The organism is Acutalibacter sp. JLR.KK004, assembly GCF_036941085.1.
Classification (GTDB): domain Bacteria; phylum Bacillota; class Clostridia; order Oscillospirales; family Acutalibacteraceae; genus Acutalibacter.
Genome location: NZ_JAYMNQ010000001.1, coordinates 1,515,546 through 1,630,456, shown reverse-complemented (window position 1 = coordinate 1,630,456; position 114,911 = coordinate 1,515,546). Strand labels below are relative to the sequence as shown.

At 55.8% G+C, this 114,911-nt stretch carries 102 protein-coding genes, 1 pseudogene and 1 other annotated feature (1 of these 104 only partly in view); of the genes and pseudogenes, 79 read left to right on the top strand and 24 right to left on the bottom strand.

Going from position 1 to position 114,911, the window contains the following annotated elements; translation table 11 throughout:
- The 3 genes in view from VSQ30_RS08870 to VSQ30_RS08860 are tightly spaced (at most 45 nt apart) and all read left to right on the top strand, a layout consistent with a single transcriptional unit that may run on beyond the window.
- On the top strand, positions 1-648 hold the 3' portion of the coding sequence (locus VSQ30_RS08870; RefSeq protein WP_334463513.1) for an acyltransferase. The gene continues 24 nt to the left of window position 1, outside the view; the window shows 648 of its 672 coding nt (coding positions 25-672); the start codon falls outside the window, past its left edge; the stop codon is at positions 646-648.
- A 45-nt stretch (positions 649-693) separates the two neighbouring features.
- On the top strand, positions 694-2,625 hold the full coding sequence (locus VSQ30_RS08865) for an FtsW/RodA/SpoVE family cell cycle protein (RefSeq protein WP_334463511.1): 1,932 nt from the start codon (positions 694-696) through the stop codon (positions 2,623-2,625).
- 30 nt (positions 2,626-2,655) lie between these two features.
- Positions 2,656-4,005, top strand: coding sequence for a penicillin-binding transpeptidase domain-containing protein (locus VSQ30_RS08860; protein WP_334463509.1), 1,350 nt, complete (start codon positions 2,656-2,658; stop codon positions 4,003-4,005).
- Between the two features lie 80 nt (positions 4,006-4,085).
- Here the strand turns inward: VSQ30_RS08860 and VSQ30_RS08855 are convergent, their stop codons facing one another.
- From VSQ30_RS08855 to VSQ30_RS08805, 11 genes are all read right to left on the bottom strand, one after another.
- The gene (locus VSQ30_RS08855) at positions 4,086-4,268 is read right to left on the bottom strand and encodes a hypothetical protein (RefSeq protein WP_160641246.1); all 183 of its coding nucleotides are present in this window, start codon (positions 4,266-4,268) and stop codon (positions 4,086-4,088) included.
- 75 nt (positions 4,269-4,343) lie between these two features.
- Entirely contained in the window at positions 4,344-5,231 is an 888-nt protein-coding gene (rsmA, locus tag VSQ30_RS08850; protein ID WP_502876221.1) for a 16S rRNA (adenine(1518)-N(6)/adenine(1519)-N(6))-dimethyltransferase RsmA, read from the bottom strand.
- Positions 5,231-7,342: a hypothetical protein gene (locus VSQ30_RS08845; RefSeq protein WP_334463505.1), complete on the bottom strand. Its 2,112-nt coding sequence runs from the start codon at positions 7,340-7,342 to the stop codon at positions 5,231-5,233. Before VSQ30_RS08845 ends, rsmA begins: the two co-directional genes overlap by 1 nt.
- A 188-nt stretch (positions 7,343-7,530) precedes the next feature.
- Positions 7,531-8,301, bottom strand: coding sequence for an RNA polymerase sporulation sigma factor SigG (gene sigG / locus VSQ30_RS08840; protein ID WP_160641248.1), 771 nt, complete (start codon positions 8,299-8,301; stop codon positions 7,531-7,533).
- A 155-nt stretch (positions 8,302-8,456) separates the two neighbouring features.
- Complete coding sequence (locus tag VSQ30_RS08835; RefSeq protein ID WP_160641249.1) at positions 8,457-9,104, bottom strand: redox-sensing transcriptional repressor Rex; 648 nt, start codon at positions 9,102-9,104, stop codon at positions 8,457-8,459.
- A 35-nt stretch (positions 9,105-9,139) separates the two neighbouring features.
- The gene (locus tag VSQ30_RS08830; RefSeq protein WP_334463501.1) at positions 9,140-10,357 is read right to left on the bottom strand and encodes an NADP-dependent isocitrate dehydrogenase; all 1,218 of its coding nucleotides are present in this window, start codon (positions 10,355-10,357) and stop codon (positions 9,140-9,142) included.
- 45 nt (positions 10,358-10,402) lie between these two features.
- Complete coding sequence (locus tag VSQ30_RS08825) at positions 10,403-10,861, bottom strand: NUDIX hydrolase (protein ID WP_334463500.1); 459 nt, start codon at positions 10,859-10,861, stop codon at positions 10,403-10,405.
- Between the two features lie 6 nt (positions 10,862-10,867).
- On the bottom strand, positions 10,868-12,805 hold the full coding sequence (locus tag VSQ30_RS08820; protein ID WP_334463498.1) for an aconitate hydratase: 1,938 nt from the start codon (positions 12,803-12,805) through the stop codon (positions 10,868-10,870).
- Positions 12,806-13,015: 210 nt separating this feature from the next.
- On the bottom strand, positions 13,016-13,756 hold the full coding sequence (locus VSQ30_RS08815; RefSeq protein WP_334463496.1) for an HAD family hydrolase: 741 nt from the start codon (positions 13,754-13,756) through the stop codon (positions 13,016-13,018).
- Between the two features lies 1 nt (position 13,757).
- Complete coding sequence (locus VSQ30_RS08810) at positions 13,758-14,696, bottom strand: AEC family transporter (protein WP_334463494.1); 939 nt, start codon at positions 14,694-14,696, stop codon at positions 13,758-13,760.
- 194 nt (positions 14,697-14,890) lie between these two features.
- Positions 14,891-16,381 carry a sodium:solute symporter family protein gene (locus VSQ30_RS08805; protein WP_334463492.1) on the bottom strand — a complete coding sequence of 497 codons (1,491 nt, stop codon included), beginning with the start codon at positions 16,379-16,381 and terminating at the stop codon, positions 14,891-14,893.
- 477 nt (positions 16,382-16,858) lie between these two features.
- Here VSQ30_RS08805 and rapZ point away from each other — a divergent pair, with 477 nt between their 5' ends.
- The 7 genes from rapZ (at position 16,859) to VSQ30_RS08770 (ending at position 25,851) form a co-directional block, all read left to right on the top strand.
- Positions 16,859-17,716, top strand: coding sequence for an RNase adapter RapZ (gene rapZ / locus VSQ30_RS08800; protein ID WP_334463489.1), 858 nt, complete (start codon positions 16,859-16,861; stop codon positions 17,714-17,716).
- Positions 17,717-17,734: 18 nt separating this feature from the next.
- Positions 17,735-18,325: a P-loop nucleotide/nucleoside kinase family protein gene (locus tag VSQ30_RS08795; RefSeq protein WP_334463488.1), complete on the top strand. Its 591-nt coding sequence runs from the start codon at positions 17,735-17,737 to the stop codon at positions 18,323-18,325.
- A gap of 92 nt (positions 18,326-18,417) precedes the next feature.
- Entirely contained in the window at positions 18,418-19,353 is a 936-nt protein-coding gene (whiA, locus tag VSQ30_RS08790; RefSeq protein ID WP_334463487.1) for a DNA-binding protein WhiA, read from the top strand.
- Positions 19,354-19,377: 24 nt separating this feature from the next.
- Positions 19,378-19,911 carry a hypothetical protein gene (locus VSQ30_RS08785; RefSeq protein WP_334463486.1) on the top strand — a complete coding sequence of 178 codons (534 nt, stop codon included), beginning with the start codon at positions 19,378-19,380 and terminating at the stop codon, positions 19,909-19,911.
- 19 nt (positions 19,912-19,930) lie between these two features.
- Positions 19,931-23,428 (top strand): DNA polymerase III subunit alpha, encoded by a 3,498-nt coding sequence (locus VSQ30_RS08780; RefSeq protein ID WP_334463484.1) that lies wholly within the window; start codon positions 19,931-19,933, stop codon positions 23,426-23,428.
- A gap of 147 nt (positions 23,429-23,575) precedes the next feature.
- Positions 23,576-24,544, top strand: coding sequence for a 6-phosphofructokinase (gene pfkA / locus VSQ30_RS08775; protein ID WP_334463482.1), 969 nt, complete (start codon positions 23,576-23,578; stop codon positions 24,542-24,544).
- Positions 24,545-24,609: 65 nt separating this feature from the next.
- Complete coding sequence (locus tag VSQ30_RS08770) at positions 24,610-25,851, top strand: deoxyguanosinetriphosphate triphosphohydrolase family protein (protein ID WP_334463481.1); 1,242 nt, start codon at positions 24,610-24,612, stop codon at positions 25,849-25,851.
- A gap of 70 nt (positions 25,852-25,921) precedes the next feature.
- Here the strand turns inward: VSQ30_RS08770 and VSQ30_RS08765 are convergent, their stop codons facing one another.
- Entirely contained in the window at positions 25,922-26,323 is a 402-nt protein-coding gene (locus VSQ30_RS08765; protein ID WP_160641263.1) for a BlaI/MecI/CopY family transcriptional regulator, read from the bottom strand.
- 278 nt (positions 26,324-26,601) lie between these two features.
- Between VSQ30_RS08765 and VSQ30_RS08760 the strand changes: the two genes are divergently transcribed.
- The 7 genes from VSQ30_RS08760 (at position 26,602) to VSQ30_RS08730 (ending at position 34,985) form a co-directional block, all read left to right on the top strand.
- Complete coding sequence (locus VSQ30_RS08760; protein ID WP_334463479.1) at positions 26,602-28,773, top strand: Tex family protein; 2,172 nt, start codon at positions 26,602-26,604, stop codon at positions 28,771-28,773.
- 99 nt (positions 28,774-28,872) lie between these two features.
- A complete protein-coding gene (locus VSQ30_RS08755; RefSeq protein WP_334463477.1) occupies positions 28,873-29,088 on the top strand; it encodes a zinc ribbon domain-containing protein in 216 nt (71 codons plus the stop codon).
- A gap of 122 nt (positions 29,089-29,210) precedes the next feature.
- On the top strand, positions 29,211-30,332 hold the full coding sequence (nagA, locus tag VSQ30_RS08750; protein WP_334463475.1) for an N-acetylglucosamine-6-phosphate deacetylase: 1,122 nt from the start codon (positions 29,211-29,213) through the stop codon (positions 30,330-30,332).
- 688 nt (positions 30,333-31,020) lie between these two features.
- Positions 31,021-32,559, top strand: coding sequence for a DUF3794 and LysM peptidoglycan-binding domain-containing protein (locus VSQ30_RS08745; RefSeq protein ID WP_334463473.1), 1,539 nt, complete (start codon positions 31,021-31,023; stop codon positions 32,557-32,559).
- Between the two features lie 18 nt (positions 32,560-32,577).
- Positions 32,578-34,053, top strand: a complete 1,476-nt coding sequence (gene spoIVA, locus VSQ30_RS08740; protein ID WP_334463471.1) for a stage IV sporulation protein A — start codon at positions 32,578-32,580, stop codon at positions 34,051-34,053.
- Positions 34,054-34,056: 3 nt separating this feature from the next.
- Positions 34,057-34,392 (top strand): hypothetical protein, encoded by a 336-nt coding sequence (locus tag VSQ30_RS08735; RefSeq protein ID WP_334463469.1) that lies wholly within the window; start codon positions 34,057-34,059, stop codon positions 34,390-34,392.
- Positions 34,389-34,985: a hypothetical protein gene (locus tag VSQ30_RS08730; RefSeq protein ID WP_334463468.1), complete on the top strand. Its 597-nt coding sequence runs from the start codon at positions 34,389-34,391 to the stop codon at positions 34,983-34,985. The genes VSQ30_RS08735 and VSQ30_RS08730 overlap by 4 nt, the downstream gene beginning before the upstream one ends.
- 74 nt (positions 34,986-35,059) lie before the next feature.
- Here VSQ30_RS08730 and VSQ30_RS08725 read toward each other — a convergent pair whose 3' ends face one another.
- Together VSQ30_RS08725 and VSQ30_RS08720 are read right to left on the bottom strand one after the other, a co-directional pair.
- Positions 35,060-35,938, bottom strand: coding sequence for a hypothetical protein (locus VSQ30_RS08725; protein WP_334463466.1), 879 nt, complete (start codon positions 35,936-35,938; stop codon positions 35,060-35,062).
- A gap of 166 nt (positions 35,939-36,104) precedes the next feature.
- Complete coding sequence (locus VSQ30_RS08720; RefSeq protein WP_334463464.1) at positions 36,105-37,460, bottom strand: citrate/2-methylcitrate synthase; 1,356 nt, start codon at positions 37,458-37,460, stop codon at positions 36,105-36,107.
- 205 nt (positions 37,461-37,665) lie between these two features.
- Between VSQ30_RS08720 and VSQ30_RS08715 the strand changes: the two genes are divergently transcribed.
- A complete protein-coding gene (locus VSQ30_RS08715; protein WP_334463462.1) occupies positions 37,666-38,763 on the top strand; it encodes a SpoIID/LytB domain-containing protein in 1,098 nt (365 codons plus the stop codon).
- Here the strand turns inward: VSQ30_RS08715 and VSQ30_RS08710 are convergent.
- The 3 genes from VSQ30_RS08710 to VSQ30_RS08700 all read right to left on the bottom strand — a co-directional run bounded on the left by VSQ30_RS08710 (position 38,747) and on the right by VSQ30_RS08700 (position 41,291).
- Complete coding sequence (locus tag VSQ30_RS08710) at positions 38,747-39,598, bottom strand: mechanosensitive ion channel family protein (protein ID WP_334463460.1); 852 nt, start codon at positions 39,596-39,598, stop codon at positions 38,747-38,749. The two genes, VSQ30_RS08715 and VSQ30_RS08710, sit on opposite strands and share 17 nt — an antisense overlap.
- Positions 39,599-39,673: 75 nt before the next feature.
- Positions 39,674-40,240 carry a uridine kinase family protein gene (locus VSQ30_RS08705; RefSeq protein WP_334463458.1) on the bottom strand — a complete coding sequence of 189 codons (567 nt, stop codon included), beginning with the start codon at positions 40,238-40,240 and terminating at the stop codon, positions 39,674-39,676.
- 175 nt (positions 40,241-40,415) lie between these two features.
- Entirely contained in the window at positions 40,416-41,291 is an 876-nt protein-coding gene (locus VSQ30_RS08700) for a polysaccharide deacetylase family protein (protein ID WP_334463456.1), read from the bottom strand.
- A 255-nt stretch (positions 41,292-41,546) separates the two neighbouring features.
- Here VSQ30_RS08700 and VSQ30_RS08695 point away from each other — a divergent pair, with 255 nt between their 5' ends.
- Positions 41,547-42,245: a response regulator transcription factor gene (locus tag VSQ30_RS08695; RefSeq protein WP_160641347.1), complete on the top strand. Its 699-nt coding sequence runs from the start codon at positions 41,547-41,549 to the stop codon at positions 42,243-42,245.
- Positions 42,220-43,983: a sensor histidine kinase gene (locus VSQ30_RS08690; protein WP_334463454.1), complete on the top strand. Its 1,764-nt coding sequence runs from the start codon at positions 42,220-42,222 to the stop codon at positions 43,981-43,983. Before VSQ30_RS08695 ends, VSQ30_RS08690 begins: the two co-directional genes overlap by 26 nt.
- Before the next feature lie 220 nt (positions 43,984-44,203).
- On the opposite strand, the gene VSQ30_RS08685 is transcribed toward VSQ30_RS08690, so the two are convergent.
- On the bottom strand, positions 44,204-45,970 hold the full coding sequence (locus VSQ30_RS08685) for a Na/Pi cotransporter family protein (protein ID WP_334463451.1): 1,767 nt from the start codon (positions 45,968-45,970) through the stop codon (positions 44,204-44,206).
- Between the two features lie 188 nt (positions 45,971-46,158).
- On the opposite strand from VSQ30_RS08685, the gene VSQ30_RS08680 reads away from it, so the two are divergent.
- The 10 genes from VSQ30_RS08680 (at position 46,159) to atpC (ending at position 55,829) form a co-directional block, all read left to right on the top strand.
- On the top strand, positions 46,159-46,788 hold the full coding sequence (locus VSQ30_RS08680) for a formate/nitrite transporter family protein (RefSeq protein ID WP_334463448.1): 630 nt from the start codon (positions 46,159-46,161) through the stop codon (positions 46,786-46,788).
- Positions 46,789-47,089: 301 nt separating this feature from the next.
- Positions 47,090-47,650, top strand: coding sequence for an RNA polymerase sigma factor (locus tag VSQ30_RS08675; RefSeq protein ID WP_334463447.1), 561 nt, complete (start codon positions 47,090-47,092; stop codon positions 47,648-47,650).
- Complete coding sequence (locus VSQ30_RS08670; protein WP_334463444.1) at positions 47,647-49,245, top strand: hypothetical protein; 1,599 nt, start codon at positions 47,647-47,649, stop codon at positions 49,243-49,245. Before VSQ30_RS08675 ends, VSQ30_RS08670 begins: the two co-directional genes overlap by 4 nt.
- A gap of 354 nt (positions 49,246-49,599) precedes the next feature.
- Entirely contained in the window at positions 49,600-50,433 is an 834-nt protein-coding gene (locus VSQ30_RS08665; protein WP_160641282.1) for a F0F1 ATP synthase subunit A, read from the top strand.
- A gap of 43 nt (positions 50,434-50,476) precedes the next feature.
- Entirely contained in the window at positions 50,477-50,845 is a 369-nt protein-coding gene (locus VSQ30_RS20760; RefSeq protein ID WP_237076120.1) for an ATP synthase F0 subunit C, read from the top strand.
- Positions 50,846-50,860: 15 nt separating this feature from the next.
- Positions 50,861-51,361 carry a F0F1 ATP synthase subunit B gene (locus VSQ30_RS08655; RefSeq protein ID WP_160641283.1) on the top strand — a complete coding sequence of 167 codons (501 nt, stop codon included), beginning with the start codon at positions 50,861-50,863 and terminating at the stop codon, positions 51,359-51,361.
- Positions 51,348-53,105 (top strand): F0F1 ATP synthase subunit alpha, encoded by a 1,758-nt coding sequence (gene atpA / locus VSQ30_RS08650; RefSeq protein ID WP_334463440.1) that lies wholly within the window; start codon positions 51,348-51,350, stop codon positions 53,103-53,105. Before VSQ30_RS08655 ends, atpA begins: the two co-directional genes overlap by 14 nt.
- A gap of 2 nt (positions 53,106-53,107) precedes the next feature.
- Entirely contained in the window at positions 53,108-54,004 is an 897-nt protein-coding gene (atpG, locus tag VSQ30_RS08645) for an ATP synthase F1 subunit gamma (protein WP_334463438.1), read from the top strand.
- A 5-nt stretch (positions 54,005-54,009) separates the two neighbouring features.
- Positions 54,010-55,410, top strand: coding sequence for a F0F1 ATP synthase subunit beta (gene atpD, locus VSQ30_RS08640; protein ID WP_160641286.1), 1,401 nt, complete (start codon positions 54,010-54,012; stop codon positions 55,408-55,410).
- Entirely contained in the window at positions 55,410-55,829 is a 420-nt protein-coding gene (gene atpC / locus VSQ30_RS08635; protein ID WP_334463436.1) for an ATP synthase F1 subunit epsilon, read from the top strand. Before atpD ends, atpC begins: the two co-directional genes overlap by 1 nt.
- Positions 55,830-56,273: 444 nt before the next feature.
- On the opposite strand, the gene VSQ30_RS08630 is transcribed toward atpC, so the two are convergent.
- Positions 56,274-58,166: a methyl-accepting chemotaxis protein gene (locus tag VSQ30_RS08630; RefSeq protein ID WP_334463433.1), complete on the bottom strand. Its 1,893-nt coding sequence runs from the start codon at positions 58,164-58,166 to the stop codon at positions 56,274-56,276.
- Position 58,167: 1 nt separating this feature from the next.
- Positions 58,168-58,356: a hypothetical protein gene (locus tag VSQ30_RS08625; protein WP_334463431.1), complete on the bottom strand. Its 189-nt coding sequence runs from the start codon at positions 58,354-58,356 to the stop codon at positions 58,168-58,170.
- A gap of 584 nt (positions 58,357-58,940) precedes the next feature.
- On the opposite strand from VSQ30_RS08625, the gene VSQ30_RS08620 reads away from it, so the two are divergent.
- From VSQ30_RS08620 to tyrS, 10 genes are all read left to right on the top strand, one after another.
- Positions 58,941-61,160, top strand: a complete 2,220-nt coding sequence (locus VSQ30_RS08620) for a glycoside hydrolase family 3 protein (protein ID WP_334463429.1) — start codon at positions 58,941-58,943, stop codon at positions 61,158-61,160.
- 296 nt (positions 61,161-61,456) lie between these two features.
- A complete protein-coding gene (gene lgt / locus VSQ30_RS08615) occupies positions 61,457-62,614 on the top strand; it encodes a prolipoprotein diacylglyceryl transferase (RefSeq protein WP_334463427.1) in 1,158 nt (385 codons plus the stop codon).
- A 14-nt stretch (positions 62,615-62,628) separates the two neighbouring features.
- The gene (folD, locus tag VSQ30_RS08610; RefSeq protein WP_334463425.1) at positions 62,629-63,486 is read left to right on the top strand and encodes a bifunctional methylenetetrahydrofolate dehydrogenase/methenyltetrahydrofolate cyclohydrolase FolD; all 858 of its coding nucleotides are present in this window, start codon (positions 62,629-62,631) and stop codon (positions 63,484-63,486) included.
- A gap of 6 nt (positions 63,487-63,492) precedes the next feature.
- The gene (dxs, locus tag VSQ30_RS08605; RefSeq protein WP_334463423.1) at positions 63,493-65,379 is read left to right on the top strand and encodes a 1-deoxy-D-xylulose-5-phosphate synthase; all 1,887 of its coding nucleotides are present in this window, start codon (positions 63,493-63,495) and stop codon (positions 65,377-65,379) included.
- Positions 65,363-66,169 carry a TlyA family RNA methyltransferase gene (locus VSQ30_RS08600; RefSeq protein WP_160641350.1) on the top strand — a complete coding sequence of 269 codons (807 nt, stop codon included), beginning with the start codon at positions 65,363-65,365 and terminating at the stop codon, positions 66,167-66,169. The genes dxs and VSQ30_RS08600 overlap by 17 nt, the downstream gene beginning before the upstream one ends.
- A gap of 19 nt (positions 66,170-66,188) precedes the next feature.
- Positions 66,189-67,019: an NAD(+)/NADH kinase gene (locus tag VSQ30_RS08595; protein ID WP_334463421.1), complete on the top strand. Its 831-nt coding sequence runs from the start codon at positions 66,189-66,191 to the stop codon at positions 67,017-67,019.
- Between the two features lie 54 nt (positions 67,020-67,073).
- Positions 67,074-67,526 carry an arginine repressor gene (gene argR, locus VSQ30_RS08590; protein ID WP_160641293.1) on the top strand — a complete coding sequence of 151 codons (453 nt, stop codon included), beginning with the start codon at positions 67,074-67,076 and terminating at the stop codon, positions 67,524-67,526.
- Between the two features lie 6 nt (positions 67,527-67,532).
- Positions 67,533-69,191 (top strand): DNA repair protein RecN, encoded by a 1,659-nt coding sequence (gene recN / locus VSQ30_RS08585; protein WP_334463419.1) that lies wholly within the window; start codon positions 67,533-67,535, stop codon positions 69,189-69,191.
- Positions 69,192-69,286: 95 nt separating this feature from the next.
- Positions 69,287-69,529: a binding site (T-box leader), on the top strand.
- Between the two features lie 54 nt (positions 69,530-69,583).
- Positions 69,584-70,063, top strand: coding sequence for a GNAT family N-acetyltransferase (locus VSQ30_RS08580; protein WP_334463417.1), 480 nt, complete (start codon positions 69,584-69,586; stop codon positions 70,061-70,063).
- Between the two features lie 5 nt (positions 70,064-70,068).
- Positions 70,069-71,301: a tyrosine--tRNA ligase gene (gene tyrS / locus VSQ30_RS08575; protein WP_334463415.1), complete on the top strand. Its 1,233-nt coding sequence runs from the start codon at positions 70,069-70,071 to the stop codon at positions 71,299-71,301.
- Positions 71,302-71,502: 201 nt separating this feature from the next.
- On the opposite strand, the gene VSQ30_RS08570 is transcribed toward tyrS, so the two are convergent.
- A complete protein-coding gene (locus VSQ30_RS08570; protein ID WP_334463413.1) occupies positions 71,503-74,121 on the bottom strand; it encodes an NYN domain-containing protein in 2,619 nt (872 codons plus the stop codon).
- A 276-nt stretch (positions 74,122-74,397) separates the two neighbouring features.
- Here VSQ30_RS08570 and VSQ30_RS08565 point away from each other — a divergent pair, with 276 nt between their 5' ends.
- The 11 genes from VSQ30_RS08565 (at position 74,398) to VSQ30_RS08515 (ending at position 86,956) form a co-directional block, all read left to right on the top strand.
- Positions 74,398-75,405, top strand: a complete 1,008-nt coding sequence (locus tag VSQ30_RS08565) for a biotin--[acetyl-CoA-carboxylase] ligase (RefSeq protein WP_334463410.1) — start codon at positions 74,398-74,400, stop codon at positions 75,403-75,405.
- Positions 75,406-75,424: 19 nt separating this feature from the next.
- Positions 75,425-75,979, top strand: coding sequence for a biotin transporter BioY (locus VSQ30_RS08560; RefSeq protein ID WP_334463407.1), 555 nt, complete (start codon positions 75,425-75,427; stop codon positions 75,977-75,979).
- Entirely contained in the window at positions 75,976-76,371 is a 396-nt protein-coding gene (locus VSQ30_RS08555) for a DUF1284 domain-containing protein (protein ID WP_334463405.1), read from the top strand. The genes VSQ30_RS08560 and VSQ30_RS08555 overlap by 4 nt, the downstream gene beginning before the upstream one ends.
- Positions 76,372-76,689: 318 nt before the next feature.
- The gene (locus tag VSQ30_RS08550; RefSeq protein WP_334463404.1) at positions 76,690-77,325 is read left to right on the top strand and encodes a redox-sensing transcriptional repressor Rex; all 636 of its coding nucleotides are present in this window, start codon (positions 76,690-76,692) and stop codon (positions 77,323-77,325) included.
- A gap of 22 nt (positions 77,326-77,347) precedes the next feature.
- Complete coding sequence (adhE, locus tag VSQ30_RS08545; protein WP_160641301.1) at positions 77,348-79,954, top strand: bifunctional acetaldehyde-CoA/alcohol dehydrogenase; 2,607 nt, start codon at positions 77,348-77,350, stop codon at positions 79,952-79,954.
- 108 nt (positions 79,955-80,062) lie between these two features.
- Positions 80,063-80,815, top strand: a complete 753-nt coding sequence (locus VSQ30_RS08540; protein WP_334463399.1) for a phosphotransferase family protein — start codon at positions 80,063-80,065, stop codon at positions 80,813-80,815.
- A 255-nt stretch (positions 80,816-81,070) separates the two neighbouring features.
- Positions 81,071-81,313 (top strand): (2Fe-2S) ferredoxin domain-containing protein, encoded by a 243-nt coding sequence (locus VSQ30_RS08535; RefSeq protein WP_160641303.1) that lies wholly within the window; start codon positions 81,071-81,073, stop codon positions 81,311-81,313.
- A 161-nt stretch (positions 81,314-81,474) separates the two neighbouring features.
- Positions 81,475-83,148: a [Fe-Fe] hydrogenase large subunit C-terminal domain-containing protein gene (locus VSQ30_RS08530; protein WP_334463395.1), complete on the top strand. Its 1,674-nt coding sequence runs from the start codon at positions 81,475-81,477 to the stop codon at positions 83,146-83,148.
- Positions 83,141-84,313, top strand: a complete 1,173-nt coding sequence (locus tag VSQ30_RS08525; protein WP_160641305.1) for a SpoIIE family protein phosphatase — start codon at positions 83,141-83,143, stop codon at positions 84,311-84,313. Before VSQ30_RS08530 ends, VSQ30_RS08525 begins: the two co-directional genes overlap by 8 nt.
- A gap of 95 nt (positions 84,314-84,408) precedes the next feature.
- On the top strand, positions 84,409-85,851 hold the full coding sequence (locus VSQ30_RS08520) for a 4Fe-4S dicluster domain-containing protein (protein WP_160641306.1): 1,443 nt from the start codon (positions 84,409-84,411) through the stop codon (positions 85,849-85,851).
- 40 nt (positions 85,852-85,891) lie between these two features.
- Entirely contained in the window at positions 85,892-86,956 is a 1,065-nt protein-coding gene (locus tag VSQ30_RS08515) for a zinc-dependent alcohol dehydrogenase family protein (RefSeq protein WP_334463391.1), read from the top strand.
- A gap of 76 nt (positions 86,957-87,032) precedes the next feature.
- On the opposite strand, the gene VSQ30_RS08510 is transcribed toward VSQ30_RS08515, so the two are convergent.
- Positions 87,033-88,676 carry an S-layer homology domain-containing protein gene (locus VSQ30_RS08510; protein WP_334463389.1) on the bottom strand — a complete coding sequence of 548 codons (1,644 nt, stop codon included), beginning with the start codon at positions 88,674-88,676 and terminating at the stop codon, positions 87,033-87,035.
- 199 nt (positions 88,677-88,875) lie between these two features.
- Between VSQ30_RS08510 and VSQ30_RS08505 the strand changes: the two genes are divergently transcribed.
- Complete coding sequence (locus VSQ30_RS08505) at positions 88,876-89,808, top strand: hypothetical protein (RefSeq protein ID WP_334463387.1); 933 nt, start codon at positions 88,876-88,878, stop codon at positions 89,806-89,808.
- Between the two features lie 28 nt (positions 89,809-89,836).
- Positions 89,837-90,340 carry a hypothetical protein gene (locus VSQ30_RS08500; protein ID WP_160641310.1) on the top strand — a complete coding sequence of 168 codons (504 nt, stop codon included), beginning with the start codon at positions 89,837-89,839 and terminating at the stop codon, positions 90,338-90,340.
- Between the two features lie 73 nt (positions 90,341-90,413).
- Here VSQ30_RS08500 and VSQ30_RS08495 read toward each other — a convergent pair whose 3' ends face one another.
- Complete coding sequence (locus tag VSQ30_RS08495) at positions 90,414-91,571, bottom strand: 3-phosphoglycerate dehydrogenase family protein (protein WP_334463384.1); 1,158 nt, start codon at positions 91,569-91,571, stop codon at positions 90,414-90,416.
- 41 nt (positions 91,572-91,612) lie between these two features.
- The gene (gene serC, locus VSQ30_RS08490; RefSeq protein WP_334463383.1) at positions 91,613-92,698 is read right to left on the bottom strand and encodes a 3-phosphoserine/phosphohydroxythreonine transaminase; all 1,086 of its coding nucleotides are present in this window, start codon (positions 92,696-92,698) and stop codon (positions 91,613-91,615) included.
- 79 nt (positions 92,699-92,777) lie between these two features.
- Here serC and VSQ30_RS08485 point away from each other — a divergent pair, with 79 nt between their 5' ends.
- The 26 genes and pseudogenes from VSQ30_RS08485 to VSQ30_RS08360 all read left to right on the top strand — a co-directional run bounded on the left by VSQ30_RS08485 (position 92,778) and on the right by VSQ30_RS08360 (position 114,102).
- Entirely contained in the window at positions 92,778-93,020 is a 243-nt protein-coding gene (locus tag VSQ30_RS08485; RefSeq protein ID WP_334463382.1) for a hypothetical protein, read from the top strand.
- Positions 93,021-93,428: 408 nt separating this feature from the next.
- A complete protein-coding gene (locus VSQ30_RS08480; protein WP_160641314.1) occupies positions 93,429-93,776 on the top strand; it encodes a DRTGG domain-containing protein in 348 nt (115 codons plus the stop codon).
- Positions 93,776-94,204: an ATP-binding protein gene (locus VSQ30_RS08475; RefSeq protein WP_334463379.1), complete on the top strand. Its 429-nt coding sequence runs from the start codon at positions 93,776-93,778 to the stop codon at positions 94,202-94,204. The genes VSQ30_RS08480 and VSQ30_RS08475 overlap by 1 nt, the downstream gene beginning before the upstream one ends.
- 90 nt (positions 94,205-94,294) lie before the next feature.
- Positions 94,295-95,644, top strand: coding sequence for a [Fe-Fe] hydrogenase large subunit C-terminal domain-containing protein (locus VSQ30_RS08470; RefSeq protein WP_334463378.1), 1,350 nt, complete (start codon positions 94,295-94,297; stop codon positions 95,642-95,644).
- A 197-nt stretch (positions 95,645-95,841) separates the two neighbouring features.
- Complete coding sequence (locus tag VSQ30_RS08465) at positions 95,842-96,186, top strand: DRTGG domain-containing protein (protein WP_334463376.1); 345 nt, start codon at positions 95,842-95,844, stop codon at positions 96,184-96,186.
- Positions 96,179-96,898 (top strand): PHP domain-containing protein, encoded by a 720-nt coding sequence (locus tag VSQ30_RS08460; RefSeq protein WP_334463374.1) that lies wholly within the window; start codon positions 96,179-96,181, stop codon positions 96,896-96,898. The genes VSQ30_RS08465 and VSQ30_RS08460 overlap by 8 nt, the downstream gene beginning before the upstream one ends.
- Positions 96,899-97,217: 319 nt before the next feature.
- Positions 97,218-97,715 (top strand): NADH-quinone oxidoreductase subunit NuoE family protein, encoded by a 498-nt coding sequence (locus VSQ30_RS08455; RefSeq protein ID WP_160641318.1) that lies wholly within the window; start codon positions 97,218-97,220, stop codon positions 97,713-97,715.
- 3 nt (positions 97,716-97,718) lie between these two features.
- Positions 97,719-98,297 (top strand): ATP-binding protein, encoded by a 579-nt coding sequence (locus VSQ30_RS08450; protein WP_334463373.1) that lies wholly within the window; start codon positions 97,719-97,721, stop codon positions 98,295-98,297.
- A gap of 191 nt (positions 98,298-98,488) precedes the next feature.
- The gene (locus VSQ30_RS08445; protein WP_334463371.1) at positions 98,489-98,869 is read left to right on the top strand and encodes a (2Fe-2S) ferredoxin domain-containing protein; all 381 of its coding nucleotides are present in this window, start codon (positions 98,489-98,491) and stop codon (positions 98,867-98,869) included.
- 17 nt (positions 98,870-98,886) lie between these two features.
- A complete protein-coding gene (nuoF, locus tag VSQ30_RS08440) occupies positions 98,887-100,677 on the top strand; it encodes an NADH-quinone oxidoreductase subunit NuoF (protein WP_334463369.1) in 1,791 nt (596 codons plus the stop codon).
- Positions 100,678-100,786: 109 nt separating this feature from the next.
- On the top strand, positions 100,787-102,523 hold the full coding sequence (locus VSQ30_RS08435; protein ID WP_334463367.1) for an NADH-dependent [FeFe] hydrogenase, group A6: 1,737 nt from the start codon (positions 100,787-100,789) through the stop codon (positions 102,521-102,523).
- Positions 102,524-102,707: 184 nt separating this feature from the next.
- Positions 102,708-103,148, top strand: coding sequence for a LytTR family DNA-binding domain-containing protein (locus VSQ30_RS08430; protein WP_334463365.1), 441 nt, complete (start codon positions 102,708-102,710; stop codon positions 103,146-103,148).
- A gap of 15 nt (positions 103,149-103,163) precedes the next feature.
- Positions 103,164-103,607: a DUF3021 family protein gene (locus VSQ30_RS08425; protein ID WP_334463363.1), complete on the top strand. Its 444-nt coding sequence runs from the start codon at positions 103,164-103,166 to the stop codon at positions 103,605-103,607.
- A 249-nt stretch (positions 103,608-103,856) separates the two neighbouring features.
- Positions 103,857-104,627, top strand: a complete 771-nt coding sequence (locus VSQ30_RS08420) for a YdcF family protein (protein WP_160641325.1) — start codon at positions 103,857-103,859, stop codon at positions 104,625-104,627.
- 31 nt (positions 104,628-104,658) lie between these two features.
- Positions 104,659-105,942 (top strand): dihydroorotase, encoded by a 1,284-nt coding sequence (locus VSQ30_RS08415; protein ID WP_334463361.1) that lies wholly within the window; start codon positions 104,659-104,661, stop codon positions 105,940-105,942.
- 163 nt (positions 105,943-106,105) lie between these two features.
- On the top strand, positions 106,106-107,047 hold the full coding sequence (pyrF, locus tag VSQ30_RS08410) for an orotidine-5'-phosphate decarboxylase (protein WP_334463359.1): 942 nt from the start codon (positions 106,106-106,108) through the stop codon (positions 107,045-107,047).
- 10 nt (positions 107,048-107,057) lie between these two features.
- Entirely contained in the window at positions 107,058-107,819 is a 762-nt protein-coding gene (locus VSQ30_RS08405; RefSeq protein WP_334463357.1) for a dihydroorotate dehydrogenase electron transfer subunit, read from the top strand.
- Positions 107,816-108,265 carry an NUDIX hydrolase gene (locus VSQ30_RS08400; RefSeq protein ID WP_334463355.1) on the top strand — a complete coding sequence of 150 codons (450 nt, stop codon included), beginning with the start codon at positions 107,816-107,818 and terminating at the stop codon, positions 108,263-108,265. Before VSQ30_RS08405 ends, VSQ30_RS08400 begins: the two co-directional genes overlap by 4 nt.
- 32 nt (positions 108,266-108,297) lie before the next feature.
- Positions 108,298-108,870 (top strand): annotated as a pseudogene (locus tag VSQ30_RS08395) (Type 1 glutamine amidotransferase-like domain-containing protein); the annotation flags it as partial.
- 33 nt (positions 108,871-108,903) lie between these two features.
- Positions 108,904-109,806, top strand: a complete 903-nt coding sequence (locus VSQ30_RS08390) for a dihydroorotate dehydrogenase (protein ID WP_334464831.1) — start codon at positions 108,904-108,906, stop codon at positions 109,804-109,806.
- Complete coding sequence (locus VSQ30_RS08385) at positions 109,800-110,465, top strand: histidine phosphatase family protein (RefSeq protein WP_334463353.1); 666 nt, start codon at positions 109,800-109,802, stop codon at positions 110,463-110,465. Before VSQ30_RS08390 ends, VSQ30_RS08385 begins: the two co-directional genes overlap by 7 nt.
- On the top strand, positions 110,462-110,887 hold the full coding sequence (gene ruvX, locus VSQ30_RS08380) for a Holliday junction resolvase RuvX (RefSeq protein WP_334463351.1): 426 nt from the start codon (positions 110,462-110,464) through the stop codon (positions 110,885-110,887). The genes VSQ30_RS08385 and ruvX overlap by 4 nt, the downstream gene beginning before the upstream one ends.
- Before the next feature lie 132 nt (positions 110,888-111,019).
- On the top strand, positions 111,020-111,889 hold the full coding sequence (locus VSQ30_RS08375) for a DegV family protein (protein ID WP_334463348.1): 870 nt from the start codon (positions 111,020-111,022) through the stop codon (positions 111,887-111,889).
- 175 nt (positions 111,890-112,064) lie between these two features.
- A complete protein-coding gene (tgt, locus tag VSQ30_RS08370) occupies positions 112,065-113,195 on the top strand; it encodes a tRNA guanosine(34) transglycosylase Tgt (protein WP_334463346.1) in 1,131 nt (376 codons plus the stop codon).
- A gap of 87 nt (positions 113,196-113,282) precedes the next feature.
- Entirely contained in the window at positions 113,283-113,612 is a 330-nt protein-coding gene (gene yajC / locus VSQ30_RS08365) for a preprotein translocase subunit YajC (protein ID WP_160641334.1), read from the top strand.
- A 112-nt stretch (positions 113,613-113,724) separates the two neighbouring features.
- Positions 113,725-114,102, top strand: coding sequence for a TIGR04086 family membrane protein (locus VSQ30_RS08360; RefSeq protein WP_334463344.1), 378 nt, complete (start codon positions 113,725-113,727; stop codon positions 114,100-114,102).
- Positions 114,103-114,911: the final 809 nt, after the last annotated feature.

Below are 114,911 nucleotides of genomic sequence, written 5' to 3'. Positions count from 1 at the left end.
AGCACGTTGTTTGATTTGTCCCGCACCGCTGCCCGCCCCTTGCTGGAGGGTACGGAATACCCCTGGCAGGCGCTGTCCGGCATTGGCGGCTTTATAAAAGAGCTGGGCGCTTCCCTGCCTGCCGGGGAATATGAGCAGAGGGGAGAGGACGTGTGGGTACACAAAACCGCCGTCATTTTCCCCCAGAACTATATTGCCGGGCCTTGCATTATCGGCCCGGAAACCCAGGTGCGCCCTGGCGCGTTTATCCGGGGAAACGCCTTGGTAGGGGCAGGCTGCGTGGTGGGGAATTCCACGGAGCTGAAAAATGTCATCCTCTTTGACCGGGTTCAGGTGCCCCACTATAACTATGTGGGGGACTCCATCCTGGGATATAAGGCCCACATGGGGGCAGGCTCCATCACCTCCAACGTGAAGTCAGATAAAGCCCTGGTCACCGTCCGGATAGGCCAAAAGCGCATAGAGACAGGCCTGAAAAAGTTTGGCGCCATGCTGGGGGACGGGGTGGAAATCGGCTGCGGCACAGTGCTCAATCCCGGCGCTGTGGTTGGAAAGGAAAGCCGTGTATACCCCCTCTCCTCGGTGCGGGGCTTTGTGCCCAGCCAAAGCATTTATAAAAACCAGGGGGAGGTTGTCCCCCAGCGTTAAAGGCTCAGGACGGCTGCACAAGCCATGGAAAGGAGGGAAAGGCAAATGGATATGGTGACAGATTTTCTGGAAACCGGGGTGCTGCCTACAGTATTGCTCCTTGTGCGGGCCATTGTGCCGGTTTTGGCGCTGTACGTGGTGTGGCGCAGCTACACCTCCTTTAAGAAGGGCCAGCGCCGCCGGGATCCGGTGGTCATGCTCTGCGATGAAAGCTCTGGCCTGCGCTTTCCTGTGCTGTACTGGGAAAATTCCATCGGGCGCAGCAAATCCTGCGACATCTGCCTGCCAGACGCCACCATCTCCCGGGACCACGCGGTGCTCATGCGCCGGGAGGAGGGCTGGGTTATCTGCGACACAGGTTCTCATGCCGGGGTGCAGGTAAACGGCAAAAAGGTAAAGGGGCAGAAGCTTTTAAGCATTGGGGACGCTGTCACCCTGGGAGACGTGACCCTCACCCTGTGGAACGCGGACTCCCCGCCGGAAAAGCGCCGCCGCATTTTTACAGGCTTCTCCCGGGAAGCCGCCTCTCCCTTAAAGCTGATGATGGCGGCAAGCTTCGTACACCTTTTGATGGCGCTGCAGGCCTGCTTTATAGGGGGAAAGGCTGCCCCCATGCAGGCTGTGCCCACCCTGATAGCCATGGCCATAGGCTGGGGGCTGTATGTGTATTCCATTGGCATTCAGCACCGGGTCAGCTTTGAAATAGAAACCATTGCGTATCTCCTTTCCGGCATCGGCATCACCCTTCTTGCCGCCTGCGATATGGACGCCATCAAAACCCAGCTTGCCGCCATGTTCATCGGCGTCCTGCTGTTCTGCTTCCTGATTTGGTTCATGAACGATATGGACAGGGTGGCAAAGTTCCGCCTCTATATCGGGGCCGGGGCCATCCTGCTTTTCATCATCAACCTGGTTTTCGGCAGGGAGCAGTATGGCTCGAAAAACTGGATTTTCATCGGGCCGGTAAGCGTCCAGCCCTCAGAGCTGATAAAAATCGCCTTTATTTTTGTAGGCACTTCCACCCTGGACAGGCTTCAGACCAAAAAGAATATTACGGAATTCCTGGTGTTCACAGGCGTCTGCATGGGATTTTTGGTGCTGATGAAAGACCTGGGCACTGCCGCCATTTTCTTTGCGTGCTTCCTCATCATCGCCTTTATGCGTTCCGGCAGCGTGCGTACCATCGCCCTGGTGCTGACAGGCGCGGGGCTGGGCGTGCTGCTAGCCCTGCAGTTTATGCCCCACATTGTCTCCCGCTTTCAGGGCTGGGGCCATGTGTGGGAGCATATCAACGACCAAATGGGCTATTCCCAAACCCGGACGCTCACCTATATGGCAAGCGGAGGCCTGTTCGGCGTTGGCCTGGGGGATGGGATGCTGGCAGGCTCCGGGGTGTTTGCGGCAGATAGCGACCTGGTTTTCGGCCTGCTCTGCGAGGAACAGGGACTGCTTTTAGGCCTTGTGGTGCTGATGGCTATTGCCATGTTCACCATCTATGCCCGCAGCGATGTCACCCGCAGCCGCTCCACCTTCTTTTCCATTGGGGCCTGCGCTGTGGCGGGAATGCTCCTGTTCCAGACCTGCCTGAACGTGTTCGGCGCAACAGACATCCTGCCCATGACAGGCGTTACCCTGCCTTTTATCAGCGCAGGCGGATCCAGCATGATGAGCGTGTGGGGGCTGATGGCCTTCCTGAAAGCTTCTGACGAGCGCACCTATGCTGCCCGGCGGGCCAGCAAAAACAGCAGCCGTCCAGCGGCGGCCCGGCCCGGGCGCGGCACCGGGGAGTTCGCGCCGCCCCGTCCCAGCCGCACTGCGGAAAGGGATACAGGCTATACGCTCCGGCCTGCTCCCCGCCGTAAAAGCGGGGCAGGCAAACGGTATGCAAGCCCGCCGGCCCGCCACAGCAATCCCAAAAGGCCGCCCCCGCCGCCTGGAGACAGCGGGGATATGGAGGATATTACAAGCTGGAGATAAAGAAATCCCAAGGAGAAAGGGGATGGGTTTTTGAAAACAGTAGGCTTTCGGTCAATTGTTCTCTATATCCTGCTGGCTGTCTTTATAGGCGGGGTGGGATACCTGGTTGCAAACATGTTTTTACATGGCAGGCAGTGGGTTATGCAGCCTTATAACGCCCACCTTTCCGGGCAGATGGGAGACATCAAGGACAGGGACGGGAACCTTCTTGCCACCAGCCAGGACGGCGGGCGGGTTTACAGCGAAAATGATACAGTGCGCCGAGCCTTGCTTCATACTATCGGGGATACGGCGGGTTTTATCGGTACAGGGGTGCAGTCTGTCATGGGGGACAAGCTTACAGGCTATAACTTTATTACAGGGCTGAACGATACGGTCTTTTCCCGCATGGGCAGCGGCCTTACCCTAACAGTCAGCCAGGACGCCTGCACAGCCGCCTATAATGCCATGGCAGGCCGAAACGGCGCGGCAATCCTCTATAATTATGAAAACGGGGATATTCTGTGCAAGGTCAGCGCCCCCACCTTTGACCCCGCCTTTGTGCCCGAGGATATTGAGACAAATGACGCGTATAAGGGCGCTTATCTGGACAAGCCCTTGTCCGCAAGCTTTACCCCGGGCAGTATTTTCAAGATTATCACAGCCGCCGCTGCTATGGAAAAGTGGCCCGATTCCTGGAGCGAACGCACCTACGAGTGCTGGGGCGCGGAAAATATCGGCGGCAGCGATATCACCTGCCTGCACGGGGAGGCCCACGGCTCCCAGGACATGTTTGCCGCCATGGGCAATTCCTGCAATATTTATTTTGCCCATTTGGCAAACGATATCGGTGGCGGGGCCTTGCAGAAGAAGGCAGAGGAAATGGGCTTTAACCAGAGCTTCGACTTTAACGGCGTGAATGTTACAAAAAGCACCCTGGATCTCACAGGGGCAAATGCCAATCAGATAGGCTGGGCGGCAGTAGGCCAGTACACAGTGCTGGCAAATCCCTACCACATGATGGCTCTTATGGGGGCTGTGGCCAAGGATGGTTCCTATACCCAGCCCCGCCTGACAGAAGGGGGAGACATCTTTTCCGGGCTGGCGGCATCCGGGGACAGGAAGCTGATGAGCGCGGAAACCGCCCGACAGTTAAAAACCCTGCTGCGCGGCGACGTGGAAAATTACTATGGCGACTGGATGTTCCCCCAGGGCATGGCGGTCTGCGCCAAAACTGGCACAGGCGAAGTGGGGGAGGGCAAAGCCCCTAACTGCTGGATGGTAGGCTTTTGCGACAGCACCCAATACCCCTATGCCTTCGCGGTAGTTGTGGAGGAGGGCGAGGGCGGCATTGAGACGGCGGGAGTCCTTGTAAGCGCCATGCTCCAGGCCTTGGCTTGAGAAATGTCCTTTAACGAACCAAAAGGGCGCCCGGTATGGTACCGGGCGCCCTTTCGCTGCCTGTACGCTTGTTTTTAGGCTCACCGCCTTTTAGGCCACACATACAGCCCATAGCCAATCAGGCACAGGGAGATAAGGATAGCGCTGCCCGCCGCGCCAATGGCAATGGCGGTGTGGTTTAAAGGCCCTGCCACCATGCTGATAATCAAGGCGCAGGCGTCGGCAAACAATAAAAATTTGAAAAGGCTTTTTTCCGCGTTCATAAGCACACCTCTGGATGCCATCCCTGCAAGGCGCGGCATCCCTTTCTTTTCTCCATTTTTTTGCAAGACGTTTCTTTATGCCCAGCCAGGCCGGCTTTCCCAAAGGGCGCTGCTGAAAGCCGCCAGCTTCTCTAGGGTAAGCTGCTCAGCCCGGGCGTTGGGCTGCGCGCCTGCACTGCGCAGGGCTTCTTCCACCAGGGGCTTCGGCGCTCCCAGCGCGGCAGAAACCGCATTTGCCGCTGTTTTCCGCCGTTGGGAAAAGGCCCCCCGGGCCACCCGGAAAAAGAACGCCTTGTCCGGCACCTCCACAGGAGGGCTTGTGCGCATTTCCATGCGGAGCACAGCGGAATCCACCTTAGGCGGCGGCATAAAGCTGCCCCGACCCACCTCGAACAGCAGCTTTGGCCTGCTGTGATACTGCACGCTAACGCTTACCGCCCCGCATTCCCGGCTGCCTGGCTGGGCGCACAGCCGCTGGGCGGCCTCCTTCTGCACCAGCACTGTGAGGGATTTTAAGGGAAGCCCCCCCTCCAGCAGGCCCATAATCACAGGGGAGGTGATATAATAGGGGAGGTTTGCGCATACGCATATAGGCTCCCCGCCGAATTTCTCCTGTATCAGGGCGGCTAAATCCAGCTTCAGCACGTCCCCCTGCACCAGTTCCACGTTCCCGCAGCCCGACAGGGTTTCCTCCAGCACCGGGAAAAGCCGGCTGTCCAGTTCAATGGACACCACTTTTTTAGCCGCCTGGGAAAGCTCCCGGGTGAGCACCCCCACCCCCGGCCCGATTTCCAGCACCCCGGCACATTCCTCCGCCCCGCAGGCCGCCGCCATGCGGGGGCACACGCTGGGGTTTATAAGGAAATTCTGCCCCATAGCCTTGGAAAACCGGAACCCATGGCGGCCCAGCACCTCCCGGAGTACGCCGGGGTCAGCCAGGCTTCCGATAGTATCTCTTTCCATCACGCCTCCTCCAGTTCCACCTTGTATAAGATACGCACACCGTCGTCATAAACCCGGGTGAACAGCCTGTCCAGCGCTTGGGCGTCCACCTGGTAAGAGCTGTTTTCAAAGTCGCTGTACAGCACATAGCTTACATGGGTGCTTCTGTAAAAATTTAAAGATTCCGCAGGCTTTTCATACATTTCCCGCACAGCAAACTCCCTGCCGTAATAGGGCAGGCCATGATAAAACAGATAGCTGGGAGAGCCGCACACTACGTTGCGCCCGGCTAAGGCGCAGATTTCGTTGTTGTGCCGGGTGTCGGTAAGCACCACCGCGTCTGGCGGCAGGTTTTCCTCCACATAGGCGCACAGGGACAGGGCGCCGTCCCCATAAATTTCATATTCAGACACCGCCTCCCGGCCCAGGGTCAGGAATGCCGGGAGGATGAGGAAAGCGGTAAGCCCTCCTGCCAAAACATTTCTTGCGCCCCTCTGCCTGATTTTGCGCAGCATGTCCCAGAAAAACTCCGCCCCGCAGCAGCACAGCAGGGCATAGCCTACATACAGCAGCTTGTTGTTGTCATAGTCATTGGGTTGAAACTCCACAAATTCAGCAATCAGCCAAATCACCAGGGCCGGCACATACCGGGCAAAGCGCTCCTTTTGGCAGGCTATCAGCCCGCAGAAGGCCAGCACACCTGCAAGCCCCAGGTTTTTCAGGTAAAACCACAGATAATTGTCCTCCCCGGTCACCCATCCAAAGTGCCCCCGCACAAACTGCCCCGCCCCTGCCTGCCGGAAAGTCCACATGAAAAGCTGGGGGAGGGCCAGCAGGCAGGCGGCAAGTGCCAGTATGCCCCAGGTGTGGGCAATTTCCCAAAGCAACCCCTGCCGCCAGGCAAGAGCCAGCAAAAGTCCCAGCAGCGCCAGGCACAGCAGCACCACCAGGCTGATAAAAACCAGCAGCCAGGGGGAATCCTCCAGGCCATGGCGGCGGAAGATGTCCTTTAACAGGCACATAACGGGCACTCCCGCCACCACCGCGCCCTTTCCCAGCAAAACAGCCCTGTCCAACAGCCGGAGCCTTTTGCACAAATCCAGCACCAACCATCCCCCGCACACCAGCGCCAAAGCCAGAAAGGAGTGAGTGTGTACCATAGGCAGAGCGCCTGCCAGCACGCCTCCATAGAGAAAAAAACGCTTTTCCCCTTCAAAAACCCCCCGGTATAGCAGGTAGAGGGTGGGGAACAGTATGGCCCAGCCGAACAGGGTGGCCCGCTGGGGAAGCATCATGTCGGCTATCACGTTCACCCAGCGGATATTTTCCGCCACATAGTTTGTAGGCGTTTCATAAAATGCCGTGAAAATCCGGGTGAAATTCTCCTTCCCGCCCCCTAAAAAGTAGAACACCCCCAGCCCGCCGTTGCAGAAAAACAGCAGGAAAGCTATTGCCGTCTGGGCAGGCGATCCCAGCATCCGGCGGAAAAAGAGATATGCCCCGAAAAAGACCTGGGCGCCTGCCGCGCACATGGGCAAAGCATAGCTCAGCCGTAAAGGCGCGCCTAAAAGATAGAGGCTGGAGGAAATGCTGTCGGACAAAAAAGGATAGGAAAGCCGCACGCCGGGCAGCAGGGAATATTCGGGAGGAAAAACCTGCTGGCGGGCAAGGCTGGTGATAAAACTCAGGTGCATGCTCATGTCCCCATAGGTGGACTGGCAGCAGTATACCCGGTTGTTTTCAAAACGGAAGGAGTGGAACACTAAAAAAATGAAGAAGCCACAAAAGAGCGGGACAAGTAGCAGGAATTTTTGCCGCCCAAAGGCCCCCAAAGCCTTTGGCAGGGAGGAAAAAGCAGAAAACTTTTTGGCGCGGCTTCCATACAGGCTGGCCCCAGCGCACCCTAAGGCCAGCAGCAGGGCCAGCAGATGGGCGGCAGGGGAAAAGCCAAAGCCAAAGGCGAACAGCGCCGGAAACCACTGGAGCATCAGGCTTCCCGCCACGCTGCCGAAAAGCAGCCGTACCCCGGTGCTTTCCTGGGGCAGCAGGGGAAAGGCAGCAGCCACACCGCAGATCTGGAAAGCTCCGAAAAGCAGTATAGCTGCCAAAGCGCCTTCTAAAGAGCCTTCCATGCCGCCCCCTCCTTTTCCTGTATTTCTTTCATTATACTACCATTTTTCACTGGAAAAGTAAAGTGGGAACAGCCCTAAGAACACCTGCTTCAAAGATTTTATCCGCTGCAATAGGGGTAAAAGAGGGCTATAAATATGTAAAACCGCGGAAACCCCGCGGCCTTCAAATCCCCTGGCGCAAGCAAGCGTCAGGCCCGTATCTCTTTTTTTATTTTCCCCAGCGCGCCCTTTTCCAGCCGGGAAACCTGGGCCTGGGAAATGCCAACCTCTCCTGCCACCTCCATCTGGGTTTTGCCTTCCAGAAAGCGCAGGGAAAGGATGCGCTTTTCCCGGTCGCTCAAGCCCCGGATAGCCTGCTTGATGGCAATTTCCTCCAGCCAGTCCTGGTCGTTGCCGTCGCCTACCTGATCCATAATATAGATGGTGTCGCCTCCGTCGGAAAACACAGGCTCGTACAGGGAAACCGGCTCCACAATGGCCTCCAGGGCCACCACCACATCCTCCCGCTTCATGGAAAGGGCCTGGGATATCTCCTCAATGGTAGGCTCTTTCCCGCCCCGGGCGGTAAGCTGTTCCTTGCACTGAATGGCTTTGTAGGCCGTGTCCCGCATGCTCCGGCTGACCCGCACAGCGTTGTTGTCCCGGAGAAAGCGGCGCACTTCCCCAATAATCATGGGTACCCCATAGGTGGAAAACTGCACCCCCTGGCTCACATCAAAGTGGTCTATGGCCTTCATCAGCCCAATGCACCCCACCTGGAACAGATCGTCCGGGTTTTCCCCCCGGTTGCCAAAGCGCTGAATCACGCTTAAAACCAGCCGCAGGTTTCCGGCAATCAGTTTTTCCCGGGCATCCTTGTCCCCGTCATGGCAGCGGATGAGCAGTTCCCGCATTTCATCGCTTTTCAGTACCTTCAGTTTGGACGTGTTCACCCCGCATATTTCCACTTTCCCCTGCATAACGTACCTCCGAAAAAATTTCTTTCAAAGGTAGTATTTCCCCTTTCCAGCGGATTTATCGCTGCCGCACTTGAAAAATACAGTTTTTCACATGCACAGGCAAAGAGCGCCCCCCTGCCAACTAGGCAGAGGGGCGCTCTTTGCGGGAAAAGGCTTTAGTTGGGAAGCCGGTCTTTTGCCGCCAGCTTATAGCAAAGGGTCATCATGCTGTCGTTCATGTGGACATTTTCCACAATAGCGTCCGGGTGCTTCAGCGCGATATCATAATGCCCGAAGTTCCAAAAAGAGCGCATTCCCAACGTATAGAGATAATCGGTTATCTCTTCTACGTTTTCCTGTGGTACGCAGAGAATCGCCATGGAAGGGCAGTGTTCCTGATAGAAAGCGCCAACCTTCCCATAAGGAAGTATCTCCTGCCCGCCAATCTTCTGGCCCACCACCTTGGGGGAGTTGTCAAACACCCCCACAAGCCGGAAGCCCAACTGCTCAAAAGGCATGTGCCCGGCAATGGCCTTCCCTAGGTTGCCCGCGCCTATCAGGATACAGGGATATTTATGCTGCAGGCCCAGGATTTCCTCAATGGCAGTGCGCAGTTGGGGCACGTGATAGCCATAGCCCTGCTGCCCGAAACCGCCAAAGCAGTTAAAATCCTGCCGCACCTGGGAGGCAGTGAATCCCATTTTTTCCGAAAGCTCCTTGGAAGAGATGCGAGTTACGCCGTTTTTGGAAAGCTCGGTTAAAAAGCGGTAATACCGGGGCAGGCGGCGGATAACGGACATGGAAACTGAATTTTTCTTTTGCAAAGCCAATCCCTCCCCGACGTGTAAAATGAAGTGCTTTATAAAGCCTTTTCCAGCCGTACCTGAATAGCCTTTAAAAATTCCTCTGTGCCCACCTTCTGAATGTTGGGCAGGGTGGACATGGCCGCCAAGTCCCCTGTCATCACGCCGTCCTCAATGGTGTCCAGGGCGGCCTTCTCCAGCTTGTCCGCAAAGTCTGCCAGCCGGCTGTTGCCGTCCAGTTCTCCCCGCTTGCGCAGGGCACCTGTCCAGGCAAATAGAGTTGCCACAGAGTTTGTAGAAGTGGGCTCGCCCTTTAAATGCTTATAGTAGTGGCGCTGTACTGTGCCATGGGCCGCCTCATATTCGCAGGTGCCGTCCGGAGCCACCAGCACAGAGGTCATCATGGCAAGGCTGCCGAAGGCTGTAGCCACCATATCGCTCATCACATCTCCGTCATAGTTTTTGCAGGCCCAGATATACCCGCCCTCGCTGCGCACCACCCGGGCCACAGCGTCGTCTATGAGAGTGTAGAAGTATTCAATTCCCGCCTCGGCAAATTTCCGGGTATAGTCCTTGTCGAAAACCTCCTGGAAAATGTCCTTAAAACGGTGGTCATATTTCTTGGAGATGGTGTCCTTGGTGGCAAACCATAAGTCCTGCTTGGTGTCCAGGGCAAAGTTAAAGCAGGCCCGGGCAAAGCTTTCAATGCTCCCATCCAGGTTGTGCATTCCCTGCACAACCCCGGCGCTGTCCGTATAGTCGTGGATCAGATGTTTTTCCTGGGTGCCGTCGGGCTTTGTGATAAGGATTTCCGCCTTCGAGCCTTTCTCCACTAAAGCCTCCGTGTTCTTATACACGTCCCCGTAAGCGTGGCGGGCAATGGTGATAGGCTTTTTCCAGGTGGGAATGTAGGGGGTAATGCCCTTCACCAGAATAGGCGCCCGGAATACAGTGCCGTCCAGGATGGCCCGGATGGTGCCGTTGGGAGACTTCCACATTTCATGGAGATTATATTCCGTCATACGGGCGGCGTTGGGGGTGATGGTGGCGCACTTTACCGCCACGCCATACTTTTTGGTGGCCAGGGCGGAATCCACTGTCACCTGATCCCCGGTCTTGTCCCGGTTCTCCAGGCCCAGGTCATAATATTCTGTGTTCAGGTCGATGTAAGGCGTAAGCAGGATATCCTTTATCATCTGCCAGATGATGCGGGTCATTTCGTCCCCGTCCATCTCCACTAAGGGTGTTTTCATCTGTATCTTTTCAAATGCCATAAGTTCCTCCTTGGTTTTATCTGCACATATTTTTTTGCATATATCCTAAAACTGTTTCATCTGCATATATTTTTTAAGGACATCCTTCTCAGGCGGCGTTATGTTATCCGGCAGGGCCTCCAGCGGAAAGAAGCGAAGCTCGTCTACTTCCTCCTCCTGCCGCCGCAATGTGCCATGGTATTTCCGGCACAAATATACGGTCATAATAAGATGCACTTCGTCGCCGTTTGGATATACATAGTGCTGGTTTTCCCCGGAGAATACGGAGAAAAGTTCCAGTTCGTCCGCCGCCAGCCCGGTTTCCTCCAGAAGCTCCCGCCGGGCTGCATCCTCTGTGCTTTCGCCCAACTCTACAGCGCCGCCCGATATGCCCCAGGTATGGTTGTCCGCCCGTAGCTGGAGCAGGATTTCCCCTTTTTCGTTCTCCACCAGAATGCCCGCACTGCATAGCTGCACTGGCGCGTGACCCACATGATCCCGCAGGAATTTCACATAGCCAGTCATATCCTGTTACTCCCTGCCAGCAGTCTTTGTATAGTTCAGCAGCCCGCCTGCCAGCACCATCTGCCGCTGCCGCTCTGTGAGCACAGCAGTAAGCTTATAGGAGGTGCCCTTGGTCAGATTCTCCATGGTAACGCCGCAGCCCTTCTGGAGTTCCTCTTTAATATGGGGCAGGCACAGATCGTCCATCTGGTCTATCTTATTGTAATCGCTCTCGTCCGTAAACTCCAAGGGAATAATGCCGGCGTTTGCCAAATTGGCGCAGTGGATGCGGGCATAAGACTTTGCCACGACCGCCTTTATCCCCAGGTACAGGGGTACCAGGGCCGCGTGCTCACGGGAAGAGCCTTGGCCGTAATTGGAACCGGCAATAATAATGCCGCCCTCCTCCGCCTTGCAGCGCTGGGGGAATGTCTTGTCGCACACCCCGAAGCAGAACTGGGAGAGATAGGGAATATTGGAGCGGTAGGGCAGGATTTTCGAACCCGCGGGCATAATGTGGTCAGTGGTGATGTTGTCTCCCACCTTCAGAATGGCCTTTTTCTGAATGGAGTCCTCCAAAGGCTTTGCGATGGGGAAGGGCTTGATGTTCGGCCCCCGCTGGATTTCCACCGTCTCCATCAAGGCCTCCTCAATGGGGGGCACGATCATGTTGTCGTTAATGAGGAATTCTTTGGGCATGGAGATTTCTTCCCAGCCTTCCAAGGTGCGGGGATCTGTAAACATGCCTGTGAGGGCGGAGGCTGCCGCCGTCTCCGGGCTGACCAGATATACCTGTCCGTCCGCCGTACCGCTGCGGCCTTCAAAATTCCGGTTGAAGGTGCGCAGGGAAACGCCGCCGGAGTTGGGAGACTGCCCCATGCCGATGCAGGGGCCGCAGGCGCACTCCAGCACCCGGGCGCCTGCCGCGATGATATCTGCCAAGGCACCATTTAAAGCCAGCATATTGTACACCTGCTTGGAGCCGCAGCCAATGGTCAGGCTCACATCCGGGTGTACGGTTTTGCCCTTTAAGATGGCGGCTACCCGCATCATGTCCAGATAGGAGGAATTGGTGCAGGAGCCGATGCACACCTGATCCACCTTGATGTCTGCCAGTTCCTCCACAGGCTTCACCGCGTCCGGGCTGTGGGGACAAGCTGCCAGGGGCACAAGGGTGGAAAGGTCGATGGTGAACTCCTCGTCGTATACAGCGTCCGGGTCAGATTTCAGCTCCACCCACTGATCCCCCCGGCCCTGGGCCTCCAGGAATTCCCTTGTAATCTCGTCTGAGGGGAAGATGGAGGTGGTGGCTCCCAGCTCTGTGCCCATGTTGGTGATGGTGGCCCGCTCCGGCACAGTGAGGGTGCTGATGCCCTCCCCGCCGTATTCAATAATTTTGCCCACGCCGCCCTTTACGCTCATCTTCTGCAGCACTGCCAGAATCACGTCTTTGGCGGAAACCCAGGGGGACAGGCGGCCTGTCAGGTTGATTTTCGTCATTTTCGGCATGGAGATATGGTATTCCCCGCCGCCCATGGCCACAGCCACGTCCAGGCCTCCCGCGCCGAAGGCCAGCATACCAATGCCGCCGCCGGTGGGGGTGTGGCTGTCAGAGCCAATCAGGGTTTTGCCGGGAATGCCGAAGCGCTCCAAATGAAGCTGGTGGCAGATGCCGTTGCCGGGCCGGGAGAAATAGATGCCATGCTTCTTGGCAATGGATTGGATAAACCGGTGGTCATCGGCGTTTTCAAAGCCGCTTTGCAGGGTGTTGTGGTCGATGTAGGCCACGCTTTTCTCGGTTTTCACCCGGGGCACGCCCATGGCCTCAAACTCCAGGTACGCCATAGTGCCAGTAGCGTCCTGGGTCAGGGTCTGGTCGATTTTCAGGCCGATATCCGCCCCCGCCTGCATTTCGCCGCTGAGGAGGTGTGCCTCCAAAATCTTTTGCGCGATTGTCTTGCCCATATATTTTCTCCTTCCTGGCAGGCGCATGAAAGCCCGCCTAAACAAAATTCCTGTATGCGTACAGGGCCTGCCCCACACTATATAGAGGCGGCCCATATTTTTAGCCATACTCCTATTATCCCTGAAAAGCCTGTCCCTGTCAATGGCAGAAAGACAAATTTTGCAAGTTCTGAAAAAGAAAATTGCAAAAAGCGCGCTTTTCTCAAAAAATCAGCCGCCACATGCCCCTAAAAATGCAGGCAGTTCCCGCCAGACCTGGACAGCCAAATAGGGAAACGGCGCATCCCGCTGTTTTTTTCCTCCAAATGCCCCTTCGCAATACCAAACTGGGAACATCCCAGCATCATGGGAGCCACAGACATCTTTCTCCCAGTCATCTCCGCAGAACCAGACGGCAGAAGCCAGCAGTCTGGCCTTTTTCAAAGCAATTTGAAACAGCATAGGGTCAGGCTTGCGTATGCCGTATTCGCTGGAAGCCAGAATAAAGCGGAATTTATGTAAAGGGAAAAGCTTTTCCAGGCGGTATGTAAGGGCTTGGCCCGACCATCCGATGTTGCTGACAACCCCTGTAGGAATGCCCAGCCTGTCCAGGAAAGCCAGCAGTTCACCTATGTCGGGCATGGGCTTACAGAGGCTGGAATTCTCCATCAGCACACGTTCTATGCCGGAAAGGGGGAGGGCAGGTTCCAACCCTAGAACGTCCAGCACCGTCCGGAGCTGCTGCCACTCATGGGTTTCAAACCCGCCTTTGCGGGCGGCGGACAGGCTGCGGGACGCTGAAAAGCGCTGCCAAAGGCTGTCTGCCACCTGGCATGCCTGCTCGGGTGTAGCCCCGTCTGGATTCTTGTCAATATACTGGAACACGGCCCGCCATCCCCGCAGAAAATCCGGGGACGTTTCCTGCGCCAAAGTGCCGCCGTAGTCAAATAAAATCATTTCCGGTTTTTTCATTTTAGAAAAACGCCAGCTCCTTTAACCCAAAAATGAACAGGAACATGGTAAATACGGACAGCAGGGAGCTGAACACGACAAGCTGTCCGGCCAGCTTGTCGTCGCCGCCCATCTGCTGGGCCATGGTAAAGGAGGATACGGCGATGGGAGAGCCGAACACGGTCAGCAGCACCGCCAGGTGAGCGTCCCTAAAGCCCATCAGAATTGCCAGGGCTATAAACAAGAGGGGATAGGTCACCAGCTTGGCACCCAAAGTAATGCACAAATCCCGCACGCAGCGGCCTGTCTCCCCAAAACTGAAAGAGGCGCCCAAAATCACGAAGGCCAAAGGCGTGGCGATGATAGACAGGTCTGAAACGGTTTTATACAGCACCGTAGGCAGTGGAATGTGGAACACCACAAAAAGGATACCCACAGCGGAAGCGATAATCAAGGGGTTTGTAAGGATACCCACCAGGATTTTCCACAGGCTGGGCTTTTTGCCGTTAAAAGATTCCAGGGAAATGACCGCCAGCATATTGTACAGGGGGATAATGACCGCTATCAGGATGGAGGCAAGCCCTGCGGCAGAGTCCCCAAACAGGGCTGTGCTGATGGGGATGCCGAACAGCACGAAATTGCTGCGGAACATGCCCTGGAGCATAACCCCCCGGCGGGCGTTGTCGTGCTCCAGGAGGATTACCAGGCACAGGGAGATAATGAATTGCAGCAGCACCCCCACCACCGCGAAGAGCAGCAGGCTCATATCAAAGCTGCTGGTAAGATCGGTTTTATAGATGTTGAAAAAAACCAGCAGGGGCAGGAACACTTTGAAAATCATATTGTTGGTCTGCCGCACAGAGGTTTCGTTCATAATTCCTGTCAGCTTAATGCAATACCCCACTGCCAGCAGCAGGAACAGGGGCAGCACAATTTCCAGCGCAATGCGCAGGCTTTCCATGGAAACAACTCCTTTTCATATCCCGGTAAAGTTTGGATCTATAGTATATAGTGTAAGTATACCACGAAACTGTCCGGCAGGCAAACCTTTCTTTTCCGGAAAACGCCTGGCTTCCCCGGCTCGGCTTCTCAAAGCAAAACGCAGCGTGCAGGAGGGCTTTCCCGGTACACGCCGCGTTTTCCTTTTGCTCTTGTTTATTCCTCGGTTCCCGGGCTGTAGAATTTTTCGTTGGGCTGTGCGGACTTCCAATGGAAAACGCCCGCAATTTTGCTGCCTGCAAAGCACAGCGCAAAAGAGAGAATCATGGCAAGGCAGGCGTAAAGGGGGCCGTCCGGGGTGGTGAAGCCGGAAAGGGCCGCCGGCAGGAAGGCTGTGAGAAAGCCCCCCAGCATGCCGGCCCAGGCCCCGGCCCGGTTGATACCCTTCCAGTACAGGGACAGCAGGTAGGGCGCCAGGAAGGAGCCGGAGATAATCCCCCAGGAGTAGGACATCATCTCCAGAATGGGGGTGGGATAGTTTGCGATAACATAGCTGAGCACCACAAAGGCCAGGCACAAAATGCGGGTGAGGGCAGCCAGATTCCTGTCCTCCATCTTTTTGGCAAAGGTGGATTTCACCAAATCCATGGAGACAGTGGTGCAGGCAGTCAGGGTAATGCTGGAAAGGGTGGAGACAGAGGCGGAAATCAGCAGCACCAGAATCACGCCGATAAGCAGGTTGGGCAGTCCGGCAGAGTCCAGCATCAGGGGCACGATAAAATCCTTGCCCCCCTCGGGCATGGTTTCCCCGAAAAACAGATGGGACAAAGAGCCGATGAAATAGCCGCCCCCCGCCACCAGCAGGGCGAAAAAGGTGGAGATAATGGTGCCCCGCTTTACCTCCTTGCCGTCCCGGATGCCATAATATTTATGTACCATCTGGGGCAGGCCCCAGGTGCCGAAGCTGGTCATCAGCAGGGTGGAAACCAGGGCCACAGCAGATTTCCCCGGCAGGGGCGCCATTTCGTGGGCTTTCATGTAGTCCGCCATGTTGGAAAGGCCCTGGCTCAGGCCGCCCACCTGGGGGAACAGCACCACCAGCACAATCAGGGCGGTAACGCCAATCATCATCACAAAGCCTTGGACGAAATCCGCTTTCAGGGTAGCCATGTAGCCTCCCAGCACCAGCAGCAGGGCAGAAGCGATGGCAATAATAATCATACATACCTGTTCGTTAATGCCCAGAATAACAGAGCAGACACTTGTAAGCCCCTTATAAACAGAGGCGGAATAGGGGATAAGGAACACAAAAATTACGATGCAGGAGAAAAGCCGCATGGCAGGGCTTTGAAAGCGCTTTTCAAAAAGCTGGGGCATGGATTTGATATCGTGCCGCCGGGTGATTTTCCGGGTACGGTTTGCCAGCACCAGCCAGGCCAGAAGGGAGCCGAAAACCGCGTTCCCAATGCCCACCAGCACGCTCCACAGGCCGTACGACCAGCCGGAGCCGCCGGAATAGCCGATGAACATAACAGCGGAAAAATAGGCCGTACCATAGGACAGGGCGGAAATCCAGGCTCCCGCGCTGCGCCCGCCTACAGTAAAGCCCGCCATATCGCTGCCCTTGCGGGAATAAAGAATCCCAATTGCCAGCATAAAGATGGCGTATACGCCAATCACCAGCCATATAGTCATTTGCTTGTCCATAACATTTCCCCTCTTCCAAATATAACTGCCTTCTGGATTTTATCAGTTTAAAGCTTGTAAGCTTTAAACTGATAAAACTTTACCACATTTTCTGGAAAACCGCAAGGAAAATTTTTTGATATTGGGCAGGCAAGGGGGCTTTCATGCGTTTAGAAGAAAAATGGGGCATGAAGGGGAAGTTGTGGTGTGTTTTTGGATACTAAAGCCCTGCGCATTCATAGTTTGTTCACAGTTGCGTTTTTCAGGTATACCCACGCAGCCTGCAAAAGCCTATTTTACTTAAGCCTCGCGATATTAAAGGCTGGCTTCCCCGTTCACGATTCCGTTGACGGGAAAAACGGAATTTGGTATAATGCTTACAATAGGGCATGTAAAGAGAATGCAGAGCGAAAAATATGGAAGGAAGGAGCGATACCGGGCGCAAAAGGCTGCTCTAAGGCGTTTTGCGCACATCCTGTATCATAATTGGCGATTTAAATGGAATTTGTAATTGTAACGGGCCTTTCCGGCGCTGGCAAAACCAGGGCCATGCACGCCATGGAGGACATTGGCTTTTACTGCGTGGACAATCTCCCGCCGGCAATGATTCCGGTTTTTTATGATTTGTGTGAAAAGTCTGAAGGCCTGGGCCGGGCGGCTGTAGTGACGGATACCCGGGGCGGGGAGATGTTCATGTCCTTTTTTACAGCCACCGAGGCTTTGAAGCGGGACAAAAAGCCTTTCAAAATTTTATTTCTGGATTCTTCCGATCAGGTGCTGGTTCACCGCTTTAAGGAAACCCGCCGCAAGCATCCCCTTTCCGATGACTTGAACGGCTCTTTGGAGCAGGCGGTGAAGCTGGAGCGAGACATGCTTAAACTGGCCAAGGAGAACGCTGATTTTGTCATGGACACCTCGGGATTCTCCCCGGCCCAACTGAAAAACCGCATTGCAGAGCTGTTCTTAAACAGCGCCGGAGACTCCCTCTCTGTACTGTGCATCAGCTTCGGCTTTAAATTTGGCATCCCCATGGAGGCGGATTTGGTGTTCGACGTGCGCTGCCTGCCCAATCCCTTTTACGATGAAAACCTGCGCCCCAAAACAGGCCTTGACCCAGAGGTGCGGGACTACGTAATGGATAAAGAGGAAACCCAGGGCTTTGCCGTCCGGTTTACGGACATGATAGACTACCTTCTGCCCCTGTATGCCCGGGAGGGAAAAAGCCAGCTTGTAATAGCTGTGGGATGTACTGGCGGGCACCACCGCTCTGTGGCCCTGGCCCAGTATATGTGCGACCATTTGATCTCCAAGGGCGTGAAGGCCAGCGCTGCCCACCGGGATATGCAGAAATTCTGAAAGGGGAAGGTGACGGGCATGGCATGCATATTGGTAGCGGGCCTGCCTGCGTCGGGTAAAAGCACCCTGGCGGCGGCACTCTCGAAAGAGCTTGGTTTTCCCATGTTCTCCAAGGACAGCATGAAGGAGCTGCTCTATGACTCTGTGGGCTTCCAGTGCCGGGCGGAAAAGGTGGCTTTAGGCGTGGGGGCTATGGATATCCTGTATTACTGCGCCGGGCAGGTGCTGTCTCTGGGCCAGTCCGTCATACTGGAAAACAACTTTGAAAACGCCAGCAAACCCGGGCTGCAGGCCCTGCTGGAAAAATACGCCTGCCCAGTGGTGACGGTTATGCTCACAGGGGATCCCCATGCCATTTACCGCCGCTTTTTGGAGCGGGACATGTCCCCTGGCCGCCATCGGGGCCATGTGGTGAACACTTGCTACCCAGAGCCGCTGGGAGAGCGCCCACCTTATGTACCCCTTACCTTTGAGCAGTTTGTAGAAGGATTCCGGGCCAGGGGGATGGATGCTTTCGACGTGGGCGGCCCCCGGGTAACAGTAGATGTGACGGATTTTTCCCGGGTAGACATAAAAGCGATAGCAGAGGAAGTAATATCCCTATTATAACAGGGCAGGCAGGACACAAAAGGGAAAGCCCTTTTGGCAGAGCGGGGGGCAGGGCCTTCCGGCCTTTGCCTGTAAAGGAGGTGGGACAGGGTATGTCGTTTTCCGGCAAAATCAAGGCAGAACTGTGCAGGATAGAAATAAAGCGCCCCTGCTGCCTGGGAGCAGAGTGCTATGGGGCCTGGCTTTTTTCCCGGTGCTTCACCCTGCGGGACAGCGCCTGGGTAACGGAAAGCGCCCCTGCCGCCAGAAGGGCCATGGAGCTTTGCGCCGCCGGGGCCGGGGTGTCTGCCCAGCTAAACTATGCGGTAAGCCGCCGGCAGAAGCCCGCCTACCGGGTCACACTGCCGGAGCCTTCCGCCCGCGCCCAGCTTTTGGAAGCTTTCGGGCACTCCGGGCAGGAAACCAGCCTGCGCATAAACCGCGCCCCTCTGGAGGAGGACTGCTGCGTGCAGGCCTTCCTGCGCGGGGCTTTCCTCACCTGCGGCACTGCTACGGATCCCAACAAGGGTTATCATCTGGAGTTTGCCGTGCCTTATAAGAACTTGGCAAAGGATCTCTACACCCTGCTGGGAGAGATTCCCGCCTTCCGGGCAGCTCCCGCCATTGTGCAGCGCAAGGGGGCCTATGCGGTATATTTAAAGGAGAGCGGGCAGATTGAAAACATGCTGGCCTATTTGGGGGCCTCCGGGGCAGCCATGGAGCTGATGCAGGTGAAAATGTACAAGGAGGCCCGGAACAATATTAACCGCAAGACCAATTTTGAAACAGCCAACATGGACAAGACCTTTTCCGCCTCTGCCCGGCAGACAGCGGCCATTGCCATCATCAATGATACGGTGGGGCTGGACAGCCTGCCTTCCCATTTAGGGGATTTAGCCCGGCTGCGCCTTTCCTATCCGGACATGACCCTCCGAGAACTGGGGGAGCGGCTTCATATCAGCCGCAGCGGGGTGAACCACCGGCTCCAGCGGCTGCTGGAGATAGGGGAAGAGATATTGGAGGAAAGAGGGATGGAGAACATCCTCTAAAACACGCAGAAAGGGGGAAGAACCATGCGCCTGCGGGATGCCATATTACCCCATGGGAATTTTAAGGTAGAGGGCAGCGGCAAGCTGAAAGCCGCGGTATACGGTGGCGCTGCCGCCATGATGCTGGGGATTTTCGGCCTGCTGTATCTTCTGCTGGGCTGGGCAGGCAGCGGCCCGCCGGAGGTGGGGACAGTCACCCTCAGCAGCCTGGATGTGGCGGTACAGCCTTTGCAAAACGAGATATACACCACGGAGAAGGGGGTGCGCCGGGACAAGCGGCGGCTGGTGCCCGGGGAAATCGGGGAAAAGGCCCCTGTGGTGGAATACGACCACTCCATCACCCTGCTCTTTGAAGGGAAAAGCGACAACGGGCCTTTTTATTTCGTGATTTATGACGAAAAGGAGCAGATATACTCGGAGAAAAAGGCAGAATTTGAATGCCCCCAGGAGCCAGGGCGCTACCTGGTGTGCGAGGAAACGTATTGGGGGCAGGAGAAGGATAATATTGGCATGGAGTATTACTTTTGGATAGAGGTTGGCATGGAGGACATCCACTGATTTTGGCAGGAGGGCGTTTATGGGATTTGCACATCTGCACCTGCACACAGAATATAGCCTTTTGGACGGGGCCTGCCGGATAGAAAAGCTGCTGGATACAGCCCAGGCCATGGGCCACAAGGCGGTAGCCATTACAGACCATGGCTGCATGTACGGCGTGATTGACTTTTACAAAGCGGCAAAAAAGCGGGGGATTAAGCCCATCCTGGGGTGCGAGGTCTATGTGGCCAAGCGTACCCGGTTTGATAAAATCCATGAGCTGGACAGCGAAAACCGCCATCTGGTGCTGCTGTGCGAGAATGAAACCGGCTACCGCAACTTAATGGCCATGGTGTCCAAAAGCTATGTGGAAGGCTTTTATAACCGCCCCCGGGTAGACTACGATTTGCTGCGGGAATATCACGAGGGCCTTATCGCCCTGTCCGCCTGTGTGTCCGGGGAAATTCCCAGGGCCTTGCTGCGGGGAGACTATCAGGGCGCGAAAGAGGCGGCCCTGGGCCTGCGGGAAATTTTCGGGCCGGAGAATTTTTATCTGGAACTGCAGGATCATGGCCTTTCCGATGAAAAAGTGGTCAGCCCCGGACTGATCCGGATTTCCAGGGAGACAGGCATTCCCCTGGTGGTGACAAACGACTGTCATTATATTTCTGCCGGGGACGAGGAGATGCACCGGGTGCTCATGTGCATCCAGACAGGCCGCACCATAAACGAGGAGGGCGGGCTGGAGTTTGGCTCGGGAGAACTGTATTATAAAAGCGAGGAGCAGATGCGGGCTTTGTTCCCGGAATATCCGGAGGCCGCTGACAACACAGTGAAAATCGCCCAGCGCTGCCAGGTGGAGCTGGAATTCGGAAAGACAAAGCTGCCCCGCTTCACTACCCCGGACGGCAGCGAAAACCTGGCCTTTTTCCAGCGCCTGTGCCAGGAAGGCCTTGAGAAGCGCTATGGCCCAAAGCCCGGGGAGGCTCTGGAACGGCGGCTGCAATATGAGATTGACACCATCTCTCAGATGGGCTATGTGAACTACTATCTCATTGTGTGGGACTTTATCCGGTACGCCAAAAGCGTGGGGATTCCTGTAGGGCCGGGCCGCGGCTCCGGGGCGGGGAGCCTGGCGGCCTACTGCACCGGCATCACCAACGTGGATCCTATCCGGTACGGGCTGATTTTTGAACGGTTTTTAAACCCGGAGCGGGTGAGCATGCCGGACTTTGACATCGACTTCAGCGACGAGCGCCGGGATGAAATCATCGCCTATGTGCTGGACAAATACGGCGCGGATCACGTGGCCCAGATTGTCACCTTTGGCACCATGGCGGCCCGGGGGGCCATCCGGGACGTGGGCAGGGCCATGGGAATCCCCTATGGCACAGTAGATCAGGTGGCAAAGCTGGTGCCCATGGAGCTGGGCATGACCCTGGATAAAGCCCTGAAAGGCTCCAGGGCCTTTAAGGAAAAATATGATTCAGACAGCCAGGTGCGGGCATTGGTAGATATGGCCCGGAAGGTGGAGGGCATGCCCCGGCACACCAGCACCCATGCGGCGGGCGTGCTTATCACAGACAAGCCTGTGATGGAATATGTGCCCCTGGCGAAAAACGACGACGTGGTAGTGACCCAGTTTACCATGACAGCCATAGAAGAACTGGGGCTTTTGAAAATGGACTTCTTAGGCCTTAGGAACCTTTCTGTCATTGAGAACGCGGAGAAGCTTATCCGCCGCCGGGAGCCGTCTTTTTCCATGGAACGCATTCCCTGGGACGACCGGGAGGTGTTCCGGATGCTGGCGGCGGGGGACTCTGTGGGGGTGTTCCAGTTTGAGTCCGCAGGCATGACGCGGCTACTGGTGCAGTCCCGGGCAGAGGAGATAGAGGATCTTATCGCCATTATCTCCCTGTACCGCCCGGGGCCTATGCAGTTTATCCCCATGTACCTGGAAAACAGGCGGGATCCGGGCAAAGTGCAATATAAGCATAAGCTTTTAGAGCCTATTCTGGGGGTGACCTTTGGATGCATCATCTACCAGGAGCAGGTGATGCAGATTTTCCGGGATTTGGCGGGCTATTCCCTGGGCAGGGCGGATATTGTGCGCCGGGCCATGTCCAAGAAAAAGCATGATGTGCTGGAGCGGGAGCGGCAGGTGTTCCTCCATGGGCAGCAGGGGGAGGACGGCGCCTGGGAGGTGGAAGGCTGCCTGCGCCGGGGTGTGGATTTAGCCACAGCAGAGGAGCTTTTCAGGGAGATAGAGAACTTTGCCTCTTATGCCTTTAATAAGTCCCACGCGGCCTGCTATGCCATTGTGGCCTATGAAACCGCCTACCTGAAATGCCACTATCCCAAGGAGTATCTGGCGGCGCTGCTTTCCAGTGTCCTGGGCTGGGCCGGGAAGGTGGCGGAGTATACAGAGGAGTGCAGGCGGCTGGGCATCGCGGTGCTGGCCCCCCACGTGAACGAAAGCGGCATGGGCTTTGCTGTGACGGAAAAGGGCATCCGCTTCGGACTGCTGGCTGTGAAGAACCTGGGCCGGGGCGTGATTGCCCGGCTGGTGGAGGAGCGGGAAGCCCGGGGGCCATATACCTCCTTTTATAACTTCTGCCGCCGCATGGCAGGCAAAGACCTAAACCGCAGGGCTATTGAAAGCCTGATAAAATGCGGGGCCTTAGACGGCCTGGGCAATAACCGCAAGGAAATGCTCTTGGCTGTGGAACATGTGCTGGAGGCCCTGGACAGCGCAAAGCGCCGGAACATTGAGGGGCAGATGGGGTTCTTCGACAACCCCCAGGCAGAGGATGGAGGGGATCCGCCCCTGACGCCAGCGGAGGATTTCTCCCAACTGGATAAGCTGACCATGGAAAAAGAGGTGACAGGGATGTACCTTTCCGGCCACCCTATGGCAGCCTTTTCTGGGCACTATGGCAAAGGAATGTATGCCCGTACCGATCAGGTGCTGCAAAGCGCCCAGGCAGGGGAGGGGGAGGCCCCCTTGTACCAGGATGGGCAGCGGGTGAAGATGCTGGGCATTATCACAGGGGTGCGCCGGAAAAATACCCGTTCCGGGCAGACTATGGCCTTTATCACCCTGGAGGATATGTACGGAGCCATTGTAGCCCTGGTGTTCCCCAAGGTGCTGGAGGGCTGCGGCATATTCCTGCAGGAAGGGGTTATAGTGGAGGCGGCGGGCCGGCTGAGCTTCCAGGAGGAAAAGGAGCCGGAGCTGGTGTGCATGGAACTGTCCCCTCCGCCGGAGGAGGGCGCAAAGCCACCAAGGCCGGGACGGCAGGGGCTGTATCTCCGGATAGGCTCCCAGCAAAGCCCTCTGTACCGTAAGGCCATGCAGTATCTTGCCATTTTTGATGAGGGGCAGACAGAGGTATACCTGCGGTTTGTGGACACAGGGAAGCTTGTGAAGGCTCCGCCACAATACAGGGCTTTTGTGAACCAGCCCCTGCTGCGGGCGCTGGAAAAGCTGCTGGGAGAGGAAAACGTGGTGTACCGCCCGCCTCAAAGAGGAAGCTGAAGGGGATGTCTGAAAAAATGGTACATTTGGGCAAAATCTTCCCGAACCCCCTTGATAAATTTCTGGAATTTGATATAATAGACGTTGATAATATTTGCAAAGAGGGCGAACCAGCTTCGCTTCATTTTGCGTTGGAGGAAGATAGAAATGGGTGCGAAAAGTATTGCAGTATTGACAAGCGGCGGGGATGCCCCCGGCATGAACGCTGCGGTGCGCGCGGTGGTGCGCTCCGCCCTGTTCTTTGATATGAAGGTGTATGGCGTAATGCGCGGCTACAACGGCCTTTTGCATGGGGACGTGAAGGAGATGAGCATGCGCAGCGTCTCCGATATTATGCAGCACGGCGGCACAGCCCTGTTCACTGCCCGCAGCCCGGAGTTCAACACCCCTGAGGGCGTGAAAAAGGCTGCTGATAAATGCCGGGAGATGGGCATTGACGGCGTGGTGGTCATCGGCGGCGACGGCTCTTTCCGGGGCGCGCGGGATCTGACCGGGGAAGGCATTTTGTGCATCGGCGTGCCGGGCACCATTGACAACGATATCGCCTGCACAGATTACACCATTGGCTATGATACCGCCCTGAACACAGCGATGGAAATGATCGACCGCATCCGCGACACCACAGAGTCCCATGACAGGTGCAGCGTGGTGGAGGTTATGGGCCGCCGCTGCGGTGACATTGCCCTGAACACCGGTATTGCTGTAGGCGCTATTGCCACTTTGGTGCCGGAAGTGCCCTTTGATTTTGAGAAGGATATTGTAGAGCGCATGAAGTTTGCCCAGAGCACTGGCAAGAAGCACTTTATTGTGGTGGTTGCCGAAGGCGTAGGCCACACCCAGGAGCTTACAGAGCGCATTCAGGAGGCTACCGGTATTGAAAGCCGGGCCACTATCCTGGGCCATGTGCAGCGGGGCGGTTCTCCCACCCTGCGTGACCGGGTAGTTGCCAGCCGCATGGGATATCATGCTGTGGAGCTGCTGCATAACGGCATGTCCAACCGGGTGGTTGCCCTGAAGGGCGAGCAGGTTGTAGACTTTGACATTACCGAGGCTTTGAATATGCCCCGCGTCTTTGATGAAACCCTTTACCGGGTGTCTGCCCGGCTGTCTATCTAAATAATTCTATACATATTCGGAAAACCTCCGCCGCTCCTGGCTGGGCGGCGGAGGTTTTCTGTGCTGTGCTGGAAAGGGGCCATATGGAAGAAAAGCTGCAATATGCCGCTCTCAGCGGGGAGCTGCAGGAGCGCATCCGCCAAGACAGGGAAAATCACTGGGAAAACCCCTGGCAGTGCCGGGAGGAGGCTGCCCTGCGCCGGGATATGGAGCGGGACAAGGCCACCTTGTGGCGGCCTGCCTTTGTGCGGGACTCGGAAAAAATCATGCACCTGCCTTTATATAACCGCTATGCAGATAAAACCCAGGTTTTTTCCTTTTACGAAAATGACGATCTGACCCGTCGGGCGCTGCATGTGCAGCTTGTGTCCCGCATTGCCCGGAATATCGGCGCTGTGCTGGGGCTGAACCTGGATTTAATAGAGGCCATCGCATTGGGCCACGATTTGGGCCACACTCCTTTCGGGCACGCTGGGGAGCGGTATTTAAGCGAGCTGCTGGAAGAACACACAGGCCGGTACTTCAACCACAATGTGCACAGCGTGCGGGTGCTGGAGGGGATTTTCCACCGGAACGTGACCTTGCAGACACTGGACGGCATCCTCTGCCACAATGGAGAGTTTGCCCAGAAGGAATACAGGCCACAGCCTTTGGCAGGCTTTGCGCCTTTTGATGAAAGCCTGGAGGCCTGCTGCATCCGGGGAGAGGAAGCTGTCAAAACGCTGGTGCCAGGCACCCTGGAGGGGTGCGTGGTGCGGGTGTGCGATATGATTGCCTATTTGGGCAAGGACAGGCAGGACGCTGTGACAGCCCGTATCATCTCTGAGGACACCCCCTTTACCACCCAGGCCATTGGCGCACAGAATGCTGCCATTATCAACAACATGACAGTGGACATTTTGGAAAACAGCTATGGGAGGGACTGCCTGCTTTTAAGCCCTCAGACCTATCAGGATTTAAAGACGGCTAAGGCGGAGAACTATGAGAAAATTTACCGGAACGAAAAGCTGAACGAGGCATATGAAACTTCTGTCAGGCCCATGTTCCGGGAGATTTTTGAAAAGCTGCTGGGAGATCTCCAAAAAGGGCAGAAGGCTTCTCCTGTTTTTCAGCATCACATCAGCTTTGTGCAGGAAAAGGTGAAATGGTATGGCGGCCCGGATTACCGGGAGGAGGATCCCTGCCAGATTGTTACAGATTATATTGCCAGCATGACAGACGATTATTTTCTGGCCCTGCACCATTTTCTTTTCCCCAAAAGCTCCCTGGGGATTCGCTATCACTCCTATTTTGCAGATTTGCAGTAAAAAGAGGGATGGCTCCTGCCGTATGCAAGAGCCATCCCTTTAGAAAGGTGATAGTGCGTTTATACACGTGTTACAGCTTTTTCTTTTTGTTCTGCACCATTTCCTCCAACTGCTGGAGGATCTCCATACTTGTCACTTCCTCCAGCAGGGAGGATACCAGACTGGGAATGGAGTCCTGGCTGAACACGGGGCTGCTTTTTACCTGCATAATGGCGTAAGCATCCGCCGTTACGCTGGGGATAAAGGTACGGGCATAGTTCTTAGTGCTCTGCACGAACCCAGCCACCTCAATAGCTTTTTTCTCCAGCATAGAGTTTAAAAGGATGTGGATGGACGCGGGCTTCCAGGTGCGATCAGGTGTCAGCTCAATGATCTCGGAGCGGGAGAGGGGCCTGTTTTCCTTCCACATCAGGTCCATAATCTCGTTTTCAGATTTGGTCAGCTTGAAATAGGACGTTTTTGTGTTTTTCATACGGAGTACCTTCGCTTTCTTAGGAAACAGGAATTTACGATTTAAATAATCATAGTTGATATTGGATAAATTGTCAAGAAACTTTTGGAAAAAAATTCGATTAAACCTAGGTTTTTTTGAAACAGTACGATACAATTTGTAAAATCTCATAGGTTTTTTCCAGAATGTTGAAAGTCCAGTTTGCATTAATTCATATTTTTTACGATTCTTGTGAAAAGAAATCTTGGACATAAGATATAATATATTTGTACTTTTTTCAAACAGAAAGGAACCTGCCAATGGATTTGCTGCTTACCACACTTGCACAGGAACTGCACGTAAAGCCCCAGCATGTACAGGCCGTTGTCTCCCTGCTGGACGAGGGCAACACAGTGCCTTTTATCGCCCGCTACCGCAAAGAACAGCATGGCGCTATGGATGATCAGACCATCCGGCTGCTTTCCGACAGGCTCAGTTACCTGCGGGGGCTGGAGGCCCGGAAAGGGGAGGTGCTCGCTGCCATTGAGGGCCAGGACAGGCTGACGGAGGATCTAGCCCAGGCAGTCCAGAAGGCCAGCACCCTGGCGGAGGTGGAGGATTTATACCGCCCCTACAGGCCCAAGCGCCGCACTCGGGCTGGCATTGCCCGGGAAAAAGGCCTGGAGCCTTTGGCCCAGTTGCTGCTTGCCGGGAAGGATGAAAAAGGCAGGCCCCTCTCCCTCCCTGCGGAAGAGCTGTGCGGCCCGTTTATAGATCCGGATAAAGGGGTGGAGACGGCGCAGGAGGCGTTGCAAGGCGCGCGGGACATCCTTGCCGAGGGTTTTTCCGATGATGCAGGCATCCGGCGCAGGCTGCGGGCGCAGTTACAGAAAAATGGCAGCCTCTGCTCTGCCGCCGCCTCAGAAGAAGATACAGTCTACAGGCTCTATTACGATTTTCAGGAGCCGCTGAAAAAGCTGCAGAGCCACCGGGTGCTTGCCATCAACCGGGGGGAGCGGGAGGGTGCCTTGAAGGTACACGTGCAGCCTGGAAGCTGGGACGCGCCAGGGCTTATCCTCCAGGAGGCGGCAAAGCCCCAGCATCCCTATTATGCCCTTTTGCAGGAGACGGCGGAAGATGCCTGGGACAGGCTGGTTTTTCCCTCTTTAGAGCGGGAGGTGCGGTCTGATCTCACAGATATGGCGAACGAGCAGGCCATCCGCACCTTTTCCCTGAACCTGCGGCCCCTGCTGATGCAGCCCCCGGTGAAAAATCAGGTTACCCTGGGCTTTGACCCCGCCTATCGCACAGGCTGCAAGCTGGCTGTAGTGGACGGCACCGGCAAGGTGCTGGAGACAGCGGTGATTTATCCCACCAAGCCCCATAACAAAACAGAGGAAGGCAAGCGGGTGCTGCGCAGGCTGTGTGACCGCCACGGCGTTTCCTGCATCGCTATTGGCAACGGCACTGCCAGCCGGGAGTCGGAAATCTTTGTCAGTGAGTTTATCAAGGAGTATGGGGGGAAGGTTTCTTATATGGTGGTCAGCGAGGCCGGGGCCTCGGTATATTCTGCCTCCAAGCTGGGGGCGGAAGAGTTCCCGGACTTTGACGTGTCCCTGCGTTCGGCGGTGTCCATTGCCCGCCGCTTGCAGGATCCCCTGGCGGAACTTGTGAAAATTGATCCCAAGGCCATCGGCGTGGGCCAATACCAGCATGATATGCCCCAGGCCCAGCTTTCCCAGGCTTTGGATGGGGTGGTGGAGGACTGTGTAAACGCGGTGGGGGTGGACTTGAACACAGCTTCGCCCTCCCTGCTGAGCCGGGTGGCAGGGGTAAGCGCTGCGGTGGCAAAAAACGTCACCGCTTACCGGGAGGAAAAAGGCAGCTTCCGTACCCGCCGGGAGCTTTTGAAGGTGCCAAAGCTTGGCCCCAAGGCCTTTGAGCAGTGTGCGGGTTTTTTGCGGGTGCCGGAAAGCGAGAACGTGCTGGATCATACGGCGGTTCACCCGGAATCTTACAAGGCAGCGGAAATGCTTCTAAAGCTGTGCGGTTATGGGCTGAAGGATGTGGGCAGCCTTACAGAACTGGACAGCCGGTTGGGGGAACTGGGTCTGGAAAAGGCAGCCCAGGCCTGCGGGGTGGGGGTGCCCACCCTGCGGGACATCTGCGCAGAGCTGCAAAAACCGGGACGGGATCCCCGGGACGAGCTGCCCCCTCCGCTGCTGCGTACAGATGTAATGGGCATGGAAGATTTATCTCCTGGCATGCAGCTTATGGGCACAGTGCGAAACGTGGTAGATTTTGGCGCCTTTGTGGACATCGGCGTGCACCAGGACGGCCTGGTGCATGTCTCCCAGCTTACAGACCGGTTTATCCGCCACCCCTCCGAGGCTGTAGCGGTAGGAGATGTGGTAGAAGTATGGGTGCTGGAGGTGGATGCGGGCCGGGGGCGCATTTCCCTTACCATGAAGCCGCCAAAGGCTAAGGCGTAAGATTTTCGTAAGGAAAAGGCTGTGTTTTTATGGAGGTTTTTCCTGTATGCTTTGGAATAGCCAGGGTATGGCGAATCCACAATAAAAAGGGGAATCTTTATGGAACAGAGAAGGCAGTATATCTGCCCTAAATGCGGCTGCCAGCAGTTTGAAAGCGATCAGTTTCAGGCCACAGGGGGCAATTTTGCCAAGATCTTTGACGTACAGAACAAGAAGTTTACCACCATCACCTGCTGCCAGTGCGGATATACTGAGCTGTATAAATCCCAAGGCTCTACTGGCTGGGATATACTGGATTTCCTGATAGGAAATTAAGGCAGGGGATGTAAGAGAAAGGGCAGTTCGTGTGAAAAATACAGAGAAAGGAACGATACCGGGCACAAAAGGCTGATAATTCCTCTCTTTTTGTGCGAATCCTGTATCGCATGGCGATTTTCATGTTTCTCATAAATGCAGCGTACTATGATAAGAACTTTCAGCTTGCCCGGGGGGATATTGAGATAGAAAACGGGCGCATCCGACAGGTGGGGGAGAAGCTTCCCTACACCCAGAAGGATTTGGCTGTAGACTGCCAGGGCTACACCATCGTCCCCGGCTTTGTGGATATCCATATCCATGGCTGCAATGGCGCGGACGCCTGCGACGGCACCCGGGAGTCCCTGGATATTATGGCGAAATTCCTCCTCCAGCATGGAGTAACCTCCTTCTGCCCCACCACCATGACCACCGGGGAAGAGGTTATCCAAAAGGCCCTCCTTGCCGCAAAGGAATGTGCCGATAGGCCTTCGGAGGACGGGGCAAGGGTTGTGGGCGTGAACATGGAAGGGCCTTTCATTTCTGTGGAAAAGAAGGGCGCCCAGAAGGCAGAGTACATTGTGCCTCCAGACTTTTCCCTGTTCGAGAAATATTTTGAACGGAGCGGCGGCCTTGTGCGGCTGGTGGACATTGCCCCAGAGCAGCCAGGGGGATATGACTTTGCCCAAAAGGCCAGCAGGCTGTGTACGGTTTCCATTGCCCACACCACAGCAGGCTTTGACGAAGCCAAGACTGCTTTTGACAGCGGCGTTACCCATGCCACCCATCTTTTTAACGCCATGTCCGGCTTGAGCCACCGGGCCCCCGGGGTGGTAGGGGCTGTTTTGGCTGATTCCCGGGTGCGTGCAGAGCTTATCTGTGACGGCATACACATCCACCCGGCTGTCCTGCAAACAGCCTTCCAGGTTTTAGGGAAGCGGGCCATTGTGATAAGCGATTCCATGCGGGCCAACGGCATGCCGGAGGGAGAGCCTTTTGACCTGGGGGGCCAGCAGGTTACAGTGCATGATGGCAAGGCAGTGCTGGCAGACGGCACCATTGCAGGGTCAGTGGCAAACCTCCACCAGGAGGTAAAGAACCTGGTTTCCTGGGGCATTCCCCTGGGGCAGGCCCTGGAGGCCGCCACGCTGTCTCCGGCAAAGGCCATTGGGCTGGAAAAGGAAATCGGCAGCATAGAGCCGGGCAAACGGGCAGACCTGGTGGTTTTAGACAAAGATTTGGAAATCGTGGGGGTATACCACTGAAGCTTCTTCTATAAAAAAGGCTGTGCGCTTGCATGGCCTTTTTTGTTTGGTAACACTTTTTTCCCAGGCTGTATATACTGGTAGGGAAAGCCCGGAAAGCGACGGCGGGCGGGGAAGGAGGATGGATATGCAAAAGCCGTGTTTTCAGAATTCCTGCTTTAAAAACTACCAGTGCAGGTGTATGTGTACGGTATGCTTTGGGCTGGGGATGTCCCTTTCCTGCTTTTGCCCCACAGGACTGACGCTGTTTTTCTGCGCGGTTATCCTGGTAGCGCTGGGTATTTCATTATTACGTCACTGACGGGAGGCGCTTTGGTATGAAAGTAGTGGTATTGGAAAAGCGGAAGGGTTTCTGGGGGTTCTTTTTGCGGAAGATGTACGGGATACGGAAGGTGACGGAAGCTTAGAACCTGTATTCATAATCGAAATTGCCGGATGGGCGAGAATTTTTGGGGCCAAACAAGGCAAATTTCCGCAGACATGCTGGCGCATGGCAAGAAAATTTGACACAGAGTGGCTCCCAAAAGACCGCTTAGACGGTGGTTACAGGTTGTGAATACAGATTCTTAAAGCCTTTTTGAACATATCCCTTGCCGGGGCGCGCCCCGGCAGGGGATTTTTTGTGTGGGCATATTTGGGGACTGCCTGCATACATATGGGAATAGAAAGGCAAAGGAGAGGATACTGTATGCAGGCTAAAACCAAGACTGTGCCCTATGAATTTTTTGACCCCGTATATAGCGGGAGCTGCGAAACGCCGATAGATACGGAGTTTAACCTGCCGGACTACTGCCCGGATATACAAAAGCTCTTGAAGTGCCGGGCAGTGCCGGAGGTATCATCCTACATGATTTCCGGGGATACGCTGACTGTGGACGGCGTGATGGACGTGCGGGTGCTATACCTGGACGGGAAGGGAGACTGCGTGCGCTGCGCGGAGTTCACAAAGGAGTTCACCCAAAGCGTGAAGCTGAAATCGGCGGAAGAAAAGGCGGTTGCCTGTGTGCAGGCCTCTGTCCTGCACATGACCTGCCGGGCGGTAAGCGCCAGACGGATAGATCTGCATGCGGCCGTTTCCTTGCAAATTCTGGCGGTGGTGCAGAAAAAAGAGCGGGTCACCACAGATTTGGAGGAGGAATCTATTGAGAAGCGGGGCCGCGCGTTCCCAGCCCACCAGGCTGTGAACGCGGTGTGCCACCAGTTCACCATTGAGGATCACCTGCCTCTGAAAAATGGCAAGCCCCCCATTGAGAGCATTCTGCGCCGGGACGTATGCTGCCGGATAACGGAAAGCCGTCTTTCCGAGGAGCGGCTGACCGTCAGCGGCGTGGCAGACGTGGCGTTCCTGTATGCCTCTGCCATGGACAACACTGTGCTGGAGAAAATGACAGCCTCTGTCGACTTCAGCCAGATCATTGACTGCGCCGGGGCAGAGGAAGGGTGCGTCTGCGATTTGCGGGTGGTTACCGGGGAATGCAGCCTTACGCCCAAGGAGGATGACGTGGGGGAGAATACCGGGGTGAGCGTGGTTGTCAAGGTGTTCCTGCTGGCATTTCTCTATAAGGCCTGCGAGGTGGAGATGATAGATGACGCCTATTCGGTAGACTGCCCCCTGGAGCTGCGTTACAGCCAGAGCGCTTTCACCCAGATACACGGCGTGCATACCGAGGTGCTGAAAAAGAAGTGCAGCCTTCAGGTAAGCGGGGAGGAAATTACAAAGGTGCTGGATCTGTGGTGCCAGCAGGACAGCGTGCAGTCTGCCTGCGATAAGGGGAAGCTTACCTACCGGGTGAAATATACCATGTGCCTGCTGTATGGCAATAGCCAGGGCCGCATCCTCTATGTGGAGAAACAGTTTGACCACACCTTCACCACAGAGCTTTCAGATATGGAACCAGGCAAGAGCCAGACAAGCGCCCATACAGATGTGTGGGAATACCGCATTACAGATAAAAACACCGTGGAGATTTCGGCAGAGACTGCGGCCACCACCCTGCTGTACAGTGCCCATACGGTGAAATACCTAGTGAGCGCGGGCAGCGACGAAAACGCCCCTGGCTTTGAAAAGCGGTCGCGCTTCCTGCTCTACTATGCCCAGGCAGGGGAAAAGCTGTGGGACATTGCCAAAAGCCGCCGGGCGCGGCTGGGGGATCTGCGCGCCCAGAACGATCTGTATGAAGATACGGTGCCGGAGGCCCGGGCGCTGATTATCACCAACAAGGGCTGAGAGGGGGGGCTAAAGCTTATGGAAGGATTTAACGTTTATAAAGACATACAGGATCGCACAGGCGGGGAAATATACATCGGCGTGGTAGGCCCGGTGCGCACCGGGAAATCCACCTTCATCAAAAAATTCATGGACACAGTGGTGATTCCCAACATCCCTGACGGGCTGCAGCGGGAACGGGCGGTGGATGAGCTGCCCCAGTCGGCGGCGGGGCGCACCATCATGACCACAGAACCGAAGTTTATCCCGGAACAGGCGGTGCAGGTGCAGATTGATGAGGACGCCATGTTCCATGTGCGCATGATCGACTGCGTGGGATACATTGTGCCCAGCGCCATCGGATACATAGAGGAGGATCAGCCTCGGATGGTGCGCACCCCCTGGTTCGAGGAAGCTATCCCCTTTAACATGGCGGCAGAGCTGGGCACTAAGAAGGTGATTACCGAGCACTCCACCATCGGGCTGGTGATCACCACAGACGGCTCCATCAGCGACATCCCCCGGGAGGAATATGAGGAAGCGGAAGAGCGGGTGATTGACGAGCTGCGCCAGACCCAGCGGCCCTTTGTCATGCTTTTAAACTGCGTAGAGCCAGAAACCACCCATGCCAGGGGCCTTGCCGCCGGGCTTTCAGAAAAGTATGGGGTGCCGGTGCTGCCCGTAAGCTGTGCGGAGATAACCGAGCAGGGCATTAAGGATATCCTCGCAAGCCTTTTGTATCAGTTCCCGGTGCGGGAGGTGGAACTGGAGGTGCCCGGCTGGGTAACAGCTCTGGAGCCTACCCACTGGCTTTATACGTCCCTGCTGGAAACCCTGCGGGGGGTCAGCAAAATCAGCCGCATGTGTGAGGTGAAGGGCCTTCTGGAGGCAGTAAAAACCTGCGAGTACGTGCAGCAGGTGGACGTGGGTGCCATAGACTTGGGCAGCGGGCGCAGCAGGGCGCAGCTTAGGCTTGGTTCCGGGCTTTTCTACCGGGTGTTAAGCGAAAAGACAGAGCTGGACATCCAGGACGAATCCCAGCTTCTGTCCACCCTGCTGGAAATGACCCAGATCAAAAAGACTTTCCAGAAGCTGCGGCAGGCCTATGATGACGTGCTGGAAACAGGCTATGGCATTGTCATGCCAGAGGTGGAGGAGCTTACCCTGGAGGAGCCGCAAATCCTGAAACAGAACGGCAAATATGGCATCCGCCTGAAGGCCACAGCCCCCTCCATCCACATGATGAAAACCCAGATCAATACAGAGATCACCCCCATTGTGGGCAGCGAGCAGCAGTCGGAAGAGCTGGTGCTGTATCTCCTAAAAGAATTCGAGGAAAACCCGGTGAAAATCTGGGAGTCCAATATCTTCGGCAAATCCCTGCACTCCCTGGTAAACGAGGGTATGCACAATAAGCTGTACCGTATGCCTGCAGACGCCCGGGAAAAGGTGCGGGAAACTATCGAGCGCATTATCAACGACGGATGCTCAGGCCTTCTGTGCATCATCCTATAGCCTATGCAGCAGTGGGATGATCTGGAGGAAATTGACCTGCTGGGAGAGGAAGAGGCAGGGGAAGGGGAGGAGCCTTATCAGGCGCCTCAGGCAGGGGGGAGCCTGAGCACAGTGCCCCTGCTGCAGGCACTGGTGTGCGTGCTGGCCTTTATAGGGCTTCTATATTTGCGGCATACCGGGCACCCGGCCTATGGGGAAATCCGGGAGCAATACCGCCGGGAAGCGGCCCAGGAAATGGAACTGCCTCGCTGGGAAGGGGGCGCGCCTATCCGCAGTGCGACTCCTGCTCCCACAGAAAGCCCGGCAGTCCTGCCAGAGGCGGAGGCCCAAAGGCTGTGAGCTTCCAGGCAAGGCTTTGGGGCTGCCAGGTTGAGGCGAGGGTTTCCTGCTTTATGCTGGGGGCCTTCGCCTGCCTGTTTATGGGGCGGCAGGCCCCCGCCGTGCTGCTGGCTATGATTTTCCACGAAGGGGGGCATTTGCTGGCTATGGCGGCCCTGGGCGCTGCCCCCCGGCAGATAACGCTTTCCGCCATGGGATGCCGCATGGTACTGCCGGATGGGGCAGGGCTCGAAGGGCTGGCAGGCGCTGCGGTTTCCCTGGCAGGGCCTGCCGCAAATCTTATGGGGTTCCTTTTCTGCCTGCTGGCACAGGCTCAAACAGCGCCCTTTGCCCTGGCAAGCCTTTCCCTTGGGGCTTTGCACCTGCTGCCCATTGAGCCTTTGGACGGGGGGCTGGCCCTGCGCCGCCTGCTGGAAACCCGCCTTTCCCTAGGCCGGGCGGAGCGGGTGTGCCGCTTTGCCGCCGCCGCACTGCTGCTTCCCCTGTGGGTGCTGGGCTTCTGGGTTTTGCTGCGCACCCGGTATAACTACACCCTTCTGGCCCTTGCCCTGTATCTTATGCTCTATCTGGTGCTGGGGAAGGATTATAGCTGAACCTACTATGGGAAAAGGAATGTGCAATAAGCAGAACCCCCGCCGGGAAAAGGCGGGGGCTGCTTTATGCAATTTCAGTTTGGTTTAAACCGGCGTTCCTCCTTGGAACTTTCTGCCGGCATGCGCCGCAGGCTGTACTTGCGGAAGGTGATGAGGAAAGCCAAGACAAACAGGGAGACGCTCAAGCTGGAAAGCTGGATGGAGGCAGGTGCCTCTCCTGTATAAGTGCGGCCCAGGGGCATTAGGGCCAGGTTTGAAAAGCAGTAGGTTACAGTCAGCACCACCGCCAGGCCGCCGGAGACAAAGGCCCGTTTAGCCGCGCCCTCCTCGTCCACCCCGGCAAAAAGCTTGCACAGGTAAAACAGGCTCAGCAGCAAAGCGGCGCAGCTTATGACGGAGAAGAAGTTTTCCACAAAAGAGGAGGACTTGGCGTAAAACACATAAGCCAGTATCAGGTTCAGAATGCCCCAGGCCACTGCCGCCAGATACAGCAGGGGAACCCGCTCCAGGTTCCGTTTCCCGACGAAGAAACCTGCCGCCATATAAAGCTGAACAAAGCCGAAGAGGAGGGATGCCAGCAAATAGGCCACGTGAATCATCCACTGGTTGGAGAATTCGTAAACAGCCATGCCGGTTTGCAGGGCGCGCAGATACACAGTAAGCTGCAAAACCCCGGATACAATCAGCACCAGCCCGGAGAAAATGGCGGCACATCCTGCCAGCGCGTTGCGCCGGGGCACATACGGCCCGAAATACCGCCGGGATTTAAAGCACATCACGCCGGAAAGTAGCGCCGCCAGCAGGGGCAAACCCAGGCTGCAAAAGGCCACCACGCCGCCATCGGTATAAAATCCTGTGATATAGTCGTAAAAATACAGCATCTGCACCACGCGCAGCACAACCCCCGCGCCAAATCCCACACAGAGCACCTTTAAAGCATTGCCAACATTCATGCGTTAAACCTCTTCTTTTAAATTGCGCCCTGCCAGGGCGCTGTCTTGCGCTGCCAGCCCTCTATAAAAGCGGCAGGCAGGCTGAGGCTATTATACCACTTTTCTCCAGACGGCACAAGCATAATCCGCCCTTCGCCGCCATAGCTTTTATAGGAAGGGGACGGGCCTACCGCTCTCCCAGAGGTTTATAAGCCTGCCGCACAGGAAGCGCCCGGTAGGCGGGGCGCATAATCCGCCCGCCAGTGGTCAGTTCTTCAATACGGTGGGCACACCATCCGGCAATGCGGGACACAGCAAACATAGGGGTGAACAAATCCTCCGGTATGCCCAGCATTTCATACACCAGGCCGGAATAGAAGTCCACATTGGCGCAGATGACCTTTTCTTTTTTCGTCACGTTATAGAACACCTGAGGGGAAAGCCTTTCAATCAGCTCGTAAAGAGCCAGCTTTTTGTCAAAGCCTTTTTCCTTTGCCAGCCCCCTGGCCTTTTCCTTGAGGATAACAGCCCGGGGATCGGACAAGGTGTAGATGGCGTGGCCCATGCCGTAGATAAGGCCGCTGCCATCGGCAGCCTCCCCGCGCAGAATCTTTTCCAGATAACGGCACACTTCCTCCTCGTCAGCCCAGTCCTTCACATGCGCCATAATATCGTCCATCATCATGCGCACCCGGTGGTTGGCGCCGCCATGGCGGAAGCCTTTTAAAGAGCCAACTGCCGCGCCGATGGCTGAATAAATGTCCGTCCCGGCGGAGGTGAGCACCCGGGTGGTAAAGGTGGAGTTGTTGCCGCCGCCATGCTCGGCGTGGAGCACCATGCACAAATCCAGCAGCCGGGCCTCTTCCCGGGTGAAAGCCTTATCCGGGCGCAGGGCATTTAAAATGGCTTCGGCAGTGCAGTGGCCCGGCTCGTAGGGGTGGAAAAACATGCTTTCCCGGTCAAAATGGCGGCGTTTCACCTGATAAGCGTAGGACATGATGGAGGGCATACGGGCAATCAGGGCAATGCTCTGGCGCATATTGTTCTCCAGAGACTGATCGTCCGGGTTGTCATCGTAAGAGTACAGGGCCAGCACAGAGCGGGCCAGTTTGTTCATGATGTTCTTGGAGGGGGCTTTGATAATCATGTCCTCCGGGAAATATTCCGGCAGCTCCCGGTTGTCATAGAGCAGGCTGCACATGCGGTCAAACTGCTTCTTTGTGGGAAGCTTTCCGAAAATCAGCAGCCAGGCCACCTCCTCAAAGCCAAAGCGATCCTCCTGCTCGCAGCCTGCCGCAATGTCCTCCACGCTGATGCCCCGGTACGTAAGCCGCCCCTTATCGGGCACCTTGTCCCCGTCGTCAATAAGATAGCCATGGACATTGCATACGTGGGTCAACCCAGCCATCACGCCAGTGCCGTCCTCATTGCGCAGGCCGCGCTTCACCCGGTGCCGGGTGTATTCCTCCTTTGAAATGGTGTTGTTGCGCCGGTATTCCTCACACAGCTCCTGCATAGCTGTTTTGCTGTTTATCTCCTGCATCCAAAACCTCTCCTTCCACAGCTCGTTTCCTGTACCTGTTGTCCTCTTATTCTAACGTGAACCGGGAGGGAAGTCAACTGCTTTTGCAATTTGAAACTGCTTAGTATGCAAATTTTATAGGAATTTCCGAATTTGACAAGGGGTAAACCCGTATATTTTGAAGGATTTCCTATCGAAAAGTGTAAAATAAAAGGAGCGTGCCGTTATGAAAGGTTTCCACAGGCCAGGCATCGGCCTTGTGCTGGTGTTCCTGCTGCTATACGTTGTATACACCTTTGCGCCTGCCCTGCTGTATAATATGGCAGAAAAAAAAGCGGGCGCGCTTTCTCCTGCGGATAGTGCGCCCGTTCCGTCTCCCAGCCCGGAAGCAGAAAGCGCGCCTCCTGTCCCTGCGGAAAGCCTGCTGCCAAATTTTTTAGAGGGCGCCGCCCTGCCCGGCAGGGAAGAGGAAGAAAGCTTCACCCTGTATGATGTAGCGACGGAACAGGTGTTTACCGTGCCTGCGGAGGACTTCTTGGCGGCGGCAGTTGCCTGCGAGATGGATCTTTCCAGCCCGCCGGAAGCTCTGAAAGCCCAAGCTGTGGCGGCCTACACCTACTATACCCGCCAGAAGGGCAGCGGGCAGGTAAAAGGGGCAGACTTTGCCTGCGACAGCGAAAACTGGCTGGTCTATGTGCCCCAAAGCGCCATGCAGGAGAGGTGGGGGGAGGATTACGAAGCAAACCTCTCCCTGCTCCAGGACATTGTGGGAGAGGTGCGGGGGCAGATGCTCACCTGGCAGGGAAAGCCTGCCCTCACAACGTATTTTGCCATTTCCTCCGGCAGTACGGAAGCGGCGGCCAATGTGTGGGATCCCGGTGCGGCGGAATCCTGCCCCTATCTCCAGCCTGTGGCAAGCCCCGGCGACCAGCTTAGCGACGGCTATTACAGCACCAGCTCTTTCACGGTGGAGCAGTTCCAGGAAGCGGCCCTGAGCTACTTTACAGAAGCGGCGCTGGACTTTTCCGGCCCGGCGGAGAGCTGGCTGGCAGATTTGGAATATACTGCCTCTGGTACAGTTAAAACGGCCCTGCTGGGAGGCGTGAAGGTGTCCGGAGGGGATTTGCGCAGCGCCTTCTCCCTGCGCAGCGCCTGTTTCTCCCTGTCTGCCGGGGAGGATGGCTTCACCTTCACTGTCCGGGGCTGGGGCCATGGGGTGGGCATGAGCCAAGCGGGAGCGGTTTTCCTGGCAAAGCAGGGCGCGGATTACAAAGAGATACTGGCACACTATTATCCCGGCACCGTCCTCACTTCTCCGGCCTGATATGCACGTCCATCTGAGGAAAGGGGATTTCCACCCCAGCCTTGTCAAAGGCCTCCTTCACTTTTTCCTGCATGGAATAAAATAAGTTCCAATATTCCTCCTGTTTGCACCACACCTTCATTACCAGGGTGACAGCACTTTCCTGCCACTGGCCCACTGCGATAACCGGGGCCGGATCCGGCAGCACCCGGGAATCCCTTCCGGCAAGCTCCTCCAGCAAAGACTTGGCAAGGGCTAAATCCGCCTGATAGGAGATGCCATAGCTTAAATCCAGCCTGCGGGTGCCGTTGCTGGTAAAGTTCACCACAATGCTGCTGGTCATCTTGGAGTTTGGCACCACCACCTCCTTGTTGTCAAAGGTAGCCAGGATGGTGTACAGCACCTCAATGCGTTTGACAGTGCCTTCGTGGCCCTCAAAGGAAAGGTAATCCCCCATTTTGAAAGGCCGGGTAAAAATAATCTGCATGCCGCTGACAAAGTTTGAAAGGCTTCCCTGCAGGGCAAAGCTGGCGGTCAGCCCGGCAGCGCCCAGGGCGGCAATCAGGGAGGTAATGTCCACCTGAAGCTGGGCCACCGCGCTGACCCCTGCCACCAGCAGCACCAGCCCTTTCACCACAGACCCGGTAAAGCTAGCAGCCAGGGGATCCATAGGGCCTTTTGCCATAGCTTTTTTCGTCAGCTTTCCCGCAAGCCGGGCCAGCCACCAGCCGCACAGCAGGATAAGCGCTGCTGCCAGCAGGTTCCATGCAAAGCCTGTGGCCCAGCTCCCAAGCCTGCTGGAAAAATCTTCCCATGCCATTTTCATGTTCCATGCGGCATCCATATAAATCGCCATACGATACAGGCTGCGCACAAAAAGGGCTGAAGCCCCTGCGCCTGGTATCGTTCCTTTCTTCATGTTTTGGTTTGTTTATGCCCCGGCCTTTTGGTGCAGAAACGCCGCCAGCAGCCCGTTTGCCAAGGAGGAAGGGGAGGAGCCGTTTAAAATCAGGTCGGCCCGCCACTTGGTGGGTTCAATATACTGCTGGTGGCGGTAGCGCACCATGTCCAGGTACACCCCGGCAATCTCCTCGAAAGAAAGCCCCCGCTCCGCCATATTCCGGCGCAGCCGACGCACAATGCGCTCGTCAGCCTGGCAGTCGATAAATACTTTTAGATCAAGCTGTTCGTACAGCCAGTCATACCATAAGGCGAAAAGCCCTTCCACCAGCACAAGCTGGAAATCCTCCTCCATGGCCTGGGACAAATCCTCCCGGAGCTTGCCGGCATAGATGGTTTCCGGACAGTTGTCATCATAATATATGTTTCCAGTAACAGGGGCTGTAGCCTTGGGACGCACGCTGTCAGGCTTAAAGTATTCGTCCATGTGGAACACCTTCACCTGCAGATCCCCCAGTTCTCCCTCCAGCCACCGGGCCAGGGTGGATTTCCCGCTGGCAGTGCCTCCGCTGATACCGACTACATAAGGCCGTTTCATGCAGATCTCTCCTTGTGAAAATACTTTTTCCCATTGTATCACAGGGGGCGGCAGTTTGCAATCTATAAAAGAAAGACAGGCTGCCCGCTGCTGGGCCGCCTGCCTTTTGCGTATGTTTTGCCTGCTCCTGAAAGGGATGTGGAAGGAGCAGCTTTTCCGGTTCTTTCGTTCGTGTTTACGGCTCCAGAAAATATACAGGGCCTTGAGGGTTATCTGGGGAATCTCCCAGCAGGGCAGCTTCTAAATCCCCAAAGCTGTAGCCCATTTCCTCCCACTTAGTGAGCAGTTCGTCCAGGATTTCCCCGTTGGTGCGGGAGGTGCTGTGCAGCAGCACCACAGCCCCCGGATGCACCCGGGGCAGCAGCTTCTGGAAGGCTTCCTCCCGGGAGGGCTGGTCGTTTTCATACCAGTCCACATAGGCGAGGCTCCAGAACACGGTGTGATACCCCAGGGCCTTTGCCATTTCCAGATTGCTTTCGCAGAATTTTCCCTGGGGCGGGCGGTAGAGCTTGGGCATTTCCTTCCCGGTAATATCCTTATAGAGAGCGGCGTTCTTTTCCAGCTCCTCCCGGAAGGCGCTTTCCTCCGCAATGGCAGACATGTCCGGATGGCTGTAGGTATGGTTGCCAATGGTGTGGCCCTCCTCCGCCATGCGCCGCACTAAGTCCGGCTGGGTTTCAAAATAATTCCCCACCAGGAAAAAGGTGGCCTTCACTCCATGCTTTTTCAAAGCGTCCAGGATAGGGGAGGTGTTGCCGTTTTCAAAACCCGCGTCAAAGGTGATATACAGCACCTTCTCTTCTGTGGGCATACAGTACAGGCTGTCATATTCCCCCAGGAAATCGCTGCCCGCGTTGCCCACAGGCGGCTCCCCCTCCTGCTGGAAGCTGAGTCCCCAGTTGGTTATTTCCCCGGATGCCGCCGCCGACGCGAACACCGCCCCGCCGTTTTTCTTTGCCGCCCACAGCACCAAAGCGCACACTCCGGCTATCACCAGCAGGGATAAGAGCGGCGCCCATATCCGTTTCATCACATTTTCCATGCGTTCCATAGCTTTCTCCTCTCTTTCCGCTGCCTCCGTCTGCAAAAACGCCCGGCCAGGAGGATATGCGGAGGATAGCCCTGGAGCTTTGGACAGTATTCCGCCTGGGGCACTTGCAATGGGGGACAAAATACTGTATGATTTTTGTAAGGTTTTCATGCCATGGTTTTTAAGGTTTCCCTCTTAGACTGAAAGCGGAAACTGGAACTATTTCGTGAAAATGACCATTTTGCGCCGGAAAGGGGCCGTGTTTTGATGGAAGCCATGGAAAACAAGAATATACTGGTGGTAGATGATGACAGGGAAATTGTGCGGGCCATTGCCCTGAACCTGGAAAGCGAGGGCTACACTGTATTAAAGGCCTATAACGGCATGGACGCCCTGGACATCGCCCTGACAAGGGAAGTCCATCTCATTATCATAGACGTGATGATGCCAAAGCTGGACGGTCTTTCCGCCATTATGAAAATACGGGAGCGGAAAAACCTGCCCATCATTGTGCTCTCCGCCAAAAGCGAAAACAGCGACAAGGTAATCGGGCTTTCCATGGGGGCGGACGATTATGTAACAAAGCCCTTTAACCCTATGGAGCTGACAGCCCGGGTGAAGTCCCAGCTTCGCCGGTACACCAGCCTGGGGGACATTCATTCCAGCAGCGAGAATACCATTATAAACGGCAGGCTTTGCTTTAATCTGGACGAGCACGTGCTGTATGCGGACGGGGATCCCATCAAGCTGACAGCAACGGAAACGAAAATCGTAGAGCTTCTCATGCGCAATCCCGGGCGCATTTTTCCTGCCGAGGAGATATATAGCAAAATCTGGAACGAATCTGCCTATTCCACAGAGAATACGGTGATGGTACACATCCGGCGCATCCGGGAGAAAATCGAAATAAACCCGTCGGATCCAGAATATTTAAAGGTGGTATGGGGCATTGGCTACAAAATCGAAAAGCATTGATGGAAACATTTTCAAAGGGCTTATTTCCTGGCTGTGCCTGCTTGCGCTGCTGTGCGGGCTGTGCCTTGCGGTAGTCCTTTCCATTATCGTGCTGGCAAACCCGGACTTGCAAACTCGGGCGGCGGAAAACCTGCAGGAATTTGCCGGAAGCGACAGCCCTTACTATGGCGGCGTCGTCATAGAAGCCATAGAAGGGAAATCCGAAGAGGATGATACGCTTTGGGCTGCTGCTATGGATGCCCAAAAGCAGCATGAGGAGCTTATATACATGCGCACGGTGCAGATTGTATGCGCCTTGGCCATACTGCTCACAGCCCTGGTGCTGGTGTTTGCCTTCCGGCGGGACAGGCGGCGGTTTGAGGCGCTGATGGCAAAGGGGATGGGGAAACTGTGGGTGGAGATTAAATGCCTGCTTTTAGGAGCCATCCTGTTTTCTGGCATGCTGTTTCTGACGGAGGATGGACTGGTTTTCTCCCTGTGCCTGTGGGTAATCAGCCTATATCAACTGTGCATGGATATTGGATACAACAGGCAGTTTTTCCGGCACAACATCATCCATTCTGTTTTGAAATGGCTTAATTCTTATAAGAGCATGACTACCTTTGAGCACCGCAGCCTGCGCCGGCTGTTTTCCACCCTGGGAGTGATTGCCGGAATCCTGGCGGTGGCGGCAGCGGCGCTGATATGGGCGCCTAACCATCTCTACTATGCGGCGGGGCCTGTGCTTGGCTCGGTGATGGTGAGCATTGTGGTCTTTACCATTACCGGGGTGGTGGGCACAATCGTCTGGTATGTGCTGGGGCTTAAACGCGACCTGCAGGACTGGAACGCCCTGATGGCCCAGATTACGGAAATGTACGGCGGCAACCTGAACGCGGTGAATCACGTGCCGCCCACCTCCAACCTCTACGACTGCGCCATGCAGCTTAATATGATCCGTACCGGCATAGAAAAGGCCGTAGAGGAGGGCACTAAGGCAGACCGCACGAAGGTAGAGCTTATCACAAACGTATCCCATGACATTAAAACGCCTCTCACCTCCATCATCAGTTACATTGAGCTGCTGAAAAAAGAGCCGGATCTGCCGGATCATGTAATGGACTATATCAGCACTATTTCCCGCAAGGCGGAAAGGCTGAGCAGCATTGTGCAGGACGTGTTCGAGGTGTCTAAGGCCGCCACAGGGAATATTACCCTAAATATGGAGGACTTGGACATTGGGAAGCTCCTGCAGCAGACCTTCGGGGAAATGGACGAAACCCTGCGCAATTCCCAGCTCATCTGGCGCATAGATATCCCTGATGTTCCCATGCTGGTTCACGCCGATGGGCAGCGGCTGTACCGGGTGTTCCAAAACCTTATCCGCAACTGCGACCAGTATGCCCTGGAGGGTTCAAGGGCTTACGTGTCCCTGTCCAGCCAAAACGGCTGTGCGGTAGTGAGCATCCGCAACGTTTCCCGCAACGAGATTACTATGGACAGCGAGGATCTCACCGCCCGGTTTGTCAGGGGGGACCAGAACCGCACCACTGAGGGCAGCGGCCTGGGGCTGTCCATTGCCAAAAGCTTTACAGAGGCTTGCGGAGGCCAGTTTTCTGTGCGCACAGACGGGGATCTCTTTATTGCCACTGTGCAGTTTGTACAGATAAACAGAGCGCCTGTTCCTAGCGCTCCTTTGCCGCCCCCGCCCCAGGAGGCTCCTCTGCCTCCCGCCGGGTATGCGGCTCCCCGGGGATGAAAATCTCTCCCGGCGGGCTTGCAGACCTTAAAGCTGTATGCGTTTCCACAGGGAAAAAGCCGCTGTCCTTTTAAAAGCAGCGGCTTTTCTTGTTCATGTAAGAGCCACCCTGGGCGGCGGTTTATACAAGAAATCCAGTAGCAATACGGCACAGGCCAATCATGCCCCATAAAAGAAAACCCCCGGCAAGCCGGGGGTTTTCTAAATTTTATCAAGCAAGTCATTTTCCCTCTGGGGCAGGGGAAGCTGGCAGCAAATATTCCAGTGAATACGTTTCAAAAGCCTGGGTAAAGGCGGGATTGCCAGTGTTCTTAACTTCGTTCAAATACCCATGGGTGTCCAGGGAAGAATCTTTAATCTGAATAACAGTGACAGCAATATTGGAGCAGTGATCGGAAACACGTTCGTAGTTTGTCAGCAGATCCGTAAGCACAAAGCCCAGCTCAATAGTGCAGCGGCCCTCCTGCAGCCGGCGGATATGCCGGTTTTTCAGTTCCAGCTTCAGCCCGTCAATGACCTGCTCCAAAGGCTCTACCTTGGCAGCGATGACAGGATCGTTTTCCTCAAAGGCTTCCACAGTCAGGTTCAGGATGGTGATGATAGCCCGGGTGATAACCTGAAGCTCCTCCTGGGCTTTGTCGGAAAACTGGATGTCCTTGTCGTGTATTTCATTTGCCACCCGGAGGATGTTCACCGCATGGTCGCCAATGCGCTCGAAATCACCAATGGCATGAAGAAGCTGGGATACGTCATGGCTGTCCTTAGGAGAGAGATCCTTGCTGCTCAGCCTTACTAAAAAGGTGCCCAGCTTATCCTCGTAGAGATCGATTTCCTCCTCCTGCTGGGTAATGGAGTCGGCCACTTTCTGGTCGAATTTGCTGAGGATGGAGATAGCGTTTGCCATGGAGTCCCGGGCGGCCTTTGCCATGTGTATAGACAGGTTGCGGCATTCCGCAATGGCAAGGCCGGGGGAGAGCAGCAGGCGCTCGTCCAGCAGTTCTTCCTTGGTGCTCTGCTCCCGGATGGTGATTTTTGCCAGCTTTTCAAGCTGCTTGGAGAAGGGAAGGAGAATCAAGGTGGTCAGCAGGTTAAAGAGGCTGTGGATGACAGCGATGCCCAAAGCGTTGATGGGGGAGTCTATAAAGTCGAAATGTATGAAAGCGTTTAACAGGTAAAAGCCCGAAAGGCAGATAACCGTGCCCAAAACATTGAAGTATACATGTACGGCTGTAACGCGCTTGGCGTTTTTGTTGGTGCCAATGCTGGAAAGCAGGGCGGTGACACAGGTGCCAATATTCTGGCCCATGATAATGGGAAGGGCCATGCCATAGGTAATGCTGCCTGTCATGGACAGGGACTGCAAAATGCCCACAGAGGCCGCCGAGCTTTGAATAACCCCTGTAACCACAGCGCCCAGCAGTATGCCCGCGATGGGGTTCTGGAACATCACCAGAATGTCCTGGAAAATGGGCATATCCGCCAGAGGGCTTACAGACTGGCTCATAAAGCTCATGCCTGTCATCAGTACGGAAAAGCCCACCAGGATGGTGCCCACGTCCCGCTTTTTGCCTTCCTTGGAGGACATAATCAGCAGCACGCCGATAAGGGCCACAATGGGGGAGAAGGACTCCGGCTTTAACAGCCGTAGGAAAAAGTTGCTGCTCTCAATGCCTGCCGCGCTTAAAATCCAGGCGGTCAGGGTCGTGCCTACGTTGGAACCCATGATAACGCCTACAGTCTGGCTTAGCTGCATAATGCCGGAGTTTACTAAGCCCACCAGCATGACCGTCATGGCGGAAGAGGACTGGATGGCAATGGTGATAACAGCCCCCAGCGCCAGCCCCTTCCATTTGCTGGAGGTCATGGACTTTAAGACCCGTTCCAGCTTGCCGCCCACCATTTTTTCCAGGCCCGCGGACATGACATGCATACCGTACAGGAAAAAAGCCAGTCCGCCTAACAGGGTGAAGAGGGAAAAAACGTCCATGTACCTTCCTCCGAATTCATTATAATGTTGACACTTCTACAATTTTCTACAAGCCTATCATACCATACCCAGCCGCCGCTCGCAACGGGTTTTCTGTAAATTTCTTAAATTTGGCGGGTTTAGGGCAGCCCTTGCAATTTTCCCCGGTGTCAGGTATAATGGGGAAAACAAAAGGGGAAGGGACGTCTATGAAGCAGCTTGTTGCCTTTGTTTATGCGGTTTTAGCCGGGATATCCATTTCCATCGGCGGGCTGGTGTTTCTCTCCAGCGAAAGCAGGGCAGTGGGAGCCGTCATGTTCTCAGTGGGGCTTTTTGCAGTCTGCACCCTGGGGCTGGGGCTTTTCACCGGCAGGGTCTGCTATGTGTTCGACAATCCTCCCGCTTATACGGCGGAGTGCCTGCTCATCTGGCTTGGAAACCTTGGGGGGGCTTTTCTTGCAGGCAGCGCGGTGCGGCTGACGCGCCTTTCCGCTGTGGCGGAAAAGGCCCAGGCATTAAGCGGGACAAAGCTGGAGGACTCTCCTCTCAGCGTGTTCATCCTGGCGGTTTTCTGCAATATCCTTATCTACCTTGCAGTGGAAAGCTACCGGAACAACCCCCACCAGCTAGGGAAGTATCTGGGCATGCTTTTGGGGGTGTCGGTGTTCGTGCTGGCGGGGCTGGAGCACTGCGTGGCGAACATGTTCTATTTCACCGCCGGCGGAGCCTGGAGCCTTCATGCCCTCTTGTACATAGGCATTATGACAGTGGGAAACGCTTTGGGCGGGGTGCTGTTCCCGCTGTGCCGCAAACTGAAAGCTTACAGCGAGGGAAAATAGGGAAAATAAATTTTAGACAGCGGAGCGGCCCGGTTTTCGGGCCGCTCTTTTCTGCAAAAATTTTTTGTTTTTCTGTAACCTTTTTGCCCCAAACAGCGCTATATAGGTTATGGCTTGTTTGAAAATAGAGGAAGTGCCGGAATTCTTGTTCCAAAGGGAGCGGTTTCAAGGCGGAAACCGCAAGACAGGCTGCCGCCTGTCGAGGATTTCCAACACAGAAAACGCCCGTTTGGGGCAAAAAGACAGTGTTTACGATTTTTCAAACAAGCCTTAAAGCCCATGGGAAAGGAGTTATGAAACTATGGATGACGAAGCCATTGTGGCGCTGTTTTTGCAGCGGGACGAAGGGGCGCTGCAGGAGGTGTCCGGGAAATATGGGGGCAGGCTGCGGACTTTGGCAAATTCCATTTTGCAGGACGCTTCTGCTGCCGAGGAATGTGAGAACGACACCTATTTGCAGGCCTGGAACAGTATTCCGCCCCACCAGCCCGGGGGATACCTTTTTGCCTTTCTGGCAAAGATCACCCGGCATCTGGCGCTGGACGCCTGCCGCAGGCGCGCCCGGAAGAAGCGCGCAGGCATTTGCGCCCGCCTGACAAAAGAGCTGGAGCAGTGCATCCCCGGCCCCTCCGACACCCCCTGCCAGGTGGACGGCATATTGCTGGCAGGGGTGCTGGAGTCCTATCTGCAAGACCTGCCGGAGGAAAAGCGGTATATGTTTTTGCGGCGGTATTGGTACTGCGATTCTGTCCCCAGCGTGGCAAAGCGTATGGGGATTACCCAGGCCAAGGTGAAAACCACGCTGCACCGGGTGCGGGCCGGGCTGAAAGAATACTTAATCAAGGAGGGATATAACGTATGAGAGGACAGGAGCTTTTAGACAAGCTGGAGCTTTTAAGCCCAGAACTTATCCAGTCCGCCGCAGGAGATCCCCCCGGGGTGGAAGAGACAAAAGGCCAGCGCCGCCGGGGGCTTTTCTGGAGCTTTATGGGCGGGTGCGCTGCCGGGGCCGTATGCCTGAGCCTTGCCCTGCTGCCCCTGTTCCTGGGGCAGGGAGACAGCGTGGAGCCAGGAGGATCTTCTGCAGCGCCCCTGGCAGGAACGTCGTCCCCCAGCCCTTCTCCCAGCCCCTCTCCGAAAGCGCCGGGGATAGAGCCGGTGTATGTGGAATGGACGCAGGACTTGCCCCTGGAAAAGTATTTTGCCCATGAAGAGCAGGAAACAGACAGGGAAAAGCTCCAGAAACTGCCAAGAACCTTTTTCGGATATGACGAAGGGGAGAGCAGATCTTTCAGCTCCCGGCAGGAGGAACTGGAGGAAGAGGGGGATATCCCTTCCATAGATTCCGCCTGGGATTTCACCTGCCACGCCTGGTACGACAGCGGAAGCACCCCCAAGAGCCTGTCGGTGCGCTGGGAGTGGTATGAAGTTTCAGATCAGATAGCGAATATGAATACAGAAGAAATAGGGGTGCAAATCGCCGGGCGTTCCAATTTCATTTCCCCGGAAAGCTATATCCGCTTGAACCGCACAGTGGTGCGCCGGGACGGGGCAGAGATTACGGTGCTGGGTCAGATGGACAGCCAGAAATTCTTTGTATTCCAAAAGGATGGGGCATGGCGCCTGATTCGGGCCACCGCAGGCGTTCCCCAGGAAATGCTGCTGCAAGTGCTGGATCACTTCTTCCAGCATCCTGCGGATTTCAGGAACTTTTCAAAGGAAGCCGGAGATATATATGAATGGGCAGAACTGGAAACCTGCCCCGAAGCTTTTGCAGGGTATTATCCCCAGCAAAAGGATTCGGAACTGGTGCCGCCCCTGGCAGGGGCAGAGGTGCTGCTGCTCAACGGGGAGCCGGTGCGCATCCAATGTGTGTATGATTCCGACACGGTAACCGGAACCCTCCTGCAATGGACAGTGTATAAGGAAACCCCGGATAACCAGCCAGATCCCATTTCCCGGCTCAGTGCCGCGGGGGATTTGCATGATTTTTCCCAGGAAAGCGTATCCTGGTATTTCCAGCAGGCGCCTGCCGGAACCGGAAGGAATATCATCTATTTCACCTGGGACGGCTGCCGGGTGGAGGCGCAGTTTGCTGAGAAAGCCTCCCCCGAGGACGTGATATGGCCCATTCTGGAGACGATGCGGGAGCAATCCCGGGCCTGGGGGCTTTCCAGCCGGTGGAGCAAGGCCTATGGCGATATGGAAGCGGGAAAAGCCCCTGTGGATCCTGCTGTGTCCATGGCTGTTTTCCCCAAAATCCGGGAAGAATATTTCTTTGGGGATCTGCGCGACGCCACCCTGGAATCAGTGGAGGCATACCTTTCCCGCCCGGAGACACGGGAAAGCGGGCGCTTTTACTTCACGTGGGAGGGGTATTACGCCTATGCCCAGCTATCCCCTGCCGCTGAAGCCGCAGAACTCTATGGATTTATTGCCCGCGTGCGGGGAGACTGAGAATAAGCAGGAAAGCCCGTCCTTTGCCGCAAATACGGCAGGGGGCGGGTTCTTGCTTTGCCGGGAAAATGCAGCAGCAAAAACCGCACGGAGAGCAGTTTGCCAGGAAAACGCAAAAAAGAACAAAAATAGACGTGTATGAGAACTGTTTTTTGTCAGGCAGAGGCGGGGCAGGGCGGTGCTATTGCCTTGACATCAGGGTTAAAGGGCGCTATAATTTTTTGTGGTATCAATACAGCCTGCGCATCCTGCTGTCCTTTTCCCCTGAGGCAGCAGGCGTGCGGAACCTCTGTTTGCAGCGGGAAGCGCTGCTGCACGCAGGACATCAAAGGCTGTGCGGAAAGGAAGTGCGCAATGGGCAAACATAAAAAGGGTTTGGCGGTGTGCATTATTGCCGTTTTGCTGCTGCTGGCGGCCTCGCTTCTGACCGGGTTTCACGGCAGGGCGGAGAGCGTGCAGGAAGCTATGCGGGACGCGGTACTGCACAACGTAAACCAAATCACATTCATCGGCGGGAAGCTGATAAATCCGGGGCTTGTTTCAGCCTTTCTGGTTACGGCTATCCTTCTGATAGCGGCGGCCTGTATCCGGGTGTTCGCCATTCCCCGGTTCCGGCTTATCCCGGGAAAATTCCAGATGGTGCTGGAAGAAGCGGTGGGCCTGTTTGACAACATGGCAAAAACCAACAGCCCCCACCGCAACGGCTTTCTGGGGGCTTACATTTTTGGCGCGGGGGCTTATATCTTTGTAGGGACGCTCTTTGAGCTGCTGGGCTTTGAGGCTATTACAGCCCATGGGGAGCCTGTCACCCTGCCGGCCCCGCTTTCAGACGTAAACGCGGCTATCGCGCTGGGGGTGCTCTCCTATCTGGTTATCCTCTCCGGCGGCATAGCAGGCAATGGCGTGGGGGGGATCGGCAAAACCCTTAAGGAGTTTTCCCTTCCCATCTCTATGAGCTTCCGTCTTTTCGGCGCGCTGCTCTCCGGCCTGCTGGTAACGGAGCTGGTGTACTATTTCGTCACCCTGAGCTTCCTGCTCCCGGTGGTGGTGGGGGTGCTTTTCACCCTGCTCCATGCCATCATTCAGACCTACGTGCTCACTATGCTTACTGCCCTGTATTACGGCGAAGTGTCCGAGCCTTCCCATAAGGAGAAAAAGGGGAAACAGAAGGCAAAGGCTTCCGCCTGAGGATATTTGCAATCAACCCTATACAAATGGAGGTAGAACGACTATGAAAACCTTATACCGTCACAAGAAAGTCCTGTACACGCTGCTGCTTGCAGTGCTGCTGATGCTCTGCATCGGGATGCCGGCCCTGGCAGCCGAAGGGGAGGGCGCGCCTGCTGACGAGCCTGCACAGGCCGCCCAGGACAACAGCATCGGATCTAAAGCGATTGCCGCCGCTATTGCAGTAGGCCTTGCCGCTGCTGGCGGCGCGGTTGGCATGGGCATTGCCACGGCCAAGTCTGCCGAAGGCATTTCCCGCCAGCCCGAGGCTGAAGGCAAAATCCGTACGGCTTTCATGCTGGGCCTGGTGTTCATTGAAACCGCCATCATTTATGCGCTGCTGGTGGTTATCCTGATTATCTTCGTACTATAAAGGCAGGTGGCAGACGTGTCGAACATTCCACTTAATATCGACTGGCAGCAGATCCTGCTGCATTGGATGAACCTGGCTATCCTGGTAGGCGGGCTGTATTTCCTTCTGTTCAAGCCTGTCAAGCAGTTTATGGAGAAGCGCCAGGCGCACTATCAGGAGATGGAGGAGAAGGCTGCCGGGAAGCTGCAGGAGGCCGAAGGCGTAAAGGCCCAGTACCAGCAGAAGCTGGACGGGGTGGAGGCAGAGCTTCACGAAGCCCGGGCCAAGGTGCAGCAGGCAGTGGAGAAATCCACCCAGGAGCAGTTGGAGCAGGCTAAAAAGCAGGCCGCGCAGATTGTGGCCCAGGCCAGGTCTGAAGCGGAACACAGCAAGGAAAAGGTAATGAAGGAAGCTCAGCGGGAACTGAAAAAGCTGGCAACCGAGGCGGCTGAAAAGATTGCCTTTAAATCGGATGTAGATCCTTTCGACCAGTTCTTGAATCTGGCAGAAGGAGGCAAGGAAAATGAGAGCCGATAGAGGCCATTTGAGAGCTATACTGTGCAGTGCCAAGCAGCCCAGCCCGGAACAGATGAAACGCTTCACCCAGTTCCTGCTGGAGAAATACCAGCGCAAGGTGCCTGTTGTCTGGGAGCAGGACAGCGCCCTGCGCACAGGGTTCCGGCTTCAGGTGGGATCCGATATCTATGACTGGACCCCACATGGCAGGCTGCGCCAGTTCCAGGACTACCTGCGGGCCTTGCGCCCTGGGCAGGATGATCTCCTGCCTCTGATGCGGGAGGCTGTGCAGGAGTGGGATCCGGCCATAAACCCCGAGGAAATCGGGGAGGTGCTTACGGTAGGCAGCGAAATTGCCACTGTGGGCGGGCTGGAACACGCCCAGTATGGAGAAATCCTGGTGTTTGACTCCGGCGTGAAGGGCATGGTGCAGGACTTACGGGAAAACGATTTAAGCTGCATCCTCTTTGGAGACAGCCAGGAAATAACAGCCGGCAGCATGGTGCGCCGCACCATGAAAACCGCCGCCATGCGGGTAGGCGATGGCTTTCTGGGCCGGGTTGTGGACGCTTTGGGCATTCCGGTGGATGGGAAAGGGCACATTGAGGCGGAAACCCATTTCCCCATGGAGGCCCCTGCCCCCGGCATTCTGGAGCGCCAGCCTGTAAATACCCCCATGGAGACAGGCCTTCTGGCTATTGACTCCATGTTCCCCATTGGACGGGGCCAGCGCGAGCTGATTATCGGCGACCGCCAGACAGGCAAAACCGCCATTGCCCTGGACACTATCCTGAACCAGAAGGGCAAAGGCGTGGTGTGCATTTATGTGGCTATCGGGCAGAAAACCAGTTCCATCGCCCAACTGGTGGAAAACCTTTCCCGCCGGGGTGCCATGGATTATACAACAGTGGTCAGCGCCCCTGCCGGAGCCTCTGCCGCCTTGCAGTATATCGCGCCCTATGCCGGATGTGCTTTAGGCGAATATTTTATGCGCCAGGGCCGGGACGTGCTGATTGTCTATGACGATCTCTCTAAGCACGCCATTGCGTACCGGGCTTTAAGCCTTTTGCTGGAGCGTTCTCCGGGCCGCGAAGCCTACCCTGGCGATGTGTTCTACCTCCACTCCCGGCTGCTGGAGCGTGCGGCCCACTTGTCCGACGAGTTGGGCGGCGGCAGCATGACCGCTTTGCCAATTGTGGAAACCCAGGCCGGGGACGTGTCCGCTTACATCCCCACCAACATTATCTCCATTACAGACGGCCAGATTTTCTTAGAAAGCGATCTGTTTTTTGCAGGCCAGCGGCCTGCCGTCAACGTAGGCCTGTCTGTGTCCCGCGTAGGCGGCGACGCCCAGACAAAGGCGATGAAGTCCGCCGCAGGCGCCATCCGCCTGGACTTGGCCCAATACCGGGAGATGGAGGTTTTCACCCAGTTCTCCAGCGATTTGGACGAGGCCACCAAGCGCCAACTTGCCTATGGCCAGGGACTGATGCGGCTTTTGCGCCAGCCCCAGTATGCCCCCTTCTCCCAGCACCAGCAGGTAATCATTTTGGTTGCCGCCATGGCCCACGTCATGCAGGAGGTAGGTTTGGAGGAGCTGGACGAGTTTAGGGAAAAGCTTCTCGCTTATGTGGAGGAAGAGGCCCCGGACATCTGCCGCAGGGCGGATCAAACCGGGCAGCTTTTTGAGGATGACCGGGAGGAGATTATTGCCCTCTCCAAGGAGTACCTGGAGAAATTCCGGGCTGGAAAGGGCGGGAACTGAGTATGCCCGGTACGAAAGAAATAAAGTCCCATATTGAAAGCGTGCGGGAGACGAGGAAGATTACCAATGCCATGTACCTCATCGCCTCCACCAAACTGCGCCGGGCCAGAATGGATCTGGACAACACCCGGCCCTATTTTGAGGCCCTGCAAGGGGAGATAAAGCGCATTTTCCGCACCGCCAAGGATGTGGACAGCCACTATTTCTATCCCCCGGACGGTTCCCCGTCTTTAGAGGGCACCTATGGCTGCCTTGTCATTACGGCGGATAAGGGCCTTGCCGGAGCTTACAACCAGAACGCCATCCGGCAGGCGCAAGGCCTTCTGGAGGAGCACCCCGACACAAAGCTTTTTGTAGTGGGGGAGTATGGGCGCAGGTTCTTCATGCAGCGCCGCATCCCCATAGAGCACAGCTTCCTATATACCGCCCAGAACCCCACCATGCAGCGGGCCAGGGAAATCAGCGCCCTGCTTCTGGACGGCTTTGACCGCGGGGAGCTGAAAAAGATATTTATCATCTATACGGACATGGAGAGCAGCGTCAGCTTTACGGCTCATTGCGACCGCCTGCTGCCTTTCCACAGGACAAATTTTGTGGACACAGCCCAAAAGGAAAAGTCTGTGCGGGAGCCTTTTGAGTTTCTGCCGGATGCACGCACAGTGCTGAACAGCATTATGCAGAGCTATGTGTCCGGGTTTATTTACAGCGCCCTTATCGACAGCTTCTGCTGCGAGCAGGACGCCCGCATGACGGCTATGGACAGCGCCAACCAGAATGCGGAGAAGCTTTTGGGAGAGCTGTCCCTCCAATATAACCGGGTGCGGCAGTCGGCTATTACCCAGGAAATTACCGAGGTATCCGCCGGGGCCAAGGCCCAGCGCCAAAAGAAGGGAAGGTGAGGGATTTGGAAAAAGGAATTATCGTGCAGGTATCTGGTCCCGTCGTCGATGTAGAGATACAGGGGCCTCTGCCCAGGCTGCGGGAGCAGCTCACTGTGGAAAAGGACGGCACAGTGCGGGTAATGGAAGTGGCCCAGCACATGGGGAAAGACAGGGTGCGGTGCATCATGCTTTCCGCCAGCGAGGGCCTGCAGCGCGGCCTTGCGGTAGACGTGCCGGGACACACCATCCGGGTGCCTGTTGGTACGGCTACCCTGGGACGCATGTTCAACGTCCTGGGCCAGCCCATAGACGGGGGCGGCCCTCTGCCCGAAGGCACGCCTGTGCAGAGCATCTACCGCAGCCCGCCCTCCTTTGAGGAGCAAAGCCCGGCTGTGGAGATTCTGGAGACAGGCATCAAGGTTATCGACCTGCTGGAGCCTTATCCCCGGGGCGGCAAAATCGGCTTGTTCGGCGGGGCGGGCGTGGGCAAGACGGTGCTCATTCAGGAGCTTATCCACAATGTTGCCATGGAGCATGGCGGCTATTCCATCTTCACTGGCGTGGGCGAGCGCAGCCGCGAGGGCAACGATCTCTGGCGGGAAATGCGGGAAAGCGGCGTTTCCGACAAGACCGCCCTGGTGTTCGGCCAGATGAACGAATCCCCTGGCGTACGTATGCGGGTGGCCCTTTCCGGCCTTACCATGGCGGAGCATTTCCGTGACAAGGAGCATAAGGACGTGCTGCTGTTTATTGACAACATCTTCCGCTTCGTCCAGGCAGGCAGTGAGGTTTCCACCCTGCTGGGGCGTATGCCTTCTGCTGTGGGCTACCAGCCCACCCTGGCAAACGAAATGGGAGAGCTGCAGGAACGCATCACCTCCACCAAGGAAGGCTCTGTCACCTCCGTCCAGGCGGTATATGTGCCTGCCGATGACCTGACCGACCCCGCCACAGCCACCACTTTCGCCCATCTGGACGCCACCACGGTTTTAAGCCGTAAAATCTCCGAGCAGGGCATTTACCCGGCTGTGGATCCCCTGGCTTCCTCCTCCCGCATTTTGGAAGCAGATGTAGTGGGCAAAGAGCATTACCGCATTGCCCGGAAATGCCAGGAGATTCTGGAGAAGTATAACGAGCTGCAGGACATCATTGCCATTTTGGGTATGGATGAGCTGAGCGAGGAAGACCAGAAAATTGTGGCCCGGGCCCGCCGGCTGCAGCGTTTCTTTGCACAGCCCACCCATGTGGCAGAGAAATTCACTGGCATCCCCGGCGTGTACGTGCCCTTAAAGGATACGCTGGAAAGCTTCGGCAAGCTGGTGGACGGGGAACTGGACGAATACCCGGAAGCCGCTTTCTATAATGTAGGCACTTGGCGGGACGTGGTGGAAAAGGCCCGGAAAATGGAAGCGGGTGAACTGTAATGGAGGCGTTTCAGGTACACATCCTGGCAGCGGATAAAACCTTCTATGAAGGCCCCTGCGAAAGCCTGACCGTTCCCACCTCGGATGGGGAGCAGTGCATCCTGGCCCACCACAGCAGCATGATAGCGGCAGTGCTGCCCGGCACCATGCGCTATCGCGCTCCGGGGCAGCCGGTGCAGCCGGCTGCTGTGTCCCCGGGCATGGTAAAGGTGGAGAACAACGAGGTTTTGGTTTTAGTAGACTCTGCCGAGCGTCCGGAGGATATCGACGCAGCCCGGGCGCGCCGGGAAGCAGACGAGGCTATGGAGGCAATCCTCCAGCGAAAGAGCCGCCAGGAATACCAGGTGGCCCAGGCCACCCTGGCCCGGGCGCTGAACCGCCTGCGCGTAAAATCTACTGTCACTCACCTGGAGCATTAAAATTCAAATAAAAAACAGCCTGCCCTTCCGGAAAGCGGGAAAGGCAGGCTGTTTTTTTATATCATTCAAACCAGATAGGGATAAAATAGATACGCATCGGCGGGAGAATAAGTTTCTTCCGCCATATCTTTTAGGCAGTTTGACGTGTAGTACGCTACAGGGGCTTTCTGCATCTACGCTGTTTTCCAATTTGCCTCTTAACGTCCGGGTCTGCTATGTAGGTATGCTCGGCGGGGCTTGGTACAGCCCAGAACCTGACAAAGCTTACAGCACATCCTTCGTGATCAAAGCCACTGGGGCGTGTACACATAAGCATTTGCAAGCGGCTTTTGGCGAGTTTTTGCCTGAAATTTTTGAGGTGCACAAGTACATCTGCGAAAATTTGCCTTGCTTGGCCCCCAAAATACTCGCTCATCTGGCAATTTCGATTATGAATACAGGTTCTTACTCTTTTGCAAGGGTAAACTGCTCCACCAGTTGTTTCAGGCTGGACGCTTCCGCCGAAAGCTGCTGGCTGGCGGCTGCGCTTTCCTCTGAGGTAGCGCTGTTGGTCTGCACCACAGAGGAAATTTGGTCGATGCCCTCAGTCACTTGGTTGATGGCTTCTGTCTGGTTCTCGACGGCCTCCACCACAATGTCCATCTGGGTGGTCACATTGCCTGCCAAAGCATTGGTACGTTCCAGGGCTTCAGTGACCTTGGCCACAGTCCCGTTTCCTTCATTGACAGCGGAAATGGAACGCTCGATCAAATCCTTGGTGGCCTTGGCGGCTTCATCAGATTTAGACGCCAAATTGCGCACCTCATCTGCCACTACGGCAAAGCCCTTGCCAGAGGTGCCTGCGCGTGCAGCTTCCACAGCGGCATTCAAGGCCAGGATGTTGGTCTGGAAAGCAATATCTTCTATAGTGGCAATGATGACGGAAATCTCTTCAGAGGAATGGGAGATCTTTTCCATAGCGTTGTTAAGCTCGCCAACATATTTCACGCTGGTGCCCAACTGCGCCCCTGCCTGCTCCACAAAATGGCCTGCTTCCTCAGCCGCGGAAGCAGTGCGCTTGGCACTGGAGGAAATGTCGGTGATAGTAGCGGCCAGCTCCTGCACAGAACTAGCCTGCATGATAGAGCCTTGGCTCAAGGTCTGCGCACCAGTAGAAACCTGGCCGCTGGCAGCAGACACCTGTCCCGCAGCCCCATCAATTTGGCGCATGGTAGCGCTTAACTGAACCTTCAGGGTGCGCATGGCTTCCAGTATCCCCTGGAAACTGCCTACATACGCGTCCCGGTGGGAGGACGTCACATCAAAGTTTTTTCCTGCCATTTCTGCCAGCAGGTAGCTGATATCCTGGATAATGGTGTGCAGGCCTGCCACCAGTTCCCCGGTAGACCGTGTCAGGTCGGCAGTCTCATCCTGCCCTTGGGCCTGGGGTACAGGGGACTCCAGGTCGCCCGCCACCAACTGCTTCATGCGCCGGGCGCAGGCCTGCATGGGCACGCTGATGTTGCTGGAAAGCTTTATGGCCACTACGATAGAAGCCAGGATGGAGAGCAGCGTAACGCCTATATTGATAAATATGCTAAAATATGTATCAGCCAGATAATCCTTTTTCATAGCTGTCACTGCCACGCTCCAGCCGTCTGTTCCGCCTACCGGGGCATAGGCTGCAAAACGAGGCCCGTCTGCCGCTTGGAAGCTGCCGAACCCGCTGCCTCCCTGGCGCATAGCCGTATGGATATCCGCCAATTCCTGCAGGGATGTGTCTTTTTGGGCTTCACGCTCAATATTCTGAGTGGTGATGGTCTCCAGGGTGTTGTCGGCAATGGTATCGCCATTCTTGTTTATCATATAAGCATGGCTGCTTTCGCTGACCTTAATAGAGGAAACAATGTCATTCAGGAAAGTCTCGGGGGGCACAAAATACACTACGCCAATAATCTCCCCGCCCTGCTTGCCGCCGTCATACAGGGGAGCAGCCACCATAATGGAGAGTTCGCCGGTAATTTTGCTGATAAGTGGTTCTGATACATATACGTTCCCTGCCATGGCCTGCTGCACATATTCCCGGTCAGAGTAGTCGTTCCCGTCAAATATGCTGATGCCGTCTGCGCCCACGATGTTGCCGCGCTGGAAGCCGTGCATGCTCACCCGCTCGTCTATGATAGCGCGCTTTTCTTCCACGGGTACATCTCTGCCGGAAAGCTGAGGAATGCAGCCTGTGTCCATGGCAACATTCCGGTAGGCCTCCAGCTCCTGCTGGATGCGCTCGCCTGCCAGCACAGCCGTTTCCCCCATCATCTGTTCCACCGTAGACAAGGTGCTCCGGTAGTTCAGCACCATGCTAAAAGCTCCCACTATCAGCAAAGCCATGAGCACTGTCGCGATCAAACATGTTGTGATTTTCCTGCGGATACTTTTCATCATCAATACACTCCTGTTTTGCTTCATCAGGTTTTCGCCAAGGCCTGCCCATAAGCCGCCTTTTTGCCTGCGCCGGGCAAAGGAGGCGGCTATCCTGTTTTTTGGGCAAGCCCTAGCGCAGCTCCCAGGATAGCAGCAAAGGCAGAGGCTGGGGCACAAGGCAACCGCGTTACCCTGTGCCCCCAGCCTAATGCTCCACTGTAATATCCCTGGGGCCGCTCTAAAAAACCTTAATTTTATTATAGGCCGTCTGGCGGGAGTTTGTCAATGACATAAATGGTAAATATTGGGCAAAATGCCAAATAAAACGGCTGCCAGCTTAGACATTTCTTGGGGCTGTCTCATTCCCGGTCTGACTGGCTTGCAAAAATTCCGCTTTGCCTGGACAGCGACCAGGCCGGACATGACGCGGTCCCACGCATTGCCAAACAGTTACCTTGATGAGTGGGAGGTAGAAGTCCCTGCCCACTTCCCAGACTAGAAGGGCTGAAACGAGGAATTGCAGGCCAACAGGTGGATGGTGCATTCCTGCTACCGTATTAAAACCTGTCATTGAAAAGCGTGGGACATATTCGGTCCATCCTACAGCTTTCTCTCCAAAGGCTGTGTTGACAGTGCCTGTTTTCTGGCCTATAATAGAAACAAATCTAGGCAGGTTGCCAAATTTGTTTTTGACAGGAGGATGATGGAAGCGTGCAGAAAAAACAATACCGGGTGTACCAGAACCCAGACGGGCCGGAAATCGGCACTTGCTCGGCAGGCATTTTAGAGGTGGATGGGCTTTATTTTAAGGATTTGGCAGGTACGGGAGAGCTTTTGCCTTACGAGGATTGGCGGCTCAGCGATGATGAGCGGGCAAAGGACTTGGCAAAGCGCCTTTCTGTGGAGGAAATTGCGGGGCTGATGCTCTATTCCCCTCATCAGATGGTGCCCAACATGCCCGGAGGCCCCTTTCAGGCCACCTATGACGGCAAGGCCTTTCCGGAAAGCGGTAAGGAAAAGTGGGCGCTGACAGATCAGCAGAAAAGCTTTCTCGATAAAGACCACGTGCGCCATGTGCTGGCTATGAAGCTGGAGTCCGGGGAAGTGGCGGCCCGGTGGTCAAACGAACTGCAGGCCTTTGCGGAGAAACTGCCCTGGGGGATCCCTGTAAACATTTCCAGCGATCCCCGCCATGGGGCCAGCAAAGCTGGGGCGGAGTTTAAAACCGGGGCGGACGATGTTTCCAAATGGCCCGAAGGCATGGGCATTGCCGCCACCTTTACGCCGGAGGTGTGCCGGGAGTTTGGGGAAGCCATCTCCCAGGAATACCGGGCGCTGGGCATTACCACAGCCCTGTCCCCCCAGGTAGACCTGGCCACAGAGCCGCGCTGGATGCGCTTTGAGGATACCTTTGGCACTCACCCGGGCATGGTGACAGAGCTGGGGAAAATCTACTGCGACAGCCTCCAGACCACCCAGGGGGAAGCAGACGGCTGGGGGAAAAACAGCGTGTGCGCCATGGCAAAGCACTGGCCCGGCGGCGGCCCCTGCGAGGCCGGGCGGGACGCCCACTATCCCTTTGGGAAATTTGCCGTGTATCCGGGAAAAAACGGGGAGGAGCACCGCAAGCCCTTTACAGAGGGTGTTTTTAAGCTGGACGGGCCTACCGGGGCGGCTTCCGCCGTTATGCCCTATTACACCATTTCTTGGGGGCTGGATACGGCAGACGGGAAAAATGTAGGCAATTCATACAGCCGCTACCTGATTCATGACCAGCTCCGGGGCACATGCAAATATGACGGCATTGTGTGTACAGACTGGGGCATCACAGCCGATCCCCTGCCGGACATAGACTCCTTCAGCAGTCGCTGCTATGGCGTGGAGGATTTGACGGTTGCCCAGCGCCACCTGCTGGCCATTGAGAACGGGGTGGATCAGTTCGGGGGCAACTCGGAAATCGGGCCGATTCTGGAAGCTTATGAAATAGGCTGCAAAAAGCATGGGGAAGCCCATATGCGGGAAAGGCTGGAACAGTCTGCCGTGCGGCTTTTGAAAAACATATTCCGCTGCGGGCTGTTTGAAAACCCCTACCTGGATCCTGCCCGGAGCATGGAGATTATCGGCAGCGAAAGGCTGTGCAGGGCTGGATATGAGGCCCAGCTCAAGTCTGTGGTAATGGTGAAGAATAACCAGGCCCTGCCCATCCGGGAGAGGAAGAAGGCCTATATCCCGGCGCGCACCATCAAGCCCCGCAAGGGCTTTTTCCGCCAGCCCATGCCGGAGCAGAAGGTTGCGCCAGTGGCGGCAGAGCTTGCGGAAAAATATTTTGACCTTGCGGAGCGCCCTGAGGACGCGGATTTTGCCCTGATTTTTATAGAAAGCCCCTTGTCCGACGGGTATTCCGCAGAGGACAGGGCACAGGGGGGCAACGGCTATATGCCCATCTCCCTGCAATACCGCCCCTATAAGGCGGAAGCCGCCCGGGAGGAGAGCATTGGCGGCGGGGACTTCCGGGAGGGCTTTACAAACCGGGGCTATAAGGGAAAAACCGGTACGGCAGCCAATGAGTCTGACCTGGATCTGGTGCTGGATGCCAGGGCGGCCATGGGGGATAAGCCTGTAATCGTCTGCCTGCGGATGCATAATCCTACGGTGGTTTCCGAACTGGAGGCTGCTGCCGATGCGATCCTGATTGATTTCGGCGTGCAGGCCCAGGCCATCCTGGATTTGGTCAGCGGCAGGGCAGAGCCTTCGGCGCTGCTGCCTGTGCAGATGCCCAGGGACATGGAGACAGTGGAAAAACACTGCGAGGACGTGCCCTTTGATATGGATCCCTATGTGGACAGCCAGGGCAATGCCTATGACTTTGCCTTTGGCATGAACTGGTCTGGGGTAATCCGGGACAGCCGGACAGAAAAATACAAAAAATAAGGACTTTCCTTGGACAGGCGGCTCCGCACCTTACGGGCCGCCTGCCATTTTCTTTATTCAGGAGGTGTACACCCTTTTTGGGCTTTTTTTCTCAGGCGAATAATTTTTGCTGAGGCTTGCAAGGGCTTGCAAGAATCCTCTGAAATTGGTATAATAGGGAAAGTATTTTGCGTCCTCTGGAGGGCGCAAGGAGGAAATTGGTGTAAAAAATACTGAGAAAGGAACGATACCGGGCACAAAGGGCTGACATTTCATCTCTTTTTGTGCGGATTCTGGTATCGCATGGCGATTTCCATATGACACATGTAGTTTCGTTTCCCGGCCTGGGGCTGGAATTTACCGTAAACGAAGTGGCGCTCCCTCTGGGAGAGTGGCTTGGATTTGGCGATTATTCCATCCGCTGGTATGGCATTCTGATTGCCATCGGCTTTCTGCTGGGCATGGCCTATGCCGCCCGCAGCGCTAAAAAAATGAATATCGACGCGTCCCGGCTGTTTGACGCGGTAATTGTGGGGCTTATCGGCAGCGTCATCTGCGCCCGGCTGTATTATGTGATTTTTTACCCTGGGGATAAGTATATCAAGAACCCTATGGAGATTTTTAAAATACATGACGGCGGCATCGCTCTGTATGGCTCGCTGATAGGCGCCCTGGTGTTCGGCGGGCTTACCGCCAAGTTGCGCAAGCTGCGGGTGCCAGCCGTGCTGGATGTGGCCTCCCTGGGCTTCCTGATTGGGCAGACGGTAGGGCGCTGGGGAAATTTTGTCAACCAGGAAGCCTTTGGCATCCCCACCATGCTCCCCTGGGGCATGGCAAGCGACAACACAGGAAACATTGCGGTGCACCCTTGTTTTCTTTATGAATCCCTTTTGTGCCTTGCAGGGTTTATCATGCTCCATTTCTTCACCAGAAAATGGCGGCGGTATGACGGGCAGACCTTCTTGCTGTACATCGTCTGGTATGGGGCGGTGCGGTTCTTCATTGAGGGCCTGCGTACCGACAGCTTAATGCTTCATATGGTAGAGCTGAGGGTGTCCCAGGTGGTGGCGGCCGGCTGCGTGGTGGTAGGGCTTATCCTGCTGTTCGTGTTCCGGCGCAAAACCAGCCTTTCCGGCTGCGGCAGCCCGGAGGTGATGGAGGCTGTAGGCATGCTAAAGCCGGAAATCGACCCGGCGCTGGAAAAGAGCACTATTTTTGGAGATCTGCCGGAGAAGGAGGAAAGCGCCCAGGAGGAAGAAGCTGAAGCAGAGAAAGAGGAAAAGCAGGAGGCGCCAGAAGGCGGAGAGGAGAAGCCAGAAGAACCGGAAGAGCCTGCAAAGGATGAAGGCATCAAAGAGGAAAAGGCCGGGGGAGAAGAAGCCCCCCAGGAGGGGGAGACGGAAAAGCCGGAAGAAAAGCAAGATAAAAAAGGGAAGAAAGAGAAAAAATCCAGGAAAAAAAGCAAAGGCAAGTAGGGGAGGCTGGCTTTATGGCAGTGCTTATTGACGGAAAGGCCGTATCGGCAAAGGTGAAGGCCCAGGTGGCCCAGGAAACAGAAGAACTGAAGGCAAAGGGCGTCTGCCCGGGGCTGGCTGTGGTCATTGTGGGGGACGATCCTGCCTCCCGCATCTATGTGAACAACAAGAAGAAAGCCTGCGCCGCAGCGGGCATTTATTCTGAGGAACATGCCCTGCCTGGGGATACAACCCAGGAAGAACTGCTGGATTTGATTGACACCCTGAATAAGCGGGAGGAAATCCATGGCATTTTGGTGCAGTCCCCTTTGCCAAAGGGCCTTGACGAGGCCGCTGTGGTGGAAAAAATCGACCCCCAAAAAGATGTGGACGCTTTCCACGCCTATAATGTGGGCAAGATTATGCAGGGGAAATACACCTTCCTGCCCTGCACCCCAGCCGGGGTTATTGAGCTTATCAAGTCCACAGGGGTGGACATCTGCGGCAAACAATGCGTGGTTATCGGGCGCAGCGACATTGTGGGCAAGCCCATGGCCATGTTGTTGCTCCATGAAAACGGCACAGTGACTGTCTGCCACAGCCGCACAAAGAACCTGGGAGAAATCTGCAAAAGCGCCGACATCCTGGTGTCCGCGGTGGGAAAGGCCCATTTTGTCACAGGGGACATGGTAAAGCCCGGGGCTGTGGTGATTGACGTGGGCATGAACCGGGATGAAAACGGGAAGCTTTGCGGGGACGTGGAGTTTTCAGAGGCAGAGCCTGTGGCGGGATATATCACCCCAGTGCCGGGAGGCGTTGGCCCCATGACCATTGCCATGCTGCTGAAAAACACCCTCACAGCCGCCCGGCTGCAAAACCGTCTGGGGAGCTGAAACGGGATGGGGAAGTTACTGGAGGGAATCCGCTCGCCCCGGGACATTAAGAGCCTTCACCGGGAACAGCTTTCTGCCCTCTGCGAGGAAATGCGGGAGGTTATCATTGAAACCGTTTCCCATAACGGCGGGCACCTGGCCTCCAACCTGGGCGTGGTAGAGCTTACGGTGGCTCTGTGCCTTGCTTTTGACCCGCCAAAGGATTCCATTGTGTGGGACGTGGGCCACCAGAGCTATGCCTATAAGCTGCTGACAGGCCGTTATCCCCAGTTTTCCACTATACGCCGGGAGGGGGGCCTTGCAGGATATCCCTGCCGGGAGGAAAGCGGCTTTGATGCCTTCAGCAGCGGGCACAGCAGCACCTCCATTTCGGCGGCATTGGGGATATCGGAGGCAAATGCTGTGCAGGGGAAGGACGGCTATGTGGCGGCGGTAATCGGGGACGGCGCCCTGACAGGGGGCCTTGCCTATGAGGGCCTGAATAACGCCGGGCGGCTCCACCGCAATTTTATCGTCATCTTAAACGACAACACCATGTCCATCTCCAAGAATGTAGGCTCCATCGCCCGATACCTTACCTATATCCGCACAAAGCCTGGCTATATTAAAATTAAGCGGAACCTGGAAATTTCCTTTCAGCGGCTGCCCTTGCTGGGGAAACCGTTAGCTGCCCTTTTGCGGCATATGAAGGCCCGGATTAAAAAGTTTTTTTACAACCCCACCATTTTTGACGATTTAGGCTTTGCTTACTATGGCCCTTTTGACGGGCACAATATCAAAGAGCTTACAGAAACCCTGGAAAGCGCCAAGCTTCTGCACAAGCCTGTGCTGCTTCATGTGCGCACCTATAAAGGGAAAGGGTATCAGTATGCCGAGCAGGATCCGGGCATGTACCATGGGCTTTCCGGTTTTGATGTGGATACAGGGGACACAGGGGATAAATCCCACAGCTTTTCAGACGCTTTTGGGGAGGCGCTGTGCCAGTTGGCGGAAGAGAATCCTTCCATCTGCGCTATAACAGCGGCTATGCAGTCTGGCACAGGGCTGAGCGGCTTCCGGGAAAGATTTAAAAACCGCTTTTACGATGTGGGAATTTCCGAGGGCCATGCCGCCACCTTTGCCGGGGGCCTGGCGGCAGGGGGGATGCTGCCGGTGTTTGCCGTCTATTCCAGCTTCCTGCAAAGGGCTTATGACCAGTTGATACATGACGTTTCCCTCCAGGGGGCCAAGGTGCTTTTAGCTATTGACCGGGCTGGCATTGTGGGAGAGGACGGCAAAACCCATCAGGGCGTGTTTGACGCGGCCTTTTTGCAGACCATCCCTCATGTAACGTTGTATTCCCCGGCATTTTTCTCTGAAATGCAGTCCCAGCTTGCGTTTCTCGCAGAGAAGGGGGATGGGCTGTGCGCCATCCGATATCCCCGGGGGAAGGAACTGTACCGCCCCCCGTATTTTCAAGATATGGCAGAGCCGTTCTCCCTGTACGGGGAGGGGGATATCTGCATTGCCACCTACGGGCGGCTTTTCTCCTTTGCGGCGGAAGCCCGGGAGGGCCTTCTGAAGGGGGGGATTCCGGTGCGGCTTTTAAAGCTGAACCGCATTATCCCCATAGACCCAGCGGCTGTACAGGCGGCTGCGGGCTGTTCCCAGGTTTTCTTCTTTGAGGAGGGCGTGAGGCAGGGAGGCATAGGGGAGCGCTTTGGCTTCCTTTTGCAGGAAAGGGGCTTTGCAGGGCAGTATTTCCTGCGGGCGCTGGACGATCCCTATATTCCCCACGCGCCCATGTTCCGGGCGCTGGAGGCTTTAGGGCTGAACGCCCAGGGCATGGCGGCGGTAGTTTTACAGCATTGCGCAGAAAAGAAAGGGGCCGGTTCTTCTGAAAAAACGACTTGACCTGCTGGTGTATGAGCAAGGGGCGGCCCCAAGCCGGGAAAAGGCCAGGGGGCTGATTATGTCCGGGCTGGTGTATGTGGATAACCAGAAGGCGGACAAGCCCGGGGATATGTACCCGGAGGGCGCGAAAGTGGAGGTGCGGGGGAAAGGGCTTCCCTATGTAAGCCGGGGCGGGCTGAAGCTGGAAAAGGCCATGAAGGTTTTCTCCCTGGAGCTTTCAGATGCTGTGTGCATGGATGTAGGCGCTTCCACTGGGGGCTTTACCGACTGTATGCTGCAAAACGGCGCAAAGAAGGTGTATGCCATTGACGTGGGCTATGGGCAGCTTGCCTGGGGCCTGCGGCAGGATCCCCGTGTGGTGAACCTGGAGCGCACCAACGCCCGGTATCTCACAAAGGAGCAGGTGCCCGAGGCCATAGATTTTATGTCTGTGGACGTGTCCTTTATCTCCCTTTCCCTTATCCTGCCTGCTGTAAGGCCTCTGCTGGGGGAAGAGGGCAGGGCTGTCTGCCTGATTAAGCCCCAGTTTGAGGCGGGACGGGAAAAGGTGGGCAAAAAAGGCGTGGTGCGGGACAAGGCGGTACACCGGGAAGTGATTGAGAAGGCCCTGGGCTTTTCCCTGGAAAACGGTTTTTCTGTGAGGGGCCTGACGTATTCCCCTGTAAAAGGCCCAGAGGGGAACATTGAATACCTTGCCTACCTGCAAAAGGCGGAAAGACCCCGGCTGCTGGAAGGGGTGGGAAGCCCAAAAGACGTGGTGGAGGCATCCCACCAGGAACTGGACAAATGAATGAAGGGGGGCGCATGACGTGAGGATTGCCGTGATTCCCAACAGCTCCAGAGCGGAGGCAGAGCGCTGCACCCAGAAGGTTCTGGAGGTTTTAAAGGGCTGCGGCTGTGAAATCCTTTTAAAGCCCTATTGCTATCATGACGGCGGCTGCGTGGAGGAGATACTGGCAGACCCGGAATTGGCCCTGTGCGCCCTGATTCTGGCGGTGGGCGGGGACGGCACCATTATCCACGTGGCAAAGATTGCGGCGGCCCTGGATAAGCCCATCCTGGGCATAAACGCCGGAAAGCTGGGCTTTACCGCTGTGGTGGAGCAGGAGGAGCTTTCCCTTCTGCCCCGGCTTCTGACAGGGTATCAGGAGGAAAAGCGGCTGATGCTCCAGGTGGAGGTGCAGGGGGAAAGAGGCAGGGTTCTGCGCCATGCCTTAAACGACGCGGTGGTGTCGGCAGAGCTTGCGAAAATTATCGACTATCGTTTGGCCCTGGGGGACGGGGAAAGCTATAAATACCGGGCAGACGGCTTTATCGTTTCTACCCCCACCGGTTCCACAGCCTATTCCCTCTCAGCAGGAGGCCCGGTGGTAGACCCTTCCCTGGACAGCATTATCTACACCCCCATCTGCCCCCATTCCCTTTTTAACCGCAGCGTGCTCTTTGGGGCGGGCACCCGCCTGCAGGTGGAAATCCCGGAAAACCGCAGCCGGCTGTACCTGACCATTGACGGGGAAGGGCCTGTGGAGCTGTGGGCCGGCGACAGGCTGGCTTTTTCCCAATCCCCCCGGCGGGCAAGATTTATCAAATTGACAAATAAAAATTTTTACGATATATTAAATCAAAAGCTGGTAAACTGAGAACAGGGGGATACCCCCAGACACCAAGGCGGTTTGCGCCAGAAAGGATCAGCCATGAAAACCCGACGCCATGCCAAGATTTTAGAGCTAATCAAGGAGTACGACATTGAAACCCAGGACGAGCTGCTGCGCTACCTGCGGGAAGGGGGCTTTGACGTGACCCAGGCCACTGTCTCCCGGGACATTAAAGAGCTGCGGCTGGTGAAGGCCCTTTCCCACACCGGGAAATACAAGTATTCTGTGGGCGGAGAGGCTTCCAATGACATGTCCTCGAAATTCTACTCCCTTTTTGCCGACTCTGTACTCTCTGTAGAGTCCGCCATGAACATGGTGGTGGTAAAATGCATGAACGGCATGGCCCAGGCAGTGTGCGCCTCCATGGACGCTATGCACTGGCAGGGCTTTCTGGGCACTTTGGCCGGAGAGGACACCATCTTCATTGTGTGCCGCAGCGAGGCTGCCGCCCAGGAAACCCAGGAAGAATTTACAAAACTGATGAACAGGTGACGAAATATGCTTGCGCAGCTTTTTATCAACAATATCGCGGTGATAGAGCGGGCTTCCATTGATTTGGAACGGGGCTTCACAGTGCTTACCGGTGAAACCGGTGCGGGCAAGTCCATTATCATCGACGCTATACACGCTGTATTGGGGGAGCGCACCTCCAGGGAGCTGGTGCGCACAGGCACCCAGGCCGCCTCTGTTTCCGCCCTCTTTACCGGGCTGGAGCCAGATGTGCTGGCAGCTTTGGGAGAGCTTTCTGTCCCGGAAGAGGAGGACGGCTCCCTGCTCATCCAGCGGGACATCCGGCTCTCTGGAAAATCCACCTGCAAGCTTAACGGCGCCCCTGCCACTGTCTCCATGCTCAAGAGAATAGCCCCCCGGCTTATCAGCATCCACGGGCAGCACGAAAGCTATGAACTGCTTTCCCCAGAGGTTCACATGGACTATATTGACAGCTTTGCCCGGGTGGAAGATCTGCGGGGCAGGTATCAGGCAAGCTACCGCAGGCTGCGGCAGCTTCAGGGGAAGCTGGAGGACTTTAACACCGACGAAGGGGAAAAAGCCCGGCAGCTTGACTTGCTGCGCTATCAGATTGACGAAATTGAAGCTGCGGATATCCGGCCTGGGGAGCAGGAGCGCCTTGCCCAGGAGCGGGAGGCTATCCGCAACAGCGAGAAAATCGCCGCCTCTGTGGAGCTTTCCAAAGCCCTTTTAAGCGGGGACGAGGACAGGGGAGGCGTGTTGTCCGATTTGGCCCAGGCAGCGGCTGAAATGGAAAAGGCGGCGTCTTTCTTGCCGGAGGCGCAGGAAGCGGCCCAGAAGCTGCGGGAAGCAAGCTATCTTTTAGAGGATGCGGACGCAGCCCTGCACAGCCTTGCAGTGGAGTTTGACCCCTCTGCCCTGGACGCTATAGAGGAGCGTTTGGATTTGCTGTACCGGCTGGGGCTGAAGTATGGCGGCGGGGAGGAGAAAATCCTCCAGTATCTGGCAGATTGCCAGGAAAGGCTTCACGCCATAGAGTTTTCCGACGAGGAGCGGGAGAAGCTGGAAGCAGAATATGAGGAGGAAAAGAAGCGGGCCATCGCTTTGGCAAAGGAGCTCTCCCAGAAACGCCAGGGTGCTTCTGGGAAGTTTACGGCGGCTGTAAAAAAGGAGCTGGCCTTTTTGAATATGCCGGGCATTGAGTTTGTAACGGAGATAGAGCGGGTGCCCCTGCACACAGGGGGGTGCGACAAGCTGCGGTTCCTGGTTTCTGCCAACAAGGGAGAGCCGGCAAAGCCTTTGTCGAAAATTGCTTCCGGAGGCGAGCTTTCCCGGATTATGCTGGCGGTGAAAACGGTGCTTTCCGGCATGGATAAAATTGACACCCTGATTTTTGACGAGGTGGACACAGGCATCAGCGGCGTGGCGGCAAACCGGGTGGGGGAGAAGCTGAAGCAGGTTTCCCATAACCGGCAGGTGCTGTGTATCACCCATCTGGCCCAGATTGCCGCCATGGCGGATAACCATCTGTTTATCAGCAAGCACACAGAAAAGGGCAGAACCTTTACAAAGGTAGAACAGTTGGATTTTGAGGGCCGCAAGCAGGAGGTGGCCCGGATTATTTCCGGGGACGCTGTGACGGAATTACAACTGAAAATGGCGGAGGAAATGCTGCAAAGGTCTTGACATTTGTAAAACCTCCGTGTATAATTACGAACAATGGCAATGACGGAATAAAGGCAATACCGTATAATTCTAAGTGATATATGGCGGAAGCAGGGAATTGTGCGGTGTTGCCTGAAGTAAGCGCTGCTTTATATGGCAAAGAGAGCCTGCGGCTGGTGGAAGCAGGTGCATGGCAGCGGCTGAAAATACCTTCCCGAGCCGCTTCCCTGAACATGCAGTAGGGGGAGCCGTTTAGCAGGCGTTACACTGCAAGGGCATGATAGTGCCTAAAGAGGCCGCAGGCTGGAAGGCTGCGGTAAACTGAGGTGGTACCGCGGTTATGTTTAATCGCCCTCTGGACGGGAATCCCCGTGCGGAGGGCTTTTTTGTTTCCCAAAGGAGGTGTGTAAGGCTTGATAACTTTACAGAAAGCCGGCATAGAAGATGCCAAAACCATCCATGCCATGCAGGTGCGGGCTTTCCGGGACCTGCTGGAAAAATACCAAGATTACGCCACAAATCCGGCGGCGGAGCCTGTGGAGAAAATCCTGTGGCGGATGCGGGCAGAAGGCTCCTGCTATTTCTTTATCCTGCGGGACAAAGAAGCCATAGGCGCTATACGGATTGTGGACAGGGGTGCAAGGTGTAGGGTATCGCCTATCTATATCCTGCCCGAATACCAGGGGAGGGGATATGCCCAGCAGGCCATGCTGTTGGCTGAAAAGCTTTATCCCCAGGCCGGCCTGTGGGAGTTGGACACGATTCAGGAAGAACCCAAGCTTTGCCACCTGTACGAGAAGCTTGGCTACCGCAGGACGGGCCAGACAACACAAATACAGCCCGGCATGACCATTGTTTACTATGAAAAGACTATTATAAATGCGAAAGGATGAAGAAAATGGGTATCTATGAAGAACTGCAAGCCCGGGGGCTGATTGCCCAGGTGACAAATGAGGAGGAAATCCGGGAGATGGTAAACGCGGGCAAGGCCACCTTTTATATTGGTTTTGACTGCACAGCCGACAGCCTCACAGCAGGCCACTTTATGGCCCTTACCCTCATGAAGCGCCTGCAAATGGCAGGGAACAAGCCTATTGCCCTGATTGGCGGCGGCACCACCATGATTGGCGACCCCTCCGGCCGTACAGACATGCGCAAGGTGCTGACAAAGGAAGATATCGACTATAACGCCTCTGTTTTCAAGCGCCAGATGGAAAGCTTCATTGAGTTTGGGGAAGGCCCCGGCAAGGCCATGATGCTCAATAATGCCGACTGGCTGCTGAGCCTCAACTATGTGGAACTGCTGCGGGAGGTGGGCCACTGCTTCTCTGTCAACAACATGCTGCGGGCCGAGTGCTATAAGCAGCGCATGGAAAAGGGCCTGTCCTTTTTAGAGTTTAACTACATGATTATGCAGTCCTATGACTTCTACCACATGTTCCAGCACTATGGCTGCAACATGCAGTTTGGCGGGGACGATCAGTGGAGCAATATGCTGGGGGGCACGGAGCTTATCCGCCGGAAGCTTGGAAAAGATGCCCACTGCATGACCATCACCCTGCTGACAGACTCCCAGGGCAAGAAGATGGGCAAGACAGCGGGCAATGCCGTCTGGCTGGATCCGAACAAGACCTCCCCCTTTGATTTCTATCAGTACTGGCGCAACGTGGACGACGCGGACGTGTTTAAGTGCCTGCGTATGCTCACCTTCCTGCCTTTGGAGCAGCTTGACGAGATGAGCGGCTGGGAGGGCAGCCAGTTGAACCAGGCAAAGGAAATCCTGGCCTTTGAGCTGACCAAGATGGTGCATGGGGAAGATGAAGCCCAGAAGGCCCAGGAGGGCGCCCGGGCGCTGTTTGGCGGCGGGGCGAGCACTGCCAATATGCCCACCACAGAGCTGACTGAAGAAGATTTGGCTGACGGGCAGATTGGCATTTTAGACCTGCTGTTAAAGGCCGGGCTGATTCCCTCCAAGGGCGAAGGCCGCCGTCTGGTGCAGCAGGGCGGCGTTTCCGTAAATGACGAGAAGGTGACAGACTTTGGGAAAAGCTTTGCAGCCGCAGATTTTGGGCCGGAGGGGCTTATCATCAAAAAAGGCAAGAAGGTTTTCCACAAGGTGGTTTTAAAATAGCCATCATCATTCAAAATGCTTTTAATCTTTGGGTAAACACACTCTATGCATAGTAAAGTTTAGGGCCGCCCTTTACAAAGGGCGGTGGGTTTGGGCAAAGCCCAAGGTCTTTGCTTTCAAGCCACTCAAAGCCCAAGCAAAAAGCGCTCCTTTTCCCGCCAGATGGGAGAGAGGGAGCGCTTTTTTGTCCGCTATCAGTGTTCAGTTGCGGGCCTTTTCAAAGGCCGCCCGCATGGCTCCGCCCCGGGAAGCTGTCCGGCTGTCCGCGATAATCCGGGCAATTTCCCCCTGGGTACGCTCCACCTCTTCCCGCAGCTCCTGGGCGGAAACCCGCAGCGCGCCATGGCCCAGGATAATAAGCTGCTCTGCAAAATCGGCGGTGGCCACCCGCACCCGCTGGCCTTCCAGGGAAAGCTTATAGCTGGCTTTTTCAATGTAAGCATCGGCTGTTTCCGCCTCTTTTGTGTAAACCACGTGGATGTTGTGATACTGCGACACCGAGCCAGATCCTCCCGGCACCTTGTAGGCATCAAAAGCCAGAATTACCCGGTTCTGCCGGAAGCCCTGGTAATTGCTTAAAATGTCCATTAGAAGGTAGCGGGCAGCGTCCAGGTTTTCCTTTGCCGCCTCATTTAAATCCTTCCAGGCAAAAATTATGTTGTAGCCGTCCACCAGCAGATACTCCGGCCCTGCTTCCGGGACAGGCACAGTTATCTTTCCCCGGGAAGCGTCCCGGGCTGGCTTGGGAGGCGGCTGAAAGGCCCGGGGCTTTACAGCGCCATAGGTCTTTTCAAAAATGGCCTGTAATTCATTGTCCAGGGCAAGCCCTTTAGCAGGGGAGGGTCGCTGCCTGAGAGCAGGGGCAGGCTGGGAAGGCTCTTCCGAAGCAGGGGCTGGCAGGTCAAGAGGGGGCAGGTGCATATGGCGCTCCACCTCATGCCAGGGCACCTGGAAGCCAGCCCCATGGGCGCAGAATACAGAACCAGGGGGATCCTCCAAATCCCCTTCCGGATCGTATCCCGTTTCCGCTACAATTTTTTCCTGCTCCCCGCAGGGCAGATAACCGTTTACAGTGCAGGAAAGCCTGCCATGTCCCTTAGTGTAGGCGGCAAACTCCAAGGCATAGTCTCCAAAAGCTGCCACAGGCACCCGGGCGGAAAGGAGGGCCTCGCCGCCTGCTGTCTCCGGCGGATCGCTTTCCCCGCCCATGCGCTGGATGTCTGTCAGCGCCCGCCCAAGGCTTCCCTCAGGCAGTTCCATCCGCAATGCGTACCACGGCTCCAGCAGCACGCTTTCCGCCTTCATCAGCCCATGGCGCACAGCCCGGTAGGTGGCTTGGCGGAAGTCCCCGCCCTCTGTGTGCTTTTCGTGTGCCCTGCCCGCCACCAGGGTAATTTTCATGTCCGTAATGGCAGAGCCGGTCAGCACGCCCTTGTAAGTCTTTTCTCCCAGATGGGTCAGCACCAGCCGCTGCCAGTTCCTGTCTAAACGATCCTCAGAGCAGGACGAGGCAAACACCAGCCCGCTGCCTAAGGGCAGCGGCTCCAGCAGCAGATGCACCTCCGCATAGTGGCGCAAAGGCTCAAAGTGCCCCACGCCCTCCACCGGGCCTTTGATAGTTTCCCGGTACACCACGTGCCCTGGGCCGAAATCCACCTCAAGGCCAAAGCGGTCATGAATCACCCGCTTTAAGATTTCCGCCTGCACCCTTCCCATCAGCCGCAGGTGGATTTCCCCCAAAGCCTCGTTCCACTCCAGGTGAAGCTGGGGATCCTCCTCCTCAAGCTGCCGCAGCTTTGGCAGTACGGCATGGGGCTGCGTGCCCTCCGGCAGCAAAAGCTGGTAGGTGAGGGCTGGCTCCAGCACAGGGGCCGCCCAGGCCCCCTCTTTTCCCAGGGACTGCCCTGGGCAGGTGGTGGAAAGTCCCACAGCGGCACACACAGTCCCCGGGCCGGCCTTGTCCACCGCTGTAAATTTTGCCCCGGAATAAATGCGGATCTGGTCGATTTTTTCTTCTCCCCCCGGCAGGGGCAGGGTAGATTTTACTGGCAGCTCTCCTCCCGTCACCTTTATGTGGGTCAGCCGTGTGCCTTGGCTGTCCCGGGAAATTTTAAACACCCGGGCGGAAAATGCCTCTCCCCATTGGGGGCGGGGGGCAAAGCGGGCAAGGCCTGCGAGAAGCTCCCGCACCCCCTGGGTTTTCAGGGCCGCGCCGAAATAGCAGGGAAAGCACCGGCGGGATTCCACCAGCCTCTGGAGGGTGCCATCAGAAAGGGCGCCCGTCTCCAGATATTCCCCCAGGGCCGCCTCGTCCCCCAGGGCGGCTTCCTCCCAGAAACCCTCCTGCCCAAAGGCGGAAAAGTCTGTGACAGCGTCGGAAAGAGAGCCTTTCAGCCGGGCCAGCAGCGCTTCCCGGTCAACAGGCTGATCCATCTTGTTGAGGAAGAGGAAAACCGGGATATGGTGCTTTTCCAAAAGCCGCCACAAGGTCAGGGTGTGGCCCTGGAGGCCGTCCGGCGCAGAGATAACCAGGATGGCGCAGTCCAGCACCTGCAAGGTGCGCTCTGCCTCGGCAGAGAAGTCCACATGGCCGGGAGTGTCCAGCAAGGTGATTTCCACGTCCTGCAAGGGCAGCACTGCCTGCTTGGAAAAAATGGTGATGCCCCGCTCCCGCTCCAGCTCATGGGTGTCCAGAAAGGCGTCAGCATGATCAACCCGGCCCAGGCTGCGCAAAGCGCCGCCTAAATAGAGCATGGCTTCTGATAAAGTGGTTTTTCCCGCGTCCACATGGGCCAGGATGCCGGCGGTCAGCTTGCGCATAAAGTTCCCCTTTCCCGAATTCGTAATGCTTATAAGTATACCACGGATCAGGAAAAACCGCAACGCGCGGGGAAGTAAAAAGGGGAAGGAGAAACAGGAAAAATTTGTCCGCGTTTCCACTTGGCTCGCAGGCTGTACGTGGCAAAAGGATTGTCACCTTGTCTTCCTTTCGCTATGTTGACAATTTAGGCCCTGGTATGGTACTGTATAGTTGCCGGCAATATTGTATAAAATGAAGATTATCCGGATATTTTTTTGAGAAAGGGGGCGGCCCTCATGGACGCTGCCGATAAGGTGCTGGAGCTTTTGCAGGAGGCCAGAGGCCCGGTTTCCGGGGAGCATATGGCCCAAAAGCTGGGCGTAACCCGGAACACAGTGTGGAAGGCTGTGAAACATCTGCGGGAGGCAGGATATGAAATATCCGCCGTAACGAACCAAGGGTATCGGCTTTTGTCAGAAAGCGACGTGCTCAGCGCCGGAAACATCCGGCGGCAGTTGGAACCCCAGGCCTCCATAGCGGCAATTGACGTGCGGGAAAGCGTAACCTCCACCAACACCGTCCTGAAGGAGCTGGCGGAGCTGGGGGGCCGGGAAGGCATGGTGGTTATCGCCCAAAGGCAGACCATGGGCAAGGGCAGGCTGGGCCGATCCTTCTATTCCCCCCAGGGCGGCGGGCTGTATATGAGCGTCCTGCTGCGGCCCCGCTTTTCCGCTGAGGAGGCCCTCTCTATCACAACGGCTGCGGCAGTGGCGGTAGCCCGTGCCATTGACGATGTGACAGGGGAGAGGGCCATGATCAAATGGGTGAACGACGTATATTTCCATGGCAGGAAGGTCTGCGGCATCCTGACGGAAGCCTCCGTAGACTTTGAAAACAGCGGCCTGCATTATGCGGTGCTGGGCATGGGGGTAAACCTTACCGAGCCGGAGGGCGGCTTCCCTGGGGAGGTGGCTCAGGTGGCGGGGGCGCTGTTTGCAGGAAAGGCCCCTGCCGGATCCCGGCCCAAATTGGCCGCCGCCATTCTCAACCGCTTTTTTGCTTACTACCAGGCCCTGCCCCGGCGCACCTTTATGGAAGAATACCGCTCCCGCTCCCTGCTCACTGGAATGGACATCACCTTCATGGAGGGAGAATTCCAGCGGGAAGGCACTGTGCTGGGCGTGGATGAAGAGGCGCGGCTGCTTGTCAGGCTGCCAGACGGCAGCAAGAAAGTCTTTGGCGCAGGGGAAGTGAATATCAAACGGGATTTCCTCCAGCGCCTGCGCAGGGAAAAATCTGTATAGAAAAAAAGGGAGGAAGAACATGAAAATCGTGTTTAAAAGCAGGAACCAGAAAATTGTAATGACAGGGATGTGCGCCGCGCTGCTGGCGGTTCTGTCCCAAATCTCCATCCCTCTGCCCACCGGGGTGCCCGTCACCCTGCAAACCTTTGCGGTAGCCCTGTGCGGCTACATACTTGGCCCCGGGCTGGGCACGCTCTCCGTTGTGGTCTATCTGGCGATGGGCGCTGTGGGCCTTCCGGTATTCGCCGGATTCAGCGGCGGGCTGGGGGCCTTTATGGGCATGGCAGGAGGCTTTTTGTGGGGCTTCCTGGGGATGGCTTTTCTCTGCGGGCTGGGGGCAAGGCAGGGCAACCGCCTGATAGCAATTGCCCTGGGAACAGCAGGGCTGCTGATATGCCATGTGTGCGGCGTGGCCCAGTTTGCGCTGCTCACCGGCTCCACACCCCTGCAGGCAACTGCAGCTGTCTCTGTGCCCTACTTAATCAAAGATGTAATCTCCGTAGCCCTAGCCTGTCTTGCCGCCCTGGCAGTTCTCATGAGCCTGAAGCGCGCCCATCTGGTGGATTCCTTATGAGGGAGATACGAGGGCACCACCTGTTCTGCATGGCGCTGTTTGCCGGGCATGGCTACAGCCAGGAGTTTGTGGAAAATATGGCGGCAGTTATCCGGGAATTGGAAGAGGGGGAAAGCTTCTGCCTTGCCTCCCGCCAGGATTCTGTCTGCGCCGCCTGCCCGAACCTTCTGCCGGACGGAGGCTGCACCCACGGCACAGAGGACGTGCTGGCCCGGGATGCGGCGGCGTTCCAGGTGCTGGGGCTGGCCCCCGGCCAGGAGGCAAGCTGGGAGGAGACACGCAGCCTCCTGCAAAACGTAACCGCGGATGGCTTCAAACAGGTGTGCGGCGGATGCCGCTGGGCAAGGGAAGGGCTTTGCTCTTTGGCACTTTTGCAGAAGCAGCTCAGGTGAACTTGGTGATTTTACCGAAAGAGAGGGAAGCTTTTCCGGCGCGCTGGAAAAACCTCCCTCTCTTTTTGTAAATTGGGCCTTGCTTTCAGAGAAAAAATAGGTTAAAATAAGAGCGAAATGATTCAAAAATTGCCAAAAAAGTGGAATGCCCTGCTTCTAAATATGGGCCATGTAGCTATAGAAAGCCATAGCCCTTGTGTGGAATGGCAAATTGTACAAATTCAATCGTTCTCTTAATATTGATATATCATAGCTGACAATTTACTTTCCATGGAGATTGTGTTAAAATATTATCAAAGTTAGGAAAGGGGTGAAAAAATGCCGGGCCGGAGTGTATCAAAGCAAACCCTCTTGCGGCTGCCTGCATACCTGCATTACCTGCAAAGCCTGCCGGAGGAAGCCGGGCGGTACATTTCGGCAACAGCCGTAGCAGAGGCGCTGGGCCTCAACGATGTGGTGGTGCGCAAGGATCTGGCTGCTGTCAGCAGCTCGGGCAGGCCCAAGGTGGGATATGTCCGCGCAAAGCTTATAGGAGAGCTGGAACACTTCCTTGGCTATGACAACACCCAAGACGCCATCCTGGTAGGGGCCGGCAAGCTTGGCAGGGCGCTCCTGTCCTATGACGTTTTCCCTCAGTACGGACTGAACATCCTGGCGGGCTTTGACATCGATCCGCCGGAAGGCCTGGAGGAGGGGGGGAAGAAGATACTGCCCATGGAGAAGCTGCCGAACCTGTGCAGGCGCATGAAGGTGCGCATCGGCATCATCACAGTGCCGGGGGAATCTGCCCAGGAAGTGTGCGACAGGCTCACCGGCAGCGGCATCCTGGCAGTGTGGAATTTCTCGAACGTCCATCTCAGCGTCCCTGAAGGGGTCTTGGTCCAAAATGAAAATATGGCCGTGTCCCTTGCCATACTTTCCAATCACTTAAAAGAAAGATTCAGCACAAAATAAACAGCAAAGGATGAGTGATTTCATGGAAACAAAGACAGCGTATGAAATTGTGGAAAACACGGAAACATTCGAGAGAATGCTCCAGCGGGTGCGCGAGGCACAGAAGATCTATGCCTCCTACACCCAGGAGCAGGTAGACGAGATCTTCCGTGCCGCCGCCATGGCAGCAAACTTCCAGCGTATCCCGCTGGCCCGCATGGCTGTGGAAGAAACCGGCATGGGCGTGGTGGAAGACAAGGTTATCAAAAACCACTATGCCGCCGAGTATATCTACAATACGTACAAGAACACCAAAACCTGCGGCGTCATTGAGGAAGACCCGGCTTTCGGCACGAAGAAGATTGCCGAGCCTATCGGCGTCATCGCGGCGGTTATCCCCACCACAAACCCCACTTCCACCGCCATCTTCAAAACCCTGCTGGCTTTAAAGACCCGCAACGGCATCATCATCAGCCCCCATCCCCGGGCAAAGAAATGCACCATCGAGGCTGCAAAGGTTGTGCTGGACGCCGCCATCAAGGCAGGCGCCCCGGAAGGCCTCTTCGGCTGGATTGACGTGCCCTCCCTGGAGCTGACCAACAAGGTCATGGCGGAGGCCGACATCATCCTGGCAACAGGCGGCCCCGGCATGGTCAACGCCGCTTACTCCTCCGGCACCCCCGCTTTGGGCGTGGGCGCGGGCAACACCCCTGCTATCATCGACGACACCGCCGACGTTATCCTGGCTGTAAACTCCATCATCCACTCCAAAACCTTTGACAACGGCATGATCTGCGCCTCCGAGCAGTCTGTTATTGTGCTGGACAAGGTTTATAAGCAGGTGAAAGACGAGTTCCAGAAGCGCGGCTGCTATTTCCTCAATAAATCCGAAACCGAGAAGGTTCGCAAGACCATCATCATCAACGGCGCCCTGAACGCAAAAATCGTAGGCCAGAAGGCCCACACCATTGCCGCCCTGGCAGGCGTGGAAGTGCCCGAGTCCACCAAAATCATCATCGGCGAGGTGGAGAGCGTGGACATCTCCGAGGAGTTTGCCCATGAGAAGCTGTCCCCGGTTCTTGCCATGTACAAGGCCACAGACTTTGACGACGCTGTTGCTAAGGCTGAGCAGCTTGTGGCAGACGGCGGCTACGGCCACACATCCTCTCTGTACATCCACATTTCCGAAAAGGAAAAGATGGCAAAGCACCAGGCTGCTATGAAGACCTGCCGTATCTTAGTGAACACCCCCTCCTCCCAGGGCGGTATTGGCGACCTCTATAACTTCAAGCTGGCTCCCTCCCTCACGCTGGGCTGCGGCTCCTGGGGCGGCAACTCCGTCTCTGAGAACGTAGGCGTCAAGCACCTTATCAACGTAAAGACAGTTGCCGAGAGGAGAGAGAATATGCTGTGGTTCCGTGTGCCTGAGAAGGTATATTTCAAGAAGGGCTGCATGCCCCTGGCTCTGGACGAGCTGAAGACCGAATATGGCAAGAAGAAGGCTTTCATCGTCACCGATACCTTCCTGTATCAAAACGGCTACACCAAGCCCATCACCGACAAGCTGGACGAGATGAACATCCAGTATTCCTGCTTCTGGAACGTACAGCCCGATCCTACCCTGGCAAATGCCCTGGAGGGTGTCCAGCAGATCCGCTCCTTCGAGCCTGACGTGATCATCGCCCTGGGCGGCGGTTCCGCCATGGACGCAGCCAAAATCATGTGGGTGCTCTATGAGCATCCGGATGCTGACTTTGCTTCCATGTCCATGGACTTCATGGATATCCGCAAGCGCATCTATAAGTTCCCCAAAATGGGCGAGAAGGCCATGTTCGTAGCTATCCCCACCTCTGCTGGCACAGGCTCCGAGGTAACCCCCTTCGCTATTATCACAGACGAAAAGACTGGCACCAAGTGGCCTATTGCCGACTATGAGCTGCTGCCCAACATGGCAATTGTGGACGTGGACAACATGATGAATGCCCCCAGAGGCCTCACCAGCGCTTCCGGCATTGACGTGATGACCCACGCCATCGAGGCATATGTATCCATTATGGCCACTCCCTTCACCGACGGCCTGGCCCTGCAGGCCATCAAGACTGTATTTGAATACCTGCCCTCCGCTTACGAGAACGGTGCAAACGATCCCATTGCCCGCGAGAAGATGGCAGAAGCCTCCTGCATGGCTGGCATGGCCTTTGCAAACGCCTTCCTGGGCGTGAACCATTCCATGGCTCACAAGCTGGGCGCTTACCACCACCTGCCCCATGGCGTAGCAAACGCTGTTATCCTCACAGACGTTATCCGCTACAACTCCGCTGACGTTCCCACCAAGATGGGCACCTTCTCCCAGTACCAGTATCCCCACGCCAAGGAGCGCTATGTGGAAGCCGCCAAGTTCGCGGGTATCAAGGGCAAGAACGATGACGAAATCTTCGAGAACTTCATCGCGGCCCTGGAGGATCTGAAGGAGAAAATCGGCATCAAAAAGACCATTAAGGATTACGGCGTAGACGAGAAATACTTCCTGGATACCCTGGACGAGATGGTGGAGAACGCCTTTAACGACCAGTGTACAGGCGCCAACCCCCGTTATCCGCTGATGAGCGAGATTAAGGATATCTACCTCAAGTGCTATTATGGTAAATAAGAGAGGGCCAATCCCTTCCCTTTTGCGAACTTCATCCGGGCAGGGCGGAAAGCCCTGCCGGAGGGAGGGCGCTTCCCACAAATCAAGAAAGGAAGATGAGCATATCATATGAAACTGGAAAAGGTAATCGCTGTCCGCACCTCCAAGACTATTTACCGTGATGGGGATCACGTTGTCAAGGTATTCGACGAGGGCTATTCCAAGGCCGACATTTTGAACGAAGCTCTGAACATCGCCCGGGTAGAGGAGACTGGCCTCTCCATCCCTGGCGTGGAGGCTGTCACCATGGTAGACGGCAAGTGGGCTATTGTAACCGATTTTATCGAGGGCAAAACCCTGGCCCGCCTGATGACAGAGGATCATGAGAACTATGCCCAGTATATGGAGCGCCTGGTGGATATCCAGTTGGAAATGCACGCGACTCCCGCTCCTGCCATGCTGAACAAGCTCAAGGACAAGATGAAGCGCAAGATTTCCCAGACCGGCCTGGACGCCACCACCCGTTACGAGCTGGATGCCCGCCTTCATGGCATGCCCAAGCACAACAAGCTGTGCCATGGCGACTTCAACCCCTCCAACGTGGTGATTAAGCCTGACGGCAGCTACGCCATCCTGGACTGGGCGCACGCCACCCAGGGCAATGCCAGCGCCGACGCAGCCCGTACTTATCTGCTGTTCTGGCTGGGCGGCGACATTGAAGGCGCCGAGCTATACCTGGATCTCTTCTGCAAGAAGAGCGATACCGCTAAGCAGTATGTGCAGAAGTGGCTGCCCATCGTAGCTGCCTCCCAGTCCGTAAAGGGCAAGGAAGAGGAAAAGGAATTCCTTATGCACTGGGTAAACGTGGTGGAATACGAATAACCAACGTAACGTTGGATCTGAGACGCGGGAACGCTCACTGCGTTCGCTGGCTTGCGGTCATTTTCGCCGCGTCGCTTCGTGTCGTGCTTACGTAAGCCATCGCGCGCCCGGCCTGCTCCCGCAGAGCGTCTTACTTTGAGAACAAAGCAGAGGGGAGAGAGCCTGCCGCTTCTGGCAGGCTTTATCCCCATAAATTGAAAAGGCAATCTCTTGCCATAGCAATTCAGCTTTATAGCTGAGAAAGGAAGATTCACTATGAAATGTACAATTTGCATTGGCAGTTCCTGCCATCTGAAAGGTTCCCGCCAGATCGTGGAGCAGCTTCAGTATCTGGTAAAAGAGAACCACCTGGAGGACAAAGTGGAGCTGGGCGGCACCTTCTGCATGGGCAACTGTGTAAACGGCGTCAACGTCACCCTGGATGACAAGCTGTATTCTCTCTCTCCCGAGACTACCAAGGATTTCTTCGATAAGGAAATCCTTGCAAAAGTACAATAAAAAGGAACTTTTGATAGGGCGCTCCATCCGTGTTCACCATGGGTGGAGTTTCCCCTACCGTCATGTCCTTGGGAAAAAATACGGAAGAAAGGAACGATACCGGGCGCAAAAAGCAGTTGTTTTTCCTTTTTGTGCAAATCCAGTATCGCATGGCGATTTACATGGCTGAATATTTGAAACTGAAAAAATCCAACTGTGTCAACTGCTATAAATGCATTCGGCACTGTCCGGTAAAGTCTATCAAGTTCTCCTCCGACCAGGCGCACATCGTCTCAGACGAGTGCATCCTCTGCGGGCAGTGCTTCGTGGTCTGCCCCCAGAACGCCAAAGAGGTGCGGGGAGACGTGGTGAAGGCCCTGGAGCTGATGAAGAAAGGCCCGGTGATTGCAAGCGTTGCCCCTTCCTTTGTGGCAAACTATTCCGGCGCCACCATCGCCACCATGGAAGCAGCCCTGAAAAAGCTGGGCTTTGCCTCTGCCGAGGAGACAGCCGAGGGCGCGTCCATTGTGAAGAAGCAGTATGAGAAAATGGTCAAAGACGCCCGCCAGGACGTGATCATCTCCTCCTGCTGCCACTCTGTAAACCTTTTAATCGAGAAATACCATCCCGAGGTGCTGCCCTATCTTGCCACAGTGGTGTCTCCCATGCAGGCCCACTGCCGGAAAATCAAGGCTGCAAACCCCGGCGCGTCCACAGTGTTCATCGGCCCCTGCATCTCCAAAAAGGCCGAGGCCGAAGCATATCCAGGGGATGTAGACTGCGTGCTCACCTTTGAAGAGCTGAGCGAGTGGCTCAAGCAGGAGGGCGTCACCGTCGAAAAGGGCGAGGATAACTTGGACGAAAGCCGCGCCCGCCTGTTCCCCACCAGCGGCGGCATCCTGCGCACTATGGAGCAGGATTCCCCGGAATACAGCTATCTGGTGGTAGACGGCATTGACAACTGCATCCAGGCCCTGAACGACATCAAAGAAGGCAGGCTCCGCAAGTGCTTTATTGAGATGTCCATCTGCGCCGGCAGCTGCATTGGCGGCCCCGCCATGGAGCATGCCCAGCGCCGCCCGGTCAGCGACTACATAGAGGTAGACCGCTATGCGGGCCGGAAGGATTTCGCCATTCCCCAGCCGGAAGAGAAGGAGCTGGTGAAGGATCACAAGTTTATTGGCCTGCACCGCAATATGCCCGGCCAGAATGACATTGAAGAAATCCTGCGCAAAATGGGCAAAAACAATCCTGAACAGGAACTTAACTGCGGTGCTTGCGGCTACAGCACCTGCCGGGAAAAGGCTATCGCCGTATACCAGGGCAAGGCCAATATCAACATGTGCCTGCCCTTCTTAAAGGATAAGGCAGAGTCCTTCTCCGATACCATCATCAACAACACGCCTAACGGCATCATTGTCTTAAACGAGCAGTTGGAGGTGCAGCAGATCAATGCCGCCGCCTGCCACATTATGAATATCCGCTATGCCTCCGATGTGCTGGGGGATCAGGTCATCCGCATTCTCGATCCCAAGGTGTTCCTGGATGTCATGCAGACCGGCCAGGCTGTGCGGGACGAGAAGGTTTATCTGGCGGAATACAAGCGCTATGTAGAGCAGAGCGTCATCTATGACAAGGGCTACCGCATTGTTATGTGCATTATGCGCGACGTTACCGATGAGGAGCGCCAGCGCCAGCGCAAAGAAGAAATCAGCCACTCCACCATCGAAGTGACGGATAACGTCATTGAGAAGCAAATGCGCGTGGTGCAGGAAATCGCCTCTCTGCTGGGCGAAACTACTGCCGAGACAAAAATCGCGCTCACTAAGTTAAAGGATTCCCTGAAAGATGAATAATTTATGTAGTGACATCGGGTATACCAGCATCCATAAATGGGGCGAGCAGCTTTGCGGCGATCGGGTGGAGATTGTCGAGCAAGGCGAAAACTCCACTGTAGTGGTGCTGGCAGACGGCATGGGCAGCGGCGTAAAGGCCAACATCCTGTCGTCCCTCACATCCAAGATTATCTCGACCATGATGGCGGCGAACATGTCCATTGAGGACTGCGTCTCCACCATTGCCGCCACCCTGCCTGTGTGCGCGGTGCGGCAGGTGGCCTATTCCACGTTCACCATCATCCACATCATCGACAATGAAGAAGCGGAGATCATCCAGTATGATAACCCCCTCCTGATCCTCCTGCGGGACGGCAAATTTGTGGAAATCCCCAAAACCGGCAATGAGATTGAAGGGAAAATGATCTACCGCTCCCGCATCAAGCTCCAGGAAAACGATTTTCTCTTTACCATGAGTGACGGCACCATCCACGCAGGCGTGGGCCAGTCCCTGAACTTCGGCTGGCAGCGCCCGGAAATCATCAAGTTTCTGGAAATGATGTATGACCCCTCCTACACGGCCAAAACCTACAGCACCCTGCTGGTGGAGGAGTGCAACCACCTTTACGGCGGCCATCCCGGAGACGACACCACTGTGGCCTGTGTAAAAATACGCAACCGCCAGCAGGTGAACCTGATGATAGGCCCGCCCTCTGACCGTAAGGATGTAAACAAAATGCAGGCCCTGTTCCATTCCAAGGAGGGCAAGCACATTGTCTGCGGCGGCACCACCTCCACTATCACCTCCGAATACCTGAAGAAGCCCATGATAGCCGATTTGGACTATCTGGATCCGGAAATCCCGCCCATAGCCAAAATCGAGGGCGTGGACCTGGTCACCGAAGGCGTCATCACTATCAGCAAGGTGGTAGACTACGCCAAGGACTTCCTCCAGGACAACGAGTCCTATACAGAGTGGGGCTACAAGCGGGACGGCGCGTCCCTCATTGCCCGTATGCTCTTTGAGGAAGCCACGGATATCAACTTCTTTGTGGGCCGGGCCGTAAACCCCGCCCATCAGAACCCCAACCTGCCCATCAGCTTCAACATCAAGATGCGTCTGGTGGAGGAGCTTAGCGAATGCCTGAAAGCTATGGGCAAGCGCATTAAAGTAAGCTATTTCTAAGAAAAAACAATGCCCCATGTGGCGGCTGCACCGCAGGGCCGAACCGCCCGCCGGAAACGGTTTTGTGCAGCATCGCCGGAAAGGAGAATGGGACTATGCCAATTCCCGGACAAGCGGAATGGAAATTTGACACGAAAGTGCAGTACATCAAATATAAGGTGCTGCGCGAGGTGGCCCGGTGCGCCTTTGAAGACCGGCTGCTTGCCACCTACACGGAAATCCCCAAACTCATCGTCAAGGATAAGCCCACCATGCGCTGCTGCATCTATAAGGAGCGCGCCATTGTAGAGGAGCGCATCCGCCTGGCTATGGGCGGCAATAAGGATAACCCCAACGTCATTGAGGTTATTGACATTGCCTGCGACGAGTGTTCCAAGAGCGGCTATAACGTAGGCAGCGCTTGCCGCGGATGCCTGGCCCATCGCTGCGCCGATGTGTGCCCCCGGGGTGCCATCAGCTTTGATGAGCACCAGAAGGCCCACATTGACAAAAGCAAGTGCGTAGACTGCGGCCGCTGCGCCCAGGTCTGCCCCTACAGCGCCATTGTAAACGAAAAGCGCCCCTGCGAGAAGGCCTGCAAGGTGAAGGCCATCAGCATGGCAGAGGGGGGAGAAGCTGCCATCGACAACAGCAAGTGCATCTCCTGCGGTGCCTGCGCATACATGTGCCCCTTCGGCGCCATTGTGGATAAGTCCTTTATCCTGGACGTGGTGAAGCTGATAAAGGAGAGCGGGAACAACGAAAAGTATAAGCTGTACGCGGTTATCGCCCCCTCCATCTCCAGCCAGTTCACCTATGCCAAGCTGGGCCAGGTGATTTCCGGTATCAAGGAGCTGGGCTTCTTCACCGTTGTGGAAGCGGCCTTGGGGGCCGATATGGTAGCCTATGCCGAGTCTGCGGAGCTTGCGGAAAAGGGCTTCCTCACCAGCTCCTGCTGCCCCGCCTTTGTGGACTATGTAGAGAAAGCTTTCCCCCAGATGAAAGAGCACGTTTCCCACAACCTGTCCCCAGCAGCCACTATCGCCCAGTACATCAAGGAGACAGATCCCACCGCGAAAATCGTATTTATCGGGCCTTGCACCGCCAAAAAGATGGAGTTCCAGAAAGAGGGCCTTAAGGATATTATCGACTCCACCATCACCTTTGAGGAGCTGCAGGCCCTGTTCGACAGCAGGGATATCGACCTGAAATCCCTGCCGGAGGACGTGCTGGACAACGCCTCCTACTATGGGCGCATCTTTGCCCGCAGCGGCGGCCTCAGCGATGCTGTGGCCCAGGGCCTCAAGGAGCAGGACATTGAGTTTGATCTGAAAGCAGTGCCCTGCGACGGCATTGAAGCCTGCCGCGTGGCCCTGCTGAAGGCCTCCAAGGGCCTCCTGCCCGGCAACTTTATTGAGGGCATGGCCTGTGTGGGCGGATGCATCGGCGGTGCCGGATGCCTGACCCATGGGGAAAAGAACAAGGCTGACGTAGACAAATACGGCAAGGAAGCCTATGAGAAAACCATCTCCGACGCAATCGGCATGATGAAGAAATAAGAAGCAGAGCTTTTCCTGCCTGCTTCCAGGCGGCGCGCTGATGAAGCGCGCCGCTTTTCGGAGGCTGGCAGGGGAGAAAGAGAGGAAAAACATGAGAGCAGCGGCCTTTTTAGGAAACAAGACCTTTGAGGTACAAGAGCGGGAAATACCCCAGGCAGGCCCTGGCGAAATAGTTATCCGCAACATGGCCTGCGGCGTGTGCGGCACAGACGTGCATATCTACCATGGCGAGCCTGGCTCCGCGGATGTAAATCCCCCTGTGGTGCTGGGCCACGAGTATGCCGGCGAAGTGGTGGAAACAGGGGAGGGCGTCACAGCCCTCAAAGCAGGCGACCACGTCACCGTAGACCCCAATATCTACTGCGGGGCTTGTGAATACTGCCAGAACGGCAAAAAGCAGCTTTGTGAAACCATGCAGGCCATCGGCGTCACCCGGGACGGAGGTTTTGCCCAATACAGCGTGGTTCCCGTAAGCCAAGCCTTTAAACTGTCAGAAGATTTGCCCTATGAATGGGGCGCTATGGCAGAGCCTGTGGCCTGCTGCCTCCACGGCATCGACCTGGCTGGCATCCGGCCCGGAGATACCGTATGCATTGTGGGAGGCGGGGCCATCGGGCTTATCATGCTCCAGCTTGCAAAGCTTTCCGGCGCTGCCAGGCTGGTGGTCAGCGAGCCTAACCAGAAGCGCCGGGAGGCTGCCCTGAAGCTGGGCGCAACCCTGGCCATCGACCCCACCGATCCCAAAGCTAAGGAGTCCATGGCTTGTGAAGCAAACGTGGTTATCGAGTGCGTGGGCAATACCCCCGCTGTGCAGAGCGCCTTTGACTTTGCCAAAAAGGGTGCCACTATTGTCCTGTTCAGCGTCCCCAAGGTGGACGGCACCTTCCAGCTTCCTCTGTTTGATATGTACAAGAAGGAGCTGACTGTAAAAGGCTCTTTTGTAAATCCCGACACCCACCACCGGGCCGTCCAGCTTCTCAATGCGGGCAAGCTGGATTTCACCCCCATCATCACCCACCGCTTCCCCTTGGGCAAAATGGCGGAAGCCATTGCAGAGCAGATGAGCAGCGAGTCCATTAAAGTTGTTGTCTGTCCCCAGGAGTAATTATTTATTAGGTAAAAGCAGCAGCCCCCGGCGCACGTTTTTGTGTACCGGGGGCTGCTGCATACAAAAATTTTTTCTATTTAAACACCAGCATATGGTTCAGCTTCCGCTCCTGCGGCCCATACAGCCACTGCCCGTCCACAAACAGGTTGGTAGAGCCGCCGCCGTCACAGTTCACAGCGTCCCGGCATCCCAGGCTCACCATGATTTTCGAGAGGCTGCTCAGGTTTGTGTTGGCGGTAAGCAGCATAATTTTCCCGTCCTGCTTAATGCCGATGCAGGCCCGCCTGGCGTTGTATACGGTAATGCCAGGATCTTTGAAGCCCTCGGCCCGGTAAGTGTCAGCATTGCCATATACCATGCCGTTTTTCACAATGCGCGGCCCTAAGCCAATGGAAAGCTTGATGTCCTGGGTGGAAGCGCCTTCATAGCTGCGCTGCAAATCAACCCGGTCGCCCACCTGGGCTGTGTCAAAGAAAGCGTCCGCACTTGCCCGGCGGCTGCGCTGGGCAAGCACATAGCCGTCGGAAGGGATATTCACATCTGTGTTGTGCAGCACCTGGGTGATAAACCCGCCGGAGCTTACCACCACAGCGTCCCGGGCGGTAAAGGTCAGGCTGGTGCCGAAATCTTTGGTAAACACCACCCGGGTGGTGTCCTGGGGCACCATAGGCTTCTGGTTAAAGCCCACGTTCTCCAAAACGGCTTCTCCCTGGACGCTGTGCAGCACAGCCCTGTGGCGAGTGGCAAAATTCTCTATGGAGCAGTTTCCCCTGGAGTCCATCACAAAGGCAGACTTTGCCGGGGCAAACAAGTTGTCCACTGTCAATACCTTCCCGCCGCTTATCATGGTGCCGATGGGGATGTAAGAGTCCATATAGAAAAAGGCGGCGTTTACAGCGATAACAGCTCCGGAACGGCTCACTAAGGAGCCAGGCCCTTCCCGCCCGGTAATTTTGTTCTGGGCCAGCATAACGCTGGAAGAAAAGCTGTGAGGGTCAAACACCACTGCCCGTACTGGCACGCCGTTGACACGCTTTTGCACAATTTCATACCGTTCTGTATTGCACTTGTTTAAAAAGCGGGCATACAGGGAAGCAGCCTCCGCCCGGTTGGCAGTCTGGGTGGGGCGGAAGGTGCGGTCAGTATAGCCGTTGAGTATCCCGGCCCGTTGGCAGGCAGAAACACTTGCGGCAGCATAGGAGCTGATTTTCCAGCCGTCAGAAAAAGACATGGCCGGGTTCACCGCGTTCATTTTCCTGCCGGTAGCCTTGGAAAAGTTCGCCACCATCACCGCCAAGTCCTGGCGGCTCACCGGAGAGTCCGGCCCAAAGGTGCCGTCACCCCGGCCCTTCACCACGCCGCTTTCCACAGCCCAGTTGATATAGGGGTTGGCCCAATGCCCCTGTGGCACGTCCTTAAAGCTGCCCTTAAAAGCATACTGCTTGATTTCCGCCGGGGTAAGCAGGGTTTTGCACAGCATGGCGGCAAAGGCTCCCCGGCTCAGCCGCCCTCCGGGGGAAAATCGGTTCGCCCCAGTGCCCTGGATAATGCCCTTGTCCACCAGGTCCAGCACATCTTTGGCATACCAGGCGGTGGGGGGCACGTCGGAAAAAAATCCGGCGGCAAGGGCGGGCCTTATGGACAGCGCGGAAAAAAACAGGCAGCAGGCAAGAAGCGCCGCCAGGAGCCGCATCCCCTTCCTTTTGTGCAAATGCATGGGTATTCCTCCTCCGTTTCAAGCATTCTTTAACATAATATACCACAATTAGCCTGAAAAGTCCATGAAAAAAGAAAAGTGGCGGAAATTACCTGAAAAGATCCCAATTAGTATTTGCATTTTTCTCTGATTTCCTGTAATATGTATCCATAGGGATTTTGCTTTTTCCCTTATCCCATTTTAACTGGAGGGTAAAACTATGATTTGTCCTAAGTGCGGCAGGAATATCCCGGACGGGAGCGTGTGCCCCTGTTCCTACAATACTCCTGTATTGTCCTCAAATCCGGCTGTGAACACCTTAAAAACCATTGGATCCTCACCTCTGTTCCTGGTAGTGTCAATCCTTTTGTCCATCGCGCCTGTGCTGACCATTGCCAGTCAGTTGGGTCTGCGTGACAATATGTGGGATTTGTTCTACTATGCCATGCAGTTAGACCTGGATCCCAGCCTGTTCTACCCGGTTATAGACGCCGCCAGCAGCATGTCCGTTGCAGGCGCGGTGCTTTCCGCGGTTCCCGCCATCCTCGTTGCGGTGGCCATGTGGATTACTTACGCCAGTTGCCGCGATACCCAAAGCGGCAATGTCTCTACAGCAGGGCTTACCATCTGCAAGGTGCTCTCCATCATTTCGCTGGTGTGCATATGCATTTTTGCCGCCATACTGGTGCTGTTCATGGTGATACTTTTGATTGCAGGTGTAGCAGAGGCTGCCAATGATGTCTATGGTTATGATGCCAGCATAGCTCAGGCAGGTATCGCTGTGCTGCTGGTGCTGTTTGTCATCCTGGCGGCAGTTTTGGCTCTGGCGGTTATTTACCAGGTCTGCGTGATTAAAACTATCAACCGCATCAAGGCTACCGCCACCACAGGCGTGCCGGACAACCGCATTCCCAATTTCCTGGTTGTGATGAATTACATTGAGGCAGCAGGCATGGTGCTGGCAGGCCTTGCCAATCTCTTTACCACGCCCATTCTGGGCCTTGGCTCCCTGGTAGGCGCCGCCACCCTGGTGATTATCTCCATCATTCTCACCCGCTACCGCTCCGGCATGACCCTGCTCATGTACCCGCCCGTACAGCCTGTCTATCCCCAGCAGCCCATGCCTCCCCAGGGGCCGGGGAATTGGGGATAAGCCCTCAAAATCAGGGAAAGTGATGTGCATGAAAACCATTATCAGAGCTTTGCTCCGCTCATTGGCGGCGCTGTCCGTTGTCATATTGCTCACCGTTATAACTGCCAACGCCCAGCATTATTTTGCGATCTGGTATGACGCTGATGTGGAAAAGGAATGGGTGGGGGAGGATATCTATATTGTAAATGAAAATGCCACGCTGACGGTATTGGGCTTTGAACATATCCCGCCAACGGAACGTGCAGGCGCACGCGTAGACATCATGGTGAATATCCATGGGGACGCCGAACTGCCCTGGCACTATGACGGCAATAACTATCGGCTGCAATATTATCAGGACGGAAAATGGTATGTGGTAGGCCACCCGCTTGCCGTACCCGCAGTAGGAGCAAATTGGATGCCTGCCGGTGACACGGTGATGCGTTACCGGATACCGCTGACTGTGTTGCAGCAGTCCGGTACCTTTCGGTTATATGTTTATCCTTTAGGCTTTTGCGATGTTCCAGGTTTGAACGACACAGACGGCTGCTGAAACAAAAATAATAGAGAAAACCGGCGGGGCGCAAGCTCTGCCGGTTCTTTCTATGCCATTTTTTCAGTTCAAATTACTCAATCACCCGGATCTTCACCACATGCTCCAGTTTCGAGAAGGTGCCCCCGGGCAGATCCCCGGTCACGTCCAGAATGGTGTAGGCATATTCCCCCCGGGACTTGCTCTGCATGTTCTCAATGTTAATCCCGGCCTGGCCGCAGGCAGCGGCAAAGATGGCAATGGTGTTGGGCAGGTTCTTGTGAATCAGGCACACCCGCTTGGTGCCCGGCTCCCGGGCCATAGAGAGGGAGGGCAGGTTCACAGCATTTTTGATGTTGCCGTTTTCCAGATAGTCCTTCATCTGATCCACAGCCATCTCCGCGCAATTGTCCTCGCTTTCCGGTGTGGAAGCGCCCAGGTGGGGGAGGGCCGTCACATTCTCCGCGCCAATCAGACAGTCAGCCGGGAAGTCTGTGGCGTAAGCCGCCATCTTGCCGCTTGCAAGAGCCTCGCAGAGCGCGGCGCTGTCGCACAGCTCCCCCCGGGCGAAGTTTAAAAGCCGCACGCCGTCCCTCATCTTGCCAATGGTCTCCCCGTTTATCATACCCTTTGTGTCTTTGGTCGCAGGCAGGTGCAGGGAGATATAGTCGCAGTTTGCGTAAATCTCATCTAAAGAAAGGGAGCGCTTCACAGAGCTGGAAAGCCGCCAGGCCGCCTCCACAGAGAGGAAGGGGTCATAGCCGTAAACCGTCATGCCCAAGGCCTCGGCGGCATTTGCCACCAGAATACCAATGGCCCCCAGGCCCACCACGCCCAGGGTTTTGCCGCTGATTTCCGGCCCCGCAAACTGGGACTTGCCCTTCTCCACCAGCTTGCCCACAGCGCCGCCTTCCCCCTTAAGGGTTTTCACCCAGTCCATGGCGGCGGGGATTTTCCGGGAGGTGAGCAGCAGGGCGCACAGAACCAGTTCTTTCACAGCATTGGCGTTAGCCCCCGGGGTATTGAACACCACAATGCCCTTTTCCGTGCATTTGTCCACAGGGATATTGTTCACCCCAGCCCCAGCCCTGGCTATAGCCAGCAGGGTTTCCGGCAAATTCATGTCGTGCATGGCGGCAGAGCGCACGAGAATGCCCTCTGGCTCCTGCATTTCCGGGGAGAAGGTGTAAGCCTCCCCAAAGCGTTTGGTGCCCACAGGGCTTATCTTGTTTAAGCACAGTATCTTATGCATGTTGCATACCATCCTTTCCGTCCATTCATTATGGCTCAAAATTACCCGTTGGCCTTCTCAAAATCCCGCATAAAGGCCACCAGCTTTTCAATGCCCTCCACAGGCATGGCGTTGTAGATGGAAGCCCGCATACCGCCCACACTGCGGTGGCCCTTCAGGTTCACAAATCCCGCTGCGGCGGCCTCCTTTACAAATTTTCCGTCCGTGTCCGAGTCCCCCGTCACAAAGGTGACGTTCATAATGGAGCGGCTGTCTTTCCTGGCGCAGGGCTTAAACAGCTTGGAGCTGTCCAGGAAATCATAGAGCAGTTGGGCCTTTTTCACGTTGCGCTCCTCCATTTTGGCAAGGCCGCCAATGTCGTTCTGAATCCACTCCAGCACCAGCTTGCACATATAAATAGACCAGCAGGGAGGGGTATTGTACATGGAATCGTTTTTCGCCATCACGTCATACATAAACATGGTGGGAGTGCCCGGAAGCGTCTCGCCAATAAGATCCTCCCGCACGATAACAATGGTAAGGCCGGCAGGGGCCACATTCTTCTGTGCCCCGGCATACAGCAGGCCAAATTTGCTCACGTCAATGGGCTGGCTTAAAATGCAGGAGGAGATGTCCGCCACCAGGGGCACATCGCCGGTGTTAGGCAGGGTGTGCCACAGGGTGCCGTAAATGGTGTTGTTCATGCAGATATGGAAATAGTCCGCGTCCGGGCGGCACTCATTTTTGTCAATTTCCGGAATGTGGGAGAAGGTGTCCTCCTTGCTGCTTGCCACAGCCTTCACGTCGCCATAGCGGCTGGCTTCCTGATAGGCCTTTGTGGAAAACTGCCCGGACAGCACATAGTCGGCCTTGTGGTTTTTTGTCATCAGGTTCATGGGCACAGCGGCAAACTGGGAAGAGGCGCCTCCCTGCAAAAACAGAACCTTATAGTTTTCCGGGATAGCCATAACCTCCCGCAGCAGGCTCTCTGCCCCTTTGATAATGGCGTCATAGACCTTGGAGCGGTGGGACATCTCCATAACGGACTGGCCGCTGCCCTCATAGTCCATCATTTCGGCGGCAGCTTTTTGCAGTACGGCTTCGGGCAGCATGGAAGGCCCGGCAGAAAAATTGTACACACGGGACATTTTCATTACCTCCTAAAAATAATACTTTAATGAATACTGGGATACGAAAAAAGCTCGCAGGCTTGGGAACACCAGAGGTTTGGCAAAATACACAAAATTTGATCTTTTCAAAAATGACAATCCGGAAACAAAAATGACAAATCATTTACAAAACTGCTTGCTTTTCCTGTTTTCCATCTGGTTTTTACCAGAAAAACAGACAGTTCAGCTTTTAGACATAAATGCGTTTTGGGCCGTTTTTGTGGAAAATCACAACAAATTTCCAGCTTTTTTCAGCCCCCTGTTCCTCACAGAACAGCCTGTATGGGTTGCCCTATTATAGCGCTTTTGCGTCTAAAATGCAAGATAAAACTTTTGAAATTGCAAAATTGCACTGGGGGAGAAAAAAGGGGGAAATCTGCGGCAGAAAAAAATCTGGCAAATTATATAAAATGTTTGCACTTTGGCCCCTTTATATGATATAATCTAAGCAATGAGGATGCGCAAAATGCCAAGCCTCAGGCTGCCCCATAGCAGGGCAGCCCCTACCCTTAAAATGAGAAGCCTTGCCCCAGGGCGGTGTGTAAACTGTTCCGGCAGCTTTTACGGGATTCTATCGGGATTTTTTTAAAATGCGATAATTTTTTCCGTGTTTTCCTTGGATCTTGTAAGGTTTCCTCGAAACTCCTTGCACAGTTCTGGCAGTGTGGCTTCTAACAGCAAATTTTTAATCCGGGAGGAAAACCAGTCTATGAAAGTAAGGGACATTATTGACATCCTGAAATGCGAGGTTTTGAACGAAGGGAGCCTGGACGAGGAAGTGAAAACAGCCTGCGGCAGCGATATGATGAGCGACGTGCTGGCTTTTGTAAAGGATCAGTCTGTGCTGCTGACAGGCCTGATGAATCCCCAGGTGGTGCGAACGGCGGAAATGATGGACATGCACTGCATTGTGTTTGTGCGGGGCAAGGAAGTGAATCCCGGCGTGGTGGATTTGGCAAAGCAAAAGGACATTACCGTTCTTGCCACTCCTTATCGTATGTTTACGGCCTGCGGGCTGTTATATTCCAATGGTCTGCGGGGAGGGTGTGATATCTGATGAGTATGCTGCATTTACATTATGATGTGCCTGGAGACGACTTCACCCGGGCCGGCGAAGCCTCTGGCGACGTGAAACATAAGCTGAAACGCCTGGGCTACGAGCCTGACGCCATCCGCCGCGTAGCCATTGCGATGTACGAAGGGGAAATCAACATGGTTATCCATGCGGGCGGCGGCGAAGCCACTGTGGATATTGATCCCGACAAGGTAGACATCCTTCTGCAGGACCATGGCCCCGGCATTGCCGATGTATCCAAAGCTATGCAGGCCGGCTGGTCCACAGCCCCGGATAACGTCCGGTCTTTGGGCTTTGGGGCGGGAATGGGCCTGCCCAACATGAAAAAATACACAGATCTGATGGAAATTGGGTCCGTGGTGGGGGAAGGCACCACCGTACATATGGTGGTAAACCCCGGCAAGAAGTAAGCGGCACGCGGCCCTGAAAGCGGGCCTTTCCCGCAAACCAAGAAATGAAGAAAGGAACGGCGGGGCCTTCTCCTTACCGGAGGCTGTGCCTTGCCGTGTGCATGTAATATGGTTGAGTTTTACCATTCCGTTACCCTGCACGAGGAGCAGTGCGTGGGCTGTACCAACTGCATCAAGCGCTGCCCCACCGAAGCTATACGGGTGCGGGGGGGCAAGGCCGTCATCGCGCCCGAACGGTGCATAGACTGCGGCGAATGCATCCGCATCTGCCCCCACCACGCCAAACGGGCCAGGTACACCCAGCTTTCCCGTATGCAGGAATTCAAATACAATATTGCATTACCAGCGCCTACCCTGTACGGCCAGTTTAACAATCTGGATGACATCGACTATGTGCTTACCGGGCTGAAGGAAATGGGCTTTGATATGGTGTTCGAGGTTTCCCGGGCGGCGGAACTTATCAGCGAGGCCACCCGTAAGCTCATGGATGCCGGGAAGCTCAAGCGGCCTGTTATCAGCTCCGCATGCCCGGCGGTGGTGCGGATGATACGGGTGCGTTTCCCTGACTTGGTAGACAACGTGCTGCCCCTGAAATCTCCCATGGAGACGGCGGCGGCTATGGCAAAGCAGCAGGCTCACGAAGAAACAGGGCTGCCCTATGAGGATATTGGATGCTTCTTCATCACCCCCTGCCCGGCAAAGGTGACGGATATCAAAGCGCCTATCGGCCTGGAAAAATCCATGGTGGACGGCGCCCTTGCTATCAGCGATGTGTTCCCCATGCTCTCCAGCAAAATGGATCACCTGACATCCATCGAGCCTATTGCCAACTCCGGCATTATCGGGGTGGGATGGGCTACCAGCGGAGGCGAATCGGCGGCGCTTTTGAACGAAAAATATCTAGCGGCGGATGGCATTGAAAATGTGATCCGGGTGCTGGAGGAAATTGAGGACGAGCGCATTGGCGAGTTGGACTTCATTGAGCTGAACGCCTGCGCCGGCGGCTGCGTGGGCGGCGTGCTGTGCGTGGAGAACCCTTATGTGGCCAAGGCCCGGATCCAGCGGCTGCGGAAGTATTTGCCCGTTTCCCAGAACCATTTGCAGGGAGGGCCTATCCCCAGCCTGATGGAGTGGGAAAGCGGGTTGGAGTTCTCCAACGTGATGAGCCTTTCGGAGAACCTCCAGGAAGCCATGATGATGATGGTGCAGATAGACGAAATGGAGCAGGAGTTCCCTGGGCTGGACTGCGGGGCCTGCGGCTCTCCCACCTGCCGGGCCTTTGCGGAGGACGTGGTGAAGGGCGGATCCCGCAAGACAGACTGCGTGTTTGTGTACCGCAAGCAGTTGCAGCAGGTGGCAAGCACCTTGTCGGCCCTGGAGACAGCCCCCTGCGTGCTGCCGCAGCGTGACGGTGACGATTGCCAGCGGCAATCGCCCTGAGCCGACCGAGCCGGCAGGCGGGAAGCACCTGAGATGCGGGAAAGTTAAGATGTGGGTTATCGCCGCGCGGAGGGTTCGCGCGCTTACGTGGGCGGACGCAGACACGGCGTGAATCCTTTTTCCTTAAAAAAGGGTGGCGGGACAAACTCCCGCAGCTTGACAAGCCAACGAAAACAAGAGAGGAAGATGATGCCGTTATGACAATAAAAGAGATGGCGGAGAACTGCGGCTGGAAGCTGCTGGCGGGGGAGGAGGGCACAGACGCCCAGGTGGACGGGTGCTACATTGGCGACCTTTTAAGCTGGGTGATGGCCCGCGCCCTTTCAGGCAACGTATGGTTGACAGTGATGGGGAATGTGAACGCTATTGCGGTTGCTGCCCTGACAGACGTGGCGGGCATCGTGCTGGCGGAGGACGCAGCCTTGGATGAGGCCGCCAAGAATCGGGCGGAACTCCAGGGGATACCAGTGTATACCTGCCCGGAAAACCTCTATGAAACCGCTTTGAAGGTGGCGGGGCAATTGGGGCAGGGAAATGGCTGAGTACCGCTATGACTTCCACATACATTCCTGCCTGTCCCCCTGCGGCGACAACGACATGACCCCCAGCAATATTGCGGGAATGGCGGCGCTGATGGGGCTGGATATCATCGCTATTACCGACCATAACACCAGCAAAAACGCTGCTTCTGTTATGGCGGCAGGGCAGGAGGCGGGGGTGCTGGTAATCCCTGGCATGGAGCTGTGTACTTCTGAAGAAGCCCATATTGTCTGCCTTTTTGAGACGCTGGAAGGTGCTATGGGTTTTGACAGCTACATATATAAGAACATGCCCCACATCCCAAACAAAGCGGACATTTTCGGGGAACAGCGGATGCTTTCCCGGTCGGAGGAGCTGCTTGGGCTGGAGGAAAACCTGCTGCTGGTTTCCTCCTTTGTGGGGGTGGACGATGTATGCGCCCTGGCAAAGGAATATGGCGGCATAGCTTTGCCAGCCCATGTGAACCGGGATTCTTACAGCGTCATCGCCGCCCTGGGAAGCCTTCCACCGGAAGTGGGCTTTGCCGCTTTCGAGGCCACCAGGGACTGCGACATGGAGGCGCTGTTCAGAACAAACCCGGAGCTTGAGGGGCTAAAGGCGGTGCGGGACTCGGACTCCCACTATTTGGAGACGCTGGCGGAGTCGGAAGCCCATACCATCAGCCTGCCGGAAAAGTCGGCGCGGGCGGTGCTGCAGGCGCTGGGAAAGGGCTGAAAAGGGCATTCGAGAAATTTATACCGATATTTTGGTAACAATTTACGGTTTGTACAGGAAAATCCTGTAGCAAATTGTCGTTCTTTTCATTATAGTTCTTTTGAAGAATTATAATAGCCCTGGATTTTGATATATTTAGTAGGATGTTCAGGGACGGCCACAACTGGCTGTCCGTTAGAGGCTTTTCAGCATCTGGGCGCGCGGGGGCTGGCAAACGGTTTTGCCTTCCGGAGCGGAAAATGCGCTGCCAAAACCTGCGCGGGAAGAGGCTGAACAGGCTCTTAAGTTGCAACCATCAATATTTTGGGAGGAAAAACCTATGCAAAAGCGAATCAGCAATTTGCCGTTCCACGACACTCCCGAGCAGGCACAGAAGCTCGACGAAGTGATCGGGGGCCTGAAGGGGCAGGAGGGGGCTGTAATGCCAGCGCTCCATCAGGCGCAGGAAATTTACGGCTATCTGCCCTTAGAGGTGCAGCAGAAAATCGCCAAGGGCCTGAACGTACCCCTGGAGGAGGTCTATGGCGTATCCACTTTCTATTCCCAGTTCTCCTTGACGCCCAAGGGCCGCAACCACATCTCTGTGTGCCTGGGCACTGCCTGCTATGTAAAGGGCGCTGACAAGGTGCTGGACCGCATTCAGCAGAAGCTGGGCATCAACCCTGAAGAATGTACCGAGGACGGCGCTTTCTCCCTGACCGCCTGCCGGTGCATCGGCGCCTGCGGCCTGGCCCCTGTTATGACGGTGAATGAGGACGTATACGGCCGTCTGGAGCCGGAAGAGGTTGACAGTATTCTGGCAAAATACATGGAGTAATCCATGCGGGAGCTGTCGTTAAATGTCATGGACATAGCCCAGAACTCCATTTCCGCCGGGGCGTCCCTTATTACCATTGCGGTGGAGGAAGATCTGACCCAGGATCTTCTGCGCATATCCGTGAAGGATAACGGGCGGGGCATGACGCCTGAGCAGGTGCAGAATGTTACGGATCCCTTCTACACCACCCGTACCACTCGGAATGTGGGGCTGGGGGTTCCCTTGTTCAAAATGGAAGCGGAGATGACAGGGGGGCACTTTACCATTGACTCTACAGTGGGGGTAGGTACAGAGCTGGCAGCGGTATTCCATCCCTCCAGCGTGGATATGATCCCTTTAGGGGATATCAACGGCACCATGCTCCTGCTGGTTACAGGGAACCCGGACAGGGATTTCCTCTTTACCAGAAGCTATAAGGACCACAGTGCCCAGCGGGATTTTGCCCTGAACACGGCGGAGCTGCGGGAGGTGCTGGGAGGGGATGTTTCCCTGAACGCACCGGAGGTGGTGCTGTGGATAAAGGATTATCTGGAGGAGCAGACCCACTATGTCCTGACCGGCCAGGAGCCTGCGGAGGAATAGCGCATTGTATGCGGGTTTCCTTTGGCGGAAGCCGGAAAATCATCGGAACAAGGACACTGCCACGCAGTTAACGGGGTTTTACGCGCCGCAGGTGTGGCAAAAGGTTTTTACAGCCTTTCAGGGACTTTTCGTAAAGCTCCTGAAAGCCGCTGGAAACGGCTGAACAACGCAAGAAAGGAATGGTACCATATATGAAATCTTTAGCGGAACTGCAGGCAATTAAAGAGCGCGCCCGCGCTTCTGTCAACATCCGTGAGAATGCCGACGCCGGAACCAAGGTGCTGGTGGGTATGGCTACCTGCGGCATTGCTGCCGGGGCCAGGCCTGTGCTTAACGCCTTTGTGGAAGAGGTGGCAAAGCGCAACCTCCAGGGCATTATGGTCACACAGACAGGCTGCATCGGCATCTGCCAGTATGAGCCGGTGGTGGAGGTTGTCACTCCCGGACAGGAGAAGGTCACCTATGTGAAAATGACCGCCGAGAAGGCCCTGCGGGTGGTAAACGACCATCTGGTAAACGGCAATGTGGTGAGCGAGTACACCATTGGGGCCAACGCCATCGGCGCGAAATAAATTAGGAGGAAGAATCTATGTATCGTTCGAACGTGCTGGTCTGCGGAGGAACGGGCTGTACCTCCTCCAACAGCGAGCAGATCATCGAAAAGCTGAATGAAGAAATCAAGGCTGTGGGCCTTGAGAAGGAAGTGAACGTTATCCGTACCGGCTGCTTTGGCCTGTGCGCTTTAGGCCCCATTATGGTGGTGTATCCTGAAGGCGCTTTCTACAGCCGCGTTACAGTGGATGACGTGAAGGAGATTGTGGACGAGCACCTCTTAAAGGGCCGTATCGTCAAGCGCCTGCTGTACCAGGAGACAGTGGTGGACGACAACACTACCAAGTCTTTGAACGAAACCAAGTTCTACGCAAAGCAGATGCGCATTGCCCTTAGAAACTGCGGCGTTATCAACCCCGAGTTGATTGACGAGTACATCGCCCAGGACGGCTATGCCGCTCTTGGCAAGGTGCTTACGGAGATGACGCCTCAGGAAGTTATCGACCTGATGCTGGCTTCCGGCCTGCGGGGCCGCGGCGGCGCAGGCTTCCCCACAGGGCTTAAGTGGAAATTTGCCGCAGCCAACCAGGCTGATCAGAAATATGCCTGCTGCAACGCTGACGAAGGCGACCCCGGCGCCTTTATGGATCGCTCTGTTTTGGAAGGCGACCCCCACAGCGTGCTGGAGGCTATGGCCATTGCCGGCTACGCCATCGGCGCAAGCCAGGGCTATATCTACATCCGAGCAGAGTATCCTATTGCGGTAAAGCGCCTGCAGATTGCCATTGATCAGGCCCGGGAATACGGCCTGCTGGGCAAGAATATTTTTGATTCCGGCTTTGACTTTGACATTGACATCCGTCTGGGCGCAGGCGCTTTCGTGTGCGGCGAAGAAACCGCCCTCATGACCTCCATTGAAGGCAAGCGCGGCGAACCCCGCGTGCGGCCTCCGTTCCCGGCTCTCAAGGGCCTGTTCGGGAAGCCCACAGTGCTTAACAATGTGGAAACCTATGCCAACATCCCGCAGATTATCTTAAAGGGCGCTGATTGGTTTAAGTCTATCGGCACCGAAAAGTCTCCCGGCACCAAGGTGTTTGCTCTGGGCGGCAAGATTACCAACACCGGCCTTGTGGAAGTGCCCATGGGCACCACCCTGCGGGAGGTTGTGGAGGATATTGGCGGCGGCGTGCCTGGCGGCCACACCTTCAAGGCTGCCCAGACCGGCGGCCCCTCTGGCGGATGTATCCCGGCAAAGCTGATTGACACCCCCATCGACTATGACAACCTGCTGGCTATCGGCTCTATGATGGGTTCCGGCGGCCTGATTGTTATGGACGAGACTACCTGTATGGTGGATATCGCCAAGTTCTTCCTGGAGTTTACGGTGGACGAATCCTGCGGCAAGTGTACGCCCTGCCGGGTGGGCACCAAGCGCCTGCTGGAAATCCTCAACAAGATTACCTCCGGCAACGGCACTTTGGAGGACATCGACAAGATGGAGGAGCTGTGCTACTACATCAAGGAGAACTCCCTGTGCGGCCTGGGCCAGACGGCTCCGAACCCGGTACTCTCCACCTTGAAGTATTACAGGGACGAGTATGAGGCCCATGTGGTGGAGCATCGCTGCCCTGCTGGCGCCTGTAAAGCCCTTACCAATTACGCTATTGAGGCCGACAAGTGTAAAGGTTGTACCCTTTGCGCCCGTAACTGCCCTGTGGGGGCTATTTCCGGCGCTGTCAAGCAGGCCCATGTGATTGATACCAACAAGTGCATCAAGTGCGGCGTTTGCATGGAGAAATGCAAGTTCGGCGCAGTTGTGAAGAAATAAGGCAGCGTGGCGCGATGTTGTAAAGCGCTCCCGCTTTACGTGCTGGGGCTTTAGTCTGCCCTGGCAACAGCTTACCACGCAGACGTAAGAAAGGATTGATTAGTAATCTATGGATATGGTCAATATCAAGATTAACGGCGTGTCCTATGAGGTTCCCAAGGATTCTACCGTCCTGGAAGCCGCCCGCACTGCCGGTATTGATATCCCCACCCTTTGCTTTTTGAAGGATATCAACCAGATAGGCGCCTGCCGTATGTGCATGGTAGAGGTAAAGGGCGCCCGCTCCCTGGTGGCCGCCTGCGTATACCCCGTAAATGACGGCATGGAAGTGTTCACTAACTCTCCCAAGGTACAGCAGTCCCGCCGCATGACGCTGGAGCTGCTGCTCTCCGTCCATGAGCGGAAGTGCCTGACCTGCGACCGCAGCGGCAACTGCGAGCTGCAGAAGCTGTGCAATGACATGGGCATTGAGGAAGAGGAGCGCTTTGCAGGGGCGCTGCCCAACAATGTTACCGATGTTTCCACCCCGTATCTGGAGCGCAACAACGCCAAGTGCGTCTTGTGCCGCCGCTGCGTGGCTGCCTGCCAGAACCAGCATGTTTCTGTTATCGGCGCAAACAACCGCGGCTTTGACACCCAGATTGGCTGTGCCTTTGAGGCCCCTCTGGCAGACGTTTCCTGCGTGGCCTGCGGACAGTGCATTGTAAGCTGTCCCACAGGCGCCCTGCGCGAGAAGGACAACACACAGGATGTTATCGACGCTATCAACGATCCTGAGAAGATCGTGATTGTGCAGACTGCTCCTGCTGTGCGCGCTGCTTTGGGCGAGGAATTTGGCATGCCCATCGGCACCAATGTAGAGGGCAAGATGGCGGCCGCTCTGCGCCGTCTGGGCTTTGACAAGGTGTTCGATACCGATTTCGGCGCAGACATGACCATCATGGAGGAGGCCCACGAGTTTGTCGATCGTGTGAAGAACGGCGGCACCCTGCCCATGATCACCTCCTGCTCTCCCGGATGGGTGAAGTTCTGCGAGCACTATTACCCGGATTTGCTGGACAATCTCTCTAGCTGCAAATCTCCCCAGAACATGACTGGCGCGCTGATTAAGACCTGGTATGCCCAGAAGGAAGGCATTGATCCCTCTAAGATTGTTTCTGTCTCCGTTATGCCCTGCACAGCGAAGAAGTTTGAAATCAAGCGGGAGGATGAAGCTGCTGCCGGCCTGCCTGATGTGGACATCAGCCTGACCACTCGGGAGCTTGCCAAGATGATTAAGAAGGCCCAGCTCAACTTCAACCGCCTGCCTGATGAGAAGTTTGATGACGCCATGGGCGTATCCACCGGTGCGGCTGTCATCTTCGGCGCTACCGGCGGCGTGATGGAAGCGGCCCTGCGCACTGCAGCCGATGTGCTGGAGGGCAAGTCTGTGGAGTCTATCGACTATGAAGAAGTCCGCGGCACCGAGGGCATTAAGGAAGCCGTGTACAAGGTAGCGGGCATGGATGTGAAGGTGGCTGTAGCCAGCGGCCTTTCCAATGCCAACAAGATTCTGGAGAAAATCCGCGCAGGCGAGGCAGATTACCACTTTGTGGAAATTATGTGCTGTCCTGGCGGCTGCGTAAATGGCGGCGGCCAGCCCATTGTATCCGCTACAGAGCGGAGCTTCACCGATGTGAAGGCCCAGCGTGCCAAGGCCCTGTACGATCAGGACAAAGCTATGCCTCTGCGCAAGTCCCATGAAAGCCCTGTAGTGAAGAAGTGCTATGAGGAGTTTCTGGGCGAGCCTGGCAGCCACAAGGCCCACGAGGTTCTGCACACCACTTACGTAAAGCGCGGCTATTAATCTTATGCCCCTGGCAAGGCGTATAGCGTGATAGTTCCATAAAACAGAGAGCATCGGAGCGTTTGTTTCGGTGCTCTTTTTTTGCGCCTTGAGGCCCGGAAAACCCAGGTGGCGCAAAAGCTCTTGCAATCCTGAAGCCTGGTGGGGTATACTGTGGGCAGGCCAAGGGAAAGGAGGCAGAACGATGCAGATTAAGCTGGAGGAAGATTCAGCCTTGGAGGAGATGGAGGTCCTTATCCGCTGCCCCCGGGCGGACAGCGAAGCCCAAAGGCTGCTGGCCTTGCTGCGGGCTATGGACGGGCGGAAGCTGACCGGGGAACAGGGCGGACAGACCTACCTACTGGACATGGAGGAGGTGCTCTACATCGACACAGTGGACAGGAAAACCTTTTTGTACACAGCAGAAGGTGTATTTGAAACGCCTTTACGGTTATATGAGCTGGAAGAACGGCTTATTGGCCGGGGGTTTTTCCGGGCCTCCAAATCTGTGATTGTCAACTTCAACGCCATTCAGTCCCTGCGGCCCGACCTGGGAGGTCGGCTGCGGCTGACCATGCGGGGCGGGGAGGCTGTGTATGTGTCCAGGCAGTATGCGGCTGGGCTGAAAAAAAGGTTGGGACTGTAATGGGAGGAGTGCATTATGAAAAAATTTTTGCAGTTTGTAGGAGAGATGAAAACCTGGGGCTGTCTGAGCTTTACAGGATCGCTGTGCATTTACACCCTGATCGACACCTTTTGGGGAGACGGGCAGATTGCCTGCGCCACTGTGTATCAGCTATTGGCCCTGTGCGGCATTATCACTCTGCTGCAGTATGTGTTTTTCTCAGGCCGCGTGCTGAAAAAGCCCAGCTATTACCTGCGCATGGCGGTTTTCTGCCTGCTGGTTTTTGGCACATGCGCAGGGTTTGCCAGAGCGTTCCGCTGGTTCCCCATGGAAAACCTGGCTGCCTGGGGGATGTTTGTAGTGATTTTCTTTGTTATCTTCCTGGTGTTCTGCTTGGGATTTGAGATTCATTTCCGCATTTTAGGAAAAAAGTATGACATGGCATTGGGCCGCGCCAAGCAGGAAAGGGAAAAGCCTTGACAGGCTTTTCTTAAGCTTTGCTGGAATGTTGTTTTGCCGGGTATTCCCGCTGTCAGGCGGGAGTGCCCGGTTTTTGTTTTATGGCTGGGGCACATTCAGGCGAAATCTCCAGGAAAATCTTTTTTGCGTACGAAAATAGTTTACCCCGGGGATAAAATGTTGTATAATGAAAATTACCCCGGAGATAGCACAAACGCTAAGCTACGGGGCAGAATAATGGGAAAGGACTGGGGATGAGAAAAGAACACTATGAAGAAAGCAAAACTGATTGGTAAAGCTGCCGGGTGCATATTGTGCGCAGCCGGATGTGTGTGGTTTTTATTGCCTGTTCTGCGTGGCGGATTCCAGCTTGGCGCGGCCTTTGGGCTGGGCGTGTGCGCTTTTGGCCTGGCTCTGCTGCTGTGTTATCGGAGGCTTGCAGAGGCTGGCGGATGGAAAAAAATCTGTGTCCGGATATTTTCCGTCCTCTATGCTCTGGGAATAGGCTGGGCGACAGCCCTTACTGTGCTGATGTTTTCCGTACAGTTTCGCACCCCGCCGCCTGGGACGGATATTATTGTGCTGGGGGCCAGAATTTACAGTGCGGAACGCATGGGCGTGAGCCTGCAGAACCGGGTCGATGCGGCTGCTGCTTATTTGCTGGAATATCCGGAGGCCCGGTGCATTGTCACTGGGGGACAGGGCGGGGACGAGCCTTGCCCGGAAGCCCTTACCCAGAAAAACGGCTTGATGCGCCGGGGGGTGGAGGCGGAACGCATTTATATGGAGGACAAGTCCCACAATACCAGGGAGAACATGGTGTATGCCATGGAGGTTGCGGAGAAAGAGGGGATAAGCACAGAGGTGGCTGTGGTGACCCAGAGCTTTCACATGTTCCGGGCGCTGCAACTGGCGGAAAGCGCCGGATTCACCGCTTACAGCCTAGTGGCGGAGACAGATCCTATCCTGTTCCCGGAATATTACGGGCGGGAGCTTTTATCCCTGACCAAGTGGACGGTACAGCACGCCATTTTAGACTGACCAGTTTGTATTTTGAGAGAGGTGGCAGAGTATGACGGTTTTATTGAAGCGCGCCCATATTATCGACCCCAGCCAGTCTTTGGACATGGCGGGGGATCTTCTGCTGCGGGACGGGAGAATCGCCAAGGTGGGGGAAGACTTATTCCAGCACATAGGGGAAGCGGAGGAGGTTCTGGACTGCGCGGGGCTGGTGGCGGCACCGGGGCTAGTGGATATGCATGTCCATCTGCGGGATCCGGGGCTGACCTATAAGGAGGATTTGTTCTCCGCTTGCAGGGCCGCCGCCGCCGGAGGCGTTACCAGCCTTTTGGCCATGCCAAACACCCGGCCTGTTATGGACAGCCCGGAACTGGTGCGGGACTTGCTGGAGCGCGCCGGGACGGCAGATGCTGCTGTCTATACGGCAGCCTGCGTTACCCAGGGGATGCAGGGAGAGAAGCTTACAGACTTTGAGGCTTTAAAAGAAGCCGGGGCCATTGCCTTAAGCGATGACGGGGCGCCTGTGGGCAGTTCCCGGCTGCTGCTGGAGGCTTTGGAGCAAGCCCCCGGGCTGGGGCTTGCCATCTGCGCCCACTGCGAGGACTTGGACTTGGCTAAGGGCGGGCTGATGCACAAAGGGGCGGTTTCTGAGGAGCTGGGTGTTCCCGGCATCCCTGCCGCCGCCGAGGACTGCGGCACTGCCCGGGAGCTGGCGGCAGCGGCTTCTATTGGCGCGCCTATTCATATCTGTCATGTGAGCACAAAAGGTTCTGTAGAACTGATACGGGACTATAAGCGCCGGGGGCTGCCTGTTACGGCGGAGACGTGCCCCCATTACCTTTTGCTGACGGACGAGGCCCTCCGCGGCCGGGACGCGGATTACCGCATGAACCCGCCCCTGCGCGGCGAAGCGGACAGGCTGGCGCTGCTTGAGGGGCTGAAGGATGGCACCATCGACGCGATTGCAACGGATCACGCCCCACACAGCCCCAAGGAGAAGGCAGATTTTTATGCTGCGCCTAACGGCTCTATTGGCATGGAAACCTCCCTTTGCGCCGCCTTTACGGCCCTGGAAGGGGTGCTCTCCCTGCCGGAAATTCTGGAAAAGATGAGCGCTGCTCCGGCCCGCATACTGGGCATTCCGGCAGGCACGCTTAAAGAGGGGGCATGGGCGGATATCCTTCTGTTTGACCCGGCGGGGCACTGGCAGGTTCTGGAAAACAAGCTGCATGGCAAAAGCAGGAACACCCCCTTTAAAGGCATGACGCTAAAGGGGCGTGTAGCCGCCACCTTCTTCCGGGGGAGAAAAGTGTTTGACAACCGGGCTGGATTGTGATATGATACCCGGGACAAGGTTTTCCAGGCCCAGCCCGAAAGGACGCGGCCCAAGGGGCAGTGGGTGCGGGAAAGCCGGAGAATAGTTTTACCATGCCGGGCCGCGACATTTTGTGTTGCGGCTTTCTTTCTGCGGAAATCTAAAAAACAAGGGAGTGCTGACAATGTCCATGGACAGGCTGCTGGAAAAAATGGTTGAGAAACAAAATCCCACAGTGGCGGGCCTAGACCCCAAGCTTAGCTACATACCAGAGTATATCCGGGAGGAAAGCTACGGAAAGTTTGGCAAGACGCTGGAAGGCGCGGCAGACGCCTTGCTGGCCTTCAACAAGGGGCTGATTGACGGGCTGTGTGATATTGTCCCCGCTGTGAAGCCCCAGGCGGCTTACTATGAGATGTACGGCTGGCAGGGGATGCGGACGCTGGCTGAAACCATTGCTTATGCCAAAAGCAAGGGCATGTTTGTGATTACGGACGGCAAGCGCAATGACATCGGCGCTACCATGCAGGCCTATGCCTGCGCCCACTTGGGAGAGACAGAGGTGGAGGGCGAGGCAATTGAGGCCTTTGGGGCGGACGCCCTGACGGTGAACGGGTATCTGGGCACAGACGGCATTGATCCGCTGCTTACGGTTTGCGCGGGGAGGGACAAGGGCATTTTTGTGCTGGTGAAAACCTCCAACCCCTCTTCCGGAGAGTTCCAGGATCAGATGCTCCATGCCATGTATGAGCCGCTGTACCGGGCTATGGGCAACATGTGCCAGCATTGGGGGCAGAAGCTGCCTGGAAAATATGGCTACAGCGGCGTGGGGGCTGTAGTGGGGGCCACCTACCCTAAGCAGCTTAAAGAACTGCGCAAAGCCTTGCCAGACACCATTTTCCTGGTGCCCGGCTATGGCGCACAGGGGGGCGCTGCCGCCGACGTGGCCCAGGGCTTTGACAAGAACGGCCTGGGGGCTATTGTCAATTCCTCCCGGGGCATTATGTGCGCCTGGCAAAAGGAAAACTGCGACCCCAAAGACTTTGCCGGTGCTGCCCGCAGGGAAGCTTTGCGGATGCGGGATGAGATTATGGGCTGTGTGGGGCAGATGAAGCTGCCTCTGTAAAGGAGGGCATATGAAAAAGTTTGATTCTGTGATGTGCAGGCTGGAGGAAGCCTGGAAGCTTACGGAAGATGTATTCGATTACGTCTTTTCCTGCCCGGGGCTTGCAGAGAAAGCCTGCCCGGGGCAGTTTGCCCAAATCCGCCTGCCGGGGCATACACTGCGCCGCCCTATCTCCATCTGCGGCATAGACAGGGAAAGGGGCCTTCTACGCTTTGTCTTCCAGATTCGGGGCCAGGGAACGGCGGAGCTGGCGGAATGTGAACCAGGAGATGAACTGGAAATTATGGCTCCTCTGGGGAAAGGGTTTCCCCTTGACAGCAACAAACGCACCCTGCTGATAGGCGGGGGCATTGGCGTGCCGCCCCTTTTGGGCTGCGCAGCCGGGTTAGGGGAGAAGGCGGTTGCCTGCCTGGGATTTCGCAATGAAGCCGCGGTTATTCTGGAGGAGGATTTCCGGGCGGCTGGGGCAAAGGTTTCTGTGGCCACAGACGACGGCAGCTATGGGCACCGTGGCCTTGTGACAGAGCTTGTAAAGCAGGAGGGCTTTGACGCGGTGTTTGCCTGCGGGCCTGCCCCCATGCTCCGGGCGGCAAAGGCCCTGGCAGAGAGCCGGGGCGTGCCCTGCTATCTCTCCTTGGAAGAGCGGATGGCCTGTGGCATTGGGGCCTGCCTGGGCTGCGCCACGCCTTTGCTCCGGGAGGACGGAAGCCAGTATTTCGGGCATGTGTGCAAGGACGGCCCGGTATTCAGCAGTTGCATGGTGCAGTTGTGAGCTACAACTTTCAGGTGCGCGTGACTGGGGTGCTGCTGGAGGAGGGCAGCCTGCTTCTGGTGAAGCAGAGGCTTAGCGATAACCGGGGTTGGTCCCTGCCCGGAGGGCGGCTGGAGCAGGGGGAAACCCTGGGGCAGGGAGTATGCCGGGAGATAGAGGAAGAAACCGGGCTGCAGGTTCGGGTGCAAAAGCTTTTGTATGTATGCGACGCGGAACAGTCCCAGCACACCCTGCTGCATGTTACCTTCCTGCTGGAGCGGACAGGAGGCGCGCTCCGGCTGCCGGACAATTCCAAGGACGAAAACCCCATATCCGACGTGCGCTTTGTGCCTGTGGAGGATCTTGAAGCTTATGGCTTTTCCGGAAGGTTTTCAAAGCTTGCCAGGGAAGGGTTCCCCGGCAGGGGCTACGCGGGGGACAAGCGGGCTATCGGGCTGGGGCTTTGAGCAGAATATAACTTTAAGTAGGGGGAACGCATATGGTTTTGCTGTGTTCAAATGGCCTGACAAGCTATGAATTGCTGCAGGAGGCACAAAAGCATATAAAAGGCGCTAAAAAGGCGGCCTTGGTGGTGACGGCTGACCCGGAATATAAGGAAAAAAACTACCATGTGGAGCGCTGCTGCCGTGAGCTTGCCTATCTGGGCCTGGAGACAGATATCTTTGACTTCGACACCCAGCCGGCAGAGCAGCTTCTCCAATATGGTGTGGTAGAGCTGATAGGCGGCAACCCTTACTACCTGCTTCATTCCATCCGGGAACATAAGGGGGAGAGGGCGCTGCGCCAAATTGCCGAAATGGGCCTGCTGATTGGTTGGAGCGCCGGGGCGCTGGTGCTGGGGCCTACTTTGGGGCTTATCGACCAGTATAGCCCGGAGATGAATACGGTGGGGCTTACAGACCTACGGGCTTTGGAGCTGGCCCAGGTGCAGATCCTGCCCCATTACAGCAAGCAGCAGCGGCAGGATGGGAATACGGAGGAGAAGTGCCGCCAGTATGAAAAGGAGAACCAGTGTACGGTGCTTCGCCTGGATGATGGCGAAGGGGTTGTGCTGGAAAAGGAACCGCGAAAGATTGCGCTTAAAATGAAGGTGCATGTGGCAGGGGTGGAGTTTACCAATCCCCTTATTGCCGCGTCAGGTACATTTGGCTTTGGCAGGGAGTATGGCGAGCTGTACCCTTTGTCCCTGCTGGGGGGCATTTCCTGCAAGGGCATCACCATCAAGGAGCGCCCTGGCAATCCGCCGCCCCGGGTGACGGAGACGCCGGGAGGAATGCTGAACGCTGTGGGGCTGCAAAATCCTGGAGTGGATCACTTCATAAAGGAGGATCTTCCCTGGCTTAGAAGGCAGGGCACCCGCATTATCGCCAACGTGGCGGGGAATGCTCCGGAGGACTACTGCGAGACTGTGGAGAAGCTGAACGATACCTGTGTGGACATGGTGGAACTGAACATCTCCTGCCCCAATGTGAAGCAGGGCGGGGTGCAGTTTGGCACCACGGCGGAAGGAGTGTTTGGCATTACCCAGGAGGTGAGAAAACACTGCAAAAAGCCTTTGATGGTGAAGCTTTCCCCTAATGTGACAGATATTTCCGAAATGGCCCTGGCGGCGGAAAGGGCAGGGGCAGACGCGGTGTCTTTGATTAACACCCTGACGGGTATGCGCATTGACATCCGCACCCGCCGGCCCATTATCCGCAACAACACAGGAGGGCTTTCCGGCCCGGCCTTGCTGCCTGTTGCCCTGCGTATGGTGTGGCAGACAGCCCAGAAGGTGAAAATTCCCATTGTGGGCCTGGGAGGTATTTCCACCTGGCAGGACGCGGTGGAGATGCTTTTGGCTGGGGCCACAGCTTTGCAGATTGGTACGGTGCTCTTTACAGACCCTTATGCGCCCCAGAAGATTCTGGAGGGCCTTGGAGGATTCATGGAGGAGCAGGGCATTAAGAGCCTTTCCGAACTGACGGGAGGTGTGCGCCCGTGGTGACGCGGCTTTACATTGTGCGGCACTGCCAGTCTACGGGGAATGTAGAGGGGCGGTTCCAGGGGCGGTTTGACGCGCCTGTAAGCCCTCAGGGGGAGCAGCAGTTGGAACTGCTGGCGCTGCGCTTCCGGAATATTCATTTAGACGCGGTGTACTCCAGCCCCTTAACCAGGGCCATGAAAACCGCTGAGGCCTGCTGCCGTTTCCACCCTCTGCCCATTCAGGTGGAAGAAGGGCTTTCGGAGATTGATGTGGGGGAGATGGAGAACTTGTTCCTATGGGAAATTGCCGAAAAGTTTCCTGCCGCAGCCAAGGCCTGGGATGAAGCGCCGGATCAATGCCAGTTTCCCGGAGGGGAATCTATGGAGCAGGTGTACGGGCGGGTGAACGCTGCTATTGACCGCATTATACAGGAGAACCGGGGGAAAACTGTACTGGCTACCACCCATGGCGGGGTGATCCGGAACTTGTATGCCCGGGTGGCATCTGGGTTTCTTGCGGGCATACGGGAAAGCGCGGTGTTCGGCAACACAGGGGTGAGCATACTGGAGGAGGAAAACGGCGTGCTTTCCTGGAAAAAACTAAATGACATGTCCCATCTTACAGAGGAACTGCGCCGCCCGCCGGTGGAATTCCGTTTTGGAGGCAGTGGGCCAGTATGATTATTGTAGCGGTTGATTTGGGCCAGGCCCGGACGGGCTTGGCAGTGTGCGACCGGGGAGAGGTGCTGGCTTCTCCCCTTGCTGTGATACAGGAGCGGGACAGGGCGCGTCTGGTGGAGCGGATTGCTGCCGCGGCCCGGGAAAGAGGGGCACAGCGGCTAGTGGTGGGCCTGCCCCGGAACATGGACGGAAGCGAAGGGGAGAGCGCTCAAAAGGCCCGGGAAACGGGGGCCATGCTGGCAGAAGCTTCCGGGCTGCCTGTGGACTTTTGCGATGAGCGGGGCACCACCATAACGGCCCACAATTACCTGAACGCCACAAATACCCGGGGGAAAAAGCGCAAGGCTGTTGTGGACGCAGTGGCAGCCACTGTGATTTTGGAGGATTATTTGCAGTCCAGACGGAACAGCCATCCTCAATAAGGTTTACAGGCAGGGAAATTTGTAGTATAATATGCCAAACAGGAAATACCTGCCTGCATTTTTTCTGTAAAGAAGGGCATACTGGCAGAAGGCTTTCGGGCAGAAATTCCTATACAGGAGGGGGCTGCTTTCATGGCAGGCTATCGGATTATTACTGATTCTACCACAGACATTACCCCGGAGATGATAGAAGATCTGGGGGTGACTGTGATTCCCATGTGTTTTATGCTGGAAAACCAGACGCACCGGAATATCCCTGGCGGAGGGATGCCTATACCGGACTTTTATAACAAGCTGCGGGCAGGCCAGACGTCCACCACCGCACAGATAATCGCAGAGGAATTTATAGAGGTGTTTTCCCCTGTGCTGGCTGAGGGGGAGGATGTGCTGTACATCGCCTTTTCTTCCGGCCTTAGCGGCACCTGCCAGAGCGCTTTCATTGCCAAGCAGCAGTTGGAAGAGCAGTTCCCCGGGCGCAGGGTGGAAGTGTTCGACTCTCTTGCCGCCTCCATGGGGGAGGGGCTGCTGGTGTATCTGGCGGCCCAGCAGCAAAAGGCCGGGCTTACGCTGGATCAACTGCTGGAGTGGCTGAAGGAAAATGTGCTGCACCTTTGCCACTGGTTTACGGTGGATGATCTGAACCACCTGAAGAGGGGCGGGCGGGTGTCTGCCGCTACGGCTCTGGTGGGCACTATGCTGGGGATTAAGCCTGTGCTTCATGTGGACGATGAAGGCCATCTGATCCCGGTTTCCAAGGTGCGGGGCAGGAAGCAGTCTTTAGACGAGCTGGTGCGCAAGATGGCAGAAACAGCCCTGGATCCTGCCGGACAGACTGTATTTATCAGCCATGGGGACTGCCTGGCAGACGCCCAGTATGTGGAGAAGAGGATTCGGGAGACGCTGGGCGTGAAAAAATTCTATATAAACTTTATTGGCCCTGTGATTGGCGCCCATTCCGGCCCGGGCACAGTAGCCCTGTTCTTCTTGGGACAGCATAGGTAGCTGCGCCCGGCAAACATGCAAGCAGCGGCGCGGGGGTGTCCTTGCGCCGCTGCTTTTTGGGGCCAAGGACATATATTAGATAAAATAAAGATTTTGTATAATTTACGCGGCTTTATCAGGAAATGAATTTACAGGAAAGGGCGAAAGGCTGAGCTTTCGCGCAACGGGGGAACATATGTATAAGCTTCTAAAAACCGAGGGCGCTGCCCGCCGGGGTGAATTTGAAACTGTCCATGGCACAGTGCAGACGCCTGCCTTTATGAATGTCGCCACTGCCGGAGCCATTAAGGGGGCTGTGTCTGCCTATGATTTGCGGGAGCTGAAATGCCAGGTTCAGCTTTGCAACACCTATCATCTGCACCTGCGGCCGGGAGATGAGACAGTGAAAAAACTGGGAGGGGTTCGGAAGTTTACGGGCTGGGACGGCCCGGTGCTTACGGACAGCGGCGGCTTCCAGGTGTTTTCCCTGGCAAAGCTGCGCCGTATCCAGGAGGAAGGCGTAACCTTTGCCTCCCACATTGACGGCAGGCGCATCTTTATGGGGCCGGAGGAGAGCATCCGCATCCAGTCCAATTTAGGCTCTACTATAGCCATGGCTTTTGACGAGTGTGTGGAAAACCCAGCGGAATATGCGTATGCGAAAAATTCCTGCGCCCGTACCGCCCGGTGGCTGGAGCGCTGCAAGGCGGAAATGAACCGCTTAAACGCCCTGGAAGATACGTTAAATCCAAACCAACTGTTGTTCGGCATTAACCAGGGGTGTACTTTTGCGGATTTGCGCATAGAGCATATGAAGCGCATTGCCGCCCTGGACTGCGACGGGTATGCCATTGGCGGACTGGCAGTGGGGGAGCCTGCGGAGGAGATGTATCATATTATTGAATCCATAGAGCCGTTTATGCCAAAAGACAAAATCCGCTATCTGATGGGCGTGGGCACGCCTGCCAATATATTGGAAGCAGTGCGCCGGGGCGTTGATCTGTTTGACTGCGTAATGCCCAGCCGGAACGCCCGCCATGGCCACGCCTTTACCATGGAGGGCTGCCAGAACCTGTTGAATGCCAAATATGAGCTGGACGAAGCGCCGCTGGAGGAGGGATGCTCCTGCCCGACCTGCCAGAAATTCAGCAGGGCTTATATCCACCATCTTTTTAAGGCTGGGGAGATGCTGGCAATGCGGCTGACAGTGATGCACAACCTTTTCTTTTATAACAATCTGCTGGAAAAGATACGGAAGTCTCTGGATGAAGGGGTGTTTGAGGGCTTTTACAGGGAGAATGTGGAGAAATTGAGCCGCAGAATATAAACAAATCAAGAAAAATCCAGTTTTTGCTTGCATGTTGACAGCTTTCTTGTTATAATCATAAAGATAAACTCGGAGGTGTAAAAACAAATGAATCAATTAATTCCCCTGACCACCCAGCAAGGCGGCGGCATGAACATGATCGTTGTTCTATTGATATATGCCGTATTCATTGTGGGCATGTATTTTATCTTCTTCAGGCCCCAGAACAAGAGGAAGAAAAAGGAAGCGGAAATGCGCAACAACGCCCAGGTGGGGGATGAGATTACCACCATTGGCGGCATATGCGGGCGCATTGTGGCGATAAAGGACGAGACAGAGTCTATCGTCATTGAAACCGGCAGCGACAAAGCAAAGATGCGCATTAAGCGCTGGGCTATCGGCAGCGTGGACACTGTGCATGAGGAAGAGAAGGAATAAGAAGCTGTACCGATAGGATTGGTGCAGCTTCTAAGAACCAAAAACAGAATATAGCATAAAGAGGCCTCACAGCTCATAGTATTGTACAAACTTGAGCTGTGAGGTCTTTTTTATGAAATTTATCCGATCCATACTCCTTTCCGCCGGGGCAATAGGGGGGAGCAGCCTTGTGCTGCTGGCGATTATCGCGTTCATTATTGCAAGGGCTGGCGTGCTGCCCCAAGGTTCCCTGCCGCTGATAACCACTGCCGCAGCTTGTGCCGCTGCTTTTTTAGGCGGGCTGGCTGCGGCACTGGCGGCGAAAGAGAAGGGGCTGTACCTGGGGCTGGCGTCCGGGGCCTTGCTGGCTGTATGCATCAGTGTGGCATCTTATTTTATGGCTGGAGAGGTTTTTGCTATCAGCGGCGCGGGAAAGATAGCGGCACTTTTAGCCAGCGGAGCCATTGGGGGGGTTCTGGGGGCCAACCGCAAAGCGAAAGTGAAATTTTAAACGCAAAACAAGCATATTTTCAACCTTTATACACACGGCCTAGCTGTGTGTATTTTTATGCATACCATATTTCTGTGTTTTTACATAACCACAAGGCGCATATATTCATAAGTTTACATAATCCAAAATACATAAAATCTTGAGGTACTGCGAAAAAAGAAAAAATATTCATTGAAACCCCTTGCAAAATTCGTGCAGATGGGGTATAGTATAGGACAAGGGGAATTCCCAGGCTGGATCGCTTGCCGGTACAGCGGGGATTTCCACACGGTTTTTATGGCATTGTGGAAAAACAAGCAAGGCTTTCCCCGGGTTTTTTCGGAAAAAGCCCAATATATACCTCTTTTATTTCATCCTCAGTCCTTTATCTTGTTACAGGCAGTTTTCCCGCTCATATGCAAAGGGACAGCACCCTGCCATGCATAAAGTTTGGTCCTGTCCACTGCATATTACGCATGGATGCAACTTGAGTTACAAATAATCTTTTTATACATCGCGGCTTTTATTCAGAAAGAGAGACATAGGCGCGGCCCCTTTTTCATAGATATGTGGCATAAGCTCCATACATTCCCTGTGAAAAAGTAAAGGACGGTGCTTCATGAAAGCAAAAGAAACCCGCGCGCTCTTCCAAGACATCCCCTTTCTCCGGCGTTTTTCCCGAAAAGCTGTTTTTTGCCCTTTGCTGGCTTTGCTGCTATGTGGCGCAGTGGCTGGAGCGGCAGCCGGAGGCACTTTTGATTTTTTTCATAGCGGGCAAGTGCTGCCCCTGTTCTTTTCGGGAATCCCCGACCCTCAGGGGGGCTTTTTTC

Bases quoted from the DNA above. Each gene is read 5' to 3' on its own strand.
- whiA (WP_334463487.1), top strand. From the start codon at position 18,418: ATGTCGTTTTCCGGCAAAATCAAGGCAGAACTGTGCAGGATAGAAATA.
- adhE (WP_160641301.1), top strand. From the start codon at position 77,348: ATGGAAACAAAGACAGCGTATGAAATTGTGGAAAACACGGAAACATTC.
- VSQ30_RS08530 (WP_334463395.1), top strand. From the start codon at position 81,475: ATGGCTGAATATTTGAAACTGAAAAAATCCAACTGTGTCAACTGCTAT.
- VSQ30_RS08495 (WP_334463384.1), bottom strand. From the start codon at position 91,571: ATGCATAAGATACTGTGCTTAAACAAGATAAGCCCTGTGGGCACCAAA.
- VSQ30_RS08680 (WP_334463448.1), top strand. From the start codon at position 46,159: ATGAAGCAGCTTGTTGCCTTTGTTTATGCGGTTTTAGCCGGGATATCC.
- VSQ30_RS08390 (WP_334464831.1), top strand. From the start codon at position 108,904: ATGAAGGTGCATGTGGCAGGGGTGGAGTTTACCAATCCCCTTATTGCC.
- VSQ30_RS08415 (WP_334463361.1), top strand. From the start codon at position 104,659: ATGACGGTTTTATTGAAGCGCGCCCATATTATCGACCCCAGCCAGTCT.
- nagA (WP_334463475.1), top strand. From the start codon at position 29,211: ATGTTTCTCATAAATGCAGCGTACTATGATAAGAACTTTCAGCTTGCC.
- VSQ30_RS08515 (WP_334463391.1), top strand. From the start codon at position 85,892: ATGAAGCGCGCCGCTTTTCGGAGGCTGGCAGGGGAGAAAGAGAGGAAA.
- VSQ30_RS08430 (WP_334463365.1), top strand. From the start codon at position 102,708: ATGCAGATTAAGCTGGAGGAAGATTCAGCCTTGGAGGAGATGGAGGTC.
- VSQ30_RS08755 (WP_334463477.1), top strand. From the start codon at position 28,873: ATGGAACAGAGAAGGCAGTATATCTGCCCTAAATGCGGCTGCCAGCAG.
- nuoF (WP_334463369.1), top strand. From the start codon at position 98,887: ATGTATCGTTCGAACGTGCTGGTCTGCGGAGGAACGGGCTGTACCTCC.
- VSQ30_RS08735 (WP_334463469.1), top strand. From the start codon at position 34,057: ATGCAGCAGTGGGATGATCTGGAGGAAATTGACCTGCTGGGAGAGGAA.
- VSQ30_RS08535 (WP_160641303.1), top strand. From the start codon at position 81,071: ATGAAATGTACAATTTGCATTGGCAGTTCCTGCCATCTGAAAGGTTCC.
- sigG (WP_160641248.1), bottom strand. From the start codon at position 8,301: ATGCAGGGGAAAGTGGAAATATGCGGGGTGAACACGTCCAAACTGAAG.
- VSQ30_RS08700 (WP_334463456.1), bottom strand. From the start codon at position 41,291: ATGGAACGCATGGAAAATGTGATGAAACGGATATGGGCGCCGCTCTTA.
- VSQ30_RS08665 (WP_160641282.1), top strand. From the start codon at position 49,600: ATGGGCAAACATAAAAAGGGTTTGGCGGTGTGCATTATTGCCGTTTTG.
- VSQ30_RS08510 (WP_334463389.1), bottom strand. From the start codon at position 88,676: ATGCATTTGCACAAAAGGAAGGGGATGCGGCTCCTGGCGGCGCTTCTT.
- VSQ30_RS08795 (WP_334463488.1), top strand. From the start codon at position 17,735: ATGGCATGCATATTGGTAGCGGGCCTGCCTGCGTCGGGTAAAAGCACC.
- rsmA (WP_502876221.1), bottom strand. From the start codon at position 5,231: ATGGAAAGAGATACTATCGGAAGCCTGGCTGACCCCGGCGTACTCCGG.
- serC (WP_334463383.1), bottom strand. From the start codon at position 92,698: ATGTCCCGTGTGTACAATTTTTCTGCCGGGCCTTCCATGCTGCCCGAA.
- lgt (WP_334463427.1), top strand. From the start codon at position 61,457: ATGACACATGTAGTTTCGTTTCCCGGCCTGGGGCTGGAATTTACCGTA.
- VSQ30_RS08825 (WP_334463500.1), bottom strand. From the start codon at position 10,861: ATGACTGGCTATGTGAAATTCCTGCGGGATCATGTGGGTCACGCGCCA.
- VSQ30_RS08480 (WP_160641314.1), top strand. From the start codon at position 93,429: ATGAAAGTAAGGGACATTATTGACATCCTGAAATGCGAGGTTTTGAAC.
- VSQ30_RS08710 (WP_334463460.1), bottom strand. From the start codon at position 39,598: ATGGCGATTTATATGGATGCCGCATGGAACATGAAAATGGCATGGGAA.
- folD (WP_334463425.1), top strand. From the start codon at position 62,629: ATGGCAGTGCTTATTGACGGAAAGGCCGTATCGGCAAAGGTGAAGGCC.
- VSQ30_RS08695 (WP_160641347.1), top strand. From the start codon at position 41,547: ATGGAAAACAAGAATATACTGGTGGTAGATGATGACAGGGAAATTGTG.
- VSQ30_RS08460 (WP_334463374.1), top strand. From the start codon at position 96,179: ATGGCTGAGTACCGCTATGACTTCCACATACATTCCTGCCTGTCCCCC.
- pyrF (WP_334463359.1), top strand. From the start codon at position 106,106: ATGTCCATGGACAGGCTGCTGGAAAAAATGGTTGAGAAACAAAATCCC.
- VSQ30_RS08705 (WP_334463458.1), bottom strand. From the start codon at position 40,240: ATGAAACGGCCTTATGTAGTCGGTATCAGCGGAGGCACTGCCAGCGGG.
- VSQ30_RS08745 (WP_334463473.1), top strand. From the start codon at position 31,021: ATGCAGGCTAAAACCAAGACTGTGCCCTATGAATTTTTTGACCCCGTA.
- VSQ30_RS08810 (WP_334463494.1), bottom strand. From the start codon at position 14,696: ATGGAAAGCCTGCGCATTGCGCTGGAAATTGTGCTGCCCCTGTTCCTG.
- atpG (WP_334463438.1), top strand. From the start codon at position 53,108: ATGCCCGGTACGAAAGAAATAAAGTCCCATATTGAAAGCGTGCGGGAG.
- VSQ30_RS08720 (WP_334463464.1), bottom strand. From the start codon at position 37,460: ATGCAGGAGATAAACAGCAAAACAGCTATGCAGGAGCTGTGTGAGGAA.
- VSQ30_RS08780 (WP_334463484.1), top strand. From the start codon at position 19,931: ATGGGATTTGCACATCTGCACCTGCACACAGAATATAGCCTTTTGGAC.
- VSQ30_RS08500 (WP_160641310.1), top strand. From the start codon at position 89,837: ATGAAAACCATTATCAGAGCTTTGCTCCGCTCATTGGCGGCGCTGTCC.
- VSQ30_RS08450 (WP_334463373.1), top strand. From the start codon at position 97,719: ATGCGGGAGCTGTCGTTAAATGTCATGGACATAGCCCAGAACTCCATT.
- VSQ30_RS08455 (WP_160641318.1), top strand. From the start codon at position 97,218: ATGCAAAAGCGAATCAGCAATTTGCCGTTCCACGACACTCCCGAGCAG.
- recN (WP_334463419.1), top strand. From the start codon at position 67,533: ATGCTTGCGCAGCTTTTTATCAACAATATCGCGGTGATAGAGCGGGCT.
- tgt (WP_334463346.1), top strand. From the start codon at position 112,065: ATGTATAAGCTTCTAAAAACCGAGGGCGCTGCCCGCCGGGGTGAATTT.
- VSQ30_RS08685 (WP_334463451.1), bottom strand. From the start codon at position 45,970: ATGGACGTTTTTTCCCTCTTCACCCTGTTAGGCGGACTGGCTTTTTTC.
- dxs (WP_334463423.1), top strand. From the start codon at position 63,493: ATGGGGAAGTTACTGGAGGGAATCCGCTCGCCCCGGGACATTAAGAGC.
- VSQ30_RS08630 (WP_334463433.1), bottom strand. From the start codon at position 58,166: ATGGTGCTGAACTACCGGAGCACCTTGTCTACGGTGGAACAGATGATG.
- VSQ30_RS08675 (WP_334463447.1), top strand. From the start codon at position 47,090: ATGGATGACGAAGCCATTGTGGCGCTGTTTTTGCAGCGGGACGAAGGG.
- VSQ30_RS08760 (WP_334463479.1), top strand. From the start codon at position 26,602: ATGGATTTGCTGCTTACCACACTTGCACAGGAACTGCACGTAAAGCCC.
- VSQ30_RS08845 (WP_334463505.1), bottom strand. From the start codon at position 7,342: ATGGAAGGCTCTTTAGAAGGCGCTTTGGCAGCTATACTGCTTTTCGGA.
- pfkA (WP_334463482.1), top strand. From the start codon at position 23,576: ATGGGTGCGAAAAGTATTGCAGTATTGACAAGCGGCGGGGATGCCCCC.
- VSQ30_RS08715 (WP_334463462.1), top strand. From the start codon at position 37,666: ATGAAAGGTTTCCACAGGCCAGGCATCGGCCTTGTGCTGGTGTTCCTG.
- VSQ30_RS08725 (WP_334463466.1), bottom strand. From the start codon at position 35,938: ATGAATGTTGGCAATGCTTTAAAGGTGCTCTGTGTGGGATTTGGCGCG.
- VSQ30_RS08830 (WP_334463501.1), bottom strand. From the start codon at position 10,357: ATGGCATTTGAAAAGATACAGATGAAAACACCCTTAGTGGAGATGGAC.
- VSQ30_RS08505 (WP_334463387.1), top strand. From the start codon at position 88,876: ATGATTTGTCCTAAGTGCGGCAGGAATATCCCGGACGGGAGCGTGTGC.
- rapZ (WP_334463489.1), top strand. From the start codon at position 16,859: ATGGAATTTGTAATTGTAACGGGCCTTTCCGGCGCTGGCAAAACCAGG.
- atpC (WP_334463436.1), top strand. From the start codon at position 55,410: ATGGAGGCGTTTCAGGTACACATCCTGGCAGCGGATAAAACCTTCTAT.
- VSQ30_RS08565 (WP_334463410.1), top strand. From the start codon at position 74,398: ATGGACGCTGCCGATAAGGTGCTGGAGCTTTTGCAGGAGGCCAGAGGC.
- argR (WP_160641293.1), top strand. From the start codon at position 67,074: ATGAAAACCCGACGCCATGCCAAGATTTTAGAGCTAATCAAGGAGTAC.
- VSQ30_RS08550 (WP_334463404.1), top strand. From the start codon at position 76,690: ATGCCGGGCCGGAGTGTATCAAAGCAAACCCTCTTGCGGCTGCCTGCA.
- yajC (WP_160641334.1), top strand. From the start codon at position 113,283: ATGAATCAATTAATTCCCCTGACCACCCAGCAAGGCGGCGGCATGAAC.
- VSQ30_RS08785 (WP_334463486.1), top strand. From the start codon at position 19,378: ATGCGCCTGCGGGATGCCATATTACCCCATGGGAATTTTAAGGTAGAG.
- VSQ30_RS08865 (WP_334463511.1), top strand. From the start codon at position 694: ATGGATATGGTGACAGATTTTCTGGAAACCGGGGTGCTGCCTACAGTA.
- VSQ30_RS08820 (WP_334463498.1), bottom strand. From the start codon at position 12,805: ATGGGCAAGACAATCGCGCAAAAGATTTTGGAGGCACACCTCCTCAGC.
- VSQ30_RS20760 (WP_237076120.1), top strand. From the start codon at position 50,477: ATGAAAACCTTATACCGTCACAAGAAAGTCCTGTACACGCTGCTGCTT.
- VSQ30_RS08525 (WP_160641305.1), top strand. From the start codon at position 83,141: ATGAATAATTTATGTAGTGACATCGGGTATACCAGCATCCATAAATGG.
- VSQ30_RS08560 (WP_334463407.1), top strand. From the start codon at position 75,425: ATGAAAATCGTGTTTAAAAGCAGGAACCAGAAAATTGTAATGACAGGG.
- VSQ30_RS08375 (WP_334463348.1), top strand. From the start codon at position 111,020: ATGGCAGGCTATCGGATTATTACTGATTCTACCACAGACATTACCCCG.
- atpA (WP_334463440.1), top strand. From the start codon at position 51,348: ATGAGAGCCGATAGAGGCCATTTGAGAGCTATACTGTGCAGTGCCAAG.
- VSQ30_RS08540 (WP_334463399.1), top strand. From the start codon at position 80,063: ATGAAACTGGAAAAGGTAATCGCTGTCCGCACCTCCAAGACTATTTAC.
- VSQ30_RS08435 (WP_334463367.1), top strand. From the start codon at position 100,787: ATGGATATGGTCAATATCAAGATTAACGGCGTGTCCTATGAGGTTCCC.
- VSQ30_RS08805 (WP_334463492.1), bottom strand. From the start codon at position 16,381: ATGGACAAGCAAATGACTATATGGCTGGTGATTGGCGTATACGCCATC.
- VSQ30_RS08520 (WP_160641306.1), top strand. From the start codon at position 84,409: ATGCCAATTCCCGGACAAGCGGAATGGAAATTTGACACGAAAGTGCAG.
- VSQ30_RS08855 (WP_160641246.1), bottom strand. From the start codon at position 4,268: ATGAACGCGGAAAAAAGCCTTTTCAAATTTTTATTGTTTGCCGACGCC.
- VSQ30_RS08445 (WP_334463371.1), top strand. From the start codon at position 98,489: ATGAAATCTTTAGCGGAACTGCAGGCAATTAAAGAGCGCGCCCGCGCT.
- VSQ30_RS08555 (WP_334463405.1), top strand. From the start codon at position 75,976: ATGAGGGAGATACGAGGGCACCACCTGTTCTGCATGGCGCTGTTTGCC.
- VSQ30_RS08570 (WP_334463413.1), bottom strand. From the start codon at position 74,121: ATGCGCAAGCTGACCGCCGGCATCCTGGCCCATGTGGACGCGGGAAAA.
- VSQ30_RS08420 (WP_160641325.1), top strand. From the start codon at position 103,857: ATGAAGAAAGCAAAACTGATTGGTAAAGCTGCCGGGTGCATATTGTGC.
- ruvX (WP_334463351.1), top strand. From the start codon at position 110,462: ATGATTATTGTAGCGGTTGATTTGGGCCAGGCCCGGACGGGCTTGGCA.
- VSQ30_RS08425 (WP_334463363.1), top strand. From the start codon at position 103,164: ATGAAAAAATTTTTGCAGTTTGTAGGAGAGATGAAAACCTGGGGCTGT.
- VSQ30_RS08405 (WP_334463357.1), top strand. From the start codon at position 107,058: ATGAAAAAGTTTGATTCTGTGATGTGCAGGCTGGAGGAAGCCTGGAAG.
- VSQ30_RS08465 (WP_334463376.1), top strand. From the start codon at position 95,842: ATGACAATAAAAGAGATGGCGGAGAACTGCGGCTGGAAGCTGCTGGCG.
- VSQ30_RS08815 (WP_334463496.1), bottom strand. From the start codon at position 13,756: ATGAAAAAACCGGAAATGATTTTATTTGACTACGGCGGCACTTTGGCG.
- spoIVA (WP_334463471.1), top strand. From the start codon at position 32,578: ATGGAAGGATTTAACGTTTATAAAGACATACAGGATCGCACAGGCGGG.
- tyrS (WP_334463415.1), top strand. From the start codon at position 70,069: ATGGGTATCTATGAAGAACTGCAAGCCCGGGGGCTGATTGCCCAGGTG.
- VSQ30_RS08670 (WP_334463444.1), top strand. From the start codon at position 47,647: ATGAGAGGACAGGAGCTTTTAGACAAGCTGGAGCTTTTAAGCCCAGAA.
- VSQ30_RS08360 (WP_334463344.1), top strand. From the start codon at position 113,725: ATGAAATTTATCCGATCCATACTCCTTTCCGCCGGGGCAATAGGGGGG.
- VSQ30_RS08765 (WP_160641263.1), bottom strand. From the start codon at position 26,323: ATGAAAAACACAAAAACGTCCTATTTCAAGCTGACCAAATCTGAAAAC.
- VSQ30_RS08475 (WP_334463379.1), top strand. From the start codon at position 93,776: ATGAGTATGCTGCATTTACATTATGATGTGCCTGGAGACGACTTCACC.